Below are 115,343 nucleotides of genomic sequence, written 5' to 3'. Positions count from 1 at the left end.
CACTTTTTACTACATTAACTACAGCCACATCTACTGGAGCAGTCAACAATATGCATGATTCATTGACTCCTATAGGTGGTGCAGTAGCACTTATGAACATGATGCTTAATGTAATATTTGGAGGAATAGGTGTAGGGTTTATGAACATGATTATGTTTGCTATACTTACAGTTTTCCTCTGTGGACTTATGGTAGGAAGAACTCCAGAATTTTTGTCAAAGAAGATTGAAGGTAGAGAAATAAAATTAATAGCATTGGCAATAATCATTCATCCGCTGTTAATACTTATGTTTTCAGCTGCGGCATTGATAGTGCCACAGGGATTAGCTGGTATATCAAATCCTGGCTTTCATGGACTTACTGAGATTTTATATCAATTTACAAGTGCAGCAGCAAATAATGGTTCTAGCTTTGGTGGGCTAAATGTTAATACAATGTTCTGGAATACTAGTACTGGAATAGTTATGCTGGCTGGAAGATATATATCAATGATAATATTAATTGCTGTAGCGGCATCATTAGCTTCAAAGAGAGCAATACCTGTAACTTCAGGTACTTTTAGAACTGATAATGCAGTATTTACAGTAACGCTTATATTTATTGTTTTGGTAATTGGTGCACTTACTTTCTTTCCAGCATTGTCTCTTGGACCTATTGCTGAACAGCTTACATTATAAAGGAATGGTGTATGATTATGGAAAATAAAAAATCTAAATTTATTACAAAGGATATAATGAAAGATGCTACTGTGGAATGTTTTAAAAAGTTAAATCCTAAATATATGGCTAAAAATCCTGTTATGTTTGTAGTTGAAATTGGTTTCTTAATAACATTGCTTCTTACAATTTTCCCTAATATATTTGGCGATACAGGAAACAATTTAAGAATTTACAATTTTATAGTAACTATAATTTTATTTATAACAGTACTATTTGCAAATTTTGCTGAGGCAGTAGCAGAAGGTAGAGGAAGAGCACAGGCAGAAACTTTAAAGAAAACTCGTAAGGATACCTCAGCAAAGCTTTTGGATTCCAGTGGAAATGTAAAAGTAATAAGTGCAAATGAGCTTAAAAAAGATGATATAGTCCTTGTTGAAAGTGGGGATGTAATCCCTAATGATGGCGAAGTTATTGAAGGTATAGCATCTGTAGATGAATCTGCAATTACTGGTGAATCAGCACCCGTTGTAAAGGAATCTGGAGGAGATTTTGCTTCAGTTACAGGAGGAACAAAGGTTTCTAGTGATTGGCTAAAAATAAAGATAACAGCAACCCCAGGTGAATCTTTTTTGGATAAAATGATTAATCTTGTAGAGGGTGCTTCAAGACAAAAGACACCTAACGAAATTGCACTTAATACTATACTTGTAAGTCTTACACTTATTTTTCTTATTGTACTTGTGACACTTTATCCTATGGCAGGCTATGCTGGTGTGAAAATTTCAATATCAACACTTATAGCACTGTTAGTTTGTCTTATACCAACCACTATAGGCGGACTTTTATCTGCTATTGGTATAGCTGGTATGGATAGGGTCACTAGATTTAATGTAATAGCTATGTCAGGAAAAGCGGTTGAATCTTGTGGCGATGTAGATACTATGATACTTGATAAAACGGGAACTATAACCTTTGGAAATAGACTGGCATCAGATTTTATTCCTGTTGGAGGCTCAGAAAAAGCAGAACTTATAAATTATGCGGTGATATGTTCTTTAAAGGATGATACTCCAGAGGGCAAGTCTATAGTTGAACTTGGAAACAAGTTAGGATGCTCAGTAGACAAAGATAAATATATTAATATAAAGTTTGAAGAGTTTACAGCACAGACCAGAATGAGTGGAGTGGACTTGGAAGATGGAACCAGTATAAGAAAAGGAGCCTATGATGCCATAAAAAAGAGAGTTAATGAACTTAAGGGTAAAATACCTGAGGAGCTTGAGGAAGAGGTAAACAAAGTTGCTAAATTAGGTGGAACTCCCCTGGTAGTATGTGTTAACAATAAAATTTATGGTGTTATATATCTAAAGGATACTGTTAAACCTGGACTTGTGGAGAGATTTGGAAGACTACGTGAAATTGGTATTAAAACTATAATGTGTACAGGTGATAATCCACTTACAGCTGCAACTATTGCTAAAGAAGCAGGTGTAGATGGCTTTATTGCAGAGTGCAAACCTGAGGATAAGATAGAAGCAATAAAAAAAGAGCAGATGGATGGTAAAATCGTGGCAATGACAGGAGATGGAACCAATGATGCACCCGCTCTTGCTCAGGCTGATGTAGGTTTAGCAATGAACAGTGGAACTACTGCTGCAAAAGAAGCTGCAAATATGGTGGATTTAGATTCGGATCCTACAAAAATATTGGAAGTTGTTGAAATAGGAAAGCAACTGCTTATAACAAGAGGTTCACTTACAACTTTTAGTATAGCTAATGATGCTGCAAAATATTTTGCTATAATACCAGCTATATTTACAGTAGCTATACCACAGATGCAAGTTATGAATGTCATGAAATTATCTACACCTAATAGCGCAATACTGTCAGCATTAATATTTAATGCTGTAATAATACCACTTCTCATACCTATTGCTATGAAAGGTGTAAAATATAGGCCTATGAAAGCAGAATTGTTACTTTTGAGAAATATGCTGATATTCGGACTTGGTGGCGTGATAGCACCTTTTGTAGGAATAAAAATTATAGATATGCTTATAACTCCAATTATCAGAATTCTTAATTTAGGTTAAATTAATATATCTATCATAATAAATAGGAGGTTTTAATATGAAAATGCTTCAAAAGTCTCTTCGTTTGACTATTGCATTAATGATAATTTGCGGAATCATTTATCCGCTTTTTATAACGGGAGTAGGCCAGGTGCTCTTTACTAAACAGGCAAATGGCAGCATTATAACAACTAATGGTAAGGCAGTTGGCTCAGAATTAATAGGTCAAAATTTTACTGATCCAAGATTTTTTAGAGGTAGAGTTTCCTCGGTAAACTATAATACCTATACGGAAGCAGATACAAAACCAGATAAAAGTGGAAAAGTAGCTTACTCAGGAGTTGCATCTGGTTCTCAAAATTTAGGACCATCAAATAAGCTTTTAAAAGAGAGAGTGCAGAAGGACATAGATGATTTTCTGAAAACTCATCCAGGTGTAAAAAAGGAAGATATACCAACAGATCTTCTTACAAGTTCTGGCTCTGGACTTGATCCTGATATAAGTCCAAAGGCTGCTGTGGTTCAAATACCTGCTGTATCAAAGGCAACAGGTATAAGTAAGGAAGACCTTCAGAAAATAGTTGATAAATACACAGAAGGCAGAACTTTTGGTATTTTTGGAGAATCTAGAGTAAATGTACTTAAGGTTAATCTTGAAATAGCAGCTATTTTAAATAAATAATGAAATTAGACTTCTTAAATGATGAATTAAAGTTTTATTATATAAGTATGCAAAGTTATGACGGTTACTAACTTGTTATCTCTTAAAAAATGCTTTAGGCTAATATATAATAAATAAAATTGAAAAGGAAGAAAATAAGCCTATGAGGGGAAAGTTAAAAATATTTTTTGGTTATGCTGCAGGTGTGGGAAAGACTTATGAAATGCTCAGGGAAGCCCAAGAAATTAAAGAATCAGGTGAAGATATAGTTATAGGTTATATTGAGCCTCATGCCAGACCTGAAACCATAGCATTAACTAAAGGACTGGAAAAAATAGAACTCAAAACTATAAGATACAAGGGAAGCACTTTCAGAGAATTTGATATTGATAAGGCACTAATAAGAAAGCCTAAGATAATATTGGTAGATGAGCTTGCTCATACTAATGGAATAGGTCAGAGAAATAGAAAAAGGTGGCAAGATATAGAAGAACTTCTTGCAGCGGGAATAGATGTATATACTACTGTAAATGTTCAGCATATTGAGAGTTTAAATGATGTTGTAGAAAATATAACTCATATTTCTGTACGGGAGACTATTCCAGATAAAATATTTGATGAGGCTGAAAAGGTAGAAATAGTAGATATTGAACCTGATGAGCTTTTAAATCGTTTTAAGAGTGGTAAAATATATAGAATAGAGCAGGTTAAAAGGGCGTTGCTTAATTTCTTTACCAGAAATAATTTGTATGCACTTAGAGAAATAGCACTTAGAAGGATTGCAGATAGAGTAAATTATGAAGTGGAAAGTGGGAGGCTAGCCAAAAGAGAAATTACTGTTATTCCAGCATCTGAACAGATATTGGCCTGTATTAGTCCATCTCCATCCTCAGCAAAGGTTATACGTACTGCTGCAAGGATGGCAGAAAATTATCATTCAAAATTTGTTGTTCTATATATTTCTACAACCAAGGCCGAAAATTTAAGTAAAGAAGATAAAAAGAGATTAAATTTGAATTTTAGTTTAGCTGAGAAATTAGGAGGAGAAATAGCTCAATTATATGGAGATAATGTAGCGGATCAAATAATACAGTATGCCAAGTTTCGAAATATTACTAAATTAGTCATAGGAAAAAATTATAAACGAAGTAGTAAAATACTTCATTTCTATGCAAAGGATGTAGTAGACAAACTTATGGATTCTAATGCTTATATTGATGTTTATGTAATACCAAATTCATTGTATAAGAAAAAAAGAGAGAAGTTAATCCGAAAATTAAATAGATGGAACAATTTTTCCCTTAAAGAAATTAGTGAATCAATATTAATTATAGGAATTGCCACAGGGATTGCACAAATTTTCGATTATATGGGTCTAAACGATACTAATGAAATTATGATTCTTATATTGGGTGTTATAATTGTATATATAAGAACAACTGGATATTTTATTGGAGTCATAGCCTCAATAGTTGGAGTATTAATGTTTAATTTTTTATTTACCGAGCCTAAGTATTCCCTTGAAATTTATGATAAAAATTATTTGATTACTTTTACTATAATGCTTATAGTGGCATTTATAGTTGGAAACCTTACGAATAGAATACAAAAGGAGTCTAATAATTCTTATACAAGGGAAAAAAGAACCCAAACACTGTATATGGTCAGTAGCAAGCTTTTAAGTGCAGTGGGTGCTTCAGATGTTATTTCCATAGGAATAAAATATACTTCAAGATTAATTAACAGAACTGTAGTGGCATATTTGTCTGAGGATAATAAGCTTTCAGCTTCATTTGTATATAATAATAAGAGTGAAAATGAAAATGAAATTTTAAACAGAGATGAAAATGCAGTAGCTTACTGGTGCCTTTTAAATGGTAAGGAAGCTGGCAAGGGTACTGATACTTTTTATGGAGCTAAGGGATATTATGTACCTATAAAAATACAGGAAAAAATACTTGGAGTTATTGGGGTATCATGCTTACAAGGCTTTCTTGAGCCTGAACAAAAATTTATTGTTCAAACTATTACAGGGCAGATAGCTATTGCCTTAGATAGAGAAATTCTTTCAAGTGAGCAGGAAACCTCCAAGGTTCAGATTGAAAGAGAACGTCTTAGAAGTAATTTATTAAGATCAATTTCTCATGATCTCCGAAGTCCTCTTGCAGGGATTAAGGGTTCCATAAGTACGATTTTGGAAAAGGGAAAAGTTATATCTGAAAAGACAAAAGAAGAATTATTAAACGGAATTTATGATGATACTGAATGGCTTATAAGATTAGTTGAAAACCTACTGAGCATGACTAAATTTGATGAAGGAAATATGGATATTATTAGAAATATGGAATTAGTAGAAGAGGTAGTATCTGAAGCGGTGCAAAGAAGTTCCAAATATTCTAAAGATCATAAAATAAAAGTTAATGTTCCGGAAAAAATTATAATGGTCCCTATGGATGGTAATCTAATTGAACAGGTAATCATAAATTTACTGGATAACGCTGCTAAATTTTCTCCTAAATATTCTATTATAGAAATAAAAGTTTATGAAAGTGAAGAAGATGTGATTTTTCAAGTGATTGATAACGGCTGCGGAATAGAAGAAAAAATATTATCTAATATATTTGAAAGGTTTTTTACAAATGGTAGTAAAATATCCGATTCAAGAAGGGGCGTTGGTCTAGGGCTTGCTATTTGTAAGTCAATAGTAGAAGCTCATGGCGGTAAAATTACAGCTGCTAATAAAAAAGGTGGGGGAGCTATATTTACATTTAATATTCCGAAGAAACATGAAAATTTAAAAAAGTAGATTATTATTCTTTTCTAAAAGTGTTAAAAATAATGGGGAGAAGGGGATTGAATATGGAAAATAAGCCATATATACTTGTAGTTGAGGATGACAAACCAATAAGAAATTTTATAACTGCAGCAATAGCTACTCAAGGATATAGATATATTGAAACTGATAAAGGAAACGAGGCAATTGCACTTTCAATGTCTAATAGCCCTGACCTTATAATATTAGACTTAGGGCTGCCAGATATTGATGGATTTGAAGTTATATCTAGAATAAGAGAGTGGTCCAGTATCCCAATTATAATTGTATCAGCAAGAGAAAATGAGAGACAAAAAGTTGAAGCACTTGATAAGGGAGCAGATGATTATTTAACTAAACCTTTTGGAATAGGAGAACTTCTTGCAAGAATTCGTGTATCTCTAAGGCACACTGGATTAGATAAAGATAAAAATGAAGTGATTAATACTTTTAAGGTGAAGAATCTGCTTGTTGACTTTCAAAAAAGACGTGTAACATTAGAAAATGAAGAAATACATCTTACTCCCATAGAATATAAAATAATGTCATTACTTTGTAAATATTCAGGTAAAGTGCTTACTCACAATTTTATTATCCATGAAATCTGGGGCACATCTGTGGGAAATGAAACTCAATCACTAAGAGTTTTTATGGCAAATCTGAGAAGGAAGATAGAAAAAGACCCTGCTCAGCCTGAATATATATATACTGAGGTTGGAGTAGGATATAGACTTGTGGATGAATAGCTTCAATTTGAAACCTTTGCCATATTATAGTATATACCTTTTATTAAATATACTTTTTGTGAGATAATCAATATTTACATTACAAATTTTTTTGTGTAGATTATAAAAATTTATAATCTACACAAAATCTACACAAATTTGTGTTATAATAACTTTAAATAAGTAAATAGATAATAAGTATCATTATCAATTGTTTCATTACAATAATATCACCCCTCAGGGGGGAGGTGGATATATTTTATGAATAATGAAAAATTAAATGCAGTAAAGGCATTAAAGACATCAAAAGGGCAAATAGAAGGAATAATAAAAATGATAGAAGAAGGACGATATTGTATTGATGTATCCAATCAAATCATTGCAGCACAATCTCTTTTAAAGAAGGCAAATATGCTCATATTAAAACAACATTTAAATCATTGTGTAAAGGATGCTTTTATGCATGATAATGGTGATAAAAAGGTTGATGAAATAATAGACCTGCTTGGCAGACTTATGGGAAAATAAAGGGGGTAATGAGAATGGAAGTGAGTAAGACTCTAAAAATAGAGGGAATGACCTGCGCTGCCTGTGCAAAGGCTGTAGAGAGGGTTTCAAAAAAACTTGAGGGTGTAGAAGAAGCCAATGTTAATCTTGCTACGGAAAAATTAAATATAAGCTTTGATGAAGCTAAAGTTTCTATACCAGATATTCAGGCGGCAATTGAGAAGGCTGGATATAAGGCATTAATTGAAGCTACAAATAAAATTTTAAAAATAGAGGGAATGACCTGTGCAGCATGTGTAAAGGCAGTTGAGAGAGCTTGTAAAAAATTAGATGGTGTACTTGAGGCAAATGTAAATATCGCTACAGAAAAATTGAATATTACCTTTGAACCATCAAAAGTTAGAGTAGGGGACATTAAAAAGGCAATAGAAAAAGCTGGATATAAGGCCTTAGAAGAAGAAACAACTGTTGATACGGATAGAGAAAAAAAAGAAAAGCAAATAAAGGATATTTGGAAAAGATTTGTCATATCAGCTATATTTGCAGTTCCTCTTTTGATAGTAGCTATGGGACCAATGATACTGGAATGGCTCAATATAGGGCTTCCAATGAATATAAGTCCCATGATGCATCCTAAAATTTATGGGATAATAGAATTAGCTTTAGTATTGCCAATTATAATTGAAGGAAGAAAATATTTTATTATTGGTTTTAGATCACTTATAAAATTAAGTCCTAATATGGATTCGTTGGTTGCACTGGGAACTTCAGCTGCCTTTTTATATAGTCTTTATGGTGTCATTGAAGAAGTATTTTTAGGAACTGGTGAAATTCAATTATATTTTGAATCTGCCGGAGTTATTCTAACACTTATCACACTGGGAAAATACATGGAAGCTGTATCTAAAGGAAAGACTTCCGAAGCCATAAAAAAGCTTATGGGACTTGCACCTAAAACTGCTACTATAATTAGAGATGCAAAAGAAATAGAAATTCCTATAGATGAAGTAGAGATTAATGATATTGTAATAGTTAAACCTGGTGAAAAGATGCCTGTAGATGGAGAAGTGATAGAAGGTAATACTTCTGTAGATGAGTCTATGCTCACAGGGGAGAGTATACCAGTAGAAAAAAATATTGGTGATAAAATCATTGGTGCCAGTATAAATAAAAATGGATCTATAAAATACAGAGTTACTAAGGTAGGTAAGGACACTGCACTTTCACAAATTATTAAATTGGTAGAAGATGCACAGGGTTCAAAAGCACCTATAGCTAAGCTGGCAGATATAATATCTGGATATTTTGTTCCTGTGGTTATGACTCTTGCAATTATAGCTTCTCTGGCATGGCTTATATCTGGTAAGAGTGGTGTGTTTTCTTTAACCATATTTATATCAGTGCTTGTAATAGCTTGTCCTTGTGCTCTTGGTCTAGCTACGCCTACAGCAATAATGGTAGGTACAGGAAAAGGAGCAGAATATGGAGTCTTAATTAAAAGTGGAGTGGCACTGGAAACATCCCACAAGATACAGACTATAGTTTTTGACAAGACGGGAACTATTACAGAAGGAAAGCCTAAAGTTACAGACATAATAGTTACTGAAGGAATAAATGAGAAAGATATAATTAAAATTGCAGCATCGGCAGAAAAAAGGTCTGAACATCCTTTAGGAGAAGCTATTGTAAAAAGAGCAGAGGAAGATGCTGTGGAATTAATAGATGTCAGTGATTTTAAAGCAATACCGGGACATGGCATTGAAGTTAACGTAGATTCCAAGATAATATTACTTGGAAATAAGAAATTAATGGATATCAGCGGCATATCTTTAGCTGGATTTGAAGAAGAATCCGATAGATTGGCTAGAGAAGGTAAAACTCCAATGTATATAGCTTCAAAAGAGAAGCTTATGGGTATTATAGCAGTGGCAGATATTGTTAAGGAAAACAGTAAGAAAGCTATTGAAAAGCTCCATAAGATGGGGGTTGAAGTGGCTATGATTACTGGTGACAACAAAAAGACAGCAGTAGCTATAGCAAAGCAGGTAGGTATAGATAGAGTATTATCAGAAGTTCTACCACAGGATAAGGCAAATGAAGTGAAAAAACTTCAAGCAGAAGGTAAAAAGGTAGCTATGGTTGGAGATGGAATAAATGATGCTCCGGCACTAGCCCAGGCGGATATAGGAATAGCCATTGGCTCAGGAACTGATGTAGCCATGGAATCAGCAGATATTGTGCTTATGAGAAGTGATTTAATGGATGTTCCTACAGCAATTGAACTTAGTAAGAAGACTATAAAAAATATAAAGGAAAATTTATTTTGGGCTTTTGGCTATAATATCTTGGGAATACCGGTAGCTATGGGAATATTATATCTCTTTGGAGGTCCGCTTTTAAATCCAATAATAGCTGCATTGGCAATGAGCTTCAGTTCAGTATCCGTATTGACAAATGCGCTTAGATTAAAGAGATTTAGCCCTTTAACTTAAGGCACATTCAAATAAATAACTAGTCAGTATGCTAGACTATTTTGAATTCTACTGCGTCAACAGAACCCTCAGATAGCTCACTATCTTCGGAACCTGTTTCCTTGTATCATTCAAAATATTCGTCGCATCTTTGACTTACTATTTATTTTCATATGCCTAATATAAATAAACTTAGCTATGGTGAATAGTATTCTTGGTTTTGGTTAGATAGTTTTCTCAGTGAATTTTAGAATGTACTATTCAGATGCTATTCAAAGGGCGTTTTTAATTCCAGTGGGACGGTTTCTCCCACTGAAATTCATAAATACTTATCTAAAGGTGTGATGCTGTCACTGACACTTAAAGTGGAAGGCTACAGCGGCTAGCCATGGGATAAAATATAAAATAAAAGGGAGAGATTTAAATGAAAAAGAAAATATCAATTGAAGGAATGAGCTGCGGACATTGTGTAAAACATGTAGAGGAGGCTTTAAAGGAAATTGGAGCTGATGCTATAAATGTAAGCTTAGAAAATAAATTTGCTGAAGCAGAAGTAGGAAGTATAGCTGATGAAAAGATAAAAGCTGCCATTGAAGATGCCGGATATGATGTAGTAAGTATACAAGCTGTATAAAAATTAAAAGCCATCTATAGCGTTCAGCTATAGATGGTTTTTAATTTTAAATTCCATGCGTACTCCAGTACTCCAGTGCATACTATAAGAAAACTTTTTATTAATAAATTTATTCAAAGACTTAATTTATGATTGAAGATAAATTATTGATACTATATTCGTTTATGATGAAACTAAACTATCTACATCTATTAATAGCACTAATTAAAGCTTTTAAAGAAGAGGTATTTGTATTTTCAGATACGCCAACTCCAAAATATCTCTTGTTATTATTTTCTATTTGAATATAGGATACTGCTTTAGAGCGGGAACCCTTATCCAGTGCATGTTGATCATAGGAAATAAATTTACATCCATTTATATTGGAAGCATGTAGTGCATTGAAAAAAGCATTTACAGGACCATTACCTGTTCCTTTAATATTTTTATCAACACCATCTACATTTATGGTAGCGTGAATATTAAGCACATTTTTATCATCCTCTACATTTTGCACTGATTCAGTTTCATAACTTTTTAAAGTGTAAGGTGTTTTTTTATCTAAATATTCATCTTTAAATAATTCAAATATTTGATCTGCACTGAGTTCTGTACCAGAAGTATCAGATTTTTCTTTAACAATAGATCCAAATTCTTTGTGCATTTCTTTAGGCAATATAAAACCAAAATCACTTTCCATAATATAAGCAGTACCGCCTTTGCCGGATTGACTGTTTATACGAATAATTTCTTCATATTCTCTGCCTAAATCATGAGGATCTATGGCAAGATAAGGAACTTCCCAATAGGAATTATTTTCTTCTTCCAAAGCTTTAAGACCTTTTCTTATAGCATCCTGATGGGAACCTGAGAATGCTGTATAAACTAATTTGCCCGCATAAGGATGACGTTCATGAACATTCATGTTAGTACATTCTTCATATATCTTCACAGTATTATATATATTTGAGAAATCCAATTTGGGATCTATGCCCTGAGAATACATATTCATGGCCATAGTAACTATATCCAGATTACCGGTTCTCTCCCCATTTCCAAATAATGTTCCTTCAATTCTATCTGCTCCAGCAAGAAGACCTAACTCACTGGAGGCTGTACAGGTACCTCTGTCATTGTGAGTATGAAGACTGATTATAATATTTTCTCTGTTTTTAATGTGTTTACAAATCCATTCTATCTGATCTGCATATACATTAGGAGTAGCCATTTCTACTGTAGAGGGTAAATTTATAATTACCTTATTTTCTGCTGTTGGCTTCCAAACATCTACTACTGCTTCACATATTTCAAGTGCATAGTCTAGCTCAGTTCCGGTGAAGCTTTCAGGGGAATATTCAAAGGAAAAATTGGTTTCAGGGTATTTTTCTTTATATTCATTTAAAAGTTTGGCACCATTTACCGCTATATCAATTATTTCCGCTTTACTCTTATTAAAAACTACTTTTCTCTGTAGTACAGAAGTAGAATTATAGAGATGCACTATGGCATTTTTTGCGCCCTTTAAAGCTTCAAAAGTCTTCTTAATCAGATGTTCTCTTGATTGGGTAAGTACTTGAACAGTTACATCCTCTGGTATGAGATTATCCTCTATTAATTTACGGAGGAAGGTATATTCTGTGTTAGAGGCAGCTGGAAAGCCAACTTCTATTTCTTTAAAGCCTAAATCTATAAGTAACTTATACATTCTAAGTTTTTCTTCAACATTCATAGGTACTGGCAGTGCCTGATTTCCGTCACGTAAATCTACACTACACCATCTAGGTGCTTTTTCAATTTGATTATCTGGCCATTGACGATTTTTCAAATCAACTGAAGGATATTTTTTATATTTTGAATAAGACACAAAATCAACCCCTTTGTTTAAATTAGGCATATGAAAATAAATAGTAAGTCGAATATACTAGCATACTGACTATTTATTTATTTAAATATACTTAGTGTAAAGAAATAATTAATCAATGTGCTAGCAAATTTGATTTGTTATTTCTTATTCTATGACTAAACTAAAATTCCATGTAAAATAAATAAAGCCCGTCTCAATAAAAGAGACGAGGCTAACCCGCGGTACCACTCTAATTAGTTCCATTATAAAACCCACTTTATCAACGGCAATTACCATTTATCCTTATAACGAAGGAACACGTTCTACCCTACTAATTTCAGGAGACAGCTTGCAGACGAGTTCAAGATTTTGAAATTACCGAAATCACAGCATCATCGGTTCTCTGAAAATTTCACATATCCCTACTATTTCTGTTCATTGCTTTGTATTGTCTTTGATTATACAGCACCCATTAGAGGGTGTAAATATAAACGCATTAAATTTATACTATCCATAATTATTTAATAAAATATTGATAAATTAATAATAAATTTAGGGATAAACTTAATAATTTTAATAATTATTTATTCTTTCTTTTCTTAATAATTGATTATTTTTTGACAAATCTCTTATTTGTGAACATCTTATAAACTGTAAGTATATTATTAAAAATAAAATATTAAAAAATAATCAGTGACATGCTTTTTATGATAAAATAACAAGTGTATGATGCATAGAAAAATTATTGAGTTAGGAGATAACTTATGAGAAAAATAGCCACTCTTGGACCAGCAGGAACTTTTTGTGAAATTGCAGCTAAAAAATACAATAATGAAAAAGATTTTAATGGAAATATAATTTTTTATTCAAGTATAACAAAAGCTTTTAAGGCCATTGGAGAAGAATGTAATTTAGGGGTGATACCCATTGAAAATGCGCTGGATGGTTATGTTCAGCCAGCGCTTGAACTCTTAGCAAAAACAGAGTTAAAAATAATAGATGAAATTATTATTCCAATTCAATTTTCTTTTGTAGCAAATTCAAAAAATATTTCTGATGTAGAAAAGATATATGTTCAATTTAAAACCCAAGGTCAATGCTGTGATTTTTTAGAACAGTTTGATAGCAATGTAAAAATTATAACCACTGAAAGTAATGGAGAATCTTTTGTTAATGCAAAGTATGGCAATATTCATGAGGCAGCTATAGTACCTCAGCACATGCTAAGAAGTGGCTTTAAATTGCCCTATGAAATTGAAAATGTAACTGATTCTAAGGAAAATGAGACAAGATTCATAGTTGTTTCTGAAAAAACTCAAAATTATTCTCAATCTGAAGGAAAAAACTATAAAACTTCTTTAATTATTACCCAAACTGAAGACAAACCAGGCTCACTGGCTAATATATTAAATGAATTTTCTTCTAGGGGCATTAATTTGATGTCTATATTATCACACCCTAATAAACAGGCACTGGGAAAATATTATTTTTTTATTGATGTAGATGGTAATTATTTAGAAGATAAAGATTTAAATGAAGCTATTAAGAATATTTCTGTAAATAATAAAGTGAAGATATTTGGTACTTATGAAAATGCAATAAAAAATAGCAAAGATAATTAATAAAATTTCTATTGACAAAGAAACGAATAAATTATATAATTGACTTAAAAAATAATATTTAATTAGCTGACTATAGAGATTAGAGGTTAAGTTAAATTTATTGTAGAGATGTTTTTATGTGTAATCTTTATAGTAATTAAACTTAACTTTATGTTATTGTATAGAATTTTATAATAACAATTCTGTAGCTATTAGTGATTAATAGAAATAATAGTTTTATTGAACTTTTAACTGAAATGGTAAAAAGTATAATGGTAGTTAATTAATATAGTGGAGTTCAAGCTACCGACTAGAAAAACTAGAGGTAAAAGCCATTCAGCTATAAAAAAATGTTAAGTTGGCTGACTAGAGAGACTAGAGGTCAAATTAAAATTTTATTTTTCAATGTATATGAGTATAATACAATTGTTTTAAAATAATACTCTTAGAGTAAGAAAATAGACATCTTATTCTAAGAGTATTATTATTTTAAAATTAAATTCAAACAAAAATATTTTAAATTATCCACTTACATAGGTTTTATAAACATTTGAGTCCAATAGCAGGTTCCATTGCTGTCCTTTGCAAGGCCAACACCTATTTGAGTATAAGAAGGATTTAATATATTTGCTCTATGCCCTGGTGAATTCATCCAGGCATTTACAACTTCCGCAGGAGTTCTCTGTCCCATGGCTATGTTTTCTCCAGCAGCTGAAAATTTTATTCCAAAAGTTTCCATCATATTAAAAGGAGAGCCATAAGTAGGGGAAGTATGAGAAAAATAATGTTTATTAATCATATCTTGTGATTTATATCTGGCTACTCTTCCAACCTGCCAATTAGTAGTTAAAGGTTGGAGGCCATTTTTACTTCTTTGAATATTTACAAGCCTTATAACTTCTGCTTCTGCTGCCTTTGTATCATTTATATTTGGTATATTTACTTTATTACCAGGGTAAATTAAATTTGGATTGGCTATCTGTGGATTTTTAGCTATTAGTTCACTGAGACCTGTTTGATTAGCTACAGCTATTTTCCAAAGTGTATCTCCGGGTTTAACTATATATACTAAATCCTGAGCAAAGGCAGTTGTGGAGAACATAAGAGAAAAAAATAGTGAAAGTGTTAAAATCTTTTTTTTCATTAATTATCACCTCACTAGATATTCTTTAATAAATTCAATTATTTATGTGATGTTATTTATTCTATAGTTGATAAAATTTACATATAAAGTTTATAATATAATGAGGTTAGGAACATAAGTATAAATAATAAGATAAAGCTCATATGAAAGTTTGTTAAATGTTAGGAGGAATTTTATGAATATAAATGATAGTATAGATAACCTTAAAGATCAGCTTATTAAAGCAGTTCAAGAAGTTGTACGAGTAAAGAGTGTAGAAGAAAAACCTCAATCAGGAATGCCTTTTGGAGAAGGTCCGGCAAATGCACTGGAAACTGCTCTTGAAATTGCAAGAAATTTGGGCTTTAAAATAGTTAATTTAGACAATTATGTAGGATATGCGGAATATGGAGAGAGTGATGAATATGTTGCAGCACTTGGTCATCTTGATGTAGTGCCAGAAGGCGATGGATGGAAATACCCTCCTTATTCAGCAGAAATACACGAAGGGAAAATTTATGGAAGAGGAACTACTGATGATAAGGGTCCTATTATTTCTGCATTGTTTGCACTTAAGGCCATAGTAGATGCCAAATTACCTCTTTCCAAAAAAGTAAGAATTATTTTCGGAACTAATGAAGAATCAGGGAGTAAGGAACTTAAATATTATTTGGATAGAGAAAAGCCTCCAATAGCTGGTTTTACACCAGATGCAGAATATCCAATTATAAATGGGGAAAAGGGAATAACTATATTTGACTTTGTTAAGGATTTAAATACAAAGCCACAAGGAGATTTCATTATAAAGTATATTAAAGGTGGGCAAAAGGCAAATATGGTTCCTGATTATTGTGAAGCAGGAATCAAGGCTGATTTAAGGAGTGTTCTAATTGAAAGCTGTGAGCAGTTTTCAGAAAGGACTGGATATGATTTGAAGATAGAGGAAAAAGAGGATATGGTGATAGTAAAATCCTATGGAGTTTCTGCTCATGGAAGTTTACCGCAGCTTGGTAAAAATGCTATTATGCAGCTTTTTGCATTTCTAGGTGAGCTTGATCTTGGAAGTTCAGACATAGGAAAATTTATAAATTTCTTTAATAGATATGTGGGCTTTGAGGTCAATGGTGAATCTTTTGGTGTAGGGCTTTCAGACGATGTGTCAGGTAAACTTTCCTTTAATTTGGGTGTGGCTGACATAAATGAAGATAAGGCTAGATTGACACTAAATGTGAGATATCCTGTTACTAAAACTTATGAAGATTTAATGGATCCATTAGAGGATAGAATAAAGGATACAGGAATAAGAGTTGAAAATATGCAGCATCAAGAGCCTCTATATTTCCCGGAAAATCATCCACTAATTAAAACTCTACAAAAGGTTTACAAAGAGCAGACTGGTGATGAACCTAAGCTATTATCTATTGGAGGAGGGACTTATGCCAAGGAAATGCCTAATATAGTAGCCTTTGGACCTATATTTCCAGGTAAGCCCGATTTAGATCATCAAGCAAATGAGTATATTGAAATTGAAGATTTAATAATCAATGCCAAAATATATGCACATACTATTTATGAGTTAGCTAAATAAAAAATATTCTTTTAGATAAAGGTAATAACTATAAAATTATTAAAAATTTTAATAATTTTATAGTTTTTTATTATTTTTAATATGACTTTTAAGATTTTCTACTTGTTTAATAAGATGATTTATGTCAATTTTTTTATTGCAACAGAATCTTTCACTACAAAGTAAAATTATTTCGTCCATAAGACTATTGCAGGTAGTAAATACCTTATGAAGATACTTAGTTGGATACATTAGATAATTTACTAATACTGAATAAATAAGTTGTAAATGTGTATCTTAATCATGAGCTAAAATGATATAATATAATAAAAATATTCAGGTATATTGGAATAAATAAGAAGTAAATATGGAATTCTATTACATATTACTTTGTATGCTTTGGGAGGCATTATTATGGAAAGAGTGGCATTAATAACGGATACTACAGCAGATTTACCTCAGGAGATAATTAATAAATATAATATACAGGCTTTACCATTCAGAATAATATACAAGGATAGAGAATATAGAGATAAGATAGAGATTACCTCTGAGGAAGTTTATAGAGGATTGAAAAAGGAAGTGCCAACCTCTTCCATGCCGTCTCTTCAGGATATGGAAGATACTTATAGTAAATTGGAAGGGGAAGGTTATACTCATGTTATAGGCATAACCTTATCTAGTGGACTTTCAGGAATATATAATGGATTGACCCTAGTAAGTAAAAATCATCCAAATATAAAGTCTTGTATTTGTGATTCAAAATCTATATCCTTAGGAGAAGGCGCTTTAGTTGAAGAGTGCGCGAAACTTTTAGAGGGTGGAAGAAGTTTTGAGCAGGTAGTTAAGGCTATTCCATCAATACAAAACAGAATACATCTGTTCTTTGTGGTGGATACCTTAGAATATCTTATTAAAGGTGGGAGAATAGGCAAAGTGGCTGGAACTATTGGAACTCTATTAAATCTAAAACCTATAATATCTACAGATAAGGAGGGTAATTATTATACCTATGCTAAAGCTAGAGGCAAGAAACAAGCTTTAAGTAAAGTTATTGAAATAGCAGAGCAGCTTTCAAAAAATAAGAAGTGTAGAGCCTTAGTAGTTGATGGCAACGGAAAAGAAGATGCAATTAAAGTAAAGGAATCCATAGAAAAGCTTTCTAATATAACATCTGTTTATTATTGTGGATGTATTAGCCCTGTATCTGGTGTTCATAGTGGCCCCGGTCTTGTGGGGCTTGTATGTATTGAAGAAGAGTAATGAAGCTGTCTCACAATGCATATGTATGTATTGTGAGACAGCTTCATCTTTTTAAAAATTAATTGCTAAAATTAACAACTCTCAAATTCCTTCTGTTATTATTAATTCCCTAAAAATAGATATTGGGTATTGAAATTTTTATAATTAATGCTATAATAAATAAAGAAATTGTTAAAAAATCAGAGGTATTTAACAATGTAGACATAATAAGGAGGCGTTTTTATGAATAATATTTTTAGAACAAAACCCATTGAGAGTCTAATTGCCGAGACAAAGGGAAAGGATTCTCTAAAAAAAGCTTTGGGCCCACTTGAACTTACAATGCTTGGCGTTGGAGCAATTATTGGAACAGGTATATTTGTTCTTACAGGTGTAGCAGCAGCCAAATATTCCGGACCAGCACTTATATTATCTTTTATTGTATCCGGACTTGCTTGTGCCTTTGCAGCTTTATGTTATGCAGAGTTTGCATCAACTGTACCTGTAGCAGGTAGTGCTTATACTTATAGTTATGCAGCCCTTGGAGAATTTTGGGCATGGATTATAGGTTGGGATTTAATACTTGAGTACATGGTGGCAATTGGAGCAGTAGCTGTTGGATGGTCTGCTTATGCAGTTAATCTATTGGGAGCCGTTGGAATTAATTTACCAAAGGCTATTACAAGTTCTCCATTGGAGGGAGGAATTGTTAACCTGCCAGCAGTATTAATAATTCTTGTTATTACTTATCTTTTAGTTTCTGGTGTAGAACAGAGTTCAAAAGTAAATAATATAATAGTTGCAATAAAGTTAATTGTTATACTTCTATTTATAGTATTAGCAGTTGGACACGTAAAACCTGCTAACTGGCATCCATTTATGCCTTTTGGATGGGGCGGAGTTTTTAGTGGAGCAGCTATTGTATTCTTTGCTTATATAGGCTTTGATGCAGTATCTACAGCGGCTGAGGAGGTTAAAAATCCTCAGAAGGATTTACCAAAGGGAATTGTATTATCACTTTTACTTTGTACTGCCCTATATATAATTGTATCCGCAATACTTACAGGTGTAGTTCCATATTTACAATTTAAAGATACAGCAGCGCCAGTAGCTTTTGCTCTTAAACAAATAGGTATTAACTGGGGCTCAGCATTGGTTTCAGTAGGTGCTATTTGTGGTATTACATCAGTATTATTAGTTATGATGTTTGGACAGACAAGAATTTTCTTTGCCATGTCAAGAGATGGTCTTTTACCTAAGGTATTTGGCCAGGTTCATCATAAATTTAAGACACCAGTTAAAAGTACACTTTTAGTTGGAATAGTTACAATGGTAATTGCAGGATTTATTCCTATTGGAGATTTAGCAGAGTTGACTAATATAGGTACTCTTGCAGCCTTTATAATAGTTTCCATAGGAGTTGTAGTTTTAAGATACAGAAGACCAGATATTAAGAGAGGATTTAAATGTCCTGGAGCTCCTATTACACCAGCTATTTCTGTAATATTCTGTGCTATATTAATATTTATGCTTCCTAATATAACAAAAATTAGATTTGTAGTTTGGTTCTTATTAGGAATTATTGTATATTTTGCATACAGTAAAAATCACAGCACTATGAATAATGATAGCAGTGAAACTGCAGAATAACTATATATAATAAAGAATTATTTATTTAAACTCAGCTGACAAAATAATAAATATATATGAAATTATATTTGTTTATAAGATTTGTTCGATGACTAGTCGCTGTAACACTCCACTTTCTAAAGATGGAGATAACAGCGACACGTCCCTGGATAATTCATCTAAACTTAGTGGGAATACAAACTTCAACTAAGTAAGATTCATTGATAAAAAAGATTGGTTTAAAAGAAAATTTTACTTTTAAACCAATCTTTTTTATAATTATTTTATTTCGCCGTGTCTTTCGTAGGTTGTAATTTCTGAAATAGAGTTGTCCTCTTTTACAAATACTACAATAGGCTTGTGAAGATTTGCTTCTTCTTCCTCCATTTCGCAATAAGTCATTAATATGACCTTGTCCCCTGCTTGTGCATATCTGGCAGCCGCCCCATTAAGACATATGACACCACTGCCGTTTTCTCCAGCAATAACATAGGTTTCAATTCTACTGCCATTATTTATATTTACTACCTGTATTTTTTCATATTCTATTATATTTGCTTCTTTCATTAATTTACTATCTATTGTTATACTGCCCACATAATTTAGTTTTGCCTCTGTGACAGTTGCTCTGTGTATTTTTGATTTTAACATACTTAATTTCATGTACTGTACCTCCATAGAGTGAATCTTATTATTATGAAATATACAATCTTACTGCAATTAGTAACTTGAAAACAATACAAAGATTTATAAACGAAATACTGCAGTTTCAGAGTATTTTCAGACTAATATTTATTGTATATTGGGAACTGTAGATAATCTTAATTCTTTAGTTACTATTTAATATCCCAGGTAAAATTATCTATAAGTCTTGTGTTACCAATGTAAATAGCTATTGCCACAAGAATAGATGAGCTTATTTTGCAAACAGGTTTTAATTCTAAACTATCTACTATTTCTATATAATCAATTTTGGCAAGAGGTTCACTGGAAATTTTTTTCGAAATAATGCCAGTTAATTTTGAAGCATACTGTTCTCCAGATTTTAAAGCCTCCTTAGCCAAATTAAGACTTTCATTTAAGATAACAGCAGCTTTTCTTTCATCTCTGGAAAGATAAGTATTTCTTGAACTCTTAGCTAGCCCATCTTCTTCTCTTACAATAGGACAGCCTACAATGTCTATGTCAAAATTCAAATCTTGAACCATTCTCTTTATAACCGCCAGCTGCTGTGCGTCTTTTTCACCAAAATAGGCTCTATCAGGAGTTACTATGTTAAATAGTTTTGAAACCACAGTACATACACCCTGAAAATGAACAGGACGTTTAGAACCACATAAACCTTCTGTAAGTTCCTTTACAGCTACTGAAGTAACTGCATTATCAAAGTACATTTCTTCAGGAGAAGGGTTGAAAATTAAGTCTGCATTAGCCTTTTCACAGACAAGCTTATCTTTATCTAGATCTCTTGGATAAGCTTCCAGGTCCTCATTTGGTCCAAATTGAATTGGATTAACAAATATACTTACTACTACTTTATCATTTTCAGCAGCAGCTTTTTTTACTAAGCTTTCATGTCCTTCATGAAGAAAACCCATAGTAGGTACAAGGCCTACAGTAAGGCCATCTTTTTTCCATGCTTTTATTATCTTTCTTGTTTCCAGTATAGTGTGTACAGTTTCCATTTTTAACATCCTTTCCAAGGTGTAGTAAAGAAATAATTATTAGTATATCAGTCTATTTTATATAATACTACAATTGTTTATATCTAATATAGTTTACTTAATATATTATCATTTATTTTAAAGCTATGTTCTTCATCAGGAAAAACAGATTGTTTTACTTCGCTAATATAGGATTTAAATGCGGTAGACATAGATTCGCCCATGTTAGCATAGGATTTAACAAATTTTGGTTTGAAATCTGGAAACATACTAAGCATATCTTGATATACAAGAATTTGTCCGTCACAGTATTTGCCAGCACCAATGCCTATAGTTGGTATAGATATGGAATTGGTTATTATTTCAGCCAGCCTTGAGGGTATTCCTTCCAATACTATTGAAAAAACACCAGCAGCTTCTAAAGCTTTGGCATCTTCAATAATCTTTTTTGCCTGAGAATCTTCTTTTCCTTGAACTTTAAAGCCTCCAAAAACATTTACGGATTGAGGAGTGAGACCTATGTGACCCATTACTGGAATCTGTGCTCTTACAATTGCTTTAATTTGTTCGTAGACTAAAGTTCCCCCTTCAAGTTTAACGGCCTCAGCATTACCTTCCTGAATAAGTCTCCCAGCATTTTTAACAGCATCATATACGGAAGTCTGATAGGACATAAAGGGCATATCACTGACTAATAATGCATTCATAGTTCCTCTGGCCACGGCTTTAGTATGGTGAATCATATCTTCCATGGTTACGCTTAAAGTATCCTTATATCCTAAACATACCATGCCTAAAGAGTCTCCAACTAAAATACCGTCTATGCCTGAAGCATCTATAAGCTTTGCTGTGGAATAATCATAGGCCGTAAGCATTGCCAATTTTTCTCCCTTTTGTTTTGCAGATACAAAGGTTGAAGAAGTGTTTTTCATAAGTTTTACCTCCAAAAATTATTTTATCCAGTGTTTTACCGCTTTAATAATGTTATTATTCTAAAGCATTTTAATGCTCTTGAAAGGCATAAAGATTAATGCTAAGCCTTTTACAGCGGTATGTTATGGATAGTTAATGTAAACTTAATATAATGTATAAATTGACTATATGAAATTTTTAACAAAGATTTAAATTAATAGGAAAAATCACACATAATATAGGATAGGATATCCAAAAATGTTTGCAAAGTGTTAATGTGCGAAAAAGACTGCAGAGGTTAGTAGGCTTTATAATAAATTTTATTATAAAGTTAATATTTGAAACCTAAAAATATTAGGATTATTATCTTTCTAGCTGTCTCATTCAAAGGATATGAGCAGAAATTTTAAACATTAATAACACTATGGTGCAGTTCTTTAAGGATACTACCCAAAAACATTTTAACATAAAAGTTTTTTATATTCAATTTTAAAATTGAATATAAAAATTTATATATTAATATAAATAAAGTAAATAATAAATAAAAATTAACTGAAAATATAATTGCTTCATTAACTGGAATTTAAATTTAAGTAATATTAAAAAATTAGCTAGTCAGTATGCTAGCCATCTCACAAAATAGATGTGGCATTTTGAAATTGCTGTTTATTTTCAGACGCTTACAGGAGGAGTTTTATGGATATTTATTCTTTATTCTTAGTTGCATTGGCATTATCTTTAGATGCTTTTGGTGTAGCTATAAGTATAGGGATATGTAATTGCATGGCAAGAAGGCATAAAATTAGATTTTGTTTTTCCTTTGGATTTTTTCAATTTTTATTTTCTCTAATTGGTGCATATATAGGGCTTTTATTTAATACATATATTGCCTCTGTGCCGCAGTTAATAGGTGGCATGATTATCTCCATAGTTGGAGTATTTATGATAAAGGAGGGCTTTGAAAAAAAGTCAGATACTTTATTATTAGATCCTAAAATGTATATTGTCCTTGGAGCATCAGTTAGTATAGATGCTTTAGTAGTTGGATTTACTGTTCTTAGTAATATATTAAATTATACTGCAATATTATCACAAACTTTATTTATAGGATTTGTAACGGGAGCTTTATCTTGCATAGCCTTTATTATCTCAAGGTATTTGAGAAAAATAGATATAATTACTAAATACGCTAACTTTGTAGGAGGTATAATTCTTATGATATTTGGGTTGAAAATGATATTTTTTTAGATATAGATGTAATAAATATATCTATTATTAAAAATAAATATTAGGTAAAAATAAAAAGTATATATACCCAGTACTGTTTCTTGTAATATACCAATAGCTAGTAATTGTGCTATAATAAAAATAAAAATTATACAAGGTGATATTATGGACTATGAGGCTTTTCTTAAAGAAAGAAAAATTAAAGTTACTCAAGGAAGAGTAATTATACTGGAAATTATAGATAATTACTCTCAGGCTATAAGTGCAGATAATATATATGAACAGTGTAAAGAAAAAGGTCATAATGTGGATCTGTCTACAGTATATAGAAGCCTAGATTTATTTGAGCGCAAAGATATAATTGAAAAATTTAATCTAGGTGATGGAAAATACAATTATAAAATTAAGGATCACAAGCATAAGCATGTAATTGAATGTAGTCTTTGTCATAAAGAAGTGGAAATAGATTGTCCAATGCTGCCTGTAGAAGAATTAATAAAAAATAAGACAGGATTTGTGCTTATAGAACATGAACTTAAAGTAAAGGCTGTTTGCCAGGAGTGTATGAAGCACTCCAAAGAAAATAAGAAAAAGTAAAATATTAATTTAATTATTTGCATTTAAATATTGAAGGTCAGATAAAGGGGATATTTTTTTTACGTGCCAGATTCCGCTAGTATCCTTTGTCATTTTTAAACTGTAACTTACTGTAGCATGGGGAACTCTGGTTTCCATACCCCTTACATTTAAAATGGCATCATTTGAGCTGGAAAAAGTTATATAAGAATGGTCTATATTATATAGTTTATAGCTATTAAAAAAACCTGTAGTTAAATATTGTTTTGCAGCAAAATTTATATCTTTGTCATTGTTATTATTGATACTGCCTTTTATTAAAATTACAATAATGATTATGAAGACAGCTGTAACTATATATATTTTCTTTACCTTGGTTTTTTTCCTCATAACAAGTTCCTCCTGATCTATAGCGTGGTTATTAAAGATTTTTATGAATGATAAGCTTAATTGCAAAGCTTAAGTATTAACATCAATTTATTTTCTTGATAATATTGAATTGATGAAAAAATAAATTACATATAATGTAAATAAATTATAATATACTTGGATATATTTGTAAATAGAATATATGAATGTATTTTTGTAAAAGATAAAGCAGTAGTGCTGAAAGGAAGGATAAAATGAATTTTTCATCTTTAGTTTTAATGGAAAAAGACAAAGATAATAAGTTTTTTACAAGAGAACTTGGCAGCTATAAGGTTAATGAGGGTGCGGAGTATATAACAAAAATGTATTATGACGGGAAAAAGATAAATGTGTTTTTTGATACAAAAAAAGATGTGGAGGAATGGGAATATACAGCTGTATTCGATTATTTTGATTACGAAAGCTTTACAGAAAAAGGATATACTATTGAGGATATAGATGATGAATATAATCCAACTTGGTTAGTGAAGTTTGAATTTCTATCAAAGCATGAGGATATGGAAAAAAAATTTGATGAGCTTTGCAATTTAATATCAGAAAAAGTTCATCAGGTATTTCAGGATATAAGTAATCAGCGAGAAAAATATGAATAAAGTATAGCTAAATATTATAAATTAATTTTTAACATTATATAAATTGTAACTAAAGCTATACATTTGATTGATATCAGCTAATAGAAGATGTTTAAATAAAATACCTATTTATTAGTGAAGATAATTTATTGCAACATAAATATTAGTATAAAAAAGGGGAGAATTTTATGGAAGAAATAAAGAAAACCAAAACAAGGGATGAAATAGATGAAAAGTACAAATGGAGAATTGAGAAGGTATATAAAGATATAGAAGCTTGGGAAACTGATTTTAATAGACTTAAAGAATTTCAACCTAAAATAAGTGTACTTAGCGGAAAGCTTAGTGATGGTAAGAAGCTATTAGAATTTTATAAGCTTGACGAAGAGGCTTCTAGAATATTAGAAAAGTTATTTATCTATGCCCATCAAAGATCTGATGAGGACACAACAAATACCACTTTTCAAACATTAAAGAGTAGAATTGATGCTTATCTTTCAGAATTTAAAAGTGCTGCAGCTTTTTTTGTCCCTGAGATTTTATCTTTGCCTGAGGAAGATATTAAAAAAGAAGTTGAAAACGTGCCTGAACTTAAACTCTATGAATTTGCATTAAAGGATATATTAAAGGCTAAGCCATATACTCTTTCAAAAAGAGAAGAGGAATTGCTGGCTTCCGTTTCAGATTGTTTAGAAGCACCAGGAAATATTTTTAACATGCTATCAAATGCCGATATAAGTTTTCCAAAGATAATAGATGAAGATGGAAAGGAAGCTGAGCTTACAGAAGTAAAATACAGTAATTTTATAAAATCTAAAAATAGAGAAGTTAGAAAGAATGCTTTTAATGCTTTATTTAATACTTATAGTAATTATAAAAATACCTTTGCCCAAACTCTTTCAGCATCAATTAAAAATTTTGTATTTCAATCAAAGGTAAGGCATTATAAAAATTCTATGGAATATAGCCTTAAGCCAAATGACATTCCGCTAAGTGTATATGATAATGTAATTGAAACTGTAAATAATAATTTAAAAGCGTCACTACACAGATATGTGGATGTAAAGAAAAAACTATTAAAATTGGATGAAATCCATATGTACGATTTGTATGTTCCCGTGGTAGATACACCTAAGGATCATATTGAGTTTGAAAGAGCTGTTCAAATTGCAAAGGAAGGATTAAAGCCCCTTGGAAAGGAGTACCTGGATATTTTCGACAGTGGAATAAAAGATGGATGGATTGATGTATTTGAGAATAAGGGAAAAAGAGGTGGTGCATACTCTTTTGGATGCTATGATTCAATGCCCTATGTATTACTTAACTACAATTATGAAATAAATGATGTATCTACCTTAGTGCATGAAATGGGTCATTCTATCCATTCATACTATTCAAGAAAAACTCAGCCCTTTATATATGCTAGTTATACTTTATTCTGTGCTGAAGTGGCATCTACAACTAATGAATGCTTGCTTATAAATCACCTTATAAATACAGAAGAGGATGAAAATAAAAAATTATATTTTATAAATCAACAATTAGAGCAGATTAGAACTACTGTGTTCAGACAGGTTATGTTTGCTGAATTTGAAAAGATAACACATGAAAGTATAGAAAATGGAAAGCCTCTTTCAGCAGAAGATTTTTGTAAAATATGGCATGATTTAAATGTAAAATATTTTGGCCCTGATATGATAGTAGATAAGGAAATAGATATGGAATGGTCAAGGATTCCACATTTTTATAGTGATTTTTATGTATACCAATATGCAACAGGATATGCTGCGGCTAATTCCTTTAGCAGTATGATTTTAAAAGGAGGTGAACCCGCAGTGAAGAAATATAAGGAATTTTTAAAGAGCGGCGGTAGTGATTACCCAATAGACATTCTAAAGAAGGGTGGGGTAGATATGGCAACTCCTAAGCCTCTAGAGGATACTATAGATACCTTTAATAAACTTCTTGATATGTTAGATAAAGATTAAAATTCACTGAAATTTTAGGTTCATTATGAAATTTTGTGACAATTATAATTATTATAGACTATAATTTGTCACAAAATGAGTAATGAACTTTTTTAAATAGTTAGCATTTGAATTATTATTACTATATAAAATATAATTTTTTTGTAAATTAAATTAAAAACGATACGAAAATAGTATTATGTTTATTAAATGCAAATAAAATATTGTAGAATTAATACTAAATAGTTTAATAATTCGGTGCATGTATTTTAGAAGTTTTAACGATATCCATTTTTAAAATTTATTTAAAATAAAAAACCAAGTAATTAAAGCTTTTTATATACGAACTTTTTAGTATAATATGAGGTGCTTTATGAGATTAGAATTTATGGATAGAGTTAAAGAAAATGATGTTCTTGGTAGAAATATATATACTAGCGAAGGAAATATACTTTTAAGAGCAGGTGTAAAATTAAACACATTGTATATAGAAAAGCTAAGAAAAGTAGGAATTATATACATATATATTGAGGACAATAGATTAGATGATGTGGAAGAAGAAGATAAACAATTATTAGAACTAAAAAGTTTAACTATGAAAAATATGTCTAAAATAATAAAAAATATATCTGGAAATACCAATAGAAAAGAGTCAATAGATTCTCTAAAAATAATTGAAAATTTAATTGACTATATAATAGAAATGGGTGATGTTAATAAATATTTATATAATATTCAAACCTATGATAACTATACTTATGTACATAGCATAGATACTGGTATAATGTCAACATTTTTAGGAGAAAGAATGAATCTTAATGAAAATGAATTAAAGGAGCTTGGAATGGGAGCCATACTTCATGACATCGGAAAGACAAGAATTCCTATATCTATAATAAATAAGAAGGGTTCTTTAACAGGTGAAGAGTATGATGAAATAAAAAAACATCCTATTTATGGCAAGGAAATTTTAGAAAGGAATTTTAAAATTTCAAGTAATGTAATTAAAATCATTACGGAACATCATGAAAGGGTTGATGGTACAGGGTATCCTTATGGGTTAAAGGGTTATCAAATATCTAAATTTGGTAAAATTGCCTGTGTATGTGATGTTTATGATTCTATTATGAGTGATAGATGTTATAGAAAAAAACTTGCACCTAATGATGCTTATGAGCTTATTTTAGCTGGAAGTGGAAGCATATTTGATGATAAAATTGTAAAAAACTTTAAAAATACATTTTCTGTTTATCCACTGGGATGCTGTGTAAAGCTATCTAATGGCATAGAAGGATACGTAATAAAACAAAATCCTGGATTTCCTGATAAACCAATTATTAGAGTATTATACGATACAAATACAAAAAAACCAGTGCAGTTTTATGAAATTGATTTAGTAAAAAGTTTAAATATGGTTATAAAAAGTATAGTATAATTTAAATATTCCTTATAAGATTATCAAACAAAAGTATATTTAATAAAAAATATATACTGAAGATTTCACATTGAAACTACTATAAGTGGTATAGTGAAAATTAATTTACAGACTTTTGCGGTTTAATTATTATATGCAAATAGCTAGAGGAGAGTGCTATGGATAAGTATATAAAAAGTATAATTGAGCAGTTATGTAATCATTACGATTATAGAATTACGGAAATAAACAGTGACAGGGGTAAAGAAGAATTTTGGGGAGCTATAAGAACACAAACTCTTCCTAAAAAATTGTTTGTATTTTTTAGCGCTAAGGATTTAAATAATATAGACAATGCTATAAATAGCAGAATAAAAACAGAGAATGATTATGTTAATATAGTAAGGGTTCTTGTTGTAAAAAATAATATAGATATTTCTGAGATACTCAGTAAAAATTCTGGAAATATGGTAATTATCAATTCTTCAAGTGATGAAATTTTATACAGTTCAAATGAAATTGCCAGTGAAATTATGGAAATTATAAACATATTAAATTTTTTTAAAGATAGCAAAAATAGTCATAACAAATTATTTATAACCTACGGTATAATAGCCATCAACGTAGTGATTTACATAATTTCTGCCCTTCTATCAAGAAATTTATTTAACATAGATGTAAACGTTCTGGACTTTTTAGGTGCTAAAGATAATTCTTTAATAAATAATGGTGAATATTACAGACTATTTACGTGCATGTTTTTACATAGTGGAATTTTACATATAGTTTCAAATATGTACGCACTCTATAGTATAGGAGGTTTAGCAGAAAGCGTCTATGGAAAGAAAAAATATATAATTATCTATATAGTATCTGGAATAATAGCATCTTTATTTAGTTATGTATTTAGCAGTGGAGTATCAGTAGGTGCATCTGGGGCAATATTTGGAGTGTTGGGAGGAGTTCTAGTTATAGGGCATAAATTAAAGGATAGAATAGGTACAGGACTTCTTAAAAACATTATTTTTGTTATAGCTATAAATTTATTTATATCTTTTACAATACCAAATATAGACATATCCGCTCATGTTGGGGGACTTATAGCAGGAATAATAATATCCTGGCTCATGTTTCCACAAAAGTTCACCCCAGGGGTGTAAAATTTGGTAATCACACTCCTGAGGTAGTTTGGTGGAAGTTCACTCTATGAGAGGTTTGTTATAACCGCAGGAGTGTATTTTTTAATCACCTTTAAACTACACTTCTGGGGTGGATTTATTTACTGACTTACTATATTAAGTAAATCAGCTTCATTGAGAGTTTCTTTAGTTAAAAGTTCTGATGCCAGCTTGTCTAAAATATCTTTATTCGAAAGTAAAACATTTTTGGTTTCTTCGTATAGAGAATTGATAATATTTTTGCATTCTTTAACTATATCATTGCTTGGGTTATAGTTAATATTTGACAATTCAGATAGATTCAAAAGCCCAAGAGTTTGTCCCATACCATATTGTGTCACCATATTTGTCACCAATCTTGTACTCTCTTTAAAATCACTGTATGCGCCTGTAGTTATAAAATCCTTACCGAAAATTATATCTTCAGCAGTTCGGCCTGCAAGAAGTACCATTATTTTTTTCATTATATAATCTTTATTTTGATACAGCTTGTCTTCTGGTATACTTAAAGTGTATCCACCTGCTCCCTTAGTACTTGGTATAATTGTAACCTTAGAAATTTTTTCTTTTGGAAGCATTCTTAGAGATACTAAAGCATGTCCAGCCTCGTGGAAAGCAGTTATGGATCTGTCTTTTTCACTAATATTTGAGCGATTAATTTTTTCATAACCAGCTATTACAATGGAATAGGCTTTATCAAAATGTATATTTTCTATAAATTTGCTATTTGCTTTGCAGGCAAGAATAGCAGCTTCATTAACAAGATTTTCTAATTTAGCACCAGAAAAATAAGAGGTCTTACGAGCTAAATCATTTATATCAATTTTACCTATAGGTTTGTTTTTTAAATGAAGATTTAATATTTCTTTTCGAGCATTTAAATCTGGTAATACTATTTCTATGTGTCTATCGAATCTTCCTGGTCTTAATAGAGCGGAGTCTAACATGTCAAGCCTGTTGGTAGCAGCCATAACTATTATGCCTTCTTTTTCATTGAAACCTGACATTTCTGTTAGTAATGCATTGAGGGTTTGATCCCTTTCATCAGAACCACCATTTTTACCAGATTCTCTTTTTTTACCTATAGCATCAATTTCGTCTATAAATATTACAGCCTTACCGTGGGATCTCGCTTTTTTAAACAACTGTCTTACCCTACTGGCACCAACTCCTACATACACTTGAATAAAATCTGAACCTGACATAGCATAAAAAGGAACTCCAGCTTCTCCAGCAACAGCTTTAGCGAGAAGGGTTTTACCAGTACCGGGTTCTCCATAAAGTATTATACCCTTTGGCATTCTTGCACCGTAGGAATTATATTTTTCTGGATTTTTTAGAAAATCAACTACATCTTTTACGCTTTCCTTAGCTTCCTCATTTCCCGCTACATTTTTAAAATTAAAACCTATATCTTCTACCACATCTGTGGAAAGAGCATCCACAGAAAATAAACTTTTAGAAGTAACATTACTTGATTTTATAAGCATGACAATTATGGTAACTATAGAAAGTGATAATAAAGCTGTAGGGGCTATATCTCTATTGTACGAAAAGGATTGTTCTGAAACTTCTACACCTTTATTTAATAAATCGGCTTTAAAAGTATCTGTTCTTGGGTTATCTGTTTTATATATAGTTCCATCTTTTAATTTTACATCTATTTCAGGTGAATTAGTGAGAGAGACGCTTAAAACTTTATGATTCGCCATATCCTTTTGAAAATCTAAGTAGGATTTATCTTTAACATTTCCACTAGCAAAGTTAAAAATAATAAGTAATACTAATGATATGGCTGCTGTGGCCATAGGTATTAGCAAATATTTATTCTTAAGTTTATGCATTCATATACCTCCTAGGGAGTAATTTAAAATCAATTTTGGTTTACATAATATATTATACAGAATTCTTTATAAAAGTCTAATGGAAATTTTATTTAATCTATTATAATTGTGTAAAACATTTAAACCATAATCATTAATTAACATTATTCAAATGATTAAAACTAGAAAGTCTAAATATTATTATGGTATAATTAGGTATATTATTAAAGCTTAAGTTTAATAATATTAAGAGATAAGACATATTCAAAAAATAATTGGTCAGTATGTTTTTTATTTTATATGATATTGTAGGTACAGGAGATAAGCATATATTAACTATATCTAAATTATCATTATATGATTTAAAGGATTAACAAAAATTTTGACTTATTATGTATTTTTTTATGTCTAAATAATGAGAGGATGTGTTTTATTATGGCATTAAACAATGCAATGACTGCTGATTTTTTACGTTCTGCTTATGGTGGAGAAAGTATGGCTCATATGAGATATCTTATATGGGGTGATCAAGCAGAAAAAGATGGATATCCTAACATAGGAAGACTTTTTAGAGGCGTAGCTTACGCAGAATTTGTTCATGCTAAAAATCATTTTACTGTACTTAAAGAGCAGGTAGGGGATAGTTCTGTTGCCGCTGGAGCTGTATTTGGTAATACAAACATAGTTGAAAATCTTCAGGGAGCAATAAATGGAGAACTTCATGAGATTGATCAAATGTACCCTGTATATCTTGAAACTGCAAAATTTCAAGATGAAAAAGATGCTCAAAGATCTTTTCATTTTGCATTAGAAGCAGAAAAAATTCATGCTAAATTATTTAAAGATGCACAGGACAAAGCTAAAGCAAAAACAGATATAGGATCTGAAAAAATTTATGTATGTCCAATTTGTGGTTATACAGAAATTGGTGATAATGTTGAAAAGTGTCCAGTCTGCGGTGCTAAAAAGGAAATTTTTAAAAGTTTTTAAAATAAAATATATTGTTATAGTATTTGAGGGGGCTGCTTTTAATGCATTAATATGTATTAAAAGCAGCCTCTTTTTCTGTAAAGGAGAAATAATCAGTTTCAATACGTTAAGATTTTTAATAGGTTTAGCCAGAAAATACTTATTCAATAGTATTTTTTAATGAAATGTACACTTTATCCGATGACTAGCCTCTGTAATACTCCACCCACTAAAGGTGGGGATAACAGCGACACGTCCCTGGATAATTCATCTAAACTCAGTGGGAATACAAAATCCCACTGAGTAAGATTCATTGATAATAAATATGATTTATTGTAACATATATAGTAGAATAGTGTCTAAAAATCAAACAAAGGAAGTGTGTTAGTATGTGGAAGGATTTTAAAAAATTTGCATTAAAGGGAAATGTAATTGATCTAGCTGTAGCTGTAATAATAGGTGGGGCCTTTGGGAAGATAGTTAATTCCTTGGTAAATGATATTATTATGCCACCTCTTGGACTTATTTTAGGAAGAGTTAATTTTAGTGAGTTATACATTAATTTAAGTGGAAATCAGTATGGTTCCTTATCTGATGCTGAGAAAGCAGGAGCACCTACTATAAATTATGGAGTATTTTTGAATGATATAATACAATTTTTAATAATTGCATTTTCAATTTTTATTGTAATAAAACAGCTTGATAGATTTAAAAAGAAAGAGGAAAAGATTGAAACAGAAAAGAAATGTCCTTATTGTGTTACAAATATACCTATTAAAGCAACAAGATGTCCTCATTGTACATCAGTGTTAGAAGAATAAAAAAATGAGTCTAGCCAAAGGTTAGACTCATTTTTTCTATTTTAGGCATTCGTAAATAGATAACTAGTCAGTATACTAATATATTTTATTTGTTATTTATCTTCACATGATTTATCTTTAAAATAATTGGAGATAGTATAAAAACAAGATTCTATTTATATTGATATAGTAAATATAAACAATTAATATTTACTATAAACAGAGTTCTTAGTATCGGTATTTATGATACTTACTAACAGAGTTCTAAGTATCAGTATTTATGATACTTAGAACTCGTTGTCCTTTAGGGTAAATCGTTATCCAGGGACGTAGCCACTCTTTACTCCCGCTTTCACATAGTGCGATTGGAGTATTACAGTGGGTAGTCATCGGACAAAATTGAGGTTTTCTCATTAGAAGCACAAGCTCTATCGAATACCTGTTTTACAATTTCTTTAGTAGGCACACCCTCATGAACTTTAAAATTTCCAACATAGTATGTAGGAACATAGTAATAGTCATATTGCTTAGATATTTCTGGATGAATTTCCTCATCAATTATTTTAATTTCAATATCCTGATATTTTGGATTTTCTCTTTTTAAGCTGTCCATAAAAGAAAGTGCTTGTTTACAATATGGACACCAATTAGTTACAAACATAGTTACAGGTTTCATTATTACCACCACCTAATTTATTTCATTTGTGTATTAATATTTTCATATAATAATGCTCTAAAACATTTTAATAATTTTAGTTTTTCATAGTTACAATATTTTATACTTGATAATTTAATTAAAAGGTATTTACATAATACTAGCATATTATTTTGGAATTATCAATAATAATTACTAATTAGTAATTAATAAATACAAAATTGAATTAGAAAAATTATAATTGATATGTGTATATTCCATGGTCATTAACATTGTATAGCTAAATTTTAGGTGATATAATATTACTATAAGTGATATATTCATTCACTAAATTTTATAAAATACATAAGTTGTAATTAAAATTCTTCATTTAATAAATAACATTTAGATAGCAGCTACTTAAATGAATACTTTATTATGAATATAATTTATTGCAACATATATACACAAAATTTAAAATTAATTTTAAAAAGTATAAGTGATGGAGGTACATAATAATGAAAATTGCAATGGCAAATGATCATGCTGGGTTTGAATTAAAAGAAGAAATAAAGGCAATTTTAGAAAGTCAGGGACATGAGGTAATAGATTTTGGAACACATAGTAAGGATTCCTGTGATTTACCGGATTTTGTTTATCCTGCAGCTCTAGCTGTTGGAAAAGGAGAAGCTGATCGTGGAATATTTGTAGATGGAGTTGGTTATGGTAGTGCATTAATTGCAAACAGAATATATGGAGTAACTGCTGTGGTTTGCCAGGATCCTTTCTGTGCAAAATTAGCACGTCAGCATACTGATAGTAATGTATTATGTATTGGTGGAAAAATAATAGGTTCTGCAATAGCTCTTGATATTGTAGATGTATGGATGAAAACTGAATTCTTTTCTGGAATTGAAAAATATGAGAAACGTGTACAGAAGGTAAATGAAATCAGTGAAAGACATTTAAAAAAGCTTTCTGAGATATAAGTTATAAATTGTCAATTAAAATTATATTATTCTTTTATCAGTGTATATAAGTTAACTATGGTACATATAAAAATAACTTTCTGTGTAATTGCATGGGAAGTTATTTTTATATTCATATTGAATTAATTTAGATTATAATTCTGTTCATAAAATATTATTGTTTAGTATAAATATTAGTTACAATATGGAAAAGAAACTGTAACATTGCCTTGATATTATAAACTCATGAAGATTACCCCCTTCAGATGTTTAATATTTATATGGAAAAAGCACCAGTAGAGATACTGGTGCTTTTGTGAGGTGTGCGTCTAGTTAAGTTTAACTAGACTAATTGCTGAAGGCTTGGCAAGGTAATGTCAAGAAGCTTGGTAGTTAATTGTTATATGTAGTAGAAATGTTCTAGGTATGAAGCGTTTGATTATTTTACAAAGAATTTATTACCAAAATTTAAAAGTACATTCTTACTAAATTGTAAGAATGTACTTTTAAATTGTAAGGAAATAGATATGGAATCAATAACAGTAGACGAATATAATTTAGGTATACTAATTGAGGTATATTCAAAAAATAATAAGCTAATCTAGTGTAAGATTTTCAACTGTTATTTTTTGAAAATGTATAAAAGAGAGAGAGGAAGATATCAATGGAGATTTTAAAGGTTGAAAATTTAAATAAGACTTATGGTAGGGGTGAAACAAAGGTAGAAGCGCTAAAAAACATAAATATGTCAGTTAACAAAGGTGAATTTGTTGCAATTGTAGGTGCTTCTGGCTCTGGTAAGAGTACACTTCTTCATCTTTTGGGCGGACTTGATAGGCCTACCAGTGGAAAAGTAATAGTGGATGGACAAAACATTTATGATAATAAGGAAGAAGAGCTTGCAGTGTTCAGAAGAAGAAAAATCGGCTTCGTATTTCAGTTTTTTAACCTTATACCAGTTTTGGATGTTGAAGAAAATATAGCTCTGCCGTCATTATTGGACAATGATAAAATTGATAAAGCTTATTTAGGAGAGCTAATTGAAATATTAGGGCTTAAAGACAGGAAATATCACCTACCTTCAGAGTTATCGGGAGGACAGCAGCAGAGGGTTTCAATTGGCAGAGCAATTGCGAATAAGCCATCAATAATATTTGCAGATGAGCCTACAGGAAACCTTGATAGTAAAAATTCAAAGGAAGTTATTGAATTATTAAAATATACAGCAAAAAAATATAATCAAACCCTAATATTAATTACCCATGATGTCAATATAGCTTCAATGTCGGATCGGATAATCACAATTGAAGATGGAGAAATAGCTTCGGATAAATATTTAAAAAATAACTAAAATTACTTAATATAGTTTTGGAATATAACAGGCATAGAGATCTAAATAACTTTTACATGCTTAAAGGAAATAGAGGGGGAAAACGTAAATATGATAACTGGATACAAACAGCTTACGGGAAAGTATTTGAAATCAAGTAAGAAACGGACCATACTTACCATTATAGGTATAGTATTATCAGTAGCATTAATAGCTTCTATAGGTCTTTTTATTGCAGGTATGCAGGAAGCAGAAATAGAGAATATTAAAAGTTCAATAGGTTCCTGGCATTTACAATTTTCAAATGCAGATAATAATTTAATATCTGAGGTAACCAATAATCCTAAGGTTTCGAGAAGCGGATTATTTAGAGTGGATTATAAAGAAAAGCTGGGAAATAAACTGGTTGTTGACGAAGTAACAGCAACAGATAACGCATTAGAACTTATGTCATATAAAGTAAAGCAGGGAAGACTTCCTCAGAATACAAAGGAAGCCGCAGTGGAAAGCTTTGTATTGAAGCAGATTGACAATAATGCCAAAGTAGGAGATAAAATTAAATTCAACAATAAAGAGTATACACTAGTAGGAGTATTAGAGGATACTGTAAGAAGTCAAATTGGAAATGAGGGAGTTTTATTAACTAAAACAAGTAATATTGACAAAAATAATTCAACTATGCTTGTAGAAATAAGCTCTAAAACAAATTTGGGAAAAGCAGTTGAAGAGTTAAAGCAGTTGGGTAAGAAAGGGACTGTTCTAGAAAATTCATATTTACTGGGTTTTGAGGGAGCAGGGGGTGGCGGTTCTTCATTTAATGGACTTTACTTGGCTGCGGCTGTAATTATTTCAATAGTGCTCATAGCAACAATTGCAGTAATCTACAATTCATTTCAAATCAGTGTTGTAGAAAGAATAAAGCAATTTGGGCTTTTAAGAGCTGTAGGAGCAACTCCAAAACAGATCAGAAAACTTGTACTAAGAGAAGCAACTGTATTAGCTGTGATTAGCATACCTATAGGATTGTTATTGAGTATTGCAGTTATTTATACTATAGATATAGTTTTTAGAATAATTGGTGGAAATTCAGTTTCTGTAATTAAGCCAGTAATACCATTTAAAGTTATGGCAATCAGTGGAGTGGTAGGCGTAGCAGCAACCTATGTTTCAGCTTTTATCCCTGCATTATTTGCAGGAAGCATATCGCCCCTAGTAGCTATAAATAGTAGAACTTCAATAACAAAGGAGAAGATAAAAAGAAGAAATAGTAAAATTGTACAAAAAATATTTGGCTTTGAAGGAGCATTGGCCAGTAAAAATATAAAACGAAACAGAAAAAGATATAGAATAACCATTTTTTCTATAGTAATAAGTGTGGCACTTTTTGTAACATTTAAATCATTTTTAGATATGGCATTAAATATAAAACAAAATGTAAATGAATCAAGAAATATTCATTTTGTAGTTGAACCAGCTAGAAAAACTGGAAATTCAATGCAAAGTATAAAAACAAATTTAGATGATAATATAATTCAAAATATAGAATCTATTAAATCCATAAGTCAGGCATACAAGGTATATGATTTAAATCATTTTTATGCAGCAATTGATAAAAACAGTGAGATTAAAGCAATTCAGGATATGAAAACAGTATATAGCAAAACTACATTAAATAATAATGAAAAATCACTTTTAAATGGTGGGTTAGAGATTTATGACACTGCCTCTTTAACAGCAGCAAAAAAATATTTACACGCTGGGACTCTGGATGTAAATAGGCTAAATAATGAAAATGGAGTTATTATTATAAACAAAAATCATGTTTATAATAATAATACAAAGAAAACATATGTTGGACCAATTGCCAATATAAAGGTGGGGGATGAAATAGACCTTCAGTATGTTGATTTTTCAAAACCAAGTGTTGGGTTTGGAAAAGGAGCTGTAAAAAAAGCCAAGGTTATGGCAATTCTCAACGATGATCCCTTCGATTTTCTTAGCCAAGATGAAAACCAGTTAAAGCTTATTACAACAGAACAAGTAGCTAAGAATTTAATGGGTGTAAGTGATGTTAAACCAAACAGCTTAAATATAACAATTAAAGATATCAAAAATGAAAACACAGTAAAAACAGAAATTGAAACAGCCGTAAAATCAAATCCGTCCTTAAATGTAATAGATATGATAGATAATAACAGAAATATGAAGTCAGGAACATTAATGGTACAGATACTTATCTATGGGTTTGTTGTAGTTGTATCCCTCATAGGAAGTGTTAACATAGTAAATACACTGACAACTAACATTATACTTAGGAAAAGAGAATTTGCTGCTTTAAAATCAATAGGTTTGACTCAAAAAGGATTAAGGAAAATGATAGTGTTAGAAGGAATCTTTTACGGTATTGTTGGAACAATTTATGGCTCTATTACAGGTACCGCATTGTCTTACTTATTATTTAAAAGTTTAAGGACAGCAAGAGAATTTACATGGAATATACCTTGGAATGCAATGGGTATTGCAGCGATTTGTTCTATTGTAATTGGCTATATTTCAGTATTATCACCACTGAAAAGAATTAATAAAGAAAATCTAATTGAAGTAATAAGGGAAGATTCCTAGATTAGGATATACCTCCATTCATAAAAGAAAGTCTAACCTTGGCTTGATTTAAAATTTCAAGTTAAACATGCTAAGGATATTCTGTATCAATAATTTTAATATAGCATAAGAAAGTAATAATTATATAAAAAACTCTAATTATATAATTATTACTTTTTGACATAGTTGATGGTATTATAATACATATAAGCAGAATTTTTAGATTTAGAGAGAATTTCTACTTTTACTTAATTTTAGAAGTTGTTATCCAGGAATGTGATGCTGTATATCCAGATTAAGCAGGCACAGAGAATATACGCTTTTACATGGTTACTTAATCTTTGAACACCCATTGGAGGATTAACAAGGGGTTCCTTACTTTGTAGATGGTGTTCAGTTGTTAGTCATCATTTAAAAGTAATGGGGTGAAGTTATGTATAGATTATTATTGGTAGAAGATGATGAGCCATTGGCTATTGGAATAGAATTTACTTTAAAGGATGCAGGCTATGAAGTTTTAAGAACATCTACAGTAGAAAGAACAAAGAAGATATTTCAAAAGGAAAAATTTCAATTGGTTATTTTAGATGTCAATTTGCCTGATGGAAGCGGATATGATTTGTGTAAATATATAAGAAATGAAAGTAATATCCCAATAATGTTTTTAACAGCTCTTGATGATGAGGTTAACATAGTGCTGGGACTAGAAATAGGTGGAGATGACTATATGGCAAAGCCCTTTGGGGTAAAGGAGTTTTTATCAAGAATTAAGGTGTTGATAAGGAGAAATTATAAAAATACACTCAATGGCAATATTTTAAAGAGTGGTGATATAATTATGGATACCTCAACAGCTTATATAACAAAAAATGGGAAAGAGGTCACGCTTACAGCTCAGGAGTACAAACTACTGTTAATATTTATGAATAAGCCTATGGTTATAATAAAAAGAAGAGAAATACTAAGGGAGTTAATTGAAGGTGAAGAGGCATTTTTTGATGAAAATACTCTTTCTGTTTACATTAAGAGAATAAGAGAAAAAATAGAAGACAATATTAAAGCTCCAGAGTACATAGTAACTCAAAGAGGTATGGGGTATCTGTGGAATAAAAGTGTTGTTAAGGAGTAGATAAAAATGAAAAGGTATTTTGGTAATCCTGAGCTTAAAATAAGTTCAGCAATTCTTTTGTCTTTAAATATAATATTCATGATAATAACTATTTTTACTTTAAAATTATATCATGATAATCTAAAGAAAGATTACATAAAAAGTCTTGGAGCTATTACTGCAAGGATATGGGAAAAAAATCCGGAATTACAAAATGAAATAGCACCGCTTATTACAAGGGAAGTAACAGATAAAGAAGCAGAAAAAGGAAAGGGTATATTAAGGCAATATGGTTTAACACCCACATTAGAAAATCAGCTTTTTCCATATGTAAATAAAACTGTAGTAAAAAATACCTATTCTATTATTACTATATTTATTATTATGGCAATTATATTTCTCATATTTAATTATGTACAGTATGTATATTTCTATAAAAGGATAAGAAGATTGACATTTGCAGCAAAAAAAGTACTAGATGGAGAATATGACATATCTATCAGTGAGGATAGGGAAGGTGATCTGTCAAAACTTGCTACTTCCTTCAATTCTATGAGAGGAATAATAAGGAATAATTTATATGAATTGAGAAAAGAAAAACAATTTTTAGTAGATTTATTGTCGGATATATCTCATCAACTTAAAACACCACTTTCATCTCTGATTGTATATAATGATATTTTATTGACTAAGGAACTATCTAAAGAGCAAAGTAATACATTTTTAGTAAGTAACAAAAATCAGCTTTACAGAATGAATTGGCTTATAAAAAGTATATTGAAATTGGCAAGGCTTGATGCCAAGGCAATAGAATTTAATAAAGAAGATCAAAGTTTAAATGAAACTATAGAGGATTCTTTGGAAGCGTTAGAAGGTAAAGCATCAGAAGCTAATGTGGAAATAAATTTTAAGGAAAGTGCACAAGTGATATTTGAGCACGATAATGAATGGCTTCAAGAGGCTTTAATAAATATTATAAAAAATTCAATAGAACATAGTAAACAAGATGGTAAAATAGATATTTGTCTTAATGAAAATCCTGTTTATAGAAGAATTACTATTGAAGATAACGGGGAAGGTATACGTGAAGAGGATTTACCAAATATATTTAAGAGATTTTATAAGGCAAGAACTTCAAATAATAGTGAGTCCATTGGAATAGGATTGGCCCTTTCAAAGTCAATAATAGAGGCACATAATGGTATTATTGAAGCTCAGAGTAAAGTTGGTGAAGGAACTAGATTTGTTATTACATTTCTTAAATACTAAAAATGGCAATAATTTATATATCGTAATTTATAGAAATAAAGTCTGTAAACTATTAAGCTTACAGACTTTATTAAAGTTATTTACAACATCTTACTTGATACTAGTTCATGAAAACTTTTTAAATCTTTTAAATGGTTTTTAATTATTTCCTTTATTATATTTAAGTTTACAGTTTGATAATCGTGAACTGCTATATTTCTAAAGTCAACCATTGACTTTAAGTTTTTCAGCATATTTTCATCAATGAATTTATTACTGTAAAGTAATTCAAAAGCATCTCTACTATTTTGTGGAATACCCAATTTTTTATCTCAGACAATATGCATGGCCATGTCTATGGAAGCTTCACAGGCTCTTTGAATATTTAAAATTATGGAATCCTGTTTAGTATAATTTTTTAGGTTTTCAGGGTTGCTATCGTATTCTTCATGTATTCTTCTTATGCATCTTTCTATGACGGCTATTTTATTAATTATTACATCATTACTCATATACAGAACCTCCCTTCTTTATGCTTTTTATAATCACTTCCCTTTCTTCGTTTAGGGTGGCATAATCTTTAAAAGCATACATTTCAAAATAGGCTACTCTGGTATCATCAGAACAATATATTTTTTCACCATTATAGATTATTTGAACTTTAAATACAGTTGAGGCATTTTCTAAGTTTATTAAATCCACGTCTTTTTTAACTGTATCTGCTAATTCCTGAGCAAGCATAAATAATTCATAGTCAGAGATATTTTTATTATTTAAAAATGCTATATCTATATCACTATCTTCTCTAAATATACCTTTTGCACTAGAACCGAACAAATATATTGCATACGGTTCTAAATTATTTAAAAGAAAATTTTTTATATTTTCTATAGTGTTTTTATCTAAGTTCAACAGTATCACTTCCTCAATATTTATAATTATTTACCAAATAACTATAAAATATATAATACAATTGTCATTATGATTTAGCCTTAAACTTAGTGCCGCATTTACTACAGGTAATAGTTACTTTTCCTTTGTTTCTAGGTAATCTTAATTTTTGAGAACAATTTGGACATTTAAGTATTTTATAATCTTTACGCTGACTGAAGGAAGTTTTAATTGAATAAAATTTCTGCTGTATTTTAAACAAAAAACTATTAAAGGCAGCCAGTTCCTGATAGCGTTTATATTTATTTCGTGAAATAGTCCTAAAGATAACGTACACCAGTAAAGCAAAGGCTACAAGTTCTACATATCTGTTAAAGCTTATAAAACTTAAGATTACAGATAAAACAAGAATACAGGTGGAAAGCTTATCAATACCGTAGCAGTCTCTAAAATAGTAACGAATTCTATCTAAAAAATTTCTCATTTTCAATTTGCACCTCCAATTAAGGGTTTTATATACTTAATATTTTATCACAAACTTGAAATTTAGTGCATTCTTATTTAATTATATATTTATACAACTTATAAGAATATTATGTAACATCTAATCCTCAACATATTTTGATTCAAATGGATATTTTGAATATGCAGTTTTATGCTTCTTAAAACCCAATTTTTTATAAAAATCTTCGTTCCCAAATGTTGAAGTTAGGTGAATAGTTATATTTTCTTCTCCTTTTAATAGTAAATTCATCATCCCTTTTCCAACGCTTTTTTTCTGATATTCAGGTAGCACTCCTACATTAAACACAGCACCATAACATATACTATCAGATAACATTCTGCAAGAACCTACCAACTTTTCTCCATCCCATGCTGTAACAACCTTACAACTCTTTTGAAATGCAGATTGAATTTTATCAAATTCTCTATTTTCTATAAAACGTCTTAACAGTCCTACCTTTTCATACAAATTGAAAAGTTCAGACCAATTAATATACTCTAATCCAAGTTTATAAGAAATCATTTCTATCTACCCCCACATTTAAAATTATAGTACGCATTTTTTTACAATTTAGAATTTAAAATTGTGTGTCGTTCTATGAATATTGTTCCTCAACTAAAAAAGGCAGTACTACCTTTTTTAGTTATACTTTGCCCCTGGTGACACGTTTGCTGGAACTACCCAATATTGAAGAAATAATACAATTAGCAACCTGATGGAATATTATTTCTTCAAGTTGTCGGTTTTTACACTTATCTTGGCGTCCACCCCTTTTCTAAAAATTTGATTTGATTCCTTCAAATACATAAGTTTATCAAATTTCTTACAAAAGTATTATCAACTACTTCACCAGTTATCAATAATCTATAGAATACAGGTCCCCAAATTAAATCAATACTTAACTCCATATTCAGATCTTTTCTTAATTCTCCTCTTGAAATTCCACGTTCTAAAATTTGTTTTGAAATACTTCGGCGAGGCTTAAAATATGCTTTACGATATATATCAGCTAACTTTGGATCAAACTGTCCTTCAGCTATTATTTCAGTAATTACATTTCCTTTTCTGCTCATTAGAAATTCTACAAAATTATTGGCTTGAATGAACATATCGTCAATAGCTGACCCTGTATCAGGTATTGGAAGCTTCACAGTAGTAGCATTTAAGAAACCATCCATAACAACAGCAGCTTTATTTGGCCACCATTTATAAATAGTAGCTTTGCTAACTCCAGCTCTTTCAGCAATCTTTTCAACGGTTACTGCTCCAAATCCATTTTCGATTAATAAGTCATATGAAGCAGTAAGAATATCTGTTTTTGTTTTTTCACTGCGAGGACGCCCTAATTTTTTATCCATTGTAAATAACCTCCTTATATTAGTATAAATGAATTTTAAAACTATACGTATATTATATATTAAAAAAATATACTTTACAATACTGAACGTTTAGTATATTATATAAATATAAACTAAACGTTCAGTATTTGCCTTAGAAATTTGAAATTATTATAGTGAAAAAAATCAAGATTATAAAGGGAGGAATTTTTAATGAAAGTTGTAGCTTTTAACGGAAGTCCTGCTAAAGCAGGAAATACTTATCATGGAATAAAAATAGTTATTGATGAACTTGAAAAAGAAGGTATAGAAACAGAAATAGTTCATGTAGGGAATAAACCTATTAGAGGATGTATCAATTGTAAAAATTGTACAAAAAATAAAAATGGAAAGTGTGTTATTACTACTGATCCAGTTAATGAATGGATTGAAAAGATGAAAGAAGCTGATGGAATAATTTTAGGGTCCCCTGTTCACTATTCATCCATTGCTGGAGCAATGAAATCATTTTTAGATAGAGCTTTTCGTGTGGCAGAAGCCAATGATAGCATGTTAAGACATAAGGTTGGTGCAGCAGTTGTAGCAGTAAGACGTGCAGGTGGAATTCCAACCTTCGATCAGTTAAATAACTATATTAATCATTCTGAAATGCTTATACCAACTTCAAATTATTGGAATGTTATTAATGGTACAGCACCAGGGGAGGCAATGCAGGATGAAGAAGGAGTTCAAATAATGAGGATACTTGGTAAAAATATGGCATGGCTTATGAAGCTTATTGAAAATGGTGAAGGAATTGTAAAGAAGCCTGAAATAGAAACAAAAATATTTACTAATTTTATTCGTTAAAAGGGGTGGAGTATTATGGAAAATTAATACTGTGTATATGGTAAGCTTTTTTCTAGGAGGAGCATTGGGTTCTTTTCTAGGATCTTATAGTTACGCACACTTTGGATGGTATGGAGTTTGTATTTTTGGAATAGCAACTCAAATTATAGCAGTTATTGTTCATAAAACTGCAAAATAATTTTATCCGATAACTAGTAGCTGTAACACTCCACCTTCTAAAGGTGGAGATAACAGCCACACGTTCCTGGATAATTCATCTAAACTTAGTAGGAATACAAACTCCCACTAAGTAAGATTCATTGATAAGGAAATTGAGGAGGAATAAGAAAATGAATTTAATAAATGTAGATAAAGAGAAATGTATCAAATGCGGAATTTGTGTAAAGGAGTGCCCCGTGCAAGTATTGAAAATTGGGGAAAATGGCCCAGAAGATATTTGCCCCGAAAAATGTATTGCCTGTGGGCATTGTGTAGCTGTCTGTCCAAGAGAAGCTATGGATAATGTAAAAACACCCTTAGTCAATCAAAAAAGTTCAAAAAAGTTTCCAAAATTAAGTCCTGAAGAAGCAGAAAATTTTCTTCGTTCAAGACGTTCAATACGATCTTATAAAGAAACTTCAGTTCCAAGAGAAAAGTTAGTAGAGCTTGTTAATATTGCCCATTTTGCTCCTAGTGGACATAATCTACAAGGCGTATCCTATATTATCATAGATGATAGAAAAATACTTGATAAAGCTGTTAAAATTACTGCCGAGGAATTAAAAAATGATAAAGTTTTGAGTGAAAAATTTGATGATTTTATTAAAGGGTATACTAAAAAGGGAGTAGATACTATTTTAAGAGGAGCACCTAGTCTTGTGCTGGCAATTGCGGATGCAGATTTCCCAAGAGGGAGAGAAAACTCCATTTTTTCACTGGAATATATGGAGCTGTATGCACCAACTCTTGGATTAGGTTCATGCTGGGCAGGTGTATTTGAAAGGATTGCTCTTAAAGACAATTCTCCAATGCTTGAGTTATTTAATATACCTAAAGGTAAAAAAATAACTGGAGCTGTTATGGTAGGCTACCCAAAATATAATTATCCTAGATTAGTAGAGAGAAGTCCATTAAAAGTTGATTTTTTACCCTAAATTGGACTGCAAATAAACTTCTTTTTTCTGATCTTCTGTAATTCCAATATATCGTAACTATTGATTAAGTGGTAAATTATAATTGGTAGGATTTAAAAGAGCTGCTTAATGCAGCGTCGTCTTATACGCAAAGAACTAAACCGCTACACCAGCGGTGGCAAGTAAGTGCTAATCCAAACTTTTAACTTGAATTCTTTTCTTATTTTTTATAAAATTTAATTAGTAAAGTCGCATAAATCTACAAAGTCATGTTTTATAAGAACATACGTTTTCATATATTGTTGTATCAGAGTGTTTTTATATGTGATAATTTGAGATAATAAAAGAATATGCAAGGTATAATGAGTCTTATAAATATTATATTGATTATTCAAGTATTATAGTTAAATATGCTGGAATATTGCTGATTTAGGGAGAGAAGGAATTATTCAAATTCCATAGTGTAGTGATATGCGGCTTCGTTCTATAATTTGTTTCAGAAATTGAGCAACTATAGTAGTAACACTTAACTTTGTTACAATTTTAGGTGTTAATTTTCTTTGGCTCAACTTCTGAATCCAAATCTATTCAGATTCCGAACTAACTTTGCCTCATGTCTGGTACATACTACAATATCAACAATCATAAAATTGATGACACTGTGAAAAATTCTTTTTGGTGAACAATATACTTCTATATTGCATAAAAAGACACACCGTCTGTCTCATAACACTTGACTTTACCATCGAAACGTTCTTCAGGCTTCCCATAAACTTTGTTTTCCATTACTTTGTCTGCTGCCGTATAAAGCAAATTAACTGTATTTGCTTCCATGGAAAGTACATTATGCGACGCATATACAGTATCGAACTCCTTCAATCTGCCTTGCAGCTTCCTCATACTTGCACGATAGGCATCGAAATCACGGCCGTTTCCAAACATAAATATGCCTCCAATCTGTATACTATCTCCGCCAATCAGGAAACGCTTGTCCTTTTCGAGTAGTGCAATACTGCCAGGAGTATGACCTGGTATGAGTATAACCTCAAAGCAATAGCTGCCAAGATCGATAACATCACCTTCCCAAATTGGCTCCATTGGTACTGTCTTTTCATTCTTGCTATTGTAATAATTAAATTCGCATGGATGCATAAAACGTCTCTCAAACTGCCATGCAGCTCCTACATGGTCACCATCTGCATGTGTAAAAATTACAGTTACCGGAAGCTTCGTAATTTCTTCTACATATTCTTTTAGATTACCATCGCCCACTCCCGTATCAATAAGTAGAGCGTCTTTATCTCCCTCAATCAAAAAGCTGCGAACAAATCCCTGTTCTATACTATAAAAGCCTTGCCTAATTTTATTCGTTGTGTAATTTTGCATGTGTATCCTCCTCTACATTAACCACTATTAAAATATCTATTATACAGCATTATAGCATAAAGGTAATGAAGTTATGTTTAGGTATCTAGCCTTATCTATGATACATTTCAACGTGCTTAATCCTATATAAATTTAAAATAATGTCATCATTACCTACATTGTTGACACTTTTGACCAGAGCATTAAGTATATTTTCCTGCTCAGTTAGAATAGTATCTATTCAAAGTAACCGTCAAGAGATGACTGTTCTTATAGACTCTGTTGGTGAACAATATCTCACTATTATGAATTGAAGATTCACTGTTAATAAATTTTTATCAAATTTTTATTTTTTGAATATCTCCCTTTAATCTTTATAATGTAATGTATTAACTGTGAGGTGAGATTAATGTGGATAAGTAAGATTAAAAAGAGGAAAGTTCAGATGCTTTTAATTGGTCTGGTAGTTATGATCAGTTCCTTTATGTTGGCTTCAGCCATAGGAATCATAACAAGTGTAAGTGAACCAATGAATAAGCTCATAGAGGAAGCCAAAGCACCCTTACTGTTCATGACAGTAAATAAAAATGAAACTATGGATAAGGATCTAGTAGCAGCTAAAAAAGCCTTTCAAAAGGATAGCAGAGTTTCAGAGGTTAGGATAATAGATAATTTAGTTATAGGCAGCGGTAAAATAAAAGCAGGGGATAAATATATGGGAACTGCTTCTAATATTTTTCTTAACTACAAGGAAGGGGATTTTGGCTTTCCTAAATTCATGGAAGAATGCAATAAAAAATCTTGACTTAAAAATATATAAAGGGGATTTTACTGTAATAATGGGCAGTTCGGGTTCAGGTAAATCCACTCTTATTTATCTTTTAAGTGGAATGGATAAGGGTAGTTCAGGGGAAGTAATACTTTTAGATACTGAGCTTTCAAAAGCAAATAAAAAGGAAATGGAAAAGCTGAGAAGAGAAAAGATTTCCTTTGTGTTTCAGGGAATAAATCTTATACCAGATTTAAATGCCTACGAAAATATAGCAGCACCAACCTATAAAATGAAAAGAGATAAAAAAGAATTAACTCAGGTTATTAATGAACTTTTAAGTAGATTTTCTATGAGTGAGCACAGGTCAAAATTTCCATCACAGCTTTCTGGTGGTCAAAAACAGAGAATTACTATTTGCAGAGCCCTTATTAATAAACCAGATGTAATATTTGCGGATGAACCTACAGGAGCTTTGAACTCCACCCAAGGTCAGGAGGTTCTCAATATTTTAACAGAATTAAATATTGAAGGACAGTCTATTGTAATGGTTACTCACGATTTAAAGGCAGCAGTTAGAGCAAATAGACTTCTTTATATAAAAGATGGCAGAATAGATGGTGAGATGAAATTGCCGGAATATGATAAAGACAGTCATCAGGAAAGAGAAAGAGAAATCGTTGATTTCTTAAGAGAAAAAGGTTGGTAAAAGTTTTTAGATTTACATTTTAGTAAGTTTATTTATTGAAGTGTTATTTCACAATGATTTATAGATATCAGTGGTAAGTAAGTTGTGAAAATCAATATTATACTTAAATGAAGTTAAACTTTCAAGTATGGATTATCATATGGAAGTAGAGTATAATTTAACTATGAATTATCCAGTGACGTGCCGCTGTTATCGACCTCTTTAGAAAAGCAGAGAACCAAAATCTTCGATTTTGTGTGAATCGCTTTCATAAATATTAAAGATTTACAGGAAAAAACTACATACCAAAGAAAAATAGAAATTATATATCCGCAGCTTATCTTAATAATTTTTTCAATAGTCATGTTTATCATATTTAAAATATATGTTGTTAAATATGTTCTAAAGCCCATCTTAAAAATAACTAATAGTTCAAAGGATATAATAAAAGGAAAATTTGATAATTACATAACCTTTAATAGTGATACGGAAATAGGAGAACTTTCCTATGCCTTTGAACTTATGAGAGATGAAATTAAAAGTCATAGGGAAAGAGAGGAAAGACTTAAAAAATCTCAAAAGGAAATTATAGCAGCTATATCTCATGATCTAAAAACTCCTTTGTCGGCTATTAGAATATATGTGGAGGCTATAAGAGATGGTATGGCTGAAAAGGAAGAGGATAGATATGAGTATACAGCCACTATTTTAAGAAAGGTAGATACCTTAAATAAACTTATTGATGATTTACTTGAACATTCAAAGGAAAATCTAGAGGTATTGTCTATAAATAAAAAAGAAGTATCCATTAAACCTTTTTTAGAAAAGTTAATAAGTGAAATAAATATGGAACTGTTAAGGGTAAGTGCTAAATTCTACTGGGACAAGCATATTCCAGAGGGTATAGTCAGCATAGATGAATTAAGAATAAATCAGGTGATTTTTAATCTAATAAGCAATTCGATAAAATATTCAAAGGAAGTCTTAGAAGTAAAATTCAAAGCAGAAATAAAAAATAGATATCTATTTATATATATAGAAGACAATGGTATTGGAGTAATGCAAGAGGATATTTTGTATATTTTCAATAAATTTTACAGAGGATACAAATCAAGGAATTATAGAATACCAGGTTCTGGTCTTGGTCTTTCTACTTGTAAGTACATAGTAGAAAAACATCTTGGAGAAATATACTGTAAAACTATAAAAGATGGTGGAAGTATATTTTATTTTTCAATTCCATTAAGTTAAAATATCTGCAAAAAATAACAAATCAGTATGCTAGTATATTTTGCATCTTTGATTTGTTATTTTTTTATTGTATAAAATTACATGTTGCAATTTTACTTAAAAAATGCAATTATTAAAATATAAAAAAAGAATAAATTATTATATTATTTTAATCACAAAAATAGATTTTATTTAATAGTTTAATAATACGAATTATAAATGGTACATAATAAGGATAATTATGGATTTAAAATGAATATATAAGGTAAATATGTACAGGGAATACTTTTAATTTTTTAAAAATTCAAAAAAAAGCTATAAAAAAAGTCTTTTCACTATAGATTCTTATAAAAGTTTAGTGTATAATCTAAGGAAACTATAATATTATTTAATTAAGACTTCTAGTAATTAGTGGTATGATATAGGGCGTATTAGTAGAGTTAGAGTGAATTGAAGCTGAATTCAAATAATAAAATTATATTCTCTAAATAGTGCAAACTATGATGGTATTATTAATTAGTCCTTCATGTTATTTTAATAGGGGGTTATTGAAGTTACGGCTATTAGTCTTGATATAGTTCATAGTAAAGGGTATACAAATATGTATGGGGGGTATAAATTATGAAATATGATGGAATAAAGCTTCATCCTAAAGTTAAAGAATTGTTAAGCAGGTATGATATTTTAAAAGACGAGTTAGGCAGATTGATAGAAGAAAGAGAATATATAACTGTTACTGAAATTCCAAGACTTCAATCTGAATATAAATTTAAAGTAGGGATTGTTGAATATGATTGCTTTGCTTTAAAAATTCAAATGAGAGCTATGAGACATGAGATAAAAATGCGACAAGCAGCTCTTATGAGTGGAGAAATTATTACTGATGAAGAAATTAAGAGTAGAATTGAAGTAGAATTGAAAAATTGGAAAAAGCAAATTGATCAAATGAACGAAGAAATTAATGAAGCTAAATTATATTTAAATAGCCCCACTTTAGTAGAAGAGGAAGCTAGAGAGTTTAAATTATTATACAGAAATATTGTAAAGAAGCTTCATCCAGATATAAATTTGGATTTATCCGAGGATAATAAAACTCTATGGTCAGAGGTTAATAAAGCATATAAAGATGGGAATATAGAAGAATTAAGAAGTTTAAATGAAAGGGCAGAGAATATTGAAGAAGATCTGCACTTAGAAGATGAAAATGTACTGGATAACATTAGCAATAGGATAGTAGAAAAAAGAAATGCTATAGAAAAAGTTATAGAAGACATCAATAAATTAAATTCTGAGTTTCCTGTTAATATGAAAGAAAAGCTAGATGATAAAGAGTGGATTAGAATAAAAAATGAAGATACAACTAAGCAAATAGAAGACTTAGAAAAGAAAAAAGTATTCTTAAAAGCTATGTTAGCTGAATTTATTTAATATAAATATAAGTAAGTAGTAAATGAAAATTGCCAAAAGCTTAATTCTATATACAATATTAGTACATTATATCTTAATGTACACATTTTGGGAATAATTTTATTTAAAGTTAAAAACAGCAGTAAAAAAACTGCTGTTTTTCTGTACATTATATATATTTTTTTAGAATAAAATGTAATAGGCTAGGACAAACTTAGCCCTAGCCTATTATATTATTTTACGGTTTATAGTAAAATAATTTATTTTATACTTCCTGAAGCTACGGATTTGATTATATGCTTTTGTGCAACGAAGTAGAAAATTATTACTGGTATTATTACTAAAACTAAAGCTGCTAGAGCTAGATTCCACTGCTTTGTGTATTGACCAAAGAAGAAGAAAGTCTTAAGTGGTATTGTAAGGGTGTCGGGTTTGTTTATAACAAGAGAAGGAAGCAGATAGTCATTCCATATCCATACAGTATTGAGTATTGCAACTGTAATGGAGATTGGTTTCAATAGTGGAAATATAATATACCAGAAAACTTGAAATTTGTTACAACCATCTATAGTAGCAGCTTCATCCAGCTCTTTTGGAATGCTCTTTAAGAACCCATGATATAAGAATATAGATAAAGATGCACCAAAGCCAAGATACATAAACATTATACCGCCCATATTCAATAAGTGTAATTTACCAGATAATCTTATTAATGGAAGCATTACTGCCTGGAAAGGTATAATCATAGATGCTATAAACATCATAAATATGACATTACTTAGTTTACTCTTAGTTCTCTCCAGCATCCAGGCTGCCATAGATGCAAATACTATAATTAGTAAAACACTTACAATTGTTATCAATAATGAATGAAATATAGAGTTAAGAAAATCTAATTGACTGAAAGCTTGTTTATAGTTACTTATGGTAAATGTACTTGGAAGTGATAATACACTTTGAAATAATTCTCTTTTTGTTTTAAAGGAGTTTACTATTATTATATAAAAAGGAGATAGAAATAATAAAGCCAGTAAACAACTGAAGAATATTCCGATAAATTTTAGAGCACTCTTTTTTTTAACATTTTCCATTATGCTTCCACCTCACCTTTCTTGGAGAAATATACCTGGATTAATGATATTGCTCCAACTATCAAAAGAAAAATAACTGCTTTAGCTTGTGCTAAGCCCATTTGATTCAAGGAAAATGCAGTGTTATATATGTTCATTGCAAGCATTTCAGTTGAATTGGCAGGACCACCTGCTGTTAGTGATAAATTTTGATCATAAAGCTTGAAAGAATTTGACAAGGTTAAAAATATACTAACAGTAAAGGCTGGTCTTACTAGAGGAATTATTATATTCTTAATTCTCTGCCATGCATTTGCACCGTCAATTTGAGCTGCTTCTACTAGTTCTGGTGGAATATTTTGCAGTGATGCAACATAAATAATCATGAGATAACCTGACATCTGCCATGCAGTTAATATAACCAATCCGTATAAACCAGTTTTGCCGTCAGACAGCCAACCTTGAAGCCATTGTATTCCTAAAAGCTTACCTATACTGGCAAAAACCTGAGTAAATATAAACTGCCATATAAAACCAAGTATAAGACCACCAATTAGGTTTGGCATAAAAAATATAGTTCTCAGCATATTAGAAATTTTTGATTCTCTTGTTACTAAAAGAGCCAGTCCAAAAGCTATTACATTTAAGATGATAAGTGCTAATATTGTGAATTTTGCTGTAAATAGGAAGGCATGGCCGAAACTTGGATCTTTAAATACAGATATATAATTTTTCAAACCTATAAGTTTAACACTGGAATTAATACCGTTCCAATTTGTAAAGGAATAGTATATTCCTACCAATAACGGTATGAGTTGGATTACAATATAAGCAAAGAGAATAGGTCCAACGAAATACCAGAATGACAAATTTCTTTTTTTCATATATTTACACCTCCAATGAGTAATATAAATTTAACGAAACATAGATGTTTTAACCTAAAAGCAATAATATAAAATTCCATATAACCAAAATTGATATTTTAATTTTTGATTTAAATTTATAGAAGAATATAAATAAGATAAATACCTATATACCAATAATTATATAAACAGAATTCTTGGCATCAGGTGGAGCTTTTGTTTATGACCTCTGATGGCTAGAAGTCGTTATCCAGGGACGTAGCCACTCTTTACTCCCACTTTACGAAAAACGGTGGGAGTATTAGAGTGGGTAGTCATCGGATAAAAATTTTCATATTACTATAAATTATGAAGTTATTTAGGTATTTATCTGTTAATTTATTTTAATAATCTGCTATATTTTTAATAGATGATTTTTTTACATAATGAATTTGATCTGCTTATTTTCGTGCATCAGCCCAGCTGTTTTTTGCATTTGATATTACTTTATCCCAGGTTAAATCACCGGCAATATATTTTTGTATATCTGCAGCTAGAAGTTTATCATACCAACCAGTTGGATAACCAGAGAATACCCATGGAGTGGTATTTCCAGCTTTTGAATATTTCAATATATCTTTTGCTAATGGATCTGTAGGTTGTAAATCACTTGCATCATAACCTTTGAATGGAGGAATAAATTTGAAGTCTTGTATAATCATTTTTTTACCTTCATCAGAAGTATATAACCAGTTTAAGAAATCCTCAGCAGCTTTTTTAGTATCAGCATCTTTATTACTGTTAACAGCCCAATACTCAGGTACGCCTACAGGGATTGTGCCATCTTTAGTACCATCTATTGTCATTGGTAGTATACCTATGTTCTTTGCTAAATCTGGATCTATACCTTCAACCGTTCCGCTTATCCAGTTACCTTGTTGAATTATTGCAACTTTACCTAGGGAGAATAGCTGTTCAACTTCTGTTGAGTAATCTACACTATTTATGGATTTATTTGTTCCATCAGGTTTATATCCATTTTGTATTTGTATGTCTAAAAGCTTTTTAAAACCATCCCCGTATTTAAAATCAACAGTTTTAGCATTGAAAGCTGCAACAGCATCTTTAAATTCGTTTCCAAGAGCCACATTGGAAGTATGCATACCAGTTACCCAAGTTTCCTTACCTGGTAATGCAAATACAGATTGAATTCCAAGGGAACTTTTCTTTGAATTAAGGGTATCTACGGCTTTTTGTAAATCGGCAAAAGTTTTTATTGTATCAGGGTCAATACCTGCTTTTTTAAATATGTTCTTGTTATAGATAAAACCATAACCTTCTAAGTCAAAGGGCATACCATAGACTTTACCATCAACTTTTGCTGAATCTAGAGCTCCGTCATAGGCTTGTGAAACCCAAGGCTGACTTGACAGATCTTCAAGCTTACCCTTCCAATCAGATAGCTCTTGTGGCCCACCAATATTGTAAATTGCTGGCTCTTGACCTGAGGCAAATTTTGATTTTAATGCAGCAGAATAATCTTGACCGCCGCCGACAGTTTGAATGTTAATAGTAACATTCTTATGTTTATCGGTATAAGTTTTTGCAGCTTTGTCAAGAGCATCTTTAGCCTCAACCTTAAATTGAAAAATATCAACGGTTACATTTTTGCCGCCAGAAGAACTACTACTGTTATCACTTCCACAGGCTGCAAATAATCCAGCTGTTAGAGTTAATGCACAAGTAAGAGCTAATAATTTTTTTACTTTATTCATAAAAATTCCCCCTGTTATTTTTTTATATTTATTTATTAGAACGAAATCGTTTACGTAACTCTTAGACGAAATCGTTTACCTAAACTTGATTATTATGGGACATTTATAGATGCAAATATGTTTCTATTATTATATTTAAGATATATTTATATATTCTAAAGTAATTTTTCTTAAATAAGTTTTTATGACATAGTAATATAATATTATTGCACTTATCGTAATCGTTTGCATTGGCTTAATTATACTTACAAAATTTGTAGCTGCTAATATTTTTTTATTATTTATGTTTATAATATTTTTGTTATATTTGTGGTGTAATGTAATTACATAATGTTATTATTATTTTATGAATAAAAGATAATAAGTATTACATTATAAATTAATTTATGTTGTAATACTTATATCTTTAGGTTGACATGTAAATTAAGTTTATATAAAATCAAAACTAACTATTAATTAGACAAAAATATAAAATCAAGATATCTAAAGGAAAACAATATAAAAGGTATTGCAGTAGCCGGCTTTAACAGTATTTCTCTATATGTAAAGGTTTTCTTTAGGGGTATAACTTTTTTATCAGGGTTTTGATATGCCTTCAGAAAGAGCATATTCCATATTAAAGGGGCATAAAAATACTTTGAGTATAATTGTGATAATATTTAATTGGAAATTAGAAATTTAGGCATGTGAAAGTTAATTGCAAGTTGATGATATTTTGAAGATGGCTTAAATAAGGGGGATAAAAATGAGTAAAATAAAAGCTTGCATATTTGATTTGGATGGGGTTATTGTTGATACAGCTAAATACCATTATTTGGCCTGGAGGCGACTAGCAGATAAATTGGGTTTTGAATTTACAGAAGAACAAAACGAAAGATTAAAAGGTGTAAGCAGAATGAAATCCTTAGAAATACTCTTGGAAATTGGAAATAAGAATTTTACCGAAGAGGAAAAATTAAAATTGGCAGAAAAGAAAAATAACTGGTATATAGAGTATATTTCAAAGATGAAAGAGGATGAAATACTTCCAGGTGCCAAAGAATTTTTAGAAATTGTAAGAGCCAGTGGAATTAAAACAGCGTTAGGTTCAGTAAGTAAAAATTCCATGACTATATTAAACAATCTTAAATTAATAAAGTATTTTGATGCAGTAATTGATGGAAATAAGGTTAGCAAGGCTAAACCAGATCCAGAGGTTTTTTTATTGGGAGCTAGAGAAGTGAATATAGAACCTAAAAATTGTGTGGTCTTTGAAGATGCACGGGCAGGAATAGAGGCTGCTATTAATGCTGGTATGTATTCTATTGGCATTGGAGATGCTAAAATATTGAATAAGGCAAATTTTGTCATTAAGTCACTAAAACAAATGACTATTGAAAAATTAAATTTACTGTAAGAAATATCAAATAAAAATAATAACTAATCTGTTTTATCTCTATAAATATAATTAAAAATTGAGCTATTGCGTTGGGGGGAATTGTAATTGGAAAGGTTTTTTAAAGTAGATCCATGGAATATTATAGAAGAAGGTTTTAATAGAGAATCAAATGAAATAGCTGAAAGTATATTCAGTATAGGTAATGGATATATGGGGCAAAGGGGAAATTTTGAAGAGAGCTACAGCGGGAAATCTCTTCAGGGAAGTTATATGGCAGGAATATATTATCCAGATAAAACGAGAGTTGGATGGTGGAAAAATGGATATCCAGAATATTTTGCAAAGGTTTTAAATTCCACTAACTGGATTGGTATGGAAATCAAAATTGATGGTGATATACTGGATATTTCAAAATGTGAAGTAAGAGATTTCAAAAGAATTTTAAATATGAAAGAAGGATATCTTTATAGAAGTTTCACTGCTAGACCTCAAAATGGTAAAGAAGTAAAGGTTGAGAGCAAAAGATTCGTAAGTATTGTGAATAAGGAAATTGGTGCTATAAGCTATACTATTACTCCCGTTAATTTCAGTGGAGCAATAAGTATTTCTCCTTATTTAGATGGAGATATTGAGAATAAAGATTCAAATTATGATGAGAAATTTTGGGATGAAGTATCAAAGAAAGCTGTATCAGGAGAGGCATCACTTACTATAAAGACAAAAAAACTTGATTTTTATCTTTGCTCCTCCGTGAAATATGATATTTTCAAAGATAATGTTAAATTGAGATATGAAGCAGAGAAAGTTGAAAAAGAAAAATTTGTGGGAAATATAGTTACATTAAAGGCAGGAGAAAATGAGGAAATAACTATTGTAAAATATGTATCCAATGTGACCTCAAGAGACTTTAAAGTAGAGGAGCTAAATGCTGTTGGAAAAGAGCTTTTGGAAAGAGCTTATGCTAAAGGCTTTGATAAATTAATTAATGAGCAAGCTGCTGCCTGGGAAGAAAAATGGAAACAAAGTGATATTATCATAGAAGGGGATACAGCTGCACAGCAGGCAATCAGATTTAACATTTTTCAATTAAATCAGACCTATACTGGAGAAGATGACAGATTAAATATTGGACCAAAGGGATTTACTGGAGAAAAATATGGGGGAAGTACTTATTGGGATACAGAAGCCTATTGTATACCATTTTATCTGGCTACAGCGGATGAAAAAATTGCTAAAAATCTGTTGATCTATCGATATAAACAATTGGATAAGGCTAAAGAAAATGCAAGAAATCTTGGATATAAAAAAGGAGCACTATATCCTATGGTAACAATGAATGGTGAAGAATGCCATAATGAATGGGAAATAACCTTTGAGGAAATACACAGAAATGGGGCAATTGCCTATGCCATATATAATTATGTAAATTATACTGGAGATAAAGCTTATTTAAGTGAGTATGGTTTAGATGTATTAGTAGAAATATCAAGATTCTGGGAAGAAAGAGTTAATTTTTCAGAAGCTAAAAATAAATATGTAATGTTAGGGGTTACCGGTCCTAATGAATATGAAAACAATGTAAATAACAATTGGTACACAAATAGAATTGCATGTTGGACAATGGAATATACAATTGAGGTAATTGATTATTTAAAAAATAATGAGCCAGATAAATATAGAAAATTAGCAACAAAACTTGGAATACAACAAGAGGAAATTGAAAAATGGCAGGATATAATTAAGAATATGTATTATCCGGTTGAAGAAAAGCTTGGAATATTCCTGCAGCAAGAGGGATACATGGACAAAGAACAAATATTGGTAAAGGATTTAGATAAGGAAAATTTGCCTTTAAATCAAAAGTGGTCCTGGGATAGAATTCTCAGATCCTGCTTTATAAAACAGGCAGATGCACTTCAAGGCTTGTATTTCTTACAACATAAATACGATTTAGCCACTATAGAGAGAAATTTTGACTTTTATGAACCAAGAACTGTACATGAATCTTCATTATCTCCATGTATTCATGCTATTCTTGCGTCAAAGCTTGGTAAAAAGGATAAGGCTTATGAGCTGTACCTCAGAACTTCAAGATTAGATCTTGATAATTATAATAATGATACTGAGGATGGATGTCATATAACAAGTATGGCTGGAACATGGCTGTCAATAGTTGAAGGCTTTGGAGGTGTGAAAGTAATCAATGGAAAACTTACTGTAAGTCCATTTATACCTCAGCAGTGGAAAGCATTTTCTTTTAAAATTACCTTTAGAGATTCCTTATTAAATATAAATATTACCAATGAAAATATAATTATAACTAATGAAGGTAAAGAAATAGATTTATTAGTAAAAGATAAGGATTATACTGTAAAGGAAGGAGATAAGATTTCTGTATAATCATACAGAAATCTGTAAAAATAAATTTCTATATTTGGAGGAAATTTTATGTTAAGAGAAGCAATATACCACAGGATTGATTTGGATTACTGCTATGCACTATCCAAGAACAAGTTCTTGGTTAAGCTGAGAACAAAACAGGATGACGTAGAAAAAGTAAATTTAATTTACATGGACAAATATAAATTTAATGAGGTTAAAAAGCGATATTATAAACCTATGAAAAAAATTGCCAGGGATGGTATGTTTGATTATTATGAGACTATTATTGATGTAGAAATGCTCAGTTTTTTTTACCTATTTGAATTAATAGACAATGATGAAAAAACATACTATAGCAATTATAAATTTTTTAATGAAAAGCCAGATGGGGATAACAGTACCTTTGTAAAGCCTGCCAAAGCAGAAAAGGATATTTTTATTGTGCCAGAATGGGCTAGAAAAGCTATCGTATATCAAATATTTCCCGAAAGATTCAATAATGGTGATAAGTCAAATGATCCTAGAAATATTCAAGATTGGTACAGTAAAGTAGATAGAGAAAGTATGCTTGGCGGGGACTTAGAGGGAATCATAAATAAATTAGATTATCTTCAGGAATTAGGCATAAACACTATATATCTCACACCTATTTTTCAAGCTGGTTCCAATCATAAATATAATACTTTTGATTATTTCAAAGTTGATCCTCAATTTGGAACTATTGAAACTTTAAAAAAACTTGTTAGTAAGGCACATGAAAAGGGTATAAGAATTATTTTAGATGCTGTTTTTAATCATTGTGGAGTGGAGTTTTATGCTTTCAAAGACATATTAAAAAATGGGGAGAGATCCCAATATAAAGATTGGTTCGATATAAAAAGATTCCCTGTAGAGGTACGAGAAGATCCTGATTATGCCACCTTTGGGTATGTAGGAGTAATGCCAAAGCTTATGACAAAAAATCCAAAGGTTAAAGATTATCTCATAAGTATTGCAACCTATTGGATAAAGGAAGCAGATATAGATGGTTGGAGACTGGATGTAGCAGATGAAATTGATCATAGTTTTTGGAGAGAATTTAGAAATGCGGTAAAAGCAGTAAAAAAAGATGCACTTATTATAGGTGAGATTTGGTATGATTCCAGTTCCTGGCTTCAAGGAGATCAGTTTGATTCTGTTATGAATTATGAATTACAAAAGGCAGTTTCTGATTTTATAATTGAAGATAAATTTTCTCCTAAGGAATTTGAATACAGTATGGGATTTTTAAGAGTATTATATAAGTTACCAGCCTATAATGTGCTTTGGAATCTAATTGATAGTCATGACACACCTAGGTTTATTAATAAAGCAAAAGGTGATAAATCAAAATTTAAACTTGCAGTCTTTATGCAGTTCACCTTGCCTGGGGCTCCTATGATTTATTATGGGGATGAAGTTGGCATGACTGGTGGACAAGATCCTGATTGTAGAAGAGGTATGATTTGGGATGAAGAAAAACAGGATAATGAATTACTACAGTATTATAAAAAGCTTATTAAAATTAGAAAGGATAATCTATCTTTAACTCTAGGGGAATTTTACACTATATATACAAATGAAAATATTTATGGATTCAGAAGAGCTTATGAAGAAGAAATTCTAGATATATATATAAATAAGGGAAACAGAGCGGAAACATTAAGTTTAAATGTAGAGGGTGAAGGAGTTTTAGATATTTTAAGTGGAGACAAGTATGAAACTGTGGATGGAAAGATAAATTTAATTATTTCAGAAAAAAGTGGAATTATATTAAAAAATATGTGATTTGGTAAATAAAAGTGGGATGCATGTTCCCACTTTTTTATGCAAAATATTCAAGAATAGAATTGTCAGAATTTACAACATAATAATCTTCTATTCAACTGAGTGATCTGTATTTTTTACTTTTCTTTCAATATCTTGAAACATATTTTTTTCTAAAAACATTACTATATAACATATTATACTTGAAGAAAATAACACTGGTATTGCACCATTGATTTTAGTGAATATTATCCATAAAACAAAAATTGCTGCAAAAGTTATCAAACATATATGTATATTTTTTAGTAAATACATAAGTGATAATCTAAAAATATCTTTTCTCTTCAGATAGAATCTCGATATTATAGGGAAAATATATAATGCCAAAGCGGAACCCAGGACAGAAATAATAACCGGAATAATTTTTAGAAAATATAATTTGGGATTATTGTTAAAGATTATAATATCAATGAAAGCTATGGCCAAAATAATTACTTCTATGCTCCAAAAAAATAATGAATCAAGAAAATTTACCCTATAAGCTTTAAAAAAGTCTTTTGTTACATTAATGTCTCCTTCTCTAGTGAGCTTACCCATTACGCTGAATAATGCAGTAAGTGAAGGACCTATTGGTAATAAAGACAAAATGAAAACTAAGTTCATGTTATAGATACCACTTAATTGCATAGAAAAAATGACAAAGATAAAAGGAATATTTGTCAGCAAAAAATAAAAATTCCCTAATAAGAACCACCATATATAATTTGCAAAAGTATAAAGTGTATTTTCTCCTAATTCTCTTTTTTTACTCATAGCTTTCTCCATTTCTTATTATTTTATATTTTGATTTTAGTAACTATTTAATTATTGAAAGTTGCAAACCTTTACTACTATTATAGCATAAGTTTAATTTTTCCAATATGCTGATTCTGATTTTTTCAATTTAGAACTAATTTTAAAGTAGTAATTGTACAAAAAAAGTAAGAATGTTACATTTAATAGGATTATATTATAAATTAAAATAATAAGTAAATAATTTATAATATTGAAAACGATTAGAATACAATAATTTTAAATCAATCATGAAGTTGAGAAATCATTTTCAATATAACTTGTAAAGCCTTAAGATCTAATAAAATAGGTGGGGTGCAAGTGACTAAAATAATTATTTGTAAGGGGGAATTAAATTTTATGAACAAAAAAATGTTAAAAAAAGTACTAAGCCTAGTTATTCCTTTTATGCTAGTAGCAATTTCTTCAACATCATATCGTGCATTTGCAAAATCTAATGAAAAGTCTAGTAGTGCAGATAGCATCAGTGTAAATATCAATACAGATAAGGCTAGGTATAATCCAGGAGATAAAGTTAAAATAAGTGTTAATCTTAAAAATAATGGAAATTCAGCCATAAGTAAAGAAACGGTTTCTTTATCCTTTAAACATCTTGAAAAGGAAATTGATACCTCTTCCACTAAAAGTTTTACTGCTGGAAAAGGAGCAACAACAACTTTAAGCTTTACATGGACCCCACCAAGTACTGATTATCAGGGTTATCTGGTGGAAGCATATGTAAAAGATTCTTCAGGTAATATAATTAATAATATGAATACTGCTGTTGATGTATCTTCTAATTGGTTAAAGTTTCCACGGTATGGATATCTAACAAAATTTGGATCTCAGTCATCTGAAACTAGCAGCAATATAATATCTCAACTAAATGATTATCATATAAATGCTATTCAATATTATGATTGGCAATGGAAACACCACATACCAATTAAGGGTGACCCATCAAATCCCGATGCTTCATGGGATAATCTTGCTAACCAGAAAACATACAAGAAAACAATTCTTGACTATATAAACTCCGGCCATGAGAGTAATATAGCAGCCATGGAATATAATCTTATTTACGGAGCTGTAGATGGATATACAACAGATGGAAGCGGAGTAAAGAAAGACTGGGCATTGCTTGACAGTGTTGGAGGGACTCAATGGAAAATGGATATGCCCAGTGGCTGGGCAACTTCGGCTCTTTATTTCTTTAATCCTTTAAATACAGATTGGCAGAACTATATTTTAAATAGAGAAAAAGATGTATTCAAAGCATTCCCATTTGATGGATGGCATGAAGACACAGTGGGAGACTGGGGAACAAAATATACAACTAGCGGACAAGCTGTTTCAATAACGGATACCTTCAAACCTTTTATTAATTATGCCAAAAGTCAATTAGTCAATAAAAAAATAATATTTAATCCAGTTGGGTTCAAGGGTCATACTGCAGTGGCTCAAAGCAATGCTGATGCTTTATATGCTGAATTATGGCCGGGGGATGGATTTGTCACATATAATGATATAAAAGGTGCAATAGATACTTCAAGGGCTGAAGGCAATGGAAGATCATTAATTGTTCCTGCATATATGGATTATGATGCAGCAAAGACACATAGCGAAAGTAGTCCGGGATATATGAATACCCCCGGAGTTCTGTTAACGGATGCAGCAACTTTTGCAAGTGGCGGATCCCGTCTTGAACTTGGAGATGACAATAGAATGCTTTGCAGTGAATACTTCCCAAATCGTAATATGATTATGAGTGATGATTTAAAGCAAAAGGAACGTAGATATTATGACTTTTTAGTTGCATATGAAAATCTTTTACGTGATGGACAAAATGATACATCAAACAAGGTTGAAATACCGGGTATTTATACAAGTAGAACCAGTGAACCAAATAAGGTATGGACTTTTACTAAAAGTGATGGAAATCATCAAATCATTCATCTTATAAATTTACTTGGAGAATCGAATAACGCTTGGAGAGACACTAATGCAGATTATCCAGAACCTACTTCCCTATCAAATCTTAATGTAAAGTATTATTATACAGATTCAGTTGGAAGTGTATCTTTTGCTTCACCTGATTATGAAAATGGAAAGACTATAGATTTACCATTTCAAAAAGGATATGATGCAGGTGGAAATTATGTTGTATTTAAAGTACCTACATTGCAATATTGGGATATGATTTACATTAATAAATCAACTGTACCACCAACAACACAAGGAACCTTTACAAACTCTGGCTTTGAAGCAGGGAATACTTCTGGATGGACAGCAACAGGTACTTCTTATGGTGTAGATGGAGATGATGTGCATAGTGGAAAGTTCAAATGTTACTACTGGAACGGAAGTCCGTACACACAGACTATTGAACAGCCAATTTACGATTTGGCCAATGGATGGTATAAAGTAAGCGCATGGGTAAAACAAAGTTTAGGTACTCCTAATACTTCCAGAATGGAACTTGCAGATTACGGGGGAGATGCAGTATATACCAATATACCACATGGGGATGGATACCAACAGATTAGTGCTATTGTTCATGTTAATCAAGAACATCTTAAAATTGGTTTCTACCAAGATGCCCCGGGAAATACAAATTTACAAATAGATGATGTTACACTTGAACCTGTTGATGCACCTGCAAATAGTAATTAAATATTTAATGTGGAAATACAAACTCCCACTGAGTAAGATTCATTGATAATGAGGAGACAAATGGGGATAGAGACTATTTGCCTCCTTTAAAATCCTTGGATAACTAATCCAAAAGAAAGATTAAAATAGAAAGATCAATTATGTAATTTTCTTAAGTAAGTAAAATGATATAAGAAGATAAATAAGTTAGTATAATGTAAAGATGAATAAAGTATAAGTATGTAATGATAGCATTATATTGTTAAAAATATGAGGAGGATTAATCGTGAATGGTAGTTATGAAAAGGATTTATTAAAAGTTGATTTTCCTTTCAATATTTTTGTAGATAATGGATGTTGTGATGTTGCACCACATTGGCATAAAGAAATAGAAATAATTTATCTAATAGAAGGACAACAAAGAGTTGGAATTGATAATAATATTTATACTTTAAAAGAAGGTGATATTCTTTTAATTGGTAGTGGGTGTATTCACTATTTTTTTCATGAATGTACTGTTAATAGAAGGGTAGTAGTGCAATTCTCGTTGTCCATATTTGATAACGTTTTAAGTGAAAAAGGTGAAGGAGAAAATATAAAATATATTTTTGATAAAACTAAAAGAGTAAGTAATCAATGGGATACAGTGCTAAAAAATAAAATTGAAAATCAGCTAAAAGTTTTGATAAAAGAAAATAACAAAAGGGAAAATGGTTATAAACTGGCGTTAAAGGCTAGGCTATGTGATATATCAGTATTATTACTTAGAAATTTGCCTGTAGAAATTGATAATTATGAGGAAAAAACTAAGCATAAAGAAAATCTTAAACGATTGGAAAATGTTTTTAATTATATAGAGAATAATTATAATGAAAATTTAAATCTAAAAAAAATTTCTTGTGAAATGGGATTTAGTATGTATCATTTTTCTAGACTATTTAAGAGATATACGGGTATTACTTTTATACAATATTTAAATGATTTTAGAGTTACAAAAGTACAGTGGTACCTAATAAATCATGATATAACTATAACAGAAGCAGCCTTTAAGTGTGGATTCAATAATATTAAGACTTTCAATAAAGTGTTTAAAGAAATTCAAGGATGCTCTCCTTCAGAATATTTAAAAAAGCAAAATATACGAACTAATTAGCAATTTAAGTGAAGATTTTAACTTTGGCCTCTTTTATAATTAATCTAGTAAATAGATAATAGCAGAATAATAATACAAAATTCTGCAATTGACTAAAATGACTTCGATGAATTGTAGGGGGTATTTTTTATGTCTAATATGTTTAAATGGATTTGGAATTATATGCGTAAATATAAGTTTAAAATGTTTTTTGGTGTTTTTTTAATTGCTGTTTGTTCAGCTTTGAATATGGTAACTCCATACCTGTCAGGTAAGATAGTGGATAATGTAATCGTTAAAAGACAAACCAATTCATTGATGATTTATTTAACTATAATTATAAGTGTTACATTTATAAGGTCAATACTAAGGTATTATTTTCAACTTATCTTTGAAAATGTATCTCAGAATATTCTTTTTACTCTTAGAGAACAAGCTTATGAAAAACTTCAAAAGCTGGACTTTAGCTTTTATGAAAAAAATGAAACTGGAAACATAATGACTGCTATGACTGGTGATATGGATACCATAAGACATTTTGTGGCTTGGGTAATATATATGGTAGTTGAAAATGGATTGATATTTATTTTTTCCATAGGAATAATGTTTACGGTTAATTATAAATTAGCTATTTTAATGATTTTATATACTCCTGTAATAGGTTACTTTACTTTTAAACTATCAAGAAAAGTAAAGCCTACCTTTTCTTCCATAAGACAGCAATTTTCAAGACTAAATTCCGTGGTACAGGAAAATATAAGTGGAAATAGAGTAGTTAAAGCTTTTGCAAAAGAAGATTATGAGATAAAAAAGTTTAATAAAGAAAATGAAGCATACAGAGAAAGAAATTTTGAATCAGCTAAAGTATGGGAAAAGTACCTACCTGTATTAGACTCTTTATCCTCCGGTTTGAATATAGTTGTAATATTAATTGGAGGAATCATGGTTATAAATTCTAGTCTCTCTATGGGAGAACTTATTACTTTCAGTTCATTGATATTCGCCATAAATAATCCTTTAAGAATGGCAGGTTGGCTTACAAATGATGTGGAAAGATTCAGAGCTTCTGCAGAAAAAGTTTATGAACTTATGAATACAAAAACTAAGATTAAAAATTCAAAGAATTTAATTAAAACTGATAAAATAGCAGGTAATATAGAATTTAAGAATGTGTATTTTTGCTATGAAAACGAAAATATATTGAGCAATATAAACATTAAAGTTAAAGCTGGAGAAACTTTAGCAATTATAGGTCCTACAGGCTCCGGTAAATCTTTTTTGTTAAACTTACTTTGTAGATTTTATGATTGTACTAAAGGAGAAATATTAATAGATGGAATTGATATTAAAAAAATAAATTTAAAAAAATTAAGAGATAGTATAGGTGTGGCTATGCAGGATATATTTTTATTTTCAGATACCGTAGAAGCAAATATTGCTTATGGAGTTTCCAACGCTTCTTTTGAAGAAATAAATAAGGCAGCTCAAATGTCTATAGCAAGTGATTTTATAAATAATCTATCTGAGGGCTATGAAACTATTATAGGAGAAAGAGGTGTTGGTCTTTCTGGTGGTCAAAAGCAAAGAATTTCTCTGGCTAGAGCTCTCCTTAAAAATCCTGCCATACTAGTGCTGGATGATACTACTTCCAGTGTAGATATGGAAACAGAATTTAAAATTCAAAACTTATTAAGTTCTTATATAAAAGAAAAAACTACTATAATAGTGTCCCATAGAATTTCTTCCGTAAAAAAGGCGGATAAAATTATAGTTCTCAATAAGGGTAAGATTGTAGAACAAGGTAATCATAAAGAATTATTAGAAAATGATGGATATTATTATAGGGTATATATGAATCAATTTGGAGATTTTGATGGTAAATCAAATAATCAGGTGGTGTAATATATGAAAAGAAATAAATTTGATGTAGATGAAGATTTGGAAATAAAATTTAGTTTAGTACATCTTAAAAGACTTTTAAAATATATAACAGTATATAAGACTAAATTTTTAATAACTATTTCAATAATGATACTTGCAGCTTTTGTAAATTTATTAGGCCCTTATCTAATAAAAGATGCTCTGGATGTAAAGATACCAGGAAAAGATTTAAAGGGATTGATATTTATATCAATAGTATACCTTTTAACTTTGGTAATAAATAATATTTGCATGAAATATAAAATTCGGATTATGACCTTTGTGGGGCAAAATGCAATACTTAATATGAGAAAAGATTTATTTGTACATCTTCAAAAATTACCTTTTCAATATTATGATAGCAGACCCCATGGAAAGATTTTGGTAAGAGCAGTTAATTATGTAAATGGACTCAGTGATTTACTTTCTAATGGTATTGTGAATATGATTACTGACCTGTTTACTTTAATATTTATTATTATGTTTATGCTTTATATAAATATTAAGCTTACAGTTACATGTTTAATAGGTATTCCAGTTATCATATTAGTAATGTTTTTATTAAAGAATATACAGAGAAAAGCCTGGCAGCTTCTGAGCAATAAACTGTCAAATCTAAATGCATACACTCATGAAAGCATATGTGGAATGAGAGTTACTCAATGCTTTACAAGAGAAGATGAAAACTTAAGTATTTTTAGAAAATTAAATGATGATTACAGAAAACACTGGATTAAATCAGTTAAAATTCAATTTTTGATGAGTCCTGTAGTAGATAATATATCTGTAATTATTATAGCTGCTGTATATATAATTGGAATAGCTTCTATAGATAAAGATGTTACTATTGGTGTTCTAATAGCATTTATAGGATATATAGGAAGATTTTGGACACCGATTTCTAATCTAGCTGGTGCTTATAATAATATTATAAATGCCATGTCCTATATAGAAAGAATTTTTGAAACTATAGATGAAAAAGTTATTGTAGAAGATATGTCTAATGCATATGAATTACCAGTAATAAGGGGAAATGTAGAGTTTAAAAATGTAACATTTGCCTACGACGAAAGTAAAACTATACTTAATAATATAAGTTTTTCCGTTTCTCATGGACAAAGTATTGCTTTAGTTGGTCCTACGGGGGCTGGGAAAAGCAGTATTATTAATTTAATAAGTAGGTTCTATGATATTCAGCAGGGAGAAATATTAATTGATGGTATAAATATAAAAGAAGTTACTCTTAATTCTCTAAGAAGACAAATGGGAGTTATGCTTCAGGATCCATTTATTTTTTCTGGAACCATAAAAGAAAATATAAGATATGGAAGGTTAGATGATTCTGATGAAGAAATAGTAGCTGCTGCAAAATCAGTAAGGGCACACGATTTTATTAAGGAACTAAAAGATGGTTACGAAACAATAGTAAATGAAAATGGTTCTAGATTTTCCGCAGGACAAAAGCAGCTTATATCTTTTGCAAGAGCTTTACTTGCCGATCCAAAAATATTAATTTTAGACGAAGCAACTTCCAGTATTGATACTAAAACAGAAGCATTACTTCAAGAGGGATTGCAAAAATTGCTTAAAGGTAGAACGTCTTTTATAATAGCCCATAGACTGTCCACTATAAAAAATTCTGATAAGATTATGTATATAGACAAGGGGCAAATCATAGAAAGTGGCAATCATGATGAACTTATAAATAAACAGGGTGAATACTATAAACTTTACAGTTCTCAATATGAATTATTTAAAGCTATTTAAGGAATATTCAAAAAAATATAGATGATAGTCTTTGTAAGCTGTCCAATGAGGAAAATAAGGTATGCCGATAGAACAATTTAAAATCGAATAGCCTAAGACATATAATAGATTGACTAAGAAACCTCAGTTTTTATTTAAATGAAGGAGATTTTTTTGATATAGCTTGTAAGCATTTAGAAAACAAATATTTATTATTAATGTGATGTTCAAATCATGGATCAGTCTCACAATGTATATATATGTATTGTGAGACTGCTTTTTAGCGATTCTATTATTAAAAATAATTATTTTTAATTTTGTTAGATTCTTTTCTTGCTTATTCTAATTTAGTTTCACTTCTTAGCTTTATATATTGAGATGGAGTCATTCCTGTATGCTTTTTAAAAAACCTACTAAAATAATATGGGTCACTGACTCCTACAAGATAACCCACCTCTGAAATTTTAATGGGAGTTGTATCAAATAGTTCCTTAGCTTTAGTGATTCTTAGAGTGTTTAGGTAATTTAATATAGTATAGCCTGTCATATTTTCAAAAATTCTATTAAGATAATCATAATTTGATTCAAATAATTCTTCTATATCTGCTCTAGTAACTTTTTTCATGAAATAATTATTAAGATAATTTAATAGTTTTCTACATTTGATGAAAGATTTAGAAAAGTGTCCTCCAGTAGTATCTATTTTAGCAGAAGTATAATCTCTACTTATTTTTATTAATATTTGTAAAAGATTTATGGATGCAATCTTTTTATAACCTTCATATTTTTTATAAAAATCATTGTCTGTGTTTACAAGTAGTGGGATGATTTCGTTTTCATTTTCGTAATGATAGAATTTTGGTAAATAAAAAATATGGGAGATATCTTCGTATTTACTAAAATGATCACTAGCAAGGGACTCTTTTCTTTTTTTGATAAATTCCTTTGAAATTTCATTATCAGATTTATTTTTGATCCATTTAATCTTTGGATGTTTAAAATGAATATAATAATAATGGCAGACAGATTCTTTAAATCCATAGTGTTGAATATTGGGCTCTAGAATTAGCAAGTCACCTTTTTTTAAACAGTATTCAGTAACTCCTTCTTTTATATACAATTCTCCGCTTTTTACAACATACAATAAATATTCATCTGTAGTTCTCGTGAAGTGTTTCCAAGGTTTATTATAGGATACATGGCCAACTAGTCTTACGGATGGAATAATATCTGCATTTAGAGTTAATAAATTCACTTTAGCATCTCCTTATTTTTAAAGTAGCAATTGTACAAGAAAAGTATGAATTTTCTATTTAGTATTATTGTATTACAGATTAAAATTAAATCAAGTAGTAAATGAGGTTAGTAGTTTATAATTACAGCTATTAAGTAATCGTTTAACAAACACTTTAAAGAATAAACCACAAACTAATAGTTTATAAGCTATATACATTTATGTAATAAATAGTGTGTTTATTATGTAAACGTTTTATATAATGTATAATCTATATTATAAAGGAGATGATGAACTGTTTCAATAAGTGTACTGAATTTTCACCTGACTAACTTGGCGTAAGACTCCCACGCACTCTGTGAAAGCGGGAGTTCAACGCCAAGTAAGCCATGCATTTGCAGCTCTAAAATTCAGATGGGGTAAAAGAATCCCCACCTGAATTAAGAACTTGCTTCAATAAATAATATAAATCAGGAGGTAAATTATGATAAGAAGGAATAATAGTTTAAAAATGAAGATTGCAGCTTTGAGCTTAGCTATTTTTACGGTATCCACAATTTTTACGGGCTGTGGATCATCAGGTGATACAAATGTGAAAGATACATCAAAAGCAGCTACAACACCCTATGGTAAATATGATCAACAAGTTGTTTATACTCTGGGTAAAGCCACCCCTGGAAGTCCCCGTTTTCCCAAAGGTGATACTTATGAGAATAATGCATATACACGTTATTTAAAAGAAGTACTAAATGTTCAAAATAAAGATGCTTTTGAAGCAGCAAGTGGAGATGCATATAAACAGAAGGTGTCTATGGCAATAGCATCTGGTACTATTCCAGATATTATGCAAGTTGATGCGGCAACTTTAAAACAATTAGTAGATAATAATATGATTGAGGATTTAACTGAAGTCTATAAAAATGATGCAACTGATACAATAAAAAAAGATTACGCTTCTTATGGTGGTAAAGCATTAGCAAGTGCTACCTTTGATGGAAAACTTATGGCATTGCCATCTACACAATGTTCTAATACTCCAACAATGCTTTGGCTTAGACAGGACTGGATGGATAAATTAGGATTAAAAGCACCTAAGACAATGGACGATGTTGAAAATATTTTAAATGAATTTGTAACAAAAGATCCAGGAGGAAATGGAAAAGGAAAAACAATTGGACTAATAGCTTCCCCAACTATTGGCGGAGCATATGCAAGTTTGTATCAAATGGATAATGTTTTAGCACTTTATAATGCCTTCCCAAATCAGTGGATTAAAGAAGATGGGAAAGTTGTTTACGGTTCTACTACAGCTAATATGAAAAAAGGGCTGCAAAAAGTAGCCGATTTATATAAAAAAGGTTTAATTGATCCACAAATAGCTGCTAGAAAGGGAGATGACATTACTTCTCTTATTGTCAATGGCCAAGCTGGTGCATTCTTCGGACCTTGGTGGTCTGCAGATTATCCTTTAAATGATGCTAAAAAAGTTAATCCAAAGGCACAGTGGACACCTTATATTGCTCCAGTAAATAGTGATGGTACAGTTACTGCTTATACACAAAATCCAGCATCAGGTGATTATTTCGTTGTACGTAAAGGCTTTAAACATCCAGAGTTATTAGTAAAGATAGCAAGTGTTCTTAATGATAAGATGATATTTGAAGACTATGGAAGACAAGAACTACTGGATTATACTAAACAAAGTGTTGATACAGGTGTAAAGCCAGTTGGTATTCTTATTAATGATAACAATGCAACATTAGATATGTATAAAAATATTGATTTAGCTTTACAGGGTAAGAAAGATCCAGACTCTCTTGGCGCTGATAAAGGAAATTATGAGAAAGCTCAGGAATATTTAAAGAATCCTAATAATCCTAGTGCTGATGCCTGGAGCGGATATACTTCCAGAATGGTTTCTACAAAATTAATGGCAGAGGCAAAAGTAAACGAAGTAAATCCAGTATTCTTTGGACAAACGGCCAGTATGAAATTAAAAAATGCTAATTTACAAAAGCTGCAGGATGAAGCATTTTTAAAGATCGTAACAGGGCAAGAATCAATAAATGATTTTGATAAATTTGTAGCAACCTGGAAAAGTACAGGTGGAGACCAAATAACTAAAGAAGTAGAAGAGGCAATCAAAAAATAAATTTTCACCTGACTAACTTGGCGTAAGACTCCCACGCACTCTGTACAGCCCTCACACAAAATCGAAGATTTTGGTTCTCTGATTTACTTCAAGTGGGAGTTCAATGCCAAGTAAGCCATGCATTTGCAGTTCTAAAATTCAGATGGGGTAAAAGAATCCCCACCTGAATTAAGAACTTGCTTCAATTTTGAAATGGATGTAAATGCTATTTTCATCCATTTCCTTACCTTAAATGAGGTAAGGAACAAAATAAATTTAAAGGAAAGTAGGGAAATGCATGAAAAAAATAAAAGATCAATTAAGTTACCACCTAATGCTTACACCAGGTATGATTTTCTTAATTCTGTTCAGTTTTCTTCCTATGTTCGGTATTATCATGGCATTTCAGGATTATACGCCAGCTAAGGGAATGCTTGGTTCTCACTGGGTTGGGCTTCAAAATTTTAAATATATGATTCAAATTCCAGACAGTATGCAGATTTTAATAAATACACTGATTATAGCTATTGGTAAAACCATTTTGGGTACAATTATTCCTATTATATTTGCATTACTTTTAAATGAAATACGTTTGAAATGGGCTAAAAAGACCATTCAAACAATTGTATATTTACCTCATTTTTTATCATGGGCAGTTTTGGCAGCAATAGTTATCAATTTTTTTGATTTTAATGGTCCAATAAATCAATTTTTAGGTGTATTTGGAATAAAACCAACTATGTTTTTGGTAAGCAATAATTGGTTTAGACCGGTTTTGATTGGAACGGATACTTGGAAAGAGTTTGGATATGGATCAATTGTATATCTTGCAGCGTTAACGGGAATTGACCCTGGGCTATATGAAGCAGCTGCTATTGATGGAGCTAATCGATTTAAGCAGCTGGTACATGTAACTTTGCCAGGAATTATGCCGATTATCATGCTTATGGTTGCTTTGAATTTAGGAAACATTTTAAATGCAGGATTTGACCAGGTATTTAACTTATATAATCCAATTGTATATCAAACGGGAGATATTATTGATACTTATGTATATCGTGTTGGTTTAGTAGGAATGCAGTATAGCTTTGCAACAGCAGTAGGTTTGTTAAAATCTGTAGTAGGATGTATATTGTTATTATCTGCAAACAAATTATCCAAGAAGTTAGCAAATATGCAAATATTCTAATAGTCAAAGATTTATGAAAAACTAAAGGAAGGTAAAATTTTTGACAATACTGATACTCTAGAGGGGGAATTATTATGTTAAAATCAAAAAGTTTTCAAAGTAGATTAGCAGATATTTGTATATGGCTTGTTATTCTGCTGATGACAGCAATTTGTCTTTTTCCATTAATAAATATGGTTGTTATTTCTTTTAGCAGTAAATCAGCTGCAGCAGGCAATATGGTTGGACTGCTTCCAGTTGGCTTTACACTTGATTCTTATAAAAACTTATTGCAAGAATCACAATTTTGGCGTTCCTTTGGTATATCTGTGGAGAGGGTTATTCTTGGTACAGCGCTAAATTTAATATTATCAATTTTAATGGCATATCCTTTAGCAAAGACAAACCGGGAATTCAAAGGAAGAAATATTTATATGAATCTCATGATATTTGCAATGTTATTTTCTGGTGGTATGATACCTATCTTTATTACAGTTAAAAATTTACATTTGCTTGATACCATTTGGTCTTTAGTTTTACCTGGTGCGGTTAATGTTTTTAATACAATTCTATTAATGAATTTTTTCAAAAGTATACCAAAATCCTTAGAGGAAGCAGCAGAAATCGATGGATGCAGTAAGTGGAAAATATTGTTTCAGATTTATCTTCCCATTTCCCTTCCTGCATTAGCAACTATTGCACTTTTTAGTATAGTAGGTCATTGGAATGATTTTTTCTCAGGATTATTATATATAAATAAAGCTTCTAATTACCCATTACAAACATATATACAACAGTTAAATGTAGATGTTACTAAGATTACAGATGCATCACAACTGCAAAGTGTTGCCAATATCTCTAATAAAACATTGAATGCAGCAAAAATTGTTGTATCCACTATTCCGTTATTAATAATCTATCCATTTCTACAGAAATATTTTATAAAAGGTATGGTTATTGGCTCTGTAAAAGAGTAAAAAAGTTCTTAGGCATGTTTGTATACCTCTATTTTAATACTATTATAAATAAAAGTTACTCTAGCATTAAAAACAAAAAATAGAAAATGAAATTTATGCATTTATACGCTGAAAAAATAGAATAGAATAAATTTATCTATATATAACGGAAAGGCAGGAGAAGAGATGAATCAAGAAAAAGTTTGGTGGAAAGAAAGTGTTGTATATCAAATATATCCAAGAAGTTTTAAGGATAGCAATGGAGACGGAATCGGAGATTTAAGAGGTATTATTGAAAAATTGGATTATCTGAAAGATCTGGGAGTTACAATGGTATGGTTATCCCCTATATATAAGTCACCTAATGAGGACAATGGATACGATATTAGTGATTATCAGGATATAATGGATGATTTCGGAACAATGCATGATTTTGACGAATTACTTAGTGAAGCACATAAAAGAGGCATTAAAATAATTATGGATTTAGTTGTAAATCATACTTCGGATGAACATAAATGGTTTATTGAAAGTAAAAAATCCATAGATAATCCATATCGTGAATATTATATCTGGAGAAAAAGTAAAGCTGGCGTGGAACCTAATAATTGGGGCTCATGGTTTGGAGGAAAAGCGTGGGAATATGACAATGCAAGTGATATGTATTATTTACATATCTTCGCAAAAAAACAGCCAGACTTGAATTGGGATAATCCTAAAGTTCGAGATGAAGTGTTTAGTATGATGACCTGGTGGCTTGATAAAGGTATCGATGGTTTCCGCATGGATGTTATAAGTCTCATTTCTAAGGTTAAAGAATTACCAGACGGGGATACTCATGGTGGTTTGTATGGAGATTTAGCACCCTATTGTATTCATGGCCCAAATGTCCACGATTATTTGAAAGAAATGAACGAAAGGGTATTATCTAAATATGATATTATGACTGTTGGAGAAGCCACAGGTGTTACCATAGAAGAAGCAAAAAAATATGCAGGATATGATAGTGGGGAATTAGATACAGTATTTCAATTTGAACATATGGATCTTACAAATGGAGAACATGGAAAATGGAGCAATAAGCGATTCTCACTTTTAGAACTTAAAAAAGTTTTTGATAAATGGCAAAAAGGATTAAAAGGAGAAGCGTGGAATTGTTTATTTTGGAGCAACCATGATCAGCCAAGAGCAGTATCCCGTTTTGGGGACGATTCACATCAGTATAGAGAGGTATCTGCAAAAATGCTTGGAACATGTCTTCATATGCTGCAAGGTACTCCTTATGTGTATCAAGGAGAAGAATTGGGAATGACCAATGTAAGGTTTAAATCGATTGATAATTATAGAGATATTGAAACAATTAATACTTACAATGAAAATGTTAATAATAGGGGATTACAACCGGAAATTATGATGGATTATATCTATCATGTAAGCCGTGACAATGCTAGAACTCCTATGCAGTGGGATGATACAGAAAATGCTGGATTTACAACAGGAACTCCTTGGATAAAAGTCAATGATAATTATAAGAAAATTAATGCAAAGGCTCAAGTAAATGACGAAAATTCTGTTTATAATTACTATAAAAAGTTAATTTCTCTTCGTAAGGAGCATGAAATTATTATATATGGTGACTACGAATTATTATCACCAGAGGACGAAAATATTTATGCTTATATAAGAAGTTTTAATAATGATAAATTATTGATAATATGTAATTTTTCCAAGTATATTATGAATTTTGAAATACCAAAAGAATTAAAAGGAAAAGAAGCAAAAATGTTAATATCTAATTATCCAGAAGAAAAACTTGCGGATAATATCAGTTTAAGACCTTACGAAGCCAGAGTATATAAGTATTAATTTTGTAAGCGGTTAATAACTAGTCACGTTAACAGTTATTAACCGCTTGTTTTTTAATAATATTCTTCTAATAGTGTTTTCTTATTTAATTAATTATTTAGCTGCTTATACACAATATGAGCCAGAAACATTAAATAAATAATTTTTTTAACAAGTATAGACATTAGTAAAAAAAAGGAGTATTATAAAATTATGTTAAACGTTTACTCGAGGAGGTGAAATAGATGATTAACAAGCCAACAATCAAAGATGTAGCTAAAAAATCAAATGTATCTGTAGCTACAGTTTCCAGGATATTAAATGACTTAGAAGGTTATTCTGAAGAAACTCGAAAAAAAGTTATGCAGGTAATTAATGAAATCGGTTACCAAAGAAACGATATTGCTAGAAATTTAAAGATGAAAAGCACTCATACTATTGGAGTGTTGCTTCCTAAAGTAAGTACTAACTTCTATATAGAAATTTTAAGCGGAATAGAAGATGCCGCACATATTAATGGCTATAGCGTAATAATATGTAATGTAGGGGATAATGGTAAAAGAACTGAGGAATATATAAAAGTAATGATAGAAAGACAGGTAGATGGAATAATTGTCTGTAGTTTGCCTCCTGAAAAGAGTTTAATAGAAAAAATAATAGGAGTTAATATTCCAGTTGTTCTTATTTCTACATTATATGAGGGTTATTCTGTACCTTACATTAAAGTGGATGATTACAAAGCCTCCTATGCAGCTGTGGAATACCTAATTAAAAATGGTCATAAGAAGATAGCTATGCTGGGAGGAAAAAAATCGGATCTTATAGCTGGACTTCCACGTTTAGAAGGATTTGTTAGGGCTTTAGAGGATAATAAGCTTGAAATAAGAAAAAATCTCATAAAGCACAATGGCTTTAGTTTCAAGGATGGTATTACAAGTATGGAAGAACTTTTAAAGAAGAAGGAAAAATTCACAGCAATTTTTGCTGCCTGTGATGATATTGCAGTGGGAGCTCTTTCAGTGGCCCATAAGAGAGGATTAAAAGTACCAGATGATATTTCTATCATAGGTTATGATAATACACAAGCGGCAGAGATGTGCTATCCAGCTCTAACCACATTAGCGCAACCTCTATATGAAATGGGGCAAAAATCTGTGAAAATGATCATTGAGAAAATAACTTCAAGCGCTGAGGTTAAAAGCGTAATTATGCCTTTTAAAATAGTTGAAAGAGACACTGTAAAAAACATATAGTAAGTCTTTATTCTATAAGTAAACGATTAACTATAAAAAGTTATAAACTAATTTTTACTATACTAGTGCAGTGTTTTTAATGTAAAATCTTTACAAAATGCAGCAGCTATTTTTTATTAAATAATTAGCATATACGATTTAATATTAACTATGCAATAAATTGTATGTTTTACGTAAACGATTAATATAATTTGTAGTGCACAAATTTACTATCACTTATTAAGCTGTAAGGTAATTTACAAGATTGAAATAATAAATCTTCTATATTAAGAGAATTTATTATTTACATAAGACATGTGAGAATAAATAGTAAGTTAAATATATGGGTCTATTTTCAATAATACAGGGAAATAAAATAGACTAGCATACTGACTAGTTATTTATTTGAATATGCCTAAATATAGGAGGGTAAAAATGAATAAGAAATTAAGATTATTACTAACTATAGGTATTACTCTGATAATGAGCTCAACATTATTGAGTGGCTGTGGTACAAGTTCTGCGGATAATGGAAAAGTGCAATTAGAAGTATTTTCAACTAAACCTGAAAATAAAAATATTCTCCAAACAATAATTGATGATTTTAATAAACAAAATCCTAATATTGAGATTACCCTTTCTTCACCAGCAGATCCAGCAACAGTTTTAAAGACAAGGCTTACAAAAAATGATGTACCTGATGTGATGGGTTTAGGTGGAGATGCTGTTAATTATGGTCAACTTGCAGATGCAGATATGCTTTCTGATTTAACTAATGAAAGTTTTACAAAACAAATAGATAAATCCTATCTAGATATGTTAAAACAGTTAGAAGAAAAGCCTGATAATAAAGTTTACGCTATACCTTACGCTACAAATGCAAGTGGTGTTATATATAATAAAGATTTGTTTACAAAGCTTGGGCTAAAAGTACCGAAAACTTGGGATGAACTTATTGAGGTATGTAAAAAGATTAAAGCTAGTGGAGGAACACCATTTTACCTAACATTAAAAGATTCCTGGACAGGAATGAATATATGGAATACCTTGGCTAGTAATTTACAACTCAATAATTTCTTGAAAGATAGAAAAGATGGAAAAACTACATTTGCAGCTACACACGGTGAAATAACAGATAAAATGCTGCAAATAGGAAGTAATGGTGAAAATGATATTTTAGGTGTATCTTATGATGATTGTAATGCAGCTTTTGCACAGGGAAAAGCATTTATGTATATACAGGGAAACTGGGCTATTAGTGAAATTAAAAAGGGAAATCCTAATATCAAATTAGGCATGTTTACATTACCTGCTAGTAATGATTCATCTAAAAATAATGTAACATCAGGTGTTGACGTAGCATTTGCTATATCCAAGCAGTCTCCGCATCAGGCCGAAGCAAAAAAATTTATAGCATATATGGTTAAAAATGAAAATGTCAGTAGATATATAAAAGATCAGTTTGCCTTTTCAGCTGTTAAAGGTGTAGAACAGCAGGATTCAAGTGTTGCAGATATTCAAAAGAGTCTCACTGATGGAAAAATTGCAGGATTTCCTGACCATTATTACCCATTAGCTTTTGATGGAGCAAGTTTAGTTCAAGGTCTATATAGTCAAAAGAATAAAACACAATTTCTAAAAAAACTAGATACAGAATATGATAAAGCTAATAATAGATAAACAGAGTGCAAAATCAGCTTATAGACTATTATAATTTTTAAATACACTACTGTAAAAATAATTATATGTAAATTTTAACAATAGGAAGGTGAAAAAATGAAAAGTAAAAAAGCTTTTTATATGATGACTATACCAGCAGTTGTATTATTTTTTATATTTCATACAATGGCACTTTTAAAAGGTGTATTTTATAGTTTTACTAATTATAAGGGATTTGGAAGTTGGAGTTTTGTAGGATTTAAGAATTACATTTCAGTATTTCATGATAGTAATGTTTTTAATGCGTATGTTTTCACTTTTAAGTTTGCAATTTTAACTACTATTATAGTAAATATATTAAGCCTTTTAATAGCAGTAGGATTAAATTCAAAGATTAAGTTTAAAAACACTTTGAAGGCATTATATTTTATACCAAATATATTAGGAGCTTTAATAGTGGCATTTATATTCAATTTTATATTTGCACATATAATACCCAATATAGGACAATCCTTACACATGGCAGCTCTTAGTAAAAACATATTAGGTGATGAAAATCTTGCATGGATGGGAATAGTATTTGTTGCTGCTTGGCAAGCTATTGCATTCAATACCATAATATATATATCTGGACTTCAAACTATTGATAATGAAGTATATGAAGCTGCTGAAATTGATGGAGCCAATAACTGGCATAGATTTAAGGATATAATCTTTCCTCTCATAGCTCCATTTTTTACTATAAATATGGTTTTGTGTATGAAGAATTTTCTTATGGTATTTGATCAGGTGGTTGCAATGACAGGTGGAGGTCCTGGCGGTGCTACTCAATCTATATCTTATGTAATATATAATGGTGGCTTTAACCAGGGAAGCTTTGCTTATCAGTCTGCTAACGCTGTTATTTATTTTATTGTAATTGTAGCCATATCATTATTTCAGCTTAGAGTGCTTGAAAAAAGAGAGGAGAAAGTATTATGAGGAGAAAAGATACAAATTGGATTTCAACTATAATATTAATAGTTGTTGCTATTATAACTATAATACTACCATTATGCATTACAGTTCTAATAGCTATAAAATCGCCTGAACAGATGATTCCAAACCCTCTATCATTTCCTGAAAAGTTTCATTTTGAGAATTTTTCAAAGGCTATTGAAATGACAAATTTCTTTGGAGCATTTAAAAATAGTCTTATAATAACAGTTTGTGTATTGATTTTAACAATACTTTCTAATTCTCTAGTTGCATATGCCATAGCTAGAAATAGAAACAAGAAATTTTTTAGTGGTATCTATTATTATTTTGTAAGTGCTATGTTTGTACCATTCCCAATAATAATGCTTCCACTTGTTAAGCAGGCAAGTAGTCTTCATATGGATAATATAATCGGTATTATACTCATATATGCTGTATTTGGATTACCTTTTAATATTTTTCTTTATACAGGTTATATTAAATCCATACCTGCAGCTCTTGAAGAAGCTGCAATAATAGATGGAGCCACCACCTTTCAAATATTTAGATATGTTATATTTCCATTGTTAAAGCCTATAAATGCCACCGTTGCCATAACCACTTGTTTATGGACATGGAATGACTTCTTAATGCCGCTTATACTTTTAAGTAAACCTAGTATGGCAACATTACCTTTAGTTCAATACGTATTTAAATCACAATTTGCTACTAACTATAACTTGGCATTTGCTTCATATCTACTGGCATTATTACCACTACTTATAGTGTATATATTTGCACAAAGATGGATCAGAGACGGTATTACTACAGGGGCTGTAAAATAACAGAGTTTAAAAATACAAGATAGTATAAGGGGATTTAAATTTTAAATATGTTTTATAGAATTAATATATTTAAACGAAAGAAATAAATTGCAATTAAAAATGTAGAGAAGGCATTAGAAAATAGAAATTATATTAAGAGGGGGAAATAATAAAATGAATAAAACATGGTGGAAAGAAGGAGTAGTCTATCAAATATATCCAAGGAGTTTTAAGGATTCCAATGGGGATGGAATAGGAGATTTAAGTGGAATTATAGAAAAGCTTGATTATTTAAAAAATTTAGGAGTCAATATTGTATGGCTATGTCCAATTTATAGATCGCCAAATGATGATAATGGTTATGATATTAGTGATTACAGAAAAATAATGACTGAATTTGGAACAGAAGAGGATTTTAAAGAACTGCTTAGGGAAATGCACTCAAGAGGTCTTAAATTAATAATGGATTTAGTAGTAAATCATACTTCAGATGAACATCATTGGTTTGCAGAGAGCAGAAAATCCAAAGACAATAAATATAGAGATTATTATATATGGAAAGATGGCAAGGAAGGCAATCCACCAAATAACTGGGGCTCATTTTTTAGCGGATCTTCTTGGAAATATGATGAGACTACAGAACAATATTATCTTCACCTATTCTCCACAAAGCAGCCAGATTTAAACTGGGAAAATAAAAAAGTTCGTAATGAAGTTTATGATATGATGAAATTTTGGCTTGATCAAGGTATAGATGGATTCAGAATGGATGTTATAAACTTAATTTCAAAGGTACCAAGTCTGCCTGATGGTGAGAAAGTAAATGGAGCTTTGTATGGAGATGTATTTCCCTTCACTGCTAATGGACCAAGAGTACATGAATATTTGCAGGAAATGAATAAAGAGGTATTAAGTAATTATGATATTATGACTGTAGGTGAAACTCCTGGAGTAAATCCTGAAATTGCACAGCTTTATGTGAATAACGATAGGAATGAATTAAATATGTTATTTCAATTTGAACTTATGGATATAGATTCTGGAATCAAAGGCAAGTGGGATATTGTGCCTTGGAAATTAACTACCTTTAAAAATATAATGTATAAATGGTATGACGGCTTAAAAGATAAAGGTTGGAATTCTCTGTTTTTAAATAATCACGATCAGCCAAGATTGGTATCTCGCTTTGGTAATGACAAAGAATATAGAGTAGAATCCGCAAAAATGCTGGCTACATTTCTGCATACATGGCAGGGAACTCCCTATGTATATCAAGGTGAAGAAATAGGAATGACAAATGTAGAATTTAAAAATATAGAAGATTATAGAGACATTGAAATTATTAATATGTTTAAAGAAAAATCAGAACAGGGAATAGATAAAGACGTATTGATGAAGGCAATATACGCAAAGGGCAGAGATAATGCCAGAACTCCTATGCAATGGGACTCTTCTGATAATTCAGGCTTTACAGAGGGAAACCCTTGGATTGCTGTAAATCCGAATTATAAAGAAATAAATGTAGAGCAGGCATTGGAAGATAAAAATTCAGTATTCTACTATTATCAGAAACTAATTAAGCTCAGAAAAGAAAACAAAATAATAGTGTATGGTGACTTAGAACTCATAGATAAAGAAAACGAGAATATATTTGCATATACTAGAAGCTATAATGGTGAAAAATTGTTAGTTGTATTAAATTTTTATGGAGAAAAAGTACAATTTAAGGTTGATGAAAAGCTTGAGAATAAGGAAGTTAAATTGTTAATAAGCAATTATCAGGTGGAGGATGACAATCTGAATAATATAAAACTAAGACCTTATGAAGCAAGAGTATACAAAATTAATTTTAATTTGTAATAGTTAGAAGTTGCGAACTAACTTCTGGTAAAATTTACACCCCAGGGGTGTAAATTTTACCAATTCACTACATTTGTGAAATGCTACAAATAATTCAAGATAATTTCTATTTTAAATTGATGCAATTATAATGTATATTAGATTATATAAGCTTAAGACATCTTTAAATTGAGATGCCTAAAAAATATTTGTGTATATGGAGTGGATGATAAATGGGAAAAAAGTATGTTATAGGAATTGATTTAGGGGGAACTAAAATCAGCGGAGCTTTGTCAGATGTGGATGGAAACGTATTAAGTCAATATACCCTTCCAACTAATGCTTTTGAAGGAGAGACTGCAGTACTGGAAAGAGTAATTAAGGTTGTTGACAAAGTCTTAAATGATGGAAATAAAACTTCCGAAGACATTAAAGCTATTGGAATTGGTTCACCAGGACCGCTGGATGCTAAAAATGGAATAATAATAACAACGCCAAATCTGCCTTTTAAGAATTTTAAATTAGTAGATCCTATAAAGGATAAGTTTGGAGTTCCTACCTATCTTGATAATGATGGAAACGTTGCGGCTGTTGGAGAATTTGTATTTGGAGCAGGACAAGGTACAAAAAATATGGTTTTTGTTACAGTAAGTACTGGAATTGGCGGTGGCGCCGTTCTCAATGGACAGGTTTACAGAGGAAATACCAGCAATGCTCTGGAAATTGGACATATGACTCTGGAAAAGGATGGGCCTAGATGTAATTGTGGTAATTATGGCTGTGCAGAGGCACTGGCATCAGGAACTGCCATAGGTAAAAGAGGAAAAGAAGCAGTTTTAGGAGGAGAACCTACTTCCTTAAAGAATTATGATGATGTAACCTCCTATGAAGTTTTCTTAGAGGCAAAAAAAGGAGACAAGGTTGCTTCTGAAATACTGGACAAAAGTCTTAATTATTTAGGGATATGTGTGGCAAACCTTATTGTTACCTTTGATCCTGAAATGGTTGTCATTGGTGGAGGAGTTTCAAAGGGGGGGAATATAGTGTTTGAAAAGGTTAAAGAAGTGGTGAATACAAGATGCTTTAAAGCTATGGCTGAATCCTGCAAGATTGTACCAGCTGGACTTGGAACAGACGCAGGTGTAATGGGTGCAGTGGCACTGGCAGTTATTGAGAGTAAGTAATAATTTATAATTAGTATATGGTATTTACAATTTAATTCTTGAAAATAGCCGAGAAATGTATGCCTATACAATAAAAAAAGTACTGATTTCAAATTGTGATTTCATTTGATATATCAAACAATGAAGTATCTTTTAGACCTTATAAAGCTTTAGACTTTGTTAATATGTAAAATTTAATTTAACAGAAGGGGGACAAAAATGATAAAAAAATGGTGGCAGGATTCCATAGTATATCAAATTTATCCTAAAAGTTTTCAGGATTCAAATGGAGATGGGATTGGTGATATAAAGGGAATTATAGATCGTTTAGATTATTTGAAAGATTTGGGTATTAACGTTATTTGGATTTGTCCAATATACAAGTCACCTATGGTAGATCACGGATACGATATTTCAAATTACTATGATATTGATCCTTCCTTTGGAAACATGGATGATATGGAACTTCTTTTAAAAGAAGCAGAAAAAAGAGATATTAAGATTTTAATGGATCTTGTAATTAATCATACTTCAGATAAGCATATCTGGTTTCAGAAAGCCCTGGAAGATTTGGATAGCAAATATGCAGATTATTATATAATAAAAGAAGGAAAAGATGGTACCCCTCCGAATAACTGGCGTTCCATTTTTGGAGGAAGTGCATGGGAGAGAATTGGAGATACAAATAAATACTACTTGCATTTATTTACTAAGGGGCAGCCAGATTTAAACTGGGAAAATGAAGAGCTGCGTAATGAATTATATAAAATGGTGAATTACTGGCTAAAAAAGGGTTTAGCTGGATTTAGAATAGATGCAATCGCCCATATTAAGAAAGACTTTTCTTATGTTAATTTACCTGCTGATGCTCCAGATGGCTTAGTAGGTGCTTGGGAATACCATAGAAATGTAAAGGGAATTGAAGTGTTTTTAGATGAATTAAACGAAAAGACATTCAAAATCTATGGCAGCATGACAGTAGGCGAAACAGATGTAAAAGAAGTAGATAGACTGGTAGATTTCATTGGAGAAAATGGATGCTTTTCCACAGTTTTTGACTTTTGTCATACACTTTATCATGTAAATGATGAGGAGTGGAAAGATAAGCCTGTAGAAATGTTGAAGGAAATAAGGGATAAGCTATTTGAAAAGCAACTGGGATCAGTTAAATATGGGTTTTTATCTAATTTCATTGAGAATCATGATTTGCCTAGAGCAGCAAATAGATTCATACCGGAGAAAGAAGTTGGTTTTTATAGTGAATCAATGTTAGCAACTATGTATTTTTTCTTAAGAGGTATTCCTTTTATCTATCAAGGACAGGAAATTGGCATGACAGATTTTCCTAAAAAATCCATAGATGAATTTTTAGATTTAGCTACACATCAAAATTATAAAACATATTTAGGTAAAGGATTAACAGAAGAGGAAGCTTTAAAGAGAATAAATGTGGAATGCAGAGAACACAGTAGAACTCCTCTTCAATGGAGCGATGACGAAAATGCAGGATTTACCACTGGAACTCCATGGTTTGAAATAAATCCAAATTATAAACACATTAATATTAAAGAACAAGAAGATAAAGAAAATTCTTTATTGACTTATTACAAGAGATTAATAAAACTGCGTAAAAGTAAAGACTATAAAGAAGTTTTAATTTATGGAGATACTATTCCAATATTTGAACAATATGATGGAGTAATTGCATATGAAAGAAGAAATGAGAAACAAAGAATACTAATTATAAATAATTGTGTTAATAAGTCTTCTACTATAAAATTTAAAGAGAATATAAAAAATGTATTATTGAACAATTATAAGGAAATTATACTTGATAAAGAAAGCTTGGAATTACGTCTATATCAATCTATTGTTTTAGAAATTAATAACTAATTTTTTCTATTTATAATGAAAAATTTTTTAAATTTTCACTTTCATTAAAGCCTTCTAAGTCACTCTATAGTGATTTCAGGGGCTTTTTCTATGTTTTGATTTTAAAAAATTCTGGAGATATTAAAGCTATTGAAAAATAATAAATTACTGTGTTTATATTCTAATACAAATTTATTAGATGATTAGACACAAATACAATAGTGTCTAAAAGTTTTTCTTTAAAAATAGTTTTTTTAGACAGATATAGTTTTTACTTTTTAAAGTGTTTAAGTTTAATATACAAAATACATAATAATGCAGCAGAAGTCGTCATATTTAGAGCAATTCTTAATGTCTAAAAATTTTGGCACGAGATTTGCTTTATATTAAAGTGTAAGTTAAAAATTATTAAAATTAATATAAATGGAAAGGAGTACAGAAAAGTGAAAAAGATATTAATTGCAACTCATGGAACTTTAGCTAGTGGTGCTAAAAGCACCATTGAACTTTTAGTAGGTAGAATGGCAGATATTACATGTATCAATGCCTATGTTGATAAAGAGGGTGAGGATGTAAACGACAGCATTGCAAAATTTTTCGACAGCATTAAACCAGAAGAAGAGGTGTTTGTTTTTACTGATATTCTAGGTGGCAGTGTTAATCAAAAAATTGTAGCATATGCATCAAAATTAGATGTATTCATTGTCTCTGGTTTTAATCTTCCTGTTATCTTAACAGTAATAATGGAGACAGAATTAGTAACTAAAGAGAGACTAAGTGAGATTATTGAAGAAAGCCGAAGTCAGATGAATTTAGTGGAAGTTAATGTAAACGATAAAAGTGATGAAGATTTTTTAGAAGGATAAATAAATGGAGGTATGAAAAATGATAGTAGCATTAAGAGTAGATGATAGATTAATACATGGACAGGTCGCATTGACATGGTCAAAAGAATTAAAGGTTCAAGGAATTGTTGTAGCAAACGATGCATCAGCACAAGATGAAATGCAAAAGATGACATTAAAAATGGCAGTACCCAATAATATAAAATTGCTTGTAAAGTCTGTGGATGATGCAATAGGTGTAGTTAATAATCCTAAAGCAGCAAAAATGAGAATTTTACTGTTAACTAGAACTATCAAAGATGCCTTAAAAATTCGTGAAAGTACGGAAAATATAGAATATATTAATATAGGTAATGTGGGAAGATTTGATGGAGTTGATGCATCTGAAAAAACAATGGTAAGTTCAACTGTTATGCTTACAAAGGATGAAATCGATTCCCTGAAAAAGCTAATTGAGATTGATCCAAACACTAGTTTACAGGTGGTTCCTTCTGAAGAACGGAAACCAATGAAAGATATTATTAAAAAGCTGAATTTATAAAAGCTATCGAAGGGAGGAATACTCATGTTAGTACAGGCTATTTTAGTAGCACTTGCTGTTTTTGTATGTGTTGGAGGTGCTGAATTAGCAGGACTTACTATGCTTAACAGACCAATTGTCATAGGTCCTTTAGTAGGATTGCTGCTTGGGGATTTGCATACAGGAGTTTTAATAGGAGCAGCACTTGAAGCAGTATTTATGGGAGTAGTTAACATTGGTGGTGCACAGGCTGCTGAACCAGGTATTGCTACAGCTGTAGGTGCAGCATTTGCAATTATGCTAGGTGGCGGATCAGAGGTTGCTTTAACCTTAGCTATACCAATTGGTATTTTAGGACTTCAAATTAAAAATCTTTTATTTATTTTCTTAGTAGGTTTTTTTGCACCAGTTTTTGATAAACTTGCAGCAAATGGAGAAGAACGCAAGATAGTAACCTTGCATTTTGGACTTTGGACTGTTAACTGGTTTTTATATTCACTAGTTGCTTTCTTTGGTATTCTTGTAGGATCTAATGCTGTTCAGGCTTTGCTAAACTCAATTCCTCATTTTATATTGAATGGATTGACAATCTGCGGGAATTTATTACCTGCTGTTGGTATGGCAATGTTGTTAAAACTTCTCTGGAATAATAAAATAGCTGTTTTTTATTTCTTAGGATTTGTAGTGGTTGCATACTTTAAACTGCCACTAGTAGCACTTGCAGCTCTAGGTATAATACTTGCAATTGTTATTGCATCTAATGATTATAACTTGAGCCAATTAGCTAAAGCTGGTGTTAATCAAAATACTCAGTTAAGTGATAGTGAAGAGGAGGATTTTTTCGATGAGTAATTTAACTAAAGAAATTCCAAAAGAAGAAAGAAAATTGCTTAATAAAATGTTTTGGAGGTCCTTTACTTTATATTCTTCTGTAAGTCCTGCAAAGCAAGGTGGTTCAGGTTTTTGCTATTCATTAATGCCATTTATTAATAAGTTTTATACTGATTCAAAAGATAGAAAAGAGGCATTAGCACGACATATGTCATATTTTAGTGCAACAATTCCATTATCTACATTTATAATGGGTCTGACAGCTTCAATGGAAAAGGAAAACAGTATGCGTAAAGACTTTGATACCACATCCATTAATGCAGTAAAGTCCAGCTTAATGGGACCGATTTCAGGTATTGGAGATTCTATCTTTTGGGGAGTTATTAGGGTCATTGCAGCTGGCGTTGCTGTTAGTATGGGCCAATCTGGAAATGTTCTTGCACCAATTATATTCCTACTACTTTTCAATATTCCAGCTATTGTTATAAAATATTATGCAACATTTTTAGGCTATAGTTTAGGGTCAAAATATATAGAAAAATTATATGCCAGTGGATTAATTAATATACTAACTAAAGCTGCCAGCATTGTTGGTTTAATTATGGTAGGCGGTATGACTAGCCAAATGGTAATATTTAAGACTACGGTCCAATTTAAAATGGGCGGTACTTCAGTGCTTAACTTGCAAAATATGTTAGATCAGATATTCATAGGCATCATACCATTAGCAATAACTTTAATTTGTTTTTATCTGATGAGAAATAAAAAAGTTAGTATAAATATTCTATTAATCGGTGTTATTATATTGGGAATTTTACTTTCAGCATTGGGTATTGCATAATCATTTATTGAAGGGAGAATTAATATGAGTAATTGGTGGAAAAAATCAGTGGTTTATCAAATATATCCAAGAAGCTTTAAGGATTCAAATGGTGATGGATATGGTGATTTAAATGGTATAATAGAAAAATTGGATTATTTAAAGAATCTGGGAATTGATGTTCTATGGATCAGCCCTGTTTATGAGTCTCCTCAAGATGATAACGGTTATGATATCAGCGACTATAGAAAAATATACGAAAAATTTGGAACTAATGCTGATATGGAAAAATTAATTGAGGAAGCACATGGTAGAGGTATTAAAATAGTAATGGATTTAGTTGCTAACCATACCTCTGATGAACATTATTGGTTTGAAGAAAGTAAAAAATCTAAGGATAATCCATATAGTGATTATTATTTCTGGCTTGATCCTAAAACGGATGGCAGTGAACCAAATAATTGGGGATCAAGTTTCTGTGGCTCAGCTTGGGAATATTCAAAGGAAAGAAATCAATATTATCTACATTATTATACAAAGAAGCAACCGGATTTAAATTGGGAAAACCCAAAAGTTCGTCAGGAAGTTTATGATTTAATGAAATTTTGGATGGATAAAGGAGTAGATGGATGGCGTATGGATGTAATTGCATCTATATCAAAATATACTGATTTCCCGGATTATCCTGAAAAACCTGGACAAAAATATATTACAGGTTTTATGCATGCTAACGGACCAAGACTTCACGAATATCTGCAGGAAATGAATAAAGAAGTATTATCAAAATATGACTGCATGACTGTTGGAGAAGCACCTGGATCCGATTCAGATATTGCTAGATTATTTGTAGATCCAGAAAGAAAAGAATTAAATATGATCATTACCTTTGAACATATGAATCTTGATAGAATTCCAAGTTCTCCAAATAGAAAATGGGCATTGAGAGATTTTGATTTAGTAGAATTAAAACGTGTTTTGTCTAATTGGCAAGTAAAATTACTTGATCATGGATGGAATGCTCTATATTTTGAAAATCATGATCAGCCTAGAATTATTTCACGCTGGGGAAATGATACAAATTATCGTAAAGAATGTGCAAAAGCCTTCGCCACTATACTTCATGGTATGCAGGGAACACCTTATATTTATCAAGGAGAAGAAATAGGTATGGTAAATGCTCATTACAAGCTTGAAGAATATGATGATGTGGAAATTCATAATGCATATAGAGAATTAGTACAGAAAAATAAATCTATTTCAGAAGAAGATTTTATGGCCGCAGTATGGAAAAAAAGCCGTGATAATGCCAGAACTCCAGTGCAATGGAACAACTCTGAAAATGCAGGGTTTACAACAGGTAAACCTTGGATTAAGGTAAATCCACGTTATTCTGAAATTAACGTAGCGGAGGCATTGAAAGATGAAAATTCTATTTTCTATTATTATCAGAAGTTAATTAAGTTACGTCATGAAGAACAAATTCTTACAGATGGTACATTTAAGCTTTATTTGGAAGATCATCCAAGTTTATATGTATATGAAAGAGAATTTAAAGGTGAAAAATGGCTTATTGCAGCTAATTTTTCAGAGGAAGAGACGGCTATAGATGATCTTAAACCTTATTTTTATGAAAAGTGGGAGAAAGTTATCAGTAATTATCAGGAAATACGGGTGAATACCCCTTTAAGACCTTATGAGGCGTTTATTGTTAGAAGTGTTAAATAGCAAAAATAAGTAATTAAAGGATAAGGCACGAATTTATTTGGATAACGATTTCTAAGTATCGAAAATATTGATACTTAGAAATCTGTTTGTCTAAAAAAGTGCCTTTTATTCCATAGGCAAATGAAAATATTTATTGTAAAATAATTATATATGGAAGGAGAATACCGAGATGCAGGCAAAAGATAAAGTTTATGATATGATGAAAAAGATGTGTGAGGAAAAGGTGCAGATTAGCGCAGTGGAATTATCGGAAGCATTGCATTTAAGCCGTCAAGTAGTTAGCCATTATCTTAATCGTTTACTTGAGCAAAATTTGGTGCAAAAAACAAATTCAAGACCTGTATATTGGAGTACTACCAATGCCTATGGGATTGAAAATGAAAATATAACATCAGATAATACAAATCTTGAAGGCAATTGTAAAGATAATATTACAAAAATTGAAGGACAACAGGAAATGAATGCATTTAGTGCTCTAATCGGTTGTCATGGTAGTCAGAAAAATGTTGTTGAACAGTGCAAGGCTGCAGTTAATTATCCTCCCAACGGATTACCTATACTTATTACAGGTGAAAGTGGTGTGGGAAAAAGTTTTCTTGCCAAGTTGATTTATCAATATGCTTTGGAACAAAAAGTAATTCAATTCAAAGCGCCATTTGTAGTATTAAACTGCGCAGATTATGCAAATAATCCAGAGTTGTTGTCTGCTACATTGCTTGGTTACAAAAAAGGAAGTTTTACTGGGGCAAACAGCGACAAGGAAGGGCTTTTAAATGAGGCTGATGGTGGATATCTGTTTTTGGATGAAATTCACAGATTATCTTATGCCAACCAGGAAAAGCTATTTTTATTTATGGACACAGGGAAATACCGTCAATTGGGAGACAATGAATGGAAAAAATCTGATGTACGATTTATTTTTGCTACCACAGAGCGTACTGAAGAGGTATTATTGGAAACTTTTAGACGTAGAATTGCTGTTCATATTCACATTGAGAGTATCATCAACCGTCCCTTTGTAGAGAGATTACAGATGCTTAATTTGTTCTATTATAAAGAGGCAAAAAAAATACAAAAGAATATCGTAGTGGATACGCATGTTATAGAGGCATTATGTTTTTCAAAACCTAAGGGGAATATTGGAACTCTTCAAAATATTATTCAAATTAGTTGTGCTAATGCTTTTACAAAGCAAATAAACCAGCCATTTTTGAATATTACTCTAGAGGGTATGCCTGATATTTCAAACATACAGTTTAGTAGTGCAACTAGCAGAAAGCTAAGTCCTCTTAAAATATTGTACAGTAAGAAATTACCTCAAGTTGAAGATGATGATATTTTAAATTTAAAGGAAAAATTTCTTGTGTTTTTTCAAGAAATTTCTCGGATTTCCTATGAAAGTATGGAAACGGCTAAATTAGAACTTGTAATTGCCTTTAAAAAGTTAACACGTTCTGTTAAAAAGCATTTGGATCTATTATTTTTGGAACAAAATTTATTTCTCAGAGAAAGCTACCTGGAAAAGTGTCAAATGGTTATGGAACGCTATGGAGTTCATTGCTCAAAGGATGCGTTTAAGCCTATGTATTGTGTACTTTTAATGTTTCAAGATGACATGATACTTAAAGTTGATTTCCGTAAAATCATAAATTTCTTAAAACTTGTGTCTCCAAAAGCTAACTATGTTGCTATGAAACTAGAAGAGGCACTTGGCACAATAATAACTGGAACATGTAAATGCTTGGAAATTATTAATACTCTTTTCTTTCAAGAATATATTGTGGAAACTATTGAACTTCAAGGTTTGATTGTAGCCCATGGCAATGCCACGGCAAGTAGTATTCAGTGTGTGGCAAATCAAAACTGTGGTACCTTTATATTTGAATCTATTAATATGCCTATGGAAATTTCTTTGGCGGAAACTGTTGAAAAAGTTAATGCTTACCTTGAAAAGGTGGATACTAGCAAAGGGGTTATTTTGTTAGTGGATATGGGTTCTTTAAATCAAATGTATTCTTCTATTAAGAATCATTTGTCGGGAGATTTACTTATTATGAATAATGTGACAACTGCAATTGCCTTGGATGTTGGCATGAAAATGCTTCAGAATATATCCTTTAAATACATAGCGGAACAGGCAAAAAGTATTTATACAATAGGTGTTCAATATTTTGAAGGGATTGCACAGGGAGATAATATTATTATTTCCTGTATGTCTGGACTTGGAATTTCCGATAAAATAAAAGAAATTATTGATAGATTTGTTAATTATGAAACTATGGATATTATTACAATGGATTATAAGAATTTAAAAAATTTAATTGAAGAAAACAATAAAGATAATTTCAAACATACAAAACTAATAATTACAACTTCAAATTTACCCAATATTACAACTATACCCTGGGTAAATGTTTATGATATTTTAGATGGAAAAGGTGAAAGGTGCCTATGGGAAGCATTAAAATCTGAAATAAACGAACAGAAATTTGAAGATTTGAAAAGAGAATTTATAAAATTCTTTTCTATGGAAGGTATTGCCAGTAGGCTGACATTTTTAAATCCAAATATTGTGATTAATGAGGTGGAAAATGTTATTTATAGATATGAACAGTATTATGATATGCATTTAGTTGGCTATATTAAACTTAATCTATATATGCATATTGCTTTTATGATTGAACGATTAATGACATCGGAATACCATGAAAATGAGAATAAAATTGAATGTACAGATAAAGAGAAAGAATTTTATGATGTTTCAAAGGATATCTTTGAAGAAATAGAAAAACGATATCATATTAAATTGAGTCAATACGAGCTATCATTATTATATGATATATTTAAAAATATAATTTTATAAAAGCTGTTGAAATATAATTAAGCTAAATTATTATATATACCATATATTGAATTACGTAACATTTAAAATACTTATCTGTAGATGGAGGAATGATTGATGGCAAAAGAATATGTTATAGGAATCGATTTAGGTGGAACTAAAATCAGCGGAGCTTTATCTGATGTAGATGGAAACTTATTAAGTCAATATACGCTTCCAACTAATGCTTTTGAAGGAGAAACTGCAGTACTGGAAAGGGTAATTAAGGTTATTGACAAAGTCTTAAATGATGGAAATAAAACTGCAGAAGACATTAAAGCCATTGGAATTGGTTCACCGGGACCATTAGATGCTAAAAATGGAATAATAATAACAACGCCAAATCTGCCTTTTAAGAATTTTAAATTAGTAGATCCTATAAAGGAGAAGTTTGGGGTTCCTACTTATTTAGATAATGATGGAAACGTTGCAGCTGTTGGAGAATTTGTATTTGGAGCAGGACAAGGAACTAAAAATATGGTTTTTGTTACAGTAAGTACTGGAATTGGCGGTGGTGCCGTTCTTAATGGACAGGTTTACAGAGGTAATACCAGCAATGCTCTTGAAATTGGACATATGACTCTGGAAAAGGATGGGCCTAGATGTAATTGTGGTAATTATGGCTGTGCAGAGGCACTGGCATCAGGAACTGCCATCGGTAAAAGAGGAAAAGAGGCAGTTTTAGGAGAAGAACCTACTTCCTTAAAGAATTATGATGATGTAACCTCCTATGAAGTTTTCTTAGAGGCAAAAAAAGGAGACAAGGTTGCTTCTGAAATTTTAGATAAGAGTCTTGAATATTTAGGAATATGTGTTGCAAACCTTATTATCACCTTTGATCCTGAAACGGTCATCATCGGTGGCGGTGTTTCCAAGGGTGGAGACATTGTATTTGACAAGGTAAAAGAAGTAGTGAATACAAGATGCTTTAAGGCTATGGCTGAGTCATGTAAAATCGTACCTGCTGGTCTTGGCACAGATGCAGGGGTAATGGGGGCAGTTGCATTAGCTGTTATTGAGAGTAAATAAAATTAAGTGATACCATCAAAAGATATAAGAGATACTTTCAAGATAGCTTTCATTAAAATATAGAACATATTTATGCATTGTTAAAAACCTGTTATGAATGAGATTAACAGGTTTTTTAATCCTCCAAAGTTATTTAATTATAATACGAAATCTGTTAAATTATAAATGTAAACAATTTCAGTAAACGAATACATAAATGTGTTTGCATAAATATTTAATTTATTCAGATAAGAAATTTTGTGATTAAGTTAAGAAAAGGGGTGTTGCTCATGAGAAATAAAAACAAAAAACATGTTATCGTTTAACTTAATATGTTTTTTTATATATAAAGTGTATTTAAATGAATTAGTATATTTGTTAATATCAAAAATGTAAACATTTTAATTAATAATAAGTAATTAACTGAGACTAATTAAAATGTTCATAAGGGGGAACCGATGTATGAAAGACAAAATAGTAAATGGGATGCAGATTTTTGCAAGGGCTATAATAGTTCCAATACTGTTTTTGCCTATTGTAGGTATAGTTTTAGCTCTTTCGTCTATATTGAGCAATCCTACAATTTTTGGGCAAGGAAGCTTTTTAATTAATATAGGTAAATTTATAGCTAGTGGTCTTTGGCCTATTTTGGGGAACTTGAGTATTATTTTCTGTATAGGAATATCAATGGGAATGGCCAAGGAAAAGAAAGCTGAAGCAGCACTTGTAGGATTATTCTCATTTTTAGTGTTTTTAGGGGCCAATAATGAGTGGCTTACACTGACGGGGAAATTAGTAAAATATAAAGTTTCATCCGATTTATATGGAACAGGTCAAACGCTGATATTAGGATTTCAAGTAATAGATATGGGAGTTTTCCTAGGAATGATTCTTGGAGTAGTAGTAGCACTTGTTCATAATAAATATTGTAATAAAGAATTCCCAGGAGCATTTGCAGTATATGGAAATACTAAATTTGTATTTATAGTTTTATTGCCTATTTTATTAGGATCAGCAATTGTATTAAGTTATGTTTGGCCTGTAATTGCACTGGGTATCAAGGCGTTAACTACATTTATTAATGTATCAGGTCCTATAGGAATATTTTTATATGGATTTTTAAATAGATTTTTGATTCCAACTGGATTGCACCATCTTATATGGACACCTTTCTCTTATTCAAATATTGGTGGGGAATTGGCTGTAAATGGTAAAACTTATTATGGAGCCTATAATATATTCTTAGCACAGTTATCTGATCCATCTATAAAGGTGTTTGATCCATCAGCAAAATATTTGCAATATGGTATGGTTAAAATATTTGGTTTAGTAGGAGCTGCTTTAGCATTTTATAGAACAGCTAAAAAAGAAAATAAGGTCACATTGAAGGCACTTTTAATACCAGCAGTAGCAACTTCAGTACTGGTTGGTATTACAGAACCATTAGAATTTACATTCTTATTTGTAGCACCATTTTTATGGGTAATTCATTCAGTATTAGATGGCATATTTGAAGTTGCTGCTGTATTACTTGGAGTTAGAACCTATGGTGCAGGTGGAATAATAGATTTCTTAGCTTATAATTTACCAGCTGGAATAGGTAGAACTAGATGGCCTATATATGTAGCTGTGGGATTAGTAGAATTACCTGTATATTACTTCGTATTCAAATTTGTAATTGAAAAATTTAATCTTAAAACTCCAGGTAGAGAAGATAATGAAGTGAAATTATATACTAAAAAAGATTACAGGGATAAAAAGTCTAAAGATGAAAAACAAACTAATGAAAGTGGAAAAGATAATCTAGCATCTATAATTGTAGAAGCTTTAGGGGGTAAGGGTAATATTGAAACCGTTGACAACTGCTTTTCTAGACTAAGAGTAAAAATCACAGATTTAGATAAATTGGATGAGCCTGCATTAAAAACTACAGGAGCATCTGGGGTAATTAAAAATGGGAACAATGTTCAAGTTATATATGGACCTAAAGTAAACAGCGTAAGAAATAAAGTAGATAAGTATTTAGCTAGTCAATAGATATGTTTAAAATTTTTTAAGGTATATAAAAGTAAAAAGGTATTATTAAAATATAAATTTTTCTTTAATATACCTGATAAAAAATTTATATAAAATAATAAATTAGAAAGAGGGAAAATATTTATGAAGAAATTTTCAATAACTATAGCTGGTGGGGGAAGTACATTTACTCCAGGAATAGTATTAATGTTACTAGATAATTTGGAAAGATTTCCTATAAGAAAGTTGAAATTTTATGATAATGATGGAGAAAGACAGTCTACAGTCGCTGGAGCATGTGAAATTATATTAAAAGAAAAAGCACCAGATATAGAATTTCATGCAACAACAGACCCAGAAGAAGCTTTTACGGATATTGATTTTGTTATGGCTCATATAAGAGTTGGTAAATATGCAATGCGTGAATTAGATGAAAAAATTCCTTTAAAGTATGATGTACTAGGTCAGGAAACTTGTGGACCAGGAGGAATGTCTTATGGCATGAGATCTATTGGTGGAGTTATAGAAATACTTGACTACATGGAAAAATATTCACCAAATGCATGGATGTTAAATTACTCCAATCCAGCAGCAATAGTAGCAGAAGCAACAAGAAGATTGAGACCAAATTCAAAGATATTAAATATATGTGATATGCCAATAGGCATAGAAGTGCGTATGGCTGAAATATTAGGCTTAAAATCAAGAAAAGATATGAATGTACGTTACTTTGGACTTAACCATTTTGGTTGGTGGACAGATGTACGTGATAAAGCTGGGAATGATTTAATGCCTAAATTAAAAGAACATGTTTCCAAATATGGATATGTAGTTGACAAAGGAGATAATCAACATGTTGAGGCAAGTTGGGCTGATACTTTTGCTAAAGCTAAAGATGTATATGCTGTAGATCCAGAAACATTACCTAATACTTATCTAAAATACTATTTGTTCCAAGATTATGCTGTTAAGCATTCCAATAAGGAGTACACAAGAGCAAATGAGGTAATGGATGGAAGAGAAAAATTTGTATTTGGAGAATGCAGGAAAGTTATTGCGAATCAGTCAACAGAAGGTTGTGAACTTCACATAGAAGAACATGCATCTTTCATAGTTGATCTTGCTACAGCCATAGCTTTTAATACGCAGGAGAGAATGTTGTTAATTGTACCAAACAATGGAGCTATTGAAAACTTTGATCCTACAGCTATGGTGGAAATACCTTGTCTTGTAGGAAGTAATGGACCAGAACCATTGTCAATAGGCAAGATTCCTCAATTTCAGAAGGGATTGATGGAACAGCAGGTTTCAGTGGAAAAATTAGTGGTAGAAGCATGGATAGAAAAATCTTATCAGAAATTATGGCAGGCAATAACTCTTTCTAAAACAGTACCTAGTGCAGAAGTAGCTAAAAAGATTTTAGATGATTTGATTGAAGCAAATAAAGAGTATTGGCCTAAATTAAAATAATATTTATAATATAAAAATTTACAAGTATAATATCTATCTGTCCTATTAGTTTAATATAAAACAGATAGATATTGTGTTAATAATTATCTTATTCAGTGTAGCAGTAACCTTGATTTAATTGATTGTAAACTTTATATTTTTATTTTACTCATGTATAATAAAAATATAAATAAGAAAGTTGCATATTTGAAAAGTCTAAAATATAATATGTAATCTATATTTATAAATTATGCAATTTCTTCATATAGATAAAAGTACTTTCAATTTTGTATTCGAGGTGAATCTATGTTTCAATTAGACATAAGTAAAATAAGCAATAAAAGTAATTTGACTAAAACAGAAGAGAATATATTAACTTATATTATTAATAACATAGACAATGTAAAAGAAATTGGGGTAAGAGGAATAGCAAAACAGCATTATACAAGTACTACTACTATTATGAACCTAGCAAAAAAATTAGGCTATTCTGGTTTCTTGGATATGTATTATAACTTATTTTTCACTATAAAAAATAAGAAGACTCATTTTGATGTAGAAGATAATAACAAATATTTTGGTATTAATACTGAGGAACTACTATCTTTAATAGACAATGATAGTATTAATAAATTTATAAATTTATTAATAGAAAATAAAAATTATGCTATATATACCTGTGGGCAAGGACTTTCATCATTTATTGCACAATACATTAATAGGAAGTTATTGGTCAATGGTTTTAATTGTATTTTTTCTGAAACCTATGAGAGTTACGATGTAAATCCCATAGGTGCCAAATTATTTATAAGTGTTTCAAAGTCGGGGGAGACAGATTTTTTGGTGGATATTTCTAAGTCTGCTAAAAAGAATGGCATAAAAACAATTTCTTTTACAGGAGAAAGTAAAAATACATTGGCAGATTTGTCTGATGTTAATTTTAAAATATATGATATGCATGTTATGGATGATCGTAATAAATTACCTAATTTCTTTTATGGAAATGTTATAATGTTATTTGAAATTCTATTGGATAAATATTTGGAAAGAATCAAACAAAATGAATTGTAATTATTAAAACATATGAAAGTTAAATTTTGGATAAGAACTTTAAAAACTTTGGTACGAGTATACAAATATAATTAAGATGCGTATATGCATTTTAAATTATGAAAAGGTTTAAATTATTGAGTGAATCTATCATAATCAAGTAAGGAAGTCCGAGGTAAAATAAGTATTGTTACAAAAAGAACCATAGTGAATTTATATATTCTTGGGGAGGAAAATAATATGTTCAATTTATTAAGAGAGAAATTAGGTTCTAAAAAAAATGATGTGAAATCAAAAGCTGTTGAAGAATCAAATAAGGATGAATTTTTAGTACCTGTTTCGGGAAAAATTATAAATTTAGATGATGTAAGTGATGAGGTTTTTTCCAAAAGGATGATGGGTGATGGATTTGCCATAGAACCTGAAGATGGGAATGTATTTTCACCAGTAGATGGTACGGTTACTTCTATATTTCCAACAAAACATGCCATCTCCATAAAGAGTAATTCAGGACTTGAAATCTTAATTCACTTTGGATTAGATACTGTTGAATTAAAAGGGGAAGGTTTTAACCTTCGTACTGAAGAGGGAACAGTTGTTAAGGCAGGAGATTTGATTCTAGAAGTAAATATTGATGAGATAAAGAAAAAAGTTCCTTCTATAGTTGTTCCAGTGATTTTTTTAGAAGCAAATGATAAAACGTTTATTTTTAAAACTGGTAATGTAAAAGCTAAAGAAAAAGGTATTATTCAAATAAACTTATAAAATATTAAATTGTATTTATTAAAGAATATTAATATGCACTAGAACTTTTTAAAGAGGTTCTAGTGCATATTTTGCTATCGGTTTTAAGAGATACCAATACTTTAGAAGTCGTTATCCAAGGACTTAGCAGACCTTATCTCTCACTTTGATAGAAGCTGGGAGTATTACGGATGGTAGTCATCGGATAAATGGATTAAATATAATTCCAGTAAAAACAAAATTTTTACTGGAATTTAGGTACTAAGTTCTGTAATATTATGAAATTAGTTTAAAAGAATTAGAAGATTTGTTATAATAGAAAAGAGATAATTAAAAGTAAATTATTTATCTTTTATGTAAAGGTTTACAAATATTAATTTTATGTTTTAAGGAGGAATAAATATGTCTAATTCGTTTAATGAAAAATCAGAAATTGAAAAAAAGGACAAGAATATCAATATTACTAAAACTGTGGTTGATAATGAATTTTTAGTACCAATTTCAGGAAAGATTATAAATTTAGATGATGTAAGTGATGATGTCTTTTCTAAAAGGAAGATGGGAGATGGATTTGCCATAGAACCTGAAGATGGAAATGTATTTTCACCAGTAGATGGTATGGTCACTTCTGTATTTCCAACAAAACATGGCATATCCATAAAGAGTAATTCAGGACTTGAAATCTTAATTCATTTTGGATTAAATACTGTTGCATTAAAGGGGGAAGGTTTTAACCTTTATACCAAAGAAGGGGCAGTTGTTAAGGCAGGAGATTTAATTCTAAAAGTAGATATTGAAGAGGTAAAGAAAAAAATTCCGTCTATAGTTGTTCCAATAATTTTTTTAGAAGCAGATAATAAAGCTTTTACTTTTAAAACTGGCTATGTAAAAGCTAAAGAAAAAGATGTTATAAAAATAAGCTTGTAAAATATTAAATTGTATCTATTAAAACATATTATATGCACTAGAACTTTTTAAAGAGGTTCTAGTGCATATTTTGTCTATAGAAAAATCTTATTAGAAATTATGACAATTAACAATATATTTTAGGATCAAATCTAATTTACTTATACCTTTACTTGACATTTTTATTTTCCATTCATATGATTATTATATCCAACTTATACGTTTACTATAATAATTAAGATAAGGTACTTAAGATTTTAATGTGTATTTACTAAAAAACATATTAAATATAAATTATATTATATTTTAAAGGGGTAATGAAGATGGCAACAAATAGAGAAAAGATAAATATAAAATTTCAAGAACTGTCATTGAAAATTGATCCCAATAAGGATTTAGGAGTCAGTGCTAAGGAGATATCAGATGAATTAAATATACAAAGAAATTTGGTAAGTCATTTTCTCAATGAATTTGTTAATGAAGGAAATGCAATTAAGGTTAATACTCGCCCAGTATATTTTCTTCCTAGAAGTGTTTATGAAAAGGATAAAGATTCCTATTTAATGATTAACCAATATTTAAAGCAGGGTATTGAAAATAAAAATACTGAAAACAAAAACATTAATCCATTTAGCCAATTGGTTGGAAGTGAGGGAAGCCTGAAAACAATTATTGATCAATGTAAATCATCAGTTATTTATCCACCCAAAGGTCTTAACTCATTATTTGTAGGAGAATCAGGTGTTGGAAAAAGTTTATTTGCAAGATTGACTTATGAATATGCTTTAAAAAGTGAATATTGTACTGGAGATTTTGTAGAACTTAACTGTGCAGAATATGCCAATAATCCGGAACTATTATCATCAATCTTATTTGGACATGCAAAAGGAGCCTATACGGGTGCAGATCAAGAAAAAAAAGGTTTGATTGAGCTTGCTGATAATGGTTATCTTTTTCTAGATGAAATTCACAGATTACCTTCTGAAGGACAGGAAAAACTATTTTTGTTCATGGATAAAGGTTATTTTAGAAGAATGGGTGAAACAGATAAATATAGAAAATCAAATGTTAGATTGATGTTTGCAACTACAGAAAATCCTGAATCACATTTTCTGGATACTTTTTTAAGAAGAATACCCCTTATTATCAAGATACCAAGTTATAAAGAAAGACCACAAAATGAAAGACTTGATCTTATCTATAGCTTTTATAAAAAAGAAGCAAGCTTAATTAAGAAAAACATGATTATAAAGAGTAATGTAATTAATTTTTTACTAAACAATATTGAAAAGGGAAATGTGGGAAAGCTATCAAATATAATTAAATTAAGCTGTGCAAAAGCTCTTACAGAAGAAAAGATAAATGCAGGGGAAACAATATTTATTCAAATAAATCATTTACCTGAAAATCTTTTGAAATCATCTGAAATTAATGAAGAGAATCCATTTAATGTGAATGATTTAGAAATCTCCTATATTAATTCAAAGGAAACAAATCAAAGAACTGGTGAGAAATTAAGACTTCAACGTTATAATCAGATTATTGTAAGCAGAATCATGGCTCTTAAAAAAAATGAAATAGATGAAGATACATTTTATGTTAAAATATGTCGTATATTTAACAGATGTATAAATCATGTCATGTTTGACTTAAATATGCATAAGCAGAATATATTTTTTGAATCTATGCAAAAAAAAATACGTAATATTTTATCTTATGCTTATTTGAATTTTGGATTGAATCAGTACAATAGTCACGTTGGTATATTAACAAATCTAGTGCTTTATATTTATGATAATACGGAATCTTTAATATTAAATAAAGAATTAACTGAGGCAATTGATGAACTTGGAAATCGTTATTATAAAGGATTAAAGATAGCAAAAGTTATTTTAGATGAGTTGGAGAAAGAAGTTAGTATTCCAAATAAGAAAATTTTTATGTTGTATTTATTTATGTTTGTTTATTCCCAGCAGAGAACACTGAAGAAAAGAAACATTAATGCTATTATAATTGCTCATGGTTATTCAACAGCAGCAAGTATTGCCAGCACCAGTAATCGTTTGCTTGGAAGTTATGTGTACGAATCTTTTGATATGCCGCTTAATGCTACTATTGATGATATAAATAATGAGATTAAAAAATATTGTCAAACGATAGATATAGAAAATGATTTGGTTATTCTTGTAGATATGGGTTCTTTAGAAAAAATATACACAAAATTAAGCGGCAGTTATTTAGGAAATATAGCTATAATTAATAATGTGTCAACAGCAATAGCTTTAGATGTAGGGCAGCGAATACTAAATGATGAGAGCATAGAATCTATTGCTGATCATTCAGTTAAAAAAATACATATAAGCTCCCACTTTATTCAAAAAAAATTAAAGAAAAAAGCTATTGTGACAACATGTACAACTAGGCTGGGTGCTGCAAAGATGATTAAAAAATTAATTGATGAAAATACAGAAAATGAAATTCCTATTTTTACTATTGATTATTATGAATTAAAAGATAAGGGAATTAATCAGAGTGTACTACAGGATTATAGTGTTGAAATGATTATTGGAACAGAAGATCCTGAAGTTAAGGATATACCATTTATCTCCTTTGAAACTTTTATTAATAGAAAACTAAGTGATTCCCTTTTAAAAAAAGCATTTCCTGATATTTTTAATGATAAAATTTTAGATAGTATAAATGAAGACATGGTAAAAATGTTTACTTTGGAAAATATTGTAGATTACCTTACTATATTAAACCCTAGGCAGACAATTAATCAGGTAGAGGATGCAGTTGTAAAAATTGAGCGTAGTTTTGGTGTGAAAATGGATGGATTTTTAAAGATAAGTTTATATATTCATATCAGCTGTATGATGGAAAGGGTAATTATTAAAAATCCTAATTTAAATTATCCTGAGCTTGATAATTTTGTACAGTATCATGTACACTTTATAAAAACTATTAAAAATGCTTTTAGTGTCATAGAACAGTATTATAATATTGAAATTCCATTTTCTGAAATAGGGTTTATTTATGATATTATGAAGAATAGAATCGAAATAGGTAATAGCTAGAATGCCGATAATAGAGTATTTATTAAAAATCATGTTAAGAACGTTGACAGTCCTTGGCATGATTTTTGCTTATATATTAAAGTGAGAGGAAATGATAAAGGTGAAAAATAAAATTCAGTTAACAAGAGTTGATAATCGATTAGTTCATGGACAGATAGCGGTTATTTGGAGAGCTTATTTACGTGCCAATCTTATTTTAGTTCCAGATGATAATGTTATGAAAAATAAAATGCTGATGGAATTAATGAAGATGACAACACGAGCCTCAGGAGCAAATGTTATCTTCTGCTATGTAAAAGATATAAAACAGATAGTAGATAATGTAAATAATGAAAAGGTTTTTATTGTTTGTAGAACTCCACAAATTGCAAGGCAGCTTGTAGACAGTGAAATAAATATCGTAGAAATTAGTGTTGGCAACATGTATAATACCAACGGAAAAAGACTACTAGCATCTAATGTTTATGTGGATAATAACGATTTAAAAGATATTGAATATATAAAAGCAAAGGGAGTGGACATATATATTCAAGATATGCCTAATACAAAAAAAATAAAGTTATAGTATAAAATTCGCTTTTTATCTTTTTCTTAAATAAAATTTTTGGAGGGAAATATTATGAGTATACAATTAGCAAGAATCGATCAAAGACTTATCCACGGATTAGTGGTTACACAGTGGGCATCTGCAACTAAGGCAACAAGACTTATGGTTATTGATGATCAGGTTAGTAAAGATGAGGGAATGAAAGCAAGTATGAGACTTTCAAAACCTACTGGAGTGAGTATGTCTATTATTGACACTAATAAAGCAATTAATAATTTTAACAATCACAATTATGATATTCAAAGAGTATTTATCGTAGTAAAGGAACCGGAAACTTTGAAAAAATTAGTAGATGCAGGTGTTGAATTACCTAAAGTAAACGTTGGCATTATGTTTTTTTCAGAGGAAAAAGAAAAAATATCTAAATTTGTAGCTATCACAGAAGAAGAAAAAAAGGACTTACAATATATAATTGATAAAGGTGTACCAGTTAATCTTCAATATGTTCCAACTGATACAGAGCAAAATTTTGCTGATGTTTTAAATGCTAAAAAATAGATGATGAAATGAGGAGATAAAAATGACTATTGCAATTATACAAATGATTCTCATAATTTTGCTTGCATTTTTTATGACTATAGATCAGAACGGATTTGTTGTCATTACCTATTATCCTGTTATTATGGGATTTATTGTAGGACTAATTATGGGCGATATGAAAACTGCTATGATTGTTGCAGGAACTTTTCAATTGATGGCCTTGGGGGTTGCCTCCTTAGGAGGTTCCTCTGTACCTAACTATGGACTGGCAACAATTGTTGGAGCATATATAGCAATAAAAACAGGACAAGGGATTAAAGCAGGGTTAGCAATAGGACTGCCAGTTGGAATGCTTGGTATTCAACTGGATATAATTGTTAAGCTAGTTAACAATTTTATTGTTCATAAAGCTCAAACCTATGCTAACAACAGAGAATTTAAAAAGATGAAAAATATACTGTATTTAGGACCTGTTTTATTTGGATTGTCTACGGCAATTCCCACTGCCATCTGCGTTATCTTTGGATCTCAAGCAGTAAATTTTATACTTAACAGTGTGCCTAAATGGGTAACTAATGGGCTTTCTATTGCCGGGGGAATATTACCTGTTGTTGGTATTGCAATTCTTTTACATTATATGCCAGTAAAAAAATATTTAATGTATATATTGATTGGTTTTGCATTATCAGCATTTCTTAAGATGCCTATACTTGGAGTGGCAATTATAGGGTTTGGATTTGCTTATAATATGTTTACTAAAGCGGCTTCAGCCCCAGTAAGCAATACTGCAGTACAAGGAGATGATTACGATGAGTGAAGAAACAAATGGAAAATATGTAGTTACATCAAAAGATTTACACAAAACAGCAATACGCTATATGGGTATGGCTTGTAATGATTTTAACTATGAAACACAGCAGGGGCCAGCATTTGTTTATGCATTATCTCCACTTTTAAGAAAAATATATAAAGATGATGATGACTATGTTGATGTTTTAAATAATCATTTTAAATACTTTAATACTACAACTTGGATGGCAAATATTATTCTAGGTGCTGTTGTTGCCATGGAAGAAAAAGATGGTAAAGATGCCATAGACACGGTTCAGTCCTTTAAAACCAGTTTAATGGGACCTCTTGCAGGTATTGGTGATACATTGATTTGGGTACTGCTTCCAACTATTATGGGCTCAATTTCAGGATACATGGCTCTTCAGGGGAATCCAACTGGTGCCATCATGTGGTTGATACTTAATATTGCATTTCTGTTTGTACGTGTAAAATTATTTGATATTGGTTATAAATCTGGACTTAAGTTAATTACTTCCTTTGGTGATAAACTAAATATTCTTACAGAGGCAGCGTCGATTCTTGGTCTGGCTGTTGTAGGTTCGCTTATTCCAAGTGTTATTAAAATGAATGTTGCTTATGTTTATACGGTGGGTAAAGTAAGCTTATCTATACAAAAAGATGTTCTTGATAAAATCATGCCTGCTTTACTTCCAGCAGTATTAACAATTGTTGTTTATAAACTTCTTGACTGGAAAAAGATGACCACAACTAGAATAATTATTCTTGTAATTGTTTTCTCAATGTTGTGTGCTTTACTTAATATATTATCAGCATAAGTTTTAGAAAATATTTGGGTGCTATTGTATTCGTGCTGTATCTTAGGAGATATGGTTTGTCAGCTGGAAAATAACTTTAGAAATGGAGTTTATCATGGGGAGTTTTTTAAATAATACTATAGGATTCTGGCAATGGTTTGAAAAACATTGGCAAAATATAAGTGGTTATGACAAGGAAATTTATAATAAAAATGTTAAATTAATTGGGGAAAAATTAAATAAATTATTTGGTAATATCTATTTTGTTATTGAAACAAGTAAGGATAAAAATCAATTAATACTGGATGCATTAGGGGATATAAACAGGAACTATTTAAAGAAATGTTTTAAAGAAAATATGCCAGAGAAGCTTCGGGATAAATGGGATATACCAGTTGACTTCCCTCATCAGGAAGATAATTTATTGGCACTTGAAAATGACAGTATAAATGATTATGAAATAATCACAGCTTTAGATATGGATAAAAAAAAGCATCAATTCAATATACGTATATTTTGTGAAAGATTTTTAAAAATGTCCAGAGAAGATACTGAAGCAATTGCCATGATGATGGTTTACAGATCGCTTGGGGAATTATATATGAATTGTTATGCGGGTAATATTATTATTGAAAGAGATAAAAACAGTGACTTTTTTAACACGAGAAAATTTATTACTCTGCATGATTTATATAGTCATGTATCAGAGACTATAACAAGAAAAAAATGGGGAATGCCTGATTACAGCGGTGAAATATTTACACCCTATAATGAGATTAAGATAAATAAACAAAAGAAAAACAGGGGAGATATTGTAAGAGGGGTCACTTCACATATAAATTTATGTAATGAGTACTTTAGCAATAAAAAGGATAATTATGATTTTATGAAGTCCGTTGGCGCTGATTATATTTATATTTTCTATGAAAATGGAGACTCCTCAGCAGAAGAAATCAAACAAATACAAGAAAATTTACAGAATGTATTAATAAATAAAATGAATGAAGGAAAATATGGACAAATCATTGGCTATGGATATGGACAAAAATCTTATACTGACTTAGTTGTTTTTGATTTGGGTATGTTTAATAAAATATTTAAAGAAATATCAATAGATTTTCCTAAAAAGCTATTTTATTTCTTATTTAAGCAATAAAAGGATTCAGGAGGAAAGATTATGAGAAAAATTATTGTAGCATCCCATGATAAACTGGCAGATGGAATGGTTAAAACACTGAAATTTATAGGTGGAGAGAGAGATAATTTATTTCCTCTATCTGCTTATGGTGACAATAAACCAATTGATGATCAGATAAAGGAGATAATGGAGAATGTTAGTGAAAAGGATGAATTAGTTATTCTCACTGATATGGTAGGCGGAAGTGTAAATCAGAAATTCTTTAGTTTTAAAGAAAGACCAAACACACATATTATATCTGGAATGAACTTACCACTGGCTTTATCCATTGTGTTGCAGCCAGAAGAAGATTTACTGACTGCTGACCAGATAAAGTACTTAATTAAAGAGGGAAAAGATCAAGTTATATATGTCAATGATTATTCAGTTGAAGTCAGTGATGATGATGAATAAATTTTTACTATAAAAAAATATTAGGGAGGCGTTTATTTTGAGTGAACCTTGGTGGAAAAAAAGTGTTGTTTATCAAGTTTACCCACAGAGTTTTAAAGACAGTAATAATGATGGTGTAGGAGACATAAGAGGTATTATTGAAAAGCTGCCTTATATAAAAAGATTAGGAGCTGATGTTATCTGGTTAAATCCAATATATGAGTCTCCAAATGTTGATAATGGATATGACATATCTGATTACAGAGCAATTCAAAAACGTTATGGTACTATGGAAGATTTTGAAGAATTATTAGGTAAGGCACATGAACTTGGCATACGTATTATAATGGATCTGGTTGTTAACCATACGTCAGATCAGCATAAATGGTTTAAAGAGAGCTGTAAAGCAGAAAAAAATAAATATCGTGACTATTATATCTGGAAAGATGGTAAGAATGGTAAGGAACCTAACAATTGGGGATCATCCTTTGGAGGATCTACCTGGGAATATAAAGACAGTGTAGGAAAGTACTATTTGCATCTATTTGCCAAAGAACAGCCAGATTTAAATTGGGAAAATGAAGAAGTAAGAAATGAAGTCTATGATGTCATGCGTTTTTGGCTTGACAAGGGTATTGATGGATTTAGAATGGATGTAATCAACCTGATATCTAAAAGACAGGAATTTAAGGACGGTACAGAGATTAGAGATAATTCCTTTGCCTCTTACTATGAAGGTGCTTCAAATGGTCCAAGAGTTCATGAATTTTTACATGAAATGAATGAAAAAGTTTTATCCAAATATAATTTGATTACTGTAGGTGAAACTCCAAATACTACTACTGAGGATGCCATTAAATATTCCGCTGCCAGCAGAGAAGAGCTTAATATGGTTTTCCAATTTGAACATATGCATGTGGATTATGATGAAAATAGAAAATGGAACATTATGAGACCCAAATTATCTGATTTAAAAAAGGTTCTTTCAAAATGGCAGGAAAGATTAGCAGAGGAAGGCTGGAACAGCTTATACTGGAATAATCACGATCAGGCCAGAGTGGTTTCTCGTTTTGGTGATGATGGTAAATACCGCATAGAATCAGCAAAAATGCTTGGAACCTTACTTCATATGATGCAAGGTACTCCCTATGTTTATCAAGGTGAAGAACTTGCAATGACTAATGTTCACTTTGATTCCATAGAAGATTATAAGGATATTGAAATACTTAACCGTTATCATGAACTTGTTGACCTTAAGGGAAAAGATCCTTCTTATGCTTTAAGTGTAATCCATGCTAAAGGTAGAGATAATGCCAGAACTCCAATGCAGTGGGATAATTCAGAAAATGCAGGATTTTCTCATTCAGAACCATGGATAAAAGTTAATCCGAATTATGTTGATATCAATGCTCAAAAACAAATTGATGATGAAAATTCTGTTTTCAATTATTATCGTAAACTAATTCAATTAAGGAAAGATTACGATATTATAACAAGTGGAAGATATGAATTAATACTAAAAGATGATTCTGACATTTTTGCATATCTTAGAAAAGGAGAAAATGAAACTTTATTGACAATTTGTAATTTTACCAATAGAGAAACTATTTTTAGATTACCTGAAAATATTAAATATAATTCTTATGAATTATTAATTGGTAATTATGAAAATAATAATGGCATTGATGCTGATATTAAATTAAAGCCTTATGAGGCTAGAGTTTATTTATTAAAATAAATTTTCAGTAAGCATCAGATGGAACGAGAGCTCCACTGATGCTTAGAACTATACTTATAAGTAAAAATTATTGATAATATAAATTTATATTTATTATTAAAAATTTTTAAAACAGAAAATCAAGTAATATCAATGTTTTACTAAATTACTTGCTCAATTAAATATACAAATATTTATAATCAGATGGAGTGAATAATCAATGTCAAAAGAATATGTTATAGGAATTGATTTAGGGGGAACTAAAATCAGCGGAGCCTTATCAGATGTAGATGGAAATGTATTAAGTCAACATACAATTTCTACTAATGCTTTTGAAGGTGAAGAAGTTGTGCTTGGAAGAGTGATTTGTGTTATTGAAAAAATATTAAACGATGGAGATAAAGTGCCAGAGGATATTAAAGCTATTGGAATAGGTTCTCCAGGACCACTGGATGCTGAAAAGGGAATAATAATAACCACGCCAAATTTGCCTTTTAAGAATTTTAAATTAGTAGCTCCAATAAAAGATAAATTTGCTGTTCCTACTTATCTTGATAATGATGCAAACGTTGGTGCTATTGGAGAATTTATATTTGGAGCAGGACAGGGTACAAAGAACATGATTTTTGTTACAGTAAGTACTGGAATTGGCGGGGGTGCCATTTTAAATGGACAAATATATAGAGGAAATACATGTAATGCTCTAGAAATTGGACATATGACTCTTGAAAAAAATGGACCAAGATGTAATTGTGGAAATTATGGCTGTGCAGAAGCACTTGCATCAGGAACTGCTATAGGTAAAAGAGGAAAAGAAGCAGTGCTAAAGGACGAGCCTACTTCCTTAAAAAATTATGATGATGTAACCTCCTATGAAGTTTTTTTAGAGGCAAAAAAAGGAGACAAGGTTGCCGGGGAAATATTGGACAAAAGTCTTAATTATTTAGGAATATGTGTAGCAAATCTTATTGTTACATTTGATCCTGAAATGGTTGTCATTGGTGGAGGAGTTTCAAAGGGTGGAGATATTGTATTTGAAAAGGTTAAAGAAGTGGTAAATACAAGATGCTTTAAAGCTATGGCTGAATCCTGCAAGATTGTACCAGCTGGACTTGGGACAGATGCAGGAGTAATGGGTGCAGTGGCACTTGCTGTAATTGAAAGTAAATAAATATTTTCTATTGTGTTTAATGAATTCCATACAATAGGAATTGAGTCAAACTATAAGTCTAGATATAGCCTGTGTTAGCATTGAAAGAAAACATGCCCAATGAGATGATTTAGATAGAGTATTAGTGAATATAGAGACATTATACTGAGTTTAGAAATACGAAAGAAAAAGTTTCAAATTAAGATTGTAGATTATATAATTATATATTTTTATATTGACAATTTATAAAAATTGTATTATAGTATTTATAGAATAATACAGTGTGCTTTTATTTTGTGATTGAATGTAAACATATACACACTAATTTAAAATATTAAATTTATAAGTAAAGTAACCATTAAGATTATAAAATTTGCTATTTATAAAATAGCAATATATTTTTACTGATCATGAAACATGTTTCATGATTGGTAAAAATATATGATTAAAAATTAATTTCATTTTATATAAGGGGGCAGACAATTATGGCAATTAAAAATAAAATTATGCTTATTACTTACGCAGATAGTTTAGGTAAAAATTTAAAGGAACTAGAAAACGTTTTGACAACTTATTTTAAAAATGCAGTGGGGGGAGTTCATATATTACCATTTTTCCCATCATCAGCAGATAGAGGATTTGCACCAATGAACTACGAAAAAGTTGACTCGGCCTTTGGCGATTGGCAAGATATTGAGAAATTAAGTGAAAATTTTTATTTAATGTATGATTTTATGATAAATCACATATCAAGAAATTCTGAATACTTTAAAGATTTTCAGGAAAATAAAGACAAGTCACCTTACGCAGATTTCTTCATTAGATATAAGGATTTCTGGCCTAAGGGTGAACCTTCTCAGGAAGATGTAGACCTTATATATAAGAGAAAACCTAGAGCACCATACATTGATGTTAATTTTGAAGATGGAACCAGTGAAAAAATATGGTGTACCTTTGATAGTGAGCAAGTGGATTTAAATATAAAATCAGAAGTTACAAAAAAATTTATAAAAGATACCCTTACTAATATGGCAAAGAGAAATGCTTCATTAATCAGACTTGATGCTTTTGCCTATGCTACTAAAAAGGTTGGGACTAATTGTTTCTTTATAGAACCTGATACTTGGGAATTACTTGATGAAGTAAAAGAAATATTGGAGCCATTAAATGTAGATATATTACCAGAAATACATGAACATTACTCAATTCAAATGAAAATATCAGAAAAGGGTCACTGGATATATGATTTTGCACTCCCTATGATTATGCTGCATGCTCTATACAGTGGTGTAAATAAAAATCTTATAAAATGGCTTAAAATGTCTCCTAAAAAGCAGTTTACTACATTAGATACTCATGATGGTATTGGGGTAGTGGATGTAAAGGATTTATTGACTGATGAAGAAGTTGAAATCACAAGGGAATCACTATTTACTAAGGGAGCAAATGTAAAGAAAATCTATAATACAACTGCCTATAACAACCTTGATATATATCAAGTTAATTGTACCTATTATTCAGCACTTGGAAATAATGACGATGCCTATACTTTAGCAAGAGCTATTCAGTTCTTTGCACCAGGAATACCTCAGGTGTACTATGTAGGACTTATGGCTGGAGAAAATGATATAAAATTACTTGAAGAAACAAAGGTTGGAAGAAACATAAATCGTCATTACTACAGCAAAGAAGAAGTTGAAGAAAATATGAAAAGACCTGTTATGAAGAGATTACTAAAGCTTATGGAGTTTAGAAATTCTTATGCAGCTTTTAATGGTGATTACTTCATATCTGATATAAATGAGGCAGAAGTTATAGAAATAACTTGGGAAAAAGATGAATTTAAGACTACTTTAAAAGCTAATCTTAAAACTCATAAATTTACAATAGGTTATTTTGATGTGGAAACTAAAGAGTTTAAAGAATTGGCAGAAGTTTAATACATTAGGCCTATCTTAAAAGCATCTATATTACAGCGAATATAGTTAATTTTCACCGAGCAAGTATTCATTAATGAATTCTTAATATATAATAGATAGTAATAAATTTATGGATTACTTGATGAAATATAGTACTAACTCAAATTTAAAGATAATGGATGGGCAATAAAAATTTTTAGTTATAATATAATTTGAAAAGAGGAATCTTTATGAAAAAAAGAATGATATATTGGAATCTCAGCTTATATTTTCTCTTATTTTTCTTTGCCTATGCATCCTGTTTTTCATTCTTTGCTATTTGGCTTGGGGAAAAAATGAATTTAAGTGGAGCACAAACAGGTATTATATTTTCTGTAAACGCTATCTTTGCTATGATCTTTCAACCTATATACGGATACATTTCTGATCGTATTGGTCTAAAAAAATATGTTTTATATTTTATTACTATATTACTTGCATTAGCTGGACCATTCTACATTTATGTATATGGGCCGCTTTTAAAAATGAACTTCATAATTGGTGCTATAGTTGGAGGCTTTTATTTAGGATTAACTTTTATAGCTGGTTGTGCCAGTGTTGAGTCATATATTGAAAAGGCTGGCAGAAAATATGATTTTGAATTTGGACGTGCACGTATGTGGGGTTCAATTGGATCAGCAAGTGCTGCATTTGTATCCGGTAGAGTATTCAATATTAGTCCTAATATAAACTTCTGGATGGCAACGGTTTCTGCTATGATATTACTTATTCTCGTTGTTTTTATGAAAGTTGATGTAAGTAGTGTAGAAGTTAAACGTGCTGAATCAGTAAGCTTTAATGATGTTAAACAGCTTTTCAAATTAAAAGACTTTTGGTTTTTTATGATTTACATGATAGGAGCTGTGTGCGTATATATGGTATATGATCAACAATTCCCAATATATTATGCTTCATTGTTTCCAACAAAAGCTTTGGGAAACCAAGTGTTTGGAGATTTGAATTCACTTCAGGTTTTCTTAGAAGCTGGCATGATGTTTTTAGCTCCATTTCTTGTAAATAAAATAGGAGCTAAGAGAGGACTAATTTTAGCGGGAATAATAATGACCTGTCGTATGGTTGGTTCAGGAATTGTCAGTGATCCTTATAGTATTTCATTTATTAAATTGGTTCATTCTTTTGAATATGCTACACTATTGGTATCAATATTTAAATATTTAGCAGATAATTTCGATACTCGCTTATCTTCTGTACTCTATTTGGTTGGTTTTCAATTTGCTACTCAAATTGGTACAACAATTTTGTCACCAATTGTTGGCAAAATGTATGATAGAGTTGGCTTTAGAGAAACTTATCTATTTATGGGAGGACTAGTTCTTGTATTTACTATTTTTGCAGCTTTTACTTTATTAAACAAAAAGAAGGGCAGAGTCGCAGTGGATAAAGGTGAGACGGAGATTGTGTTAGAAGAATTAAGCCGTGCAAATTAACTAATATAATTGATATTATGATAATATCAATAAGAGCTAGAATGCTATTAATATAAAATCAAATTATAGATGATACGGTTGAGAGAGTTATTAAATAAGTTTTATGTTAGTCATTATAGAATTAAGTTTCGTAAATTACTAAATTTTTATAATATTTAGGAGGAAATTATGTTAAAGAAAAGATGGTGGGATAAAAGTGTAATCTATCAAGTATATCCTAAAAGTTTCTATGATTCAAATAATGATGGAATAGGTGATATAAAAGGAATTGTTGATAAACTTGATTATTTAAAAGATTTAGGTATAGGTATAATTTGGCTAAGTCCTGTATATAAAAGTCCTATGGATGATAATGGTTATGATATTATGGATTATTATGATATAGATAAGCAATTTGGATCTATGGAAGATATGGGCAACTTAATAAAAGAAGGCAATAAACGCAATATTAAAATAATGATGGATTTAGTTATAAATCATACCTCTGATGAGCATAATTGGTTTATAGAGTCAAGGAGCAGCAAAAGCAATCCAAAAAGAGATTTTTATATATGGAAAGATCCAAAACCGGATGGCAGCGCGCCTAACAATTGGAAGTCTATATTTGGTGGATTCGCCTGGGAATATGATGATAATACTAAACAGTATTATCTACATGTATTTTCAAAAAAACAGCCGGATTTGAATTGGGAAAATGAAGAAGTGAGAATGAAATTATATGATATGGTAAACTATTGGTTGGATAAAGGCTTAGGCGGCTTTAGAGTAGATGCTATAACTTATATAAAAAAGGACAATACCTTTAAGAATTTAGAATCTACAAATAATGAAGAATTAGTTAATATTAATGGAGGATCTCTAAATCAAAAGGGAATAGAGGATTTTTTATCTGAATTAAAGAAAAATACATTTTCTAAATATGATATTGTTACAGTAGCAGAAGCGCCTGGTATACCAAGGGAAAAATTAAAAGACTACAGCGGGGCTAATGGTTTTTTTGATTTATTATTTGAATTTGAACATTCTGATTTAGATGTAGCTGAAGATGGAAAGTGGTACACACCTAAAAAATGGACTCTACAAGAATTTAAAGATGCCCTTTTTAAAAGTCAAGAAGTATATAATGATTTGGGATTTGGCGCACTGTTTTTGGAAAATCATGATCAACCTAGGTCTTTAAATAAATTTATTAAGGAATCAGATATAGGCCAAGCTAGTGCAAAGATGCTGGCTACAATTTATTTTTTATTAAAAGGGATACCATTTATCTATCAGGGTGAGGAAATAGGAATGACTAATGTTAAATATGAATCCATTGAAGATTATAATGATATTTCATCTATTGACCAATATAATAGTGCTATAAATGATGGCCTATCTAAAGAAGAAGCTTTAGAGGCTGTACACAGAAGAAGCAGAGATAATGGAAGATCTCCTATGCAG

90 protein-coding genes, 3 pseudogenes and 1 other annotated feature (2 of these 94 cut by a window edge) are annotated in these 115,343 nt (G+C 30.5%); of the genes and pseudogenes, 74 read left to right on the top strand and 19 right to left on the bottom strand.

The features are described 5' to 3' along the window. From kdpA to CLOPA_RS18775, 8 genes are all read left to right on the top strand, one after another. Positions 1-677, top strand: the 3' end of a protein-coding gene (kdpA, locus tag CLOPA_RS18810; RefSeq protein WP_015617015.1) for a potassium-transporting ATPase subunit KdpA. It extends 997 nt beyond the left edge of the window; only the last 677 of its 1,674 coding nucleotides appear in the window; the start codon falls outside the window, past its left edge; the stop codon is at positions 675-677. 17 nt (positions 678-694) lie between these two features. Beyond that, a complete protein-coding gene (kdpB, locus tag CLOPA_RS18805; protein ID WP_041710979.1) occupies positions 695-2,752 on the top strand; it encodes a potassium-transporting ATPase subunit KdpB in 2,058 nt (685 codons plus the stop codon). A 37-nt stretch (positions 2,753-2,789) separates the two neighbouring features. Further along, positions 2,790-3,413 carry a K(+)-transporting ATPase subunit C gene (locus tag CLOPA_RS18800; RefSeq protein ID WP_015617013.1) on the top strand — a complete coding sequence of 208 codons (624 nt, stop codon included), beginning with the start codon at positions 2,790-2,792 and terminating at the stop codon, positions 3,411-3,413. Positions 3,414-3,555: 142 nt separating this feature from the next. Continuing rightward, the gene (locus tag CLOPA_RS18795; RefSeq protein ID WP_015617012.1) at positions 3,556-6,198 is read left to right on the top strand and encodes a sensor histidine kinase; all 2,643 of its coding nucleotides are present in this window, start codon (positions 3,556-3,558) and stop codon (positions 6,196-6,198) included. 53 nt (positions 6,199-6,251) lie between these two features. After that, positions 6,252-6,950 carry a response regulator gene (locus tag CLOPA_RS18790; protein ID WP_015617011.1) on the top strand — a complete coding sequence of 233 codons (699 nt, stop codon included), beginning with the start codon at positions 6,252-6,254 and terminating at the stop codon, positions 6,948-6,950. 240 nt (positions 6,951-7,190) lie between these two features. Then, positions 7,191-7,457 carry a metal-sensing transcriptional repressor gene (locus CLOPA_RS18785; RefSeq protein ID WP_015617010.1) on the top strand — a complete coding sequence of 89 codons (267 nt, stop codon included), beginning with the start codon at positions 7,191-7,193 and terminating at the stop codon, positions 7,455-7,457. A 14-nt stretch (positions 7,458-7,471) separates the two neighbouring features. Beyond that, positions 7,472-9,928: a heavy metal translocating P-type ATPase gene (locus CLOPA_RS18780; RefSeq protein WP_015617009.1), complete on the top strand. Its 2,457-nt coding sequence runs from the start codon at positions 7,472-7,474 to the stop codon at positions 9,926-9,928. Between the two features lie 403 nt (positions 9,929-10,331). After that, positions 10,332-10,541 carry a heavy-metal-associated domain-containing protein gene (locus tag CLOPA_RS18775; protein WP_015617008.1) on the top strand — a complete coding sequence of 70 codons (210 nt, stop codon included), beginning with the start codon at positions 10,332-10,334 and terminating at the stop codon, positions 10,539-10,541. Positions 10,542-10,719: 178 nt separating this feature from the next. Here CLOPA_RS18775 and leuA read toward each other — a convergent pair whose 3' ends face one another. Then, positions 10,720-12,384, bottom strand: coding sequence for a 2-isopropylmalate synthase (gene leuA, locus CLOPA_RS18770; protein ID WP_041710978.1), 1,665 nt, complete (start codon positions 12,382-12,384; stop codon positions 10,720-10,722). 198 nt (positions 12,385-12,582) lie between these two features. Continuing rightward, positions 12,583-12,811 (bottom strand) — a binding site (T-box leader). Positions 12,812-13,127: 316 nt separating this feature from the next. On the opposite strand from leuA, the gene CLOPA_RS18765 reads away from it, so the two are divergent. Next, positions 13,128-13,985 (top strand): prephenate dehydratase, encoded by an 858-nt coding sequence (locus CLOPA_RS18765; protein WP_015617006.1) that lies wholly within the window; start codon positions 13,128-13,130, stop codon positions 13,983-13,985. A gap of 508 nt (positions 13,986-14,493) precedes the next feature. Here CLOPA_RS18765 and safA read toward each other — a convergent pair. After that, positions 14,494-15,108, bottom strand: coding sequence for a SafA/ExsA family spore coat assembly protein (gene safA, locus CLOPA_RS18760; protein ID WP_015617005.1), 615 nt, complete (start codon positions 15,106-15,108; stop codon positions 14,494-14,496). A gap of 175 nt (positions 15,109-15,283) precedes the next feature. On the opposite strand from safA, the gene pepV reads away from it, so the two are divergent. The 3 genes from pepV to CLOPA_RS18745 all read left to right on the top strand — a co-directional run bounded on the left by pepV (position 15,284) and on the right by CLOPA_RS18745 (position 19,546). Continuing rightward, positions 15,284-16,675: a dipeptidase PepV gene (pepV, locus tag CLOPA_RS18755; RefSeq protein WP_015617004.1), complete on the top strand. Its 1,392-nt coding sequence runs from the start codon at positions 15,284-15,286 to the stop codon at positions 16,673-16,675. Between the two features lie 393 nt (positions 16,676-17,068). Beyond that, positions 17,069-17,917, top strand: coding sequence for a DegV family protein (locus CLOPA_RS18750; protein WP_015617003.1), 849 nt, complete (start codon positions 17,069-17,071; stop codon positions 17,915-17,917). A 222-nt stretch (positions 17,918-18,139) separates the two neighbouring features. After that, the gene (locus tag CLOPA_RS18745; RefSeq protein WP_015617002.1) at positions 18,140-19,546 is read left to right on the top strand and encodes an amino acid permease; all 1,407 of its coding nucleotides are present in this window, start codon (positions 18,140-18,142) and stop codon (positions 19,544-19,546) included. 258 nt (positions 19,547-19,804) lie between these two features. On the opposite strand, the gene panD is transcribed toward CLOPA_RS18745, so the two are convergent. The 3 genes from panD to panB form a co-directional block, all read right to left on the bottom strand. Next, positions 19,805-20,188 carry an aspartate 1-decarboxylase gene (gene panD, locus CLOPA_RS18740; protein WP_015617001.1) on the bottom strand — a complete coding sequence of 128 codons (384 nt, stop codon included), beginning with the start codon at positions 20,186-20,188 and terminating at the stop codon, positions 19,805-19,807. A 173-nt stretch (positions 20,189-20,361) separates the two neighbouring features. Further along, positions 20,362-21,210, bottom strand: coding sequence for a pantoate--beta-alanine ligase (panC, locus tag CLOPA_RS18735; protein ID WP_015617000.1), 849 nt, complete (start codon positions 21,208-21,210; stop codon positions 20,362-20,364). A gap of 83 nt (positions 21,211-21,293) precedes the next feature. Next, a complete protein-coding gene (panB, locus tag CLOPA_RS18730; RefSeq protein WP_015616999.1) occupies positions 21,294-22,121 on the bottom strand; it encodes a 3-methyl-2-oxobutanoate hydroxymethyltransferase in 828 nt (275 codons plus the stop codon). A gap of 676 nt (positions 22,122-22,797) precedes the next feature. On the opposite strand from panB, the gene CLOPA_RS18725 reads away from it, so the two are divergent. Together CLOPA_RS18725 and CLOPA_RS18720 are read left to right on the top strand one after the other, a co-directional pair. After that, entirely contained in the window at positions 22,798-23,349 is a 552-nt protein-coding gene (locus tag CLOPA_RS18725) for a manganese efflux pump MntP (protein WP_015616998.1), read from the top strand. 144 nt (positions 23,350-23,493) lie between these two features. Further along, the gene (locus CLOPA_RS18720; protein WP_015616997.1) at positions 23,494-23,925 is read left to right on the top strand and encodes a Fur family transcriptional regulator; all 432 of its coding nucleotides are present in this window, start codon (positions 23,494-23,496) and stop codon (positions 23,923-23,925) included. A gap of 9 nt (positions 23,926-23,934) precedes the next feature. Here the strand turns inward: CLOPA_RS18720 and CLOPA_RS18715 are convergent, their stop codons facing one another. Further along, positions 23,935-24,294, bottom strand: coding sequence for a hypothetical protein (locus CLOPA_RS18715; protein WP_015616996.1), 360 nt, complete (start codon positions 24,292-24,294; stop codon positions 23,935-23,937). A 233-nt stretch (positions 24,295-24,527) separates the two neighbouring features. Here CLOPA_RS18715 and CLOPA_RS18710 point away from each other — a divergent pair, with 233 nt between their 5' ends. The 4 genes from CLOPA_RS18710 (at position 24,528) to CLOPA_RS18695 (ending at position 29,446) form a co-directional block, all read left to right on the top strand. After that, positions 24,528-24,926 (top strand): DUF6762 family protein, encoded by a 399-nt coding sequence (locus tag CLOPA_RS18710; protein WP_015616995.1) that lies wholly within the window; start codon positions 24,528-24,530, stop codon positions 24,924-24,926. Between the two features lie 167 nt (positions 24,927-25,093). Continuing rightward, positions 25,094-26,893, top strand: a complete 1,800-nt coding sequence (pepF, locus tag CLOPA_RS18705; RefSeq protein ID WP_015616994.1) for an oligoendopeptidase F — start codon at positions 25,094-25,096, stop codon at positions 26,891-26,893. A gap of 352 nt (positions 26,894-27,245) precedes the next feature. Continuing rightward, positions 27,246-28,307 carry an HD-GYP domain-containing protein gene (locus tag CLOPA_RS18700; RefSeq protein ID WP_015616993.1) on the top strand — a complete coding sequence of 354 codons (1,062 nt, stop codon included), beginning with the start codon at positions 27,246-27,248 and terminating at the stop codon, positions 28,305-28,307. Positions 28,308-28,465: 158 nt separating this feature from the next. Then, the gene (locus CLOPA_RS18695; protein WP_015616992.1) at positions 28,466-29,446 is read left to right on the top strand and encodes a rhomboid family intramembrane serine protease; all 981 of its coding nucleotides are present in this window, start codon (positions 28,466-28,468) and stop codon (positions 29,444-29,446) included. A gap of 119 nt (positions 29,447-29,565) precedes the next feature. Here the strand turns inward: CLOPA_RS18695 and CLOPA_RS18690 are convergent, their stop codons facing one another. After that, positions 29,566-31,308 carry an ATP-dependent metallopeptidase FtsH/Yme1/Tma family protein gene (locus CLOPA_RS18690; protein ID WP_015616991.1) on the bottom strand — a complete coding sequence of 581 codons (1,743 nt, stop codon included), beginning with the start codon at positions 31,306-31,308 and terminating at the stop codon, positions 29,566-29,568. Between the two features lie 414 nt (positions 31,309-31,722). Here CLOPA_RS18690 and CLOPA_RS18685 point away from each other — a divergent pair, with 414 nt between their 5' ends. Continuing rightward, positions 31,723-32,277: a rubrerythrin family protein gene (locus CLOPA_RS18685; protein WP_015616990.1), complete on the top strand. Its 555-nt coding sequence runs from the start codon at positions 31,723-31,725 to the stop codon at positions 32,275-32,277. A gap of 368 nt (positions 32,278-32,645) precedes the next feature. Further along, the gene (mscL, locus tag CLOPA_RS18680) at positions 32,646-33,077 is read left to right on the top strand and encodes a large-conductance mechanosensitive channel protein MscL (RefSeq protein ID WP_015616989.1); all 432 of its coding nucleotides are present in this window, start codon (positions 32,646-32,648) and stop codon (positions 33,075-33,077) included. A 352-nt stretch (positions 33,078-33,429) separates the two neighbouring features. On the opposite strand, the gene CLOPA_RS18675 is transcribed toward mscL, so the two are convergent. Continuing rightward, positions 33,430-33,732: a glutaredoxin domain-containing protein gene (locus tag CLOPA_RS18675; RefSeq protein ID WP_015616988.1), complete on the bottom strand. Its 303-nt coding sequence runs from the start codon at positions 33,730-33,732 to the stop codon at positions 33,430-33,432. Positions 33,733-34,208: 476 nt separating this feature from the next. Here CLOPA_RS18675 and rpiB point away from each other — a divergent pair, with 476 nt between their 5' ends. The 5 genes from rpiB to CLOPA_RS18650 all read left to right on the top strand — a co-directional run bounded on the left by rpiB (position 34,209) and on the right by CLOPA_RS18650 (position 40,966). Next, positions 34,209-34,679: a ribose 5-phosphate isomerase B gene (rpiB, locus tag CLOPA_RS18670; RefSeq protein WP_015616987.1), complete on the top strand. Its 471-nt coding sequence runs from the start codon at positions 34,209-34,211 to the stop codon at positions 34,677-34,679. 643 nt (positions 34,680-35,322) lie between these two features. Then, positions 35,323-36,009, top strand: a complete 687-nt coding sequence (locus CLOPA_RS18665; RefSeq protein WP_015616986.1) for an ABC transporter ATP-binding protein — start codon at positions 35,323-35,325, stop codon at positions 36,007-36,009. Positions 36,010-36,099: 90 nt separating this feature from the next. Then, a complete protein-coding gene (locus tag CLOPA_RS18660; protein ID WP_015616985.1) occupies positions 36,100-38,610 on the top strand; it encodes an ABC transporter permease in 2,511 nt (836 codons plus the stop codon). Positions 38,611-39,022: 412 nt separating this feature from the next. Continuing rightward, complete coding sequence (locus tag CLOPA_RS18655; protein ID WP_015616984.1) at positions 39,023-39,718, top strand: response regulator transcription factor; 696 nt, start codon at positions 39,023-39,025, stop codon at positions 39,716-39,718. Positions 39,719-39,724: 6 nt separating this feature from the next. Continuing rightward, the gene (locus CLOPA_RS18650) at positions 39,725-40,966 is read left to right on the top strand and encodes a HAMP domain-containing sensor histidine kinase (RefSeq protein WP_015616983.1); all 1,242 of its coding nucleotides are present in this window, start codon (positions 39,725-39,727) and stop codon (positions 40,964-40,966) included. An 80-nt stretch (positions 40,967-41,046) separates the two neighbouring features. On the opposite strand, the pseudogene hepT reads toward CLOPA_RS18650, so the two are convergent. From hepT to CLOPA_RS18625, 5 genes and pseudogenes are all read right to left on the bottom strand, one after another. Beyond that, a pseudogene (gene hepT, locus CLOPA_RS18645) lies at positions 41,047-41,457 on the bottom strand (type VII toxin-antitoxin system HepT family RNase toxin). Then, positions 41,450-41,857: a type VII toxin-antitoxin system MntA family adenylyltransferase antitoxin gene (gene mntA / locus CLOPA_RS18640; RefSeq protein ID WP_015616982.1), complete on the bottom strand. Its 408-nt coding sequence runs from the start codon at positions 41,855-41,857 to the stop codon at positions 41,450-41,452. Before mntA ends, hepT begins: the two are co-directional and overlap by 8 nt. 67 nt (positions 41,858-41,924) lie before the next feature. Then, positions 41,925-42,320: a hypothetical protein gene (locus tag CLOPA_RS18635; RefSeq protein ID WP_015616981.1), complete on the bottom strand. Its 396-nt coding sequence runs from the start codon at positions 42,318-42,320 to the stop codon at positions 41,925-41,927. Positions 42,321-42,440: 120 nt separating this feature from the next. After that, the gene (locus CLOPA_RS18630) at positions 42,441-42,863 is read right to left on the bottom strand and encodes a GNAT family N-acetyltransferase (RefSeq protein WP_015616980.1); all 423 of its coding nucleotides are present in this window, start codon (positions 42,861-42,863) and stop codon (positions 42,441-42,443) included. A 253-nt stretch (positions 42,864-43,116) separates the two neighbouring features. Beyond that, positions 43,117-43,699, bottom strand: a pseudogene (locus CLOPA_RS18625) (TetR/AcrR family transcriptional regulator). Between the two features lie 192 nt (positions 43,700-43,891). On the opposite strand from CLOPA_RS18625, the gene CLOPA_RS18620 reads away from it, so the two are divergent. The 3 genes and pseudogenes from CLOPA_RS18620 to CLOPA_RS18615 all read left to right on the top strand — a co-directional run bounded on the left by CLOPA_RS18620 (position 43,892) and on the right by CLOPA_RS18615 (position 45,660). Then, a complete protein-coding gene (locus CLOPA_RS18620; RefSeq protein WP_015616978.1) occupies positions 43,892-44,527 on the top strand; it encodes a flavodoxin family protein in 636 nt (211 codons plus the stop codon). Positions 44,528-44,546: 19 nt separating this feature from the next. Continuing rightward, positions 44,547-44,705, top strand: a pseudogene (locus CLOPA_RS25345) (MFS transporter); the annotation flags it as partial. A 151-nt stretch (positions 44,706-44,856) separates the two neighbouring features. After that, complete coding sequence (locus tag CLOPA_RS18615; protein WP_015616977.1) at positions 44,857-45,660, top strand: nitroreductase family protein; 804 nt, start codon at positions 44,857-44,859, stop codon at positions 45,658-45,660. Between the two features lie 672 nt (positions 45,661-46,332). Here the strand turns inward: CLOPA_RS18615 and CLOPA_RS18610 are convergent. Then, positions 46,333-47,025 carry an MBL fold metallo-hydrolase gene (locus CLOPA_RS18610; protein ID WP_015616976.1) on the bottom strand — a complete coding sequence of 231 codons (693 nt, stop codon included), beginning with the start codon at positions 47,023-47,025 and terminating at the stop codon, positions 46,333-46,335. 388 nt (positions 47,026-47,413) lie between these two features. Here CLOPA_RS18610 and CLOPA_RS18605 point away from each other — a divergent pair, with 388 nt between their 5' ends. The 4 genes from CLOPA_RS18605 (at position 47,414) to CLOPA_RS18590 (ending at position 51,119) form a co-directional block, all read left to right on the top strand. Beyond that, positions 47,414-47,809 carry a hypothetical protein gene (locus tag CLOPA_RS18605; protein ID WP_041710975.1) on the top strand — a complete coding sequence of 132 codons (396 nt, stop codon included), beginning with the start codon at positions 47,414-47,416 and terminating at the stop codon, positions 47,807-47,809. Next, positions 47,766-48,482: an ABC transporter ATP-binding protein gene (locus CLOPA_RS18600; RefSeq protein ID WP_015616974.1), complete on the top strand. Its 717-nt coding sequence runs from the start codon at positions 47,766-47,768 to the stop codon at positions 48,480-48,482. The genes CLOPA_RS18605 and CLOPA_RS18600 overlap by 44 nt, the downstream gene beginning before the upstream one ends. Before the next feature lie 342 nt (positions 48,483-48,824). Continuing rightward, on the top strand, positions 48,825-49,712 hold the full coding sequence (locus CLOPA_RS18595) for a HAMP domain-containing sensor histidine kinase (protein ID WP_041710974.1): 888 nt from the start codon (positions 48,825-48,827) through the stop codon (positions 49,710-49,712). Between the two features lie 600 nt (positions 49,713-50,312). Beyond that, complete coding sequence (locus CLOPA_RS18590; RefSeq protein WP_015616973.1) at positions 50,313-51,119, top strand: molecular chaperone DnaJ; 807 nt, start codon at positions 50,313-50,315, stop codon at positions 51,117-51,119. Between the two features lie 239 nt (positions 51,120-51,358). On the opposite strand, the gene CLOPA_RS18585 is transcribed toward CLOPA_RS18590, so the two are convergent. From CLOPA_RS18585 to CLOPA_RS18575, 3 genes are all read right to left on the bottom strand, one after another. Further along, a complete protein-coding gene (locus CLOPA_RS18585) occupies positions 51,359-52,189 on the bottom strand; it encodes a carbohydrate ABC transporter permease (protein WP_015616972.1) in 831 nt (276 codons plus the stop codon). Beyond that, positions 52,189-53,052: a carbohydrate ABC transporter permease gene (locus tag CLOPA_RS18580; RefSeq protein ID WP_015616971.1), complete on the bottom strand. Its 864-nt coding sequence runs from the start codon at positions 53,050-53,052 to the stop codon at positions 52,189-52,191. The genes CLOPA_RS18585 and CLOPA_RS18580 overlap by 1 nt, the downstream gene beginning before the upstream one ends. Positions 53,053-53,471: 419 nt before the next feature. Then, complete coding sequence (locus CLOPA_RS18575) at positions 53,472-54,785, bottom strand: ABC transporter substrate-binding protein (protein ID WP_015616970.1); 1,314 nt, start codon at positions 54,783-54,785, stop codon at positions 53,472-53,474. 745 nt (positions 54,786-55,530) lie between these two features. On the opposite strand from CLOPA_RS18575, the gene pgmB reads away from it, so the two are divergent. From pgmB to CLOPA_RS18560, 3 genes are all read left to right on the top strand, one after another. Next, on the top strand, positions 55,531-56,181 hold the full coding sequence (pgmB, locus tag CLOPA_RS18570; protein ID WP_015616969.1) for a beta-phosphoglucomutase: 651 nt from the start codon (positions 55,531-55,533) through the stop codon (positions 56,179-56,181). Positions 56,182-56,268: 87 nt separating this feature from the next. Then, positions 56,269-58,563, top strand: a complete 2,295-nt coding sequence (locus CLOPA_RS18565) for a glycoside hydrolase family 65 protein (RefSeq protein WP_015616968.1) — start codon at positions 56,269-56,271, stop codon at positions 58,561-58,563. Between the two features lie 48 nt (positions 58,564-58,611). Further along, the gene (locus CLOPA_RS18560) at positions 58,612-60,351 is read left to right on the top strand and encodes a glycoside hydrolase family 13 protein (RefSeq protein ID WP_015616967.1); all 1,740 of its coding nucleotides are present in this window, start codon (positions 58,612-58,614) and stop codon (positions 60,349-60,351) included. Between the two features lie 90 nt (positions 60,352-60,441). Here the strand turns inward: CLOPA_RS18560 and CLOPA_RS18555 are convergent, their stop codons facing one another. Next, positions 60,442-61,143, bottom strand: a complete 702-nt coding sequence (locus CLOPA_RS18555) for a DUF624 domain-containing protein (RefSeq protein ID WP_015616966.1) — start codon at positions 61,141-61,143, stop codon at positions 60,442-60,444. 378 nt (positions 61,144-61,521) lie between these two features. On the opposite strand from CLOPA_RS18555, the gene CLOPA_RS18550 reads away from it, so the two are divergent. The 4 genes from CLOPA_RS18550 to CLOPA_RS18535 all read left to right on the top strand — a co-directional run bounded on the left by CLOPA_RS18550 (position 61,522) and on the right by CLOPA_RS18535 (position 68,632). Beyond that, positions 61,522-63,834 carry a glycoside hydrolase family 66 protein gene (locus CLOPA_RS18550; RefSeq protein ID WP_041711606.1) on the top strand — a complete coding sequence of 771 codons (2,313 nt, stop codon included), beginning with the start codon at positions 61,522-61,524 and terminating at the stop codon, positions 63,832-63,834. A 265-nt stretch (positions 63,835-64,099) separates the two neighbouring features. Then, positions 64,100-64,966, top strand: a complete 867-nt coding sequence (locus tag CLOPA_RS18545) for an AraC family transcriptional regulator (RefSeq protein WP_015616964.1) — start codon at positions 64,100-64,102, stop codon at positions 64,964-64,966. 129 nt (positions 64,967-65,095) lie between these two features. Next, complete coding sequence (locus CLOPA_RS18540; RefSeq protein WP_015616963.1) at positions 65,096-66,847, top strand: ABC transporter ATP-binding protein; 1,752 nt, start codon at positions 65,096-65,098, stop codon at positions 66,845-66,847. A gap of 3 nt (positions 66,848-66,850) precedes the next feature. Continuing rightward, positions 66,851-68,632, top strand: coding sequence for an ABC transporter ATP-binding protein (locus CLOPA_RS18535; protein ID WP_015616962.1), 1,782 nt, complete (start codon positions 66,851-66,853; stop codon positions 68,630-68,632). Positions 68,633-68,948: 316 nt separating this feature from the next. Here the strand turns inward: CLOPA_RS18535 and CLOPA_RS18530 are convergent, their stop codons facing one another. After that, positions 68,949-69,866 (bottom strand): AraC family transcriptional regulator, encoded by a 918-nt coding sequence (locus CLOPA_RS18530; protein ID WP_015616961.1) that lies wholly within the window; start codon positions 69,864-69,866, stop codon positions 68,949-68,951. 463 nt (positions 69,867-70,329) lie between these two features. On the opposite strand from CLOPA_RS18530, the gene CLOPA_RS18525 reads away from it, so the two are divergent. The 35 genes from CLOPA_RS18525 to CLOPA_RS18355 form a co-directional block, all read left to right on the top strand. Next, entirely contained in the window at positions 70,330-71,997 is a 1,668-nt protein-coding gene (locus tag CLOPA_RS18525; RefSeq protein ID WP_015616960.1) for an extracellular solute-binding protein, read from the top strand. A 277-nt stretch (positions 71,998-72,274) separates the two neighbouring features. Beyond that, positions 72,275-73,165 (top strand): ABC transporter permease, encoded by an 891-nt coding sequence (locus tag CLOPA_RS18520; protein ID WP_015616959.1) that lies wholly within the window; start codon positions 72,275-72,277, stop codon positions 73,163-73,165. A 74-nt stretch (positions 73,166-73,239) separates the two neighbouring features. After that, the gene (locus CLOPA_RS18515) at positions 73,240-74,121 is read left to right on the top strand and encodes a carbohydrate ABC transporter permease (protein WP_015616958.1); all 882 of its coding nucleotides are present in this window, start codon (positions 73,240-73,242) and stop codon (positions 74,119-74,121) included. Positions 74,122-74,286: 165 nt separating this feature from the next. Beyond that, the gene (locus CLOPA_RS18510; RefSeq protein ID WP_015616957.1) at positions 74,287-75,966 is read left to right on the top strand and encodes a glycoside hydrolase family 13 protein; all 1,680 of its coding nucleotides are present in this window, start codon (positions 74,287-74,289) and stop codon (positions 75,964-75,966) included. Between the two features lie 224 nt (positions 75,967-76,190). Further along, complete coding sequence (locus CLOPA_RS18505) at positions 76,191-77,198, top strand: LacI family DNA-binding transcriptional regulator (protein ID WP_015616956.1); 1,008 nt, start codon at positions 76,191-76,193, stop codon at positions 77,196-77,198. Between the two features lie 414 nt (positions 77,199-77,612). After that, positions 77,613-78,857, top strand: a complete 1,245-nt coding sequence (locus CLOPA_RS18500) for an ABC transporter substrate-binding protein (RefSeq protein ID WP_015616955.1) — start codon at positions 77,613-77,615, stop codon at positions 78,855-78,857. A gap of 96 nt (positions 78,858-78,953) precedes the next feature. Continuing rightward, on the top strand, positions 78,954-79,817 hold the full coding sequence (locus CLOPA_RS18495; RefSeq protein WP_015616954.1) for a carbohydrate ABC transporter permease: 864 nt from the start codon (positions 78,954-78,956) through the stop codon (positions 79,815-79,817). Next, positions 79,814-80,638 (top strand): carbohydrate ABC transporter permease, encoded by an 825-nt coding sequence (locus CLOPA_RS18490; RefSeq protein WP_015616953.1) that lies wholly within the window; start codon positions 79,814-79,816, stop codon positions 80,636-80,638. Before CLOPA_RS18495 ends, CLOPA_RS18490 begins: the two co-directional genes overlap by 4 nt. A 153-nt stretch (positions 80,639-80,791) precedes the next feature. Next, positions 80,792-82,477 carry a glycoside hydrolase family 13 protein gene (locus tag CLOPA_RS18485; RefSeq protein ID WP_015616952.1) on the top strand — a complete coding sequence of 562 codons (1,686 nt, stop codon included), beginning with the start codon at positions 80,792-80,794 and terminating at the stop codon, positions 82,475-82,477. Between the two features lie 212 nt (positions 82,478-82,689). Further along, complete coding sequence (locus tag CLOPA_RS18480; protein ID WP_015616951.1) at positions 82,690-83,640, top strand: ROK family protein; 951 nt, start codon at positions 82,690-82,692, stop codon at positions 83,638-83,640. A gap of 198 nt (positions 83,641-83,838) precedes the next feature. Beyond that, positions 83,839-85,512, top strand: coding sequence for an alpha-glucosidase (locus CLOPA_RS18475; protein WP_015616950.1), 1,674 nt, complete (start codon positions 83,839-83,841; stop codon positions 85,510-85,512). Between the two features lie 422 nt (positions 85,513-85,934). Next, complete coding sequence (locus CLOPA_RS18470) at positions 85,935-86,357, top strand: PTS sugar transporter subunit IIA (RefSeq protein WP_015616949.1); 423 nt, start codon at positions 85,935-85,937, stop codon at positions 86,355-86,357. A gap of 19 nt (positions 86,358-86,376) precedes the next feature. After that, positions 86,377-86,877, top strand: a complete 501-nt coding sequence (locus tag CLOPA_RS18465) for a PTS sugar transporter subunit IIB (protein ID WP_015616948.1) — start codon at positions 86,377-86,379, stop codon at positions 86,875-86,877. A 24-nt stretch (positions 86,878-86,901) separates the two neighbouring features. Further along, complete coding sequence (locus tag CLOPA_RS18460) at positions 86,902-87,708, top strand: PTS mannose/fructose/sorbose/N-acetylgalactosamine transporter subunit IIC (RefSeq protein ID WP_015616947.1); 807 nt, start codon at positions 86,902-86,904, stop codon at positions 87,706-87,708. Further along, positions 87,701-88,528, top strand: a complete 828-nt coding sequence (locus CLOPA_RS18455; protein ID WP_015616946.1) for a PTS system mannose/fructose/sorbose family transporter subunit IID — start codon at positions 87,701-87,703, stop codon at positions 88,526-88,528. The genes CLOPA_RS18460 and CLOPA_RS18455 overlap by 8 nt, the downstream gene beginning before the upstream one ends. Before the next feature lie 24 nt (positions 88,529-88,552). Further along, on the top strand, positions 88,553-90,232 hold the full coding sequence (locus CLOPA_RS18450) for a glycoside hydrolase family 13 protein (protein WP_015616945.1): 1,680 nt from the start codon (positions 88,553-88,555) through the stop codon (positions 90,230-90,232). Positions 90,233-90,401: 169 nt separating this feature from the next. Then, positions 90,402-93,095, top strand: a complete 2,694-nt coding sequence (locus CLOPA_RS18445) for a sigma 54-interacting transcriptional regulator (protein WP_015616944.1) — start codon at positions 90,402-90,404, stop codon at positions 93,093-93,095. A 96-nt stretch (positions 93,096-93,191) separates the two neighbouring features. Next, positions 93,192-94,142, top strand: a complete 951-nt coding sequence (locus CLOPA_RS18440) for an ROK family protein (RefSeq protein WP_015616943.1) — start codon at positions 93,192-93,194, stop codon at positions 94,140-94,142. A 441-nt stretch (positions 94,143-94,583) separates the two neighbouring features. Next, entirely contained in the window at positions 94,584-96,158 is a 1,575-nt protein-coding gene (locus tag CLOPA_RS18435; RefSeq protein WP_015616942.1) for a PTS transporter subunit EIIC, read from the top strand. A gap of 123 nt (positions 96,159-96,281) precedes the next feature. Next, positions 96,282-97,607, top strand: a complete 1,326-nt coding sequence (locus tag CLOPA_RS18430) for a 6-phospho-alpha-glucosidase (RefSeq protein WP_015616941.1) — start codon at positions 96,282-96,284, stop codon at positions 97,605-97,607. A gap of 285 nt (positions 97,608-97,892) precedes the next feature. Further along, on the top strand, positions 97,893-98,657 hold the full coding sequence (locus CLOPA_RS18425) for a MurR/RpiR family transcriptional regulator (protein ID WP_015616940.1): 765 nt from the start codon (positions 97,893-97,895) through the stop codon (positions 98,655-98,657). Positions 98,658-98,876: 219 nt separating this feature from the next. Further along, positions 98,877-99,401 carry a PTS sugar transporter subunit IIA gene (locus tag CLOPA_RS18420; protein WP_015616939.1) on the top strand — a complete coding sequence of 175 codons (525 nt, stop codon included), beginning with the start codon at positions 98,877-98,879 and terminating at the stop codon, positions 99,399-99,401. A 381-nt stretch (positions 99,402-99,782) separates the two neighbouring features. Next, on the top strand, positions 99,783-100,307 hold the full coding sequence (locus CLOPA_RS18415; RefSeq protein WP_015616938.1) for a PTS sugar transporter subunit IIA: 525 nt from the start codon (positions 99,783-99,785) through the stop codon (positions 100,305-100,307). Positions 100,308-100,609: 302 nt separating this feature from the next. Beyond that, entirely contained in the window at positions 100,610-103,363 is a 2,754-nt protein-coding gene (locus CLOPA_RS18410; RefSeq protein WP_015616937.1) for a sigma 54-interacting transcriptional regulator, read from the top strand. A gap of 91 nt (positions 103,364-103,454) precedes the next feature. After that, positions 103,455-103,928 carry a PTS sugar transporter subunit IIB gene (locus CLOPA_RS18405; protein WP_015616936.1) on the top strand — a complete coding sequence of 158 codons (474 nt, stop codon included), beginning with the start codon at positions 103,455-103,457 and terminating at the stop codon, positions 103,926-103,928. 54 nt (positions 103,929-103,982) lie between these two features. Continuing rightward, positions 103,983-104,468 (top strand): PTS sugar transporter subunit IIB, encoded by a 486-nt coding sequence (locus CLOPA_RS18400; protein WP_015616935.1) that lies wholly within the window; start codon positions 103,983-103,985, stop codon positions 104,466-104,468. A 22-nt stretch (positions 104,469-104,490) separates the two neighbouring features. After that, positions 104,491-105,267 carry a PTS mannose/fructose/sorbose/N-acetylgalactosamine transporter subunit IIC gene (locus CLOPA_RS18395; RefSeq protein ID WP_015616934.1) on the top strand — a complete coding sequence of 259 codons (777 nt, stop codon included), beginning with the start codon at positions 104,491-104,493 and terminating at the stop codon, positions 105,265-105,267. Then, on the top strand, positions 105,260-106,078 hold the full coding sequence (locus CLOPA_RS18390) for a PTS system mannose/fructose/sorbose family transporter subunit IID (protein WP_015616933.1): 819 nt from the start codon (positions 105,260-105,262) through the stop codon (positions 106,076-106,078). Before CLOPA_RS18395 ends, CLOPA_RS18390 begins: the two co-directional genes overlap by 8 nt. Positions 106,079-106,172: 94 nt before the next feature. Beyond that, a complete protein-coding gene (locus CLOPA_RS18385; RefSeq protein ID WP_015616932.1) occupies positions 106,173-107,213 on the top strand; it encodes a hypothetical protein in 1,041 nt (346 codons plus the stop codon). A gap of 21 nt (positions 107,214-107,234) precedes the next feature. Further along, on the top strand, positions 107,235-107,648 hold the full coding sequence (locus CLOPA_RS18380; protein ID WP_015616931.1) for a PTS sugar transporter subunit IIA: 414 nt from the start codon (positions 107,235-107,237) through the stop codon (positions 107,646-107,648). A gap of 37 nt (positions 107,649-107,685) precedes the next feature. Further along, positions 107,686-109,365, top strand: a complete 1,680-nt coding sequence (locus CLOPA_RS18375; protein WP_015616930.1) for a glycoside hydrolase family 13 protein — start codon at positions 107,686-107,688, stop codon at positions 109,363-109,365. 199 nt (positions 109,366-109,564) lie between these two features. Next, positions 109,565-110,515, top strand: a complete 951-nt coding sequence (locus CLOPA_RS18370; RefSeq protein WP_015616929.1) for an ROK family protein — start codon at positions 109,565-109,567, stop codon at positions 110,513-110,515. Positions 110,516-110,979: 464 nt separating this feature from the next. Then, complete coding sequence (gene gtfA / locus CLOPA_RS18365; RefSeq protein ID WP_015616928.1) at positions 110,980-112,434, top strand: sucrose phosphorylase; 1,455 nt, start codon at positions 110,980-110,982, stop codon at positions 112,432-112,434. Positions 112,435-112,643: 209 nt separating this feature from the next. Next, positions 112,644-113,900 carry an MFS transporter gene (locus tag CLOPA_RS18360; RefSeq protein ID WP_015616927.1) on the top strand — a complete coding sequence of 419 codons (1,257 nt, stop codon included), beginning with the start codon at positions 112,644-112,646 and terminating at the stop codon, positions 113,898-113,900. Positions 113,901-114,068: 168 nt separating this feature from the next. Next, positions 114,069-115,343 carry the 5' portion of a glycoside hydrolase family 13 protein gene (locus CLOPA_RS18355; RefSeq protein WP_015616926.1) on the top strand. Its footprint extends 405 nt past the window's final position, so 1,275 of the gene's 1,680 nt are visible here — the first part of the coding sequence; its start codon is at positions 114,069-114,071; its stop codon lies beyond the right edge, outside the window.

Origin of the sequence: Clostridium pasteurianum BC1, assembly GCF_000389635.1 — a bacterium.
GTDB classification, from domain to species: domain Bacteria; phylum Bacillota; class Clostridia; order Clostridiales; family Clostridiaceae; genus Clostridium_I; species Clostridium_I pasteurianum_A.
This window is presented reverse-complemented; position numbering and strand designations above follow the sequence as displayed.

Coding starts and splice junctions, on each gene's coding strand:
- CLOPA_RS18630 (WP_015616980.1), bottom strand. CDS start 42,863: ATGATTTCTTATAAACTTGGATTAGAGTATATTAATTGGTCTGAACTT.
- CLOPA_RS18370 (WP_015616929.1), top strand. CDS start 109,565: ATGTCAAAAGAATATGTTATAGGAATTGATTTAGGGGGAACTAAAATC.
- CLOPA_RS18440 (WP_015616943.1), top strand. CDS start 93,192: ATGGCAAAAGAATATGTTATAGGAATCGATTTAGGTGGAACTAAAATC.
- CLOPA_RS18720 (WP_015616997.1), top strand. CDS start 23,494: ATGGACTATGAGGCTTTTCTTAAAGAAAGAAAAATTAAAGTTACTCAA.
- CLOPA_RS18580 (WP_015616971.1), bottom strand. CDS start 53,052: ATGAAAAAAAGAAATTTGTCATTCTGGTATTTCGTTGGACCTATTCTC.
- CLOPA_RS18685 (WP_015616990.1), top strand. CDS start 31,723: ATGGCATTAAACAATGCAATGACTGCTGATTTTTTACGTTCTGCTTAT.
- CLOPA_RS18410 (WP_015616937.1), top strand. CDS start 100,610: ATGGCAACAAATAGAGAAAAGATAAATATAAAATTTCAAGAACTGTCA.
- panC (WP_015617000.1), bottom strand. CDS start 21,210: ATGGAAACTGTACACACTATACTGGAAACAAGAAAGATAATAAAAGCA.
- CLOPA_RS18585 (WP_015616972.1), bottom strand. CDS start 52,189: ATGGAAAATGTTAAAAAAAAGAGTGCTCTAAAATTTATCGGAATATTC.
- CLOPA_RS18660 (WP_015616985.1), top strand. CDS start 36,100: ATGATAACTGGATACAAACAGCTTACGGGAAAGTATTTGAAATCAAGT.
- pepF (WP_015616994.1), top strand. CDS start 25,094: ATGGAAGAAATAAAGAAAACCAAAACAAGGGATGAAATAGATGAAAAG.
- CLOPA_RS18430 (WP_015616941.1), top strand. CDS start 96,282: ATGAAGAAATTTTCAATAACTATAGCTGGTGGGGGAAGTACATTTACT.
- CLOPA_RS18575 (WP_015616970.1), bottom strand. CDS start 54,785: ATGAATAAAGTAAAAAAATTATTAGCTCTTACTTGTGCATTAACTCTA.
- CLOPA_RS18455 (WP_015616946.1), top strand. CDS start 87,701: ATGAGTAATTTAACTAAAGAAATTCCAAAAGAAGAAAGAAAATTGCTT.
- CLOPA_RS18445 (WP_015616944.1), top strand. CDS start 90,402: ATGCAGGCAAAAGATAAAGTTTATGATATGATGAAAAAGATGTGTGAG.
- CLOPA_RS18620 (WP_015616978.1), top strand. CDS start 43,892: ATGAAAGTTGTAGCTTTTAACGGAAGTCCTGCTAAAGCAGGAAATACT.
- pepV (WP_015617004.1), top strand. CDS start 15,284: ATGAATATAAATGATAGTATAGATAACCTTAAAGATCAGCTTATTAAA.
- rpiB (WP_015616987.1), top strand. CDS start 34,209: ATGAAAATTGCAATGGCAAATGATCATGCTGGGTTTGAATTAAAAGAA.
- CLOPA_RS18380 (WP_015616931.1), top strand. CDS start 107,235: ATGAGAAAAATTATTGTAGCATCCCATGATAAACTGGCAGATGGAATG.
- CLOPA_RS18505 (WP_015616956.1), top strand. CDS start 76,191: ATGATTAACAAGCCAACAATCAAAGATGTAGCTAAAAAATCAAATGTA.
- CLOPA_RS18500 (WP_015616955.1), top strand. CDS start 77,613: ATGAATAAGAAATTAAGATTATTACTAACTATAGGTATTACTCTGATA.
- CLOPA_RS18675 (WP_015616988.1), bottom strand. CDS start 33,732: ATGAAACCTGTAACTATGTTTGTAACTAATTGGTGTCCATATTGTAAA.
- CLOPA_RS18390 (WP_015616933.1), top strand. CDS start 105,260: ATGAGTGAAGAAACAAATGGAAAATATGTAGTTACATCAAAAGATTTA.
- CLOPA_RS18745 (WP_015617002.1), top strand. CDS start 18,140: ATGAATAATATTTTTAGAACAAAACCCATTGAGAGTCTAATTGCCGAG.
- CLOPA_RS18590 (WP_015616973.1), top strand. CDS start 50,313: ATGAAATATGATGGAATAAAGCTTCATCCTAAAGTTAAAGAATTGTTA.
- pgmB (WP_015616969.1), top strand. CDS start 55,531: ATGAGTAAAATAAAAGCTTGCATATTTGATTTGGATGGGGTTATTGTT.
- CLOPA_RS18400 (WP_015616935.1), top strand. CDS start 103,983: ATGAGTATACAATTAGCAAGAATCGATCAAAGACTTATCCACGGATTA.
- CLOPA_RS18540 (WP_015616963.1), top strand. CDS start 65,096: ATGTCTAATATGTTTAAATGGATTTGGAATTATATGCGTAAATATAAG.
- CLOPA_RS18700 (WP_015616993.1), top strand. CDS start 27,246: ATGAGATTAGAATTTATGGATAGAGTTAAAGAAAATGATGTTCTTGGT.
- CLOPA_RS18480 (WP_015616951.1), top strand. CDS start 82,690: ATGGGAAAAAAGTATGTTATAGGAATTGATTTAGGGGGAACTAAAATC.
- CLOPA_RS18520 (WP_015616959.1), top strand. CDS start 72,275: ATGAAAAAAATAAAAGATCAATTAAGTTACCACCTAATGCTTACACCA.
- CLOPA_RS18655 (WP_015616984.1), top strand. CDS start 39,023: ATGTATAGATTATTATTGGTAGAAGATGATGAGCCATTGGCTATTGGA.
- CLOPA_RS18560 (WP_015616967.1), top strand. CDS start 58,612: ATGTTAAGAGAAGCAATATACCACAGGATTGATTTGGATTACTGCTAT.
- CLOPA_RS18665 (WP_015616986.1), top strand. CDS start 35,323: ATGGAGATTTTAAAGGTTGAAAATTTAAATAAGACTTATGGTAGGGGT.
- mscL (WP_015616989.1), top strand. CDS start 32,646: ATGTGGAAGGATTTTAAAAAATTTGCATTAAAGGGAAATGTAATTGAT.
- CLOPA_RS18415 (WP_015616938.1), top strand. CDS start 99,783: ATGTCTAATTCGTTTAATGAAAAATCAGAAATTGAAAAAAAGGACAAG.
- CLOPA_RS18775 (WP_015617008.1), top strand. CDS start 10,332: ATGAAAAAGAAAATATCAATTGAAGGAATGAGCTGCGGACATTGTGTA.
- gtfA (WP_015616928.1), top strand. CDS start 110,980: ATGGCAATTAAAAATAAAATTATGCTTATTACTTACGCAGATAGTTTA.
- CLOPA_RS18750 (WP_015617003.1), top strand. CDS start 17,069: ATGGAAAGAGTGGCATTAATAACGGATACTACAGCAGATTTACCTCAG.
- CLOPA_RS18695 (WP_015616992.1), top strand. CDS start 28,466: ATGGATAAGTATATAAAAAGTATAATTGAGCAGTTATGTAATCATTAC.
- CLOPA_RS18615 (WP_015616977.1), top strand. CDS start 44,857: ATGAATTTAATAAATGTAGATAAAGAGAAATGTATCAAATGCGGAATT.
- CLOPA_RS18780 (WP_015617009.1), top strand. CDS start 7,472: ATGGAAGTGAGTAAGACTCTAAAAATAGAGGGAATGACCTGCGCTGCC.
- CLOPA_RS18515 (WP_015616958.1), top strand. CDS start 73,240: ATGTTAAAATCAAAAAGTTTTCAAAGTAGATTAGCAGATATTTGTATA.
- CLOPA_RS18395 (WP_015616934.1), top strand. CDS start 104,491: ATGACTATTGCAATTATACAAATGATTCTCATAATTTTGCTTGCATTT.
- CLOPA_RS18495 (WP_015616954.1), top strand. CDS start 78,954: ATGAAAAGTAAAAAAGCTTTTTATATGATGACTATACCAGCAGTTGTA.
- safA (WP_015617005.1), bottom strand. CDS start 15,108: ATGAAAAAAAAGATTTTAACACTTTCACTATTTTTTTCTCTTATGTTC.
- CLOPA_RS18725 (WP_015616998.1), top strand. CDS start 22,798: ATGGATATTTATTCTTTATTCTTAGTTGCATTGGCATTATCTTTAGAT.
- CLOPA_RS18795 (WP_015617012.1), top strand. CDS start 3,556: ATGAGGGGAAAGTTAAAAATATTTTTTGGTTATGCTGCAGGTGTGGGA.
- CLOPA_RS18710 (WP_015616995.1), top strand. CDS start 24,528: ATGAATTTTTCATCTTTAGTTTTAATGGAAAAAGACAAAGATAATAAG.
- panD (WP_015617001.1), bottom strand. CDS start 20,188: ATGAAATTAAGTATGTTAAAATCAAAAATACACAGAGCAACTGTCACA.
- CLOPA_RS18360 (WP_015616927.1), top strand. CDS start 112,644: ATGAAAAAAAGAATGATATATTGGAATCTCAGCTTATATTTTCTCTTA.
- CLOPA_RS18460 (WP_015616947.1), top strand. CDS start 86,902: ATGTTAGTACAGGCTATTTTAGTAGCACTTGCTGTTTTTGTATGTGTT.
- CLOPA_RS18610 (WP_015616976.1), bottom strand. CDS start 47,025: ATGCAAAATTACACAACGAATAAAATTAGGCAAGGCTTTTATAGTATA.
- CLOPA_RS18535 (WP_015616962.1), top strand. CDS start 66,851: ATGAAAAGAAATAAATTTGATGTAGATGAAGATTTGGAAATAAAATTT.
- CLOPA_RS18605 (WP_041710975.1), top strand. CDS start 47,414: ATGTGGATAAGTAAGATTAAAAAGAGGAAAGTTCAGATGCTTTTAATT.
- CLOPA_RS18650 (WP_015616983.1), top strand. CDS start 39,725: ATGAAAAGGTATTTTGGTAATCCTGAGCTTAAAATAAGTTCAGCAATT.
- CLOPA_RS18800 (WP_015617013.1), top strand. CDS start 2,790: ATGAAAATGCTTCAAAAGTCTCTTCGTTTGACTATTGCATTAATGATA.
- CLOPA_RS18790 (WP_015617011.1), top strand. CDS start 6,252: ATGGAAAATAAGCCATATATACTTGTAGTTGAGGATGACAAACCAATA.
- CLOPA_RS18555 (WP_015616966.1), bottom strand. CDS start 61,143: ATGAGTAAAAAAAGAGAATTAGGAGAAAATACACTTTATACTTTTGCA.
- CLOPA_RS18550 (WP_041711606.1), top strand. CDS start 61,522: ATGAACAAAAAAATGTTAAAAAAAGTACTAAGCCTAGTTATTCCTTTT.
- CLOPA_RS18525 (WP_015616960.1), top strand. CDS start 70,330: ATGATAAGAAGGAATAATAGTTTAAAAATGAAGATTGCAGCTTTGAGC.
- CLOPA_RS18510 (WP_015616957.1), top strand. CDS start 74,287: ATGAATCAAGAAAAAGTTTGGTGGAAAGAAAGTGTTGTATATCAAATA.
- CLOPA_RS18690 (WP_015616991.1), bottom strand. CDS start 31,308: ATGCATAAACTTAAGAATAAATATTTGCTAATACCTATGGCCACAGCA.
- CLOPA_RS18450 (WP_015616945.1), top strand. CDS start 88,553: ATGAGTAATTGGTGGAAAAAATCAGTGGTTTATCAAATATATCCAAGA.
- CLOPA_RS18635 (WP_015616981.1), bottom strand. CDS start 42,320: ATGAGAAATTTTTTAGATAGAATTCGTTACTATTTTAGAGACTGCTAC.
- CLOPA_RS18420 (WP_015616939.1), top strand. CDS start 98,877: ATGTTCAATTTATTAAGAGAGAAATTAGGTTCTAAAAAAAATGATGTG.
- CLOPA_RS18715 (WP_015616996.1), bottom strand. CDS start 24,294: ATGAGGAAAAAAACCAAGGTAAAGAAAATATATATAGTTACAGCTGTC.
- kdpB (WP_041710979.1), top strand. CDS start 695: ATGGAAAATAAAAAATCTAAATTTATTACAAAGGATATAATGAAAGAT.
- CLOPA_RS18475 (WP_015616950.1), top strand. CDS start 83,839: ATGATAAAAAAATGGTGGCAGGATTCCATAGTATATCAAATTTATCCT.
- CLOPA_RS18465 (WP_015616948.1), top strand. CDS start 86,377: ATGATAGTAGCATTAAGAGTAGATGATAGATTAATACATGGACAGGTC.
- CLOPA_RS18485 (WP_015616952.1), top strand. CDS start 80,792: ATGAATAAAACATGGTGGAAAGAAGGAGTAGTCTATCAAATATATCCA.
- CLOPA_RS18405 (WP_015616936.1), top strand. CDS start 103,455: ATGATAAAGGTGAAAAATAAAATTCAGTTAACAAGAGTTGATAATCGA.
- CLOPA_RS18785 (WP_015617010.1), top strand. CDS start 7,191: ATGAATAATGAAAAATTAAATGCAGTAAAGGCATTAAAGACATCAAAA.
- CLOPA_RS18490 (WP_015616953.1), top strand. CDS start 79,814: ATGAGGAGAAAAGATACAAATTGGATTTCAACTATAATATTAATAGTT.
- CLOPA_RS18385 (WP_015616932.1), top strand. CDS start 106,173: ATGGGGAGTTTTTTAAATAATACTATAGGATTCTGGCAATGGTTTGAA.
- CLOPA_RS18435 (WP_015616942.1), top strand. CDS start 94,584: ATGAAAGACAAAATAGTAAATGGGATGCAGATTTTTGCAAGGGCTATA.
- CLOPA_RS18765 (WP_015617006.1), top strand. CDS start 13,128: ATGAGAAAAATAGCCACTCTTGGACCAGCAGGAACTTTTTGTGAAATT.
- panB (WP_015616999.1), bottom strand. CDS start 22,121: ATGAAAAACACTTCTTCAACCTTTGTATCTGCAAAACAAAAGGGAGAA.
- CLOPA_RS18425 (WP_015616940.1), top strand. CDS start 97,893: ATGTTTCAATTAGACATAAGTAAAATAAGCAATAAAAGTAATTTGACT.
- CLOPA_RS18595 (WP_041710974.1), top strand. CDS start 48,825: ATGTTTATCATATTTAAAATATATGTTGTTAAATATGTTCTAAAGCCC.